Annotated in this window: 113 protein-coding genes and 3 pseudogenes (1 of these 116 cut by a window edge); 72 read left to right on the top strand and 44 right to left on the bottom strand. The window is 58.2% G+C overall.

What is annotated here, in order from left to right:
• Positions 1–267: 267 nt before the first annotated feature.
• From KZ772_RS12345 to arsH, 13 genes and pseudogenes are all read left to right on the top strand, one after another.
• Entirely contained in the window at positions 268–414 is a 147-nt protein-coding gene (locus tag KZ772_RS12345; protein ID WP_290536853.1) for a hypothetical protein, read from the top strand.
• Positions 415–501: 87 nt separating this feature from the next.
• Positions 502–654, top strand: coding sequence for a DUF3333 domain-containing protein (locus KZ772_RS12340; protein ID WP_290536852.1), 153 nt, complete (start codon positions 502–504; stop codon positions 652–654).
• Between the two features lie 560 nt (positions 655–1214).
• Entirely contained in the window at positions 1215–1607 is a 393-nt protein-coding gene (locus KZ772_RS12335) for a hypothetical protein (protein ID WP_290536851.1), read from the top strand.
• Positions 1608–2939: 1332 nt separating this feature from the next.
• Positions 2940–3113: a hypothetical protein gene (locus tag KZ772_RS12330; RefSeq protein ID WP_290536850.1), complete on the top strand. Its 174-nt coding sequence runs from the start codon at positions 2940–2942 to the stop codon at positions 3111–3113.
• Positions 3114–4083: 970 nt separating this feature from the next.
• The gene (locus KZ772_RS12325; protein ID WP_290536849.1) at positions 4084–5130 is read left to right on the top strand and encodes a substrate-binding domain-containing protein; all 1047 of its coding nucleotides are present in this window, start codon (positions 4084–4086) and stop codon (positions 5128–5130) included.
• Positions 5131–5268: 138 nt separating this feature from the next.
• Positions 5269–6662, top strand: a pseudogene (gene pstC / locus KZ772_RS12320) (phosphate ABC transporter permease subunit PstC).
• Between the two features lie 16 nt (positions 6663–6678).
• Positions 6679–7947 (top strand): phosphate ABC transporter permease PstA, encoded by a 1269-nt coding sequence (gene pstA, locus KZ772_RS12315; RefSeq protein ID WP_290536848.1) that lies wholly within the window; start codon positions 6679–6681, stop codon positions 7945–7947.
• Positions 7948–7972: 25 nt separating this feature from the next.
• A complete protein-coding gene (gene pstB, locus KZ772_RS12310) occupies positions 7973–8866 on the top strand; it encodes a phosphate ABC transporter ATP-binding protein PstB (RefSeq protein ID WP_290536847.1) in 894 nt (297 codons plus the stop codon).
• 15 nt (positions 8867–8881) lie between these two features.
• A complete protein-coding gene (phoU, locus tag KZ772_RS12305; RefSeq protein WP_290536846.1) occupies positions 8882–9595 on the top strand; it encodes a phosphate signaling complex protein PhoU in 714 nt (237 codons plus the stop codon).
• Positions 9596–9962: 367 nt separating this feature from the next.
• Positions 9963–10283: a metalloregulator ArsR/SmtB family transcription factor gene (locus tag KZ772_RS12300; RefSeq protein ID WP_290536845.1), complete on the top strand. Its 321-nt coding sequence runs from the start codon at positions 9963–9965 to the stop codon at positions 10281–10283.
• A gap of 1 nt (position 10284) precedes the next feature.
• Positions 10285–10782 carry an arsenate reductase ArsC gene (locus KZ772_RS12295; RefSeq protein WP_290536844.1) on the top strand — a complete coding sequence of 166 codons (498 nt, stop codon included), beginning with the start codon at positions 10285–10287 and terminating at the stop codon, positions 10780–10782.
• Positions 10782–11810: an ACR3 family arsenite efflux transporter gene (gene arsB / locus KZ772_RS12290; RefSeq protein ID WP_290536843.1), complete on the top strand. Its 1029-nt coding sequence runs from the start codon at positions 10782–10784 to the stop codon at positions 11808–11810. The genes KZ772_RS12295 and arsB overlap by 1 nt, the downstream gene beginning before the upstream one ends.
• A 113-nt stretch (positions 11811–11923) precedes the next feature.
• Positions 11924–12634, top strand: coding sequence for an arsenical resistance protein ArsH (arsH, locus tag KZ772_RS12285; protein WP_290536842.1), 711 nt, complete (start codon positions 11924–11926; stop codon positions 12632–12634).
• Positions 12635–12793: 159 nt separating this feature from the next.
• Here arsH and KZ772_RS12280 read toward each other — a convergent pair whose 3' ends face one another.
• From KZ772_RS12280 to KZ772_RS12260, 5 genes are all read right to left on the bottom strand, one after another.
• The gene (locus KZ772_RS12280; RefSeq protein ID WP_290536841.1) at positions 12794–13882 is read right to left on the bottom strand and encodes an alanine/ornithine racemase family PLP-dependent enzyme; all 1089 of its coding nucleotides are present in this window, start codon (positions 13880–13882) and stop codon (positions 12794–12796) included.
• Positions 13879–15117: a DUF1611 domain-containing protein gene (locus tag KZ772_RS12275; RefSeq protein WP_290536840.1), complete on the bottom strand. Its 1239-nt coding sequence runs from the start codon at positions 15115–15117 to the stop codon at positions 13879–13881. Before KZ772_RS12275 ends, KZ772_RS12280 begins: the two co-directional genes overlap by 4 nt.
• A gap of 201 nt (positions 15118–15318) precedes the next feature.
• Positions 15319–16239: a glutathione S-transferase family protein gene (locus KZ772_RS12270; RefSeq protein WP_290536839.1), complete on the bottom strand. Its 921-nt coding sequence runs from the start codon at positions 16237–16239 to the stop codon at positions 15319–15321.
• A gap of 69 nt (positions 16240–16308) precedes the next feature.
• The gene (locus tag KZ772_RS12265) at positions 16309–16863 is read right to left on the bottom strand and encodes a YaeQ family protein (protein ID WP_290539478.1); all 555 of its coding nucleotides are present in this window, start codon (positions 16861–16863) and stop codon (positions 16309–16311) included.
• Between the two features lie 104 nt (positions 16864–16967).
• Entirely contained in the window at positions 16968–17519 is a 552-nt protein-coding gene (locus KZ772_RS12260; protein WP_290536838.1) for a TMEM165/GDT1 family protein, read from the bottom strand.
• A 359-nt stretch (positions 17520–17878) separates the two neighbouring features.
• On the opposite strand from KZ772_RS12260, the gene KZ772_RS12255 reads away from it, so the two are divergent.
• A complete protein-coding gene (locus tag KZ772_RS12255; RefSeq protein ID WP_035249734.1) occupies positions 17879–18088 on the top strand; it encodes a SlyX family protein in 210 nt (69 codons plus the stop codon).
• A gap of 141 nt (positions 18089–18229) precedes the next feature.
• Here the strand turns inward: KZ772_RS12255 and KZ772_RS12250 are convergent, their stop codons facing one another.
• Positions 18230–18655, bottom strand: coding sequence for a TM2 domain-containing protein (locus tag KZ772_RS12250; protein WP_290536837.1), 426 nt, complete (start codon positions 18653–18655; stop codon positions 18230–18232).
• Positions 18656–18775: 120 nt separating this feature from the next.
• Positions 18776–19606: pseudogene (locus tag KZ772_RS12245) on the bottom strand (PilT/PilU family type 4a pilus ATPase); the annotation flags it as partial.
• A gap of 497 nt (positions 19607–20103) precedes the next feature.
• Between KZ772_RS12245 and KZ772_RS12240 the strand changes: the two are divergent.
• Together KZ772_RS12240 and KZ772_RS12235 are read left to right on the top strand one after the other, a co-directional pair.
• The gene (locus KZ772_RS12240) at positions 20104–20715 is read left to right on the top strand and encodes a TetR/AcrR family transcriptional regulator (protein ID WP_290536836.1); all 612 of its coding nucleotides are present in this window, start codon (positions 20104–20106) and stop codon (positions 20713–20715) included.
• A complete protein-coding gene (locus KZ772_RS12235) occupies positions 20708–20914 on the top strand; it encodes a SlyX family protein (RefSeq protein WP_290509152.1) in 207 nt (68 codons plus the stop codon). The genes KZ772_RS12240 and KZ772_RS12235 overlap by 8 nt, the downstream gene beginning before the upstream one ends.
• 140 nt (positions 20915–21054) lie before the next feature.
• Here KZ772_RS12235 and KZ772_RS12230 read toward each other — a convergent pair whose 3' ends face one another.
• The 3 genes from KZ772_RS12230 to KZ772_RS12220 form a co-directional block, all read right to left on the bottom strand.
• On the bottom strand, positions 21055–21480 hold the full coding sequence (locus KZ772_RS12230; RefSeq protein WP_290536835.1) for a TM2 domain-containing protein: 426 nt from the start codon (positions 21478–21480) through the stop codon (positions 21055–21057).
• 126 nt (positions 21481–21606) lie between these two features.
• Entirely contained in the window at positions 21607–22728 is a 1122-nt protein-coding gene (locus tag KZ772_RS12225) for a PilT/PilU family type 4a pilus ATPase (RefSeq protein ID WP_290509150.1), read from the bottom strand.
• 15 nt (positions 22729–22743) lie between these two features.
• Positions 22744–23778, bottom strand: a complete 1035-nt coding sequence (locus KZ772_RS12220) for a type IV pilus twitching motility protein PilT (RefSeq protein ID WP_290536834.1) — start codon at positions 23776–23778, stop codon at positions 22744–22746.
• Between the two features lie 136 nt (positions 23779–23914).
• Here KZ772_RS12220 and KZ772_RS12215 point away from each other — a divergent pair, with 136 nt between their 5' ends.
• The 8 genes from KZ772_RS12215 (at position 23915) to KZ772_RS12180 (ending at position 32626) form a co-directional block, all read left to right on the top strand.
• Positions 23915–24598: a YggS family pyridoxal phosphate-dependent enzyme gene (locus tag KZ772_RS12215; RefSeq protein WP_290536833.1), complete on the top strand. Its 684-nt coding sequence runs from the start codon at positions 23915–23917 to the stop codon at positions 24596–24598.
• 73 nt (positions 24599–24671) lie between these two features.
• Positions 24672–25481, top strand: a complete 810-nt coding sequence (proC, locus tag KZ772_RS12210) for a pyrroline-5-carboxylate reductase (RefSeq protein ID WP_290536832.1) — start codon at positions 24672–24674, stop codon at positions 25479–25481.
• Between the two features lie 215 nt (positions 25482–25696).
• Entirely contained in the window at positions 25697–26245 is a 549-nt protein-coding gene (locus tag KZ772_RS12205; protein WP_290536831.1) for a YggT family protein, read from the top strand.
• A 404-nt stretch (positions 26246–26649) separates the two neighbouring features.
• Positions 26650–28116, top strand: coding sequence for a diguanylate cyclase (locus KZ772_RS12200; RefSeq protein WP_290536830.1), 1467 nt, complete (start codon positions 26650–26652; stop codon positions 28114–28116).
• Positions 28117–28329: 213 nt separating this feature from the next.
• Positions 28330–28803: a PaaI family thioesterase gene (locus KZ772_RS12195; RefSeq protein ID WP_290536829.1), complete on the top strand. Its 474-nt coding sequence runs from the start codon at positions 28330–28332 to the stop codon at positions 28801–28803.
• Positions 28804–28894: 91 nt separating this feature from the next.
• Positions 28895–29221: an XRE family transcriptional regulator gene (locus KZ772_RS12190; RefSeq protein ID WP_063510073.1), complete on the top strand. Its 327-nt coding sequence runs from the start codon at positions 28895–28897 to the stop codon at positions 29219–29221.
• Positions 29222–29469: 248 nt separating this feature from the next.
• Positions 29470–31401, top strand: coding sequence for a hypothetical protein (locus tag KZ772_RS12185; protein ID WP_290536828.1), 1932 nt, complete (start codon positions 29470–29472; stop codon positions 31399–31401).
• A gap of 76 nt (positions 31402–31477) precedes the next feature.
• Positions 31478–32626 carry a hypothetical protein gene (locus KZ772_RS12180; protein WP_290536827.1) on the top strand — a complete coding sequence of 383 codons (1149 nt, stop codon included), beginning with the start codon at positions 31478–31480 and terminating at the stop codon, positions 32624–32626.
• Positions 32627–32680: 54 nt separating this feature from the next.
• On the opposite strand, the gene KZ772_RS12175 is transcribed toward KZ772_RS12180, so the two are convergent.
• Positions 32681–34777, bottom strand: a complete 2097-nt coding sequence (locus tag KZ772_RS12175) for a sensor histidine kinase (protein ID WP_290536826.1) — start codon at positions 34775–34777, stop codon at positions 32681–32683.
• A 174-nt stretch (positions 34778–34951) separates the two neighbouring features.
• Between KZ772_RS12175 and KZ772_RS12170 the strand changes: the two genes are divergently transcribed.
• Both KZ772_RS12170 and KZ772_RS12165 read left to right on the top strand, forming a co-directional pair.
• The gene (locus tag KZ772_RS12170; RefSeq protein ID WP_290536825.1) at positions 34952–35596 is read left to right on the top strand and encodes a response regulator transcription factor; all 645 of its coding nucleotides are present in this window, start codon (positions 34952–34954) and stop codon (positions 35594–35596) included.
• Positions 35597–35703: 107 nt separating this feature from the next.
• The gene (locus KZ772_RS12165; RefSeq protein ID WP_290536824.1) at positions 35704–38232 is read left to right on the top strand and encodes a hypothetical protein; all 2529 of its coding nucleotides are present in this window, start codon (positions 35704–35706) and stop codon (positions 38230–38232) included.
• Positions 38233–38315: 83 nt separating this feature from the next.
• Here the strand turns inward: KZ772_RS12165 and KZ772_RS12160 are convergent, their stop codons facing one another.
• Positions 38316–39239 (bottom strand): hydroxymethylglutaryl-CoA lyase, encoded by a 924-nt coding sequence (locus KZ772_RS12160; RefSeq protein ID WP_290536823.1) that lies wholly within the window; start codon positions 39237–39239, stop codon positions 38316–38318.
• Between the two features lie 163 nt (positions 39240–39402).
• Between KZ772_RS12160 and KZ772_RS12155 the strand changes: the two genes are divergently transcribed.
• From KZ772_RS12155 to KZ772_RS12135, 5 genes are all read left to right on the top strand, one after another.
• Positions 39403–40029 carry a VOC family protein gene (locus KZ772_RS12155; RefSeq protein WP_290536822.1) on the top strand — a complete coding sequence of 209 codons (627 nt, stop codon included), beginning with the start codon at positions 39403–39405 and terminating at the stop codon, positions 40027–40029.
• Positions 40026–41186 (top strand): alpha/beta hydrolase, encoded by a 1161-nt coding sequence (locus KZ772_RS12150; RefSeq protein ID WP_290536821.1) that lies wholly within the window; start codon positions 40026–40028, stop codon positions 41184–41186. Before KZ772_RS12155 ends, KZ772_RS12150 begins: the two co-directional genes overlap by 4 nt.
• Before the next feature lie 246 nt (positions 41187–41432).
• Positions 41433–42287: an alpha/beta fold hydrolase gene (locus tag KZ772_RS12145; RefSeq protein ID WP_290536820.1), complete on the top strand. Its 855-nt coding sequence runs from the start codon at positions 41433–41435 to the stop codon at positions 42285–42287.
• A gap of 88 nt (positions 42288–42375) precedes the next feature.
• A complete protein-coding gene (locus tag KZ772_RS12140) occupies positions 42376–42828 on the top strand; it encodes an OsmC family protein (protein ID WP_290509138.1) in 453 nt (150 codons plus the stop codon).
• A 214-nt stretch (positions 42829–43042) separates the two neighbouring features.
• Positions 43043–44182, top strand: a complete 1140-nt coding sequence (locus KZ772_RS12135) for an acyl-CoA dehydrogenase family protein (protein ID WP_290509137.1) — start codon at positions 43043–43045, stop codon at positions 44180–44182.
• A gap of 612 nt (positions 44183–44794) precedes the next feature.
• Here KZ772_RS12135 and KZ772_RS12130 read toward each other — a convergent pair.
• Entirely contained in the window at positions 44795–45736 is a 942-nt protein-coding gene (locus KZ772_RS12130; protein WP_064782570.1) for an IS5 family transposase, read from the bottom strand.
• On the opposite strand from KZ772_RS12130, the gene KZ772_RS12125 reads away from it, so the two are divergent.
• The 3 genes from KZ772_RS12125 to KZ772_RS12115 all read left to right on the top strand — a co-directional run bounded on the left by KZ772_RS12125 (position 45698) and on the right by KZ772_RS12115 (position 47181).
• The gene (locus KZ772_RS12125) at positions 45698–46156 is read left to right on the top strand and encodes an SMI1/KNR4 family protein (RefSeq protein WP_290536819.1); all 459 of its coding nucleotides are present in this window, start codon (positions 45698–45700) and stop codon (positions 46154–46156) included. The genes KZ772_RS12130 and KZ772_RS12125 overlap by 39 nt on opposite strands.
• A gap of 70 nt (positions 46157–46226) precedes the next feature.
• Positions 46227–46718, top strand: a complete 492-nt coding sequence (locus KZ772_RS12120; RefSeq protein WP_290536818.1) for a hypothetical protein — start codon at positions 46227–46229, stop codon at positions 46716–46718.
• 13 nt (positions 46719–46731) lie between these two features.
• Positions 46732–47181, top strand: coding sequence for a hypothetical protein (locus KZ772_RS12115; RefSeq protein WP_290536817.1), 450 nt, complete (start codon positions 46732–46734; stop codon positions 47179–47181).
• Between the two features lie 213 nt (positions 47182–47394).
• Here the strand turns inward: KZ772_RS12115 and KZ772_RS12110 are convergent, their stop codons facing one another.
• The 3 genes from KZ772_RS12110 to KZ772_RS12100 all read right to left on the bottom strand — a co-directional run bounded on the left by KZ772_RS12110 (position 47395) and on the right by KZ772_RS12100 (position 50811).
• Positions 47395–47949 (bottom strand): class GN sortase, encoded by a 555-nt coding sequence (locus KZ772_RS12110; RefSeq protein WP_290536816.1) that lies wholly within the window; start codon positions 47947–47949, stop codon positions 47395–47397.
• Positions 47936–49900 carry a marine proteobacterial sortase target protein gene (locus KZ772_RS12105; protein ID WP_290536815.1) on the bottom strand — a complete coding sequence of 655 codons (1965 nt, stop codon included), beginning with the start codon at positions 49898–49900 and terminating at the stop codon, positions 47936–47938. The genes KZ772_RS12110 and KZ772_RS12105 overlap by 14 nt, the downstream gene beginning before the upstream one ends.
• Positions 49901–50142: 242 nt before the next feature.
• The gene (locus tag KZ772_RS12100; protein ID WP_290536814.1) at positions 50143–50811 is read right to left on the bottom strand and encodes a GntR family transcriptional regulator; all 669 of its coding nucleotides are present in this window, start codon (positions 50809–50811) and stop codon (positions 50143–50145) included.
• A gap of 152 nt (positions 50812–50963) precedes the next feature.
• Between KZ772_RS12100 and KZ772_RS12095 the strand changes: the two genes are divergently transcribed.
• Positions 50964–52112, top strand: a complete 1149-nt coding sequence (locus KZ772_RS12095) for an alkane 1-monooxygenase (protein WP_290508989.1) — start codon at positions 50964–50966, stop codon at positions 52110–52112.
• 78 nt (positions 52113–52190) lie between these two features.
• Here KZ772_RS12095 and KZ772_RS12090 read toward each other — a convergent pair whose 3' ends face one another.
• The 6 genes from KZ772_RS12090 to def form a co-directional block, all read right to left on the bottom strand.
• A complete protein-coding gene (locus KZ772_RS12090; protein WP_290536813.1) occupies positions 52191–52703 on the bottom strand; it encodes a hypothetical protein in 513 nt (170 codons plus the stop codon).
• A 96-nt stretch (positions 52704–52799) separates the two neighbouring features.
• Entirely contained in the window at positions 52800–54251 is a 1452-nt protein-coding gene (locus tag KZ772_RS12085; protein ID WP_290536812.1) for a TrkH family potassium uptake protein, read from the bottom strand.
• Positions 54252–54408: 157 nt separating this feature from the next.
• Complete coding sequence (gene trkA / locus KZ772_RS12080) at positions 54409–55785, bottom strand: Trk system potassium transporter TrkA (protein WP_290536811.1); 1377 nt, start codon at positions 55783–55785, stop codon at positions 54409–54411.
• A gap of 3 nt (positions 55786–55788) precedes the next feature.
• Positions 55789–57090, bottom strand: a complete 1302-nt coding sequence (gene rsmB / locus KZ772_RS12075) for a 16S rRNA (cytosine(967)-C(5))-methyltransferase RsmB (RefSeq protein WP_290536810.1) — start codon at positions 57088–57090, stop codon at positions 55789–55791.
• Positions 57083–58051, bottom strand: a complete 969-nt coding sequence (fmt, locus tag KZ772_RS12070) for a methionyl-tRNA formyltransferase (RefSeq protein ID WP_290536809.1) — start codon at positions 58049–58051, stop codon at positions 57083–57085. The genes rsmB and fmt overlap by 8 nt, the downstream gene beginning before the upstream one ends.
• 181 nt (positions 58052–58232) lie before the next feature.
• On the bottom strand, positions 58233–58739 hold the full coding sequence (gene def, locus KZ772_RS12065; RefSeq protein WP_290536808.1) for a peptide deformylase: 507 nt from the start codon (positions 58737–58739) through the stop codon (positions 58233–58235).
• 145 nt (positions 58740–58884) lie between these two features.
• Here def and KZ772_RS12060 point away from each other — a divergent pair, with 145 nt between their 5' ends.
• The 8 genes from KZ772_RS12060 (at position 58885) to KZ772_RS12025 (ending at position 65308) form a co-directional block, all read left to right on the top strand.
• Positions 58885–59958: a LysM domain-containing protein gene (locus KZ772_RS12060; RefSeq protein ID WP_290536807.1), complete on the top strand. Its 1074-nt coding sequence runs from the start codon at positions 58885–58887 to the stop codon at positions 59956–59958.
• A gap of 78 nt (positions 59959–60036) precedes the next feature.
• Positions 60037–61098, top strand: a complete 1062-nt coding sequence (gene dprA / locus KZ772_RS12055) for a DNA-processing protein DprA (RefSeq protein WP_290536806.1) — start codon at positions 60037–60039, stop codon at positions 61096–61098.
• A 124-nt stretch (positions 61099–61222) separates the two neighbouring features.
• Complete coding sequence (locus tag KZ772_RS12050) at positions 61223–61441, top strand: hypothetical protein (protein ID WP_290536805.1); 219 nt, start codon at positions 61223–61225, stop codon at positions 61439–61441.
• A gap of 88 nt (positions 61442–61529) precedes the next feature.
• On the top strand, positions 61530–62078 hold the full coding sequence (locus KZ772_RS12045) for an L-threonylcarbamoyladenylate synthase (protein ID WP_290536804.1): 549 nt from the start codon (positions 61530–61532) through the stop codon (positions 62076–62078).
• Between the two features lie 38 nt (positions 62079–62116).
• Positions 62117–63025 carry an oxygen-dependent coproporphyrinogen oxidase gene (gene hemF, locus KZ772_RS12040; RefSeq protein WP_290536803.1) on the top strand — a complete coding sequence of 303 codons (909 nt, stop codon included), beginning with the start codon at positions 62117–62119 and terminating at the stop codon, positions 63023–63025.
• A complete protein-coding gene (gene aroE / locus KZ772_RS12035; RefSeq protein ID WP_290536802.1) occupies positions 63022–63834 on the top strand; it encodes a shikimate dehydrogenase in 813 nt (270 codons plus the stop codon). The genes hemF and aroE overlap by 4 nt, the downstream gene beginning before the upstream one ends.
• Positions 63835–63858: 24 nt before the next feature.
• Positions 63859–64287, top strand: coding sequence for an ion channel (locus tag KZ772_RS12030; protein ID WP_290536801.1), 429 nt, complete (start codon positions 63859–63861; stop codon positions 64285–64287).
• Positions 64288–64324: 37 nt separating this feature from the next.
• A complete protein-coding gene (locus KZ772_RS12025) occupies positions 64325–65308 on the top strand; it encodes a lipid A deacylase LpxR family protein (protein ID WP_290536800.1) in 984 nt (327 codons plus the stop codon).
• A gap of 337 nt (positions 65309–65645) precedes the next feature.
• On the opposite strand, the gene KZ772_RS12020 is transcribed toward KZ772_RS12025, so the two are convergent.
• A complete protein-coding gene (locus KZ772_RS12020) occupies positions 65646–66197 on the bottom strand; it encodes a gamma carbonic anhydrase family protein (RefSeq protein ID WP_290539477.1) in 552 nt (183 codons plus the stop codon).
• A 43-nt stretch (positions 66198–66240) separates the two neighbouring features.
• Here KZ772_RS12020 and KZ772_RS12015 point away from each other — a divergent pair, with 43 nt between their 5' ends.
• From KZ772_RS12015 to KZ772_RS12005, 3 genes are all read left to right on the top strand, one after another.
• Entirely contained in the window at positions 66241–66420 is a 180-nt protein-coding gene (locus tag KZ772_RS12015) for a hypothetical protein (protein WP_290536799.1), read from the top strand.
• Positions 66398–68431 (top strand): oligopeptidase A, encoded by a 2034-nt coding sequence (prlC, locus tag KZ772_RS12010; RefSeq protein ID WP_290536798.1) that lies wholly within the window; start codon positions 66398–66400, stop codon positions 68429–68431. Before KZ772_RS12015 ends, prlC begins: the two co-directional genes overlap by 23 nt.
• Before the next feature lie 109 nt (positions 68432–68540).
• Positions 68541–68735 (top strand): YheV family putative metal-binding protein, encoded by a 195-nt coding sequence (locus KZ772_RS12005; protein ID WP_290511469.1) that lies wholly within the window; start codon positions 68541–68543, stop codon positions 68733–68735.
• 144 nt (positions 68736–68879) lie between these two features.
• On the opposite strand, the gene KZ772_RS12000 is transcribed toward KZ772_RS12005, so the two are convergent.
• A complete protein-coding gene (locus tag KZ772_RS12000) occupies positions 68880–70079 on the bottom strand; it encodes an NAD(P)/FAD-dependent oxidoreductase (RefSeq protein ID WP_290536797.1) in 1200 nt (399 codons plus the stop codon).
• Between the two features lie 125 nt (positions 70080–70204).
• A complete protein-coding gene (locus KZ772_RS11995) occupies positions 70205–70981 on the bottom strand; it encodes a ferredoxin--NADP reductase (RefSeq protein WP_290536796.1) in 777 nt (258 codons plus the stop codon).
• Positions 70982–71108: 127 nt separating this feature from the next.
• Here KZ772_RS11995 and KZ772_RS11990 point away from each other — a divergent pair, with 127 nt between their 5' ends.
• The 3 genes from KZ772_RS11990 to cobS are packed head-to-tail and all read left to right on the top strand — an operon-like array spanning position 71109 to position 73252.
• Positions 71109–71993: a LysR family transcriptional regulator gene (locus KZ772_RS11990; RefSeq protein ID WP_290536795.1), complete on the top strand. Its 885-nt coding sequence runs from the start codon at positions 71109–71111 to the stop codon at positions 71991–71993.
• Positions 71972–72496, top strand: a complete 525-nt coding sequence (locus KZ772_RS11985) for a M23 family metallopeptidase (protein ID WP_290511472.1) — start codon at positions 71972–71974, stop codon at positions 72494–72496. Before KZ772_RS11990 ends, KZ772_RS11985 begins: the two co-directional genes overlap by 22 nt.
• 21 nt (positions 72497–72517) lie before the next feature.
• The gene (gene cobS, locus KZ772_RS11980) at positions 72518–73252 is read left to right on the top strand and encodes an adenosylcobinamide-GDP ribazoletransferase (RefSeq protein WP_290511473.1); all 735 of its coding nucleotides are present in this window, start codon (positions 72518–72520) and stop codon (positions 73250–73252) included.
• A gap of 107 nt (positions 73253–73359) precedes the next feature.
• On the opposite strand, the gene KZ772_RS11975 is transcribed toward cobS, so the two are convergent.
• Positions 73360–74169, bottom strand: coding sequence for a DUF3298 and DUF4163 domain-containing protein (locus KZ772_RS11975; protein WP_290536794.1), 810 nt, complete (start codon positions 74167–74169; stop codon positions 73360–73362).
• Positions 74170–74287: 118 nt separating this feature from the next.
• Between KZ772_RS11975 and KZ772_RS11970 the strand changes: the two genes are divergently transcribed.
• The 4 genes from KZ772_RS11970 (at position 74288) to KZ772_RS11955 (ending at position 76364) form a co-directional block, all read left to right on the top strand.
• Positions 74288–74734: a YtoQ family protein gene (locus KZ772_RS11970; protein ID WP_290511475.1), complete on the top strand. Its 447-nt coding sequence runs from the start codon at positions 74288–74290 to the stop codon at positions 74732–74734.
• A 141-nt stretch (positions 74735–74875) separates the two neighbouring features.
• Positions 74876–75358 (top strand): hypothetical protein, encoded by a 483-nt coding sequence (locus tag KZ772_RS11965; RefSeq protein ID WP_290511476.1) that lies wholly within the window; start codon positions 74876–74878, stop codon positions 75356–75358.
• Positions 75359–75388: 30 nt separating this feature from the next.
• Positions 75389–75751 (top strand): STAS/SEC14 domain-containing protein, encoded by a 363-nt coding sequence (locus KZ772_RS11960; protein ID WP_290536793.1) that lies wholly within the window; start codon positions 75389–75391, stop codon positions 75749–75751.
• 409 nt (positions 75752–76160) lie between these two features.
• Positions 76161–76364: a hypothetical protein gene (locus tag KZ772_RS11955; RefSeq protein WP_290536792.1), complete on the top strand. Its 204-nt coding sequence runs from the start codon at positions 76161–76163 to the stop codon at positions 76362–76364.
• 96 nt (positions 76365–76460) lie between these two features.
• Here the strand turns inward: KZ772_RS11955 and KZ772_RS11950 are convergent, their stop codons facing one another.
• Entirely contained in the window at positions 76461–77507 is a 1047-nt protein-coding gene (locus tag KZ772_RS11950; RefSeq protein WP_290536791.1) for an AraC family transcriptional regulator, read from the bottom strand.
• 103 nt (positions 77508–77610) lie between these two features.
• Here KZ772_RS11950 and KZ772_RS11945 point away from each other — a divergent pair, with 103 nt between their 5' ends.
• Positions 77611–79209, top strand: coding sequence for a cellulase family glycosylhydrolase (locus KZ772_RS11945; protein ID WP_290536790.1), 1599 nt, complete (start codon positions 77611–77613; stop codon positions 79207–79209).
• Positions 79210–79224: 15 nt separating this feature from the next.
• On the opposite strand, the gene recG is transcribed toward KZ772_RS11945, so the two are convergent.
• Both recG and KZ772_RS11935 read right to left on the bottom strand, forming a co-directional pair.
• Entirely contained in the window at positions 79225–81312 is a 2088-nt protein-coding gene (gene recG / locus KZ772_RS11940) for an ATP-dependent DNA helicase RecG (protein ID WP_290536789.1), read from the bottom strand.
• Between the two features lie 101 nt (positions 81313–81413).
• Positions 81414–82316, bottom strand: coding sequence for a hydrogen peroxide-inducible genes activator (locus KZ772_RS11935; RefSeq protein ID WP_290536788.1), 903 nt, complete (start codon positions 82314–82316; stop codon positions 81414–81416).
• A 214-nt stretch (positions 82317–82530) separates the two neighbouring features.
• On the opposite strand from KZ772_RS11935, the gene KZ772_RS11930 reads away from it, so the two are divergent.
• From KZ772_RS11930 to KZ772_RS11910, 5 genes are all read left to right on the top strand, one after another.
• The gene (locus KZ772_RS11930; protein WP_290536787.1) at positions 82531–83355 is read left to right on the top strand and encodes an NAD-dependent epimerase/dehydratase family protein; all 825 of its coding nucleotides are present in this window, start codon (positions 82531–82533) and stop codon (positions 83353–83355) included.
• A gap of 228 nt (positions 83356–83583) precedes the next feature.
• Positions 83584–84075 (top strand): 5-(carboxyamino)imidazole ribonucleotide mutase, encoded by a 492-nt coding sequence (gene purE, locus KZ772_RS11925; protein WP_290536786.1) that lies wholly within the window; start codon positions 83584–83586, stop codon positions 84073–84075.
• Positions 84075–85181 carry a 5-(carboxyamino)imidazole ribonucleotide synthase gene (locus KZ772_RS11920; RefSeq protein WP_290536785.1) on the top strand — a complete coding sequence of 369 codons (1107 nt, stop codon included), beginning with the start codon at positions 84075–84077 and terminating at the stop codon, positions 85179–85181. The genes purE and KZ772_RS11920 overlap by 1 nt, the downstream gene beginning before the upstream one ends.
• A 229-nt stretch (positions 85182–85410) precedes the next feature.
• Entirely contained in the window at positions 85411–85989 is a 579-nt protein-coding gene (locus tag KZ772_RS11915; protein WP_290536784.1) for a VTT domain-containing protein, read from the top strand.
• A 61-nt stretch (positions 85990–86050) separates the two neighbouring features.
• Positions 86051–86686: an MBL fold metallo-hydrolase gene (locus tag KZ772_RS11910; RefSeq protein ID WP_290536783.1), complete on the top strand. Its 636-nt coding sequence runs from the start codon at positions 86051–86053 to the stop codon at positions 86684–86686.
• 19 nt (positions 86687–86705) lie between these two features.
• Here KZ772_RS11910 and KZ772_RS11905 read toward each other — a convergent pair whose 3' ends face one another.
• The 5 genes from KZ772_RS11905 to gmk all read right to left on the bottom strand — a co-directional run bounded on the left by KZ772_RS11905 (position 86706) and on the right by gmk (position 91072).
• Positions 86706–86942, bottom strand: coding sequence for a DUF2789 domain-containing protein (locus KZ772_RS11905; RefSeq protein ID WP_290536782.1), 237 nt, complete (start codon positions 86940–86942; stop codon positions 86706–86708).
• A 150-nt stretch (positions 86943–87092) separates the two neighbouring features.
• Complete coding sequence (locus KZ772_RS11900) at positions 87093–87479, bottom strand: RidA family protein (protein ID WP_290536781.1); 387 nt, start codon at positions 87477–87479, stop codon at positions 87093–87095.
• Between the two features lie 251 nt (positions 87480–87730).
• Positions 87731–89842, bottom strand: coding sequence for a bifunctional GTP diphosphokinase/guanosine-3',5'-bis pyrophosphate 3'-pyrophosphohydrolase (gene spoT / locus KZ772_RS11895; RefSeq protein WP_290536780.1), 2112 nt, complete (start codon positions 89840–89842; stop codon positions 87731–87733).
• 195 nt (positions 89843–90037) lie between these two features.
• Positions 90038–90301 (bottom strand): DNA-directed RNA polymerase subunit omega, encoded by a 264-nt coding sequence (gene rpoZ / locus KZ772_RS11890; protein ID WP_062814950.1) that lies wholly within the window; start codon positions 90299–90301, stop codon positions 90038–90040.
• A gap of 147 nt (positions 90302–90448) precedes the next feature.
• The gene (gene gmk, locus KZ772_RS11885) at positions 90449–91072 is read right to left on the bottom strand and encodes a guanylate kinase (protein ID WP_290536779.1); all 624 of its coding nucleotides are present in this window, start codon (positions 91070–91072) and stop codon (positions 90449–90451) included.
• A gap of 188 nt (positions 91073–91260) precedes the next feature.
• Between gmk and ilvD the strand changes: the two genes are divergently transcribed.
• The 3 genes from ilvD (at position 91261) to KZ772_RS11870 (ending at position 95617) form a co-directional block, all read left to right on the top strand.
• On the top strand, positions 91261–92946 hold the full coding sequence (ilvD, locus tag KZ772_RS11880; RefSeq protein ID WP_290536778.1) for a dihydroxy-acid dehydratase: 1686 nt from the start codon (positions 91261–91263) through the stop codon (positions 92944–92946).
• Between the two features lie 142 nt (positions 92947–93088).
• Positions 93089–94078 (top strand): N(2)-acetyl-L-2,4-diaminobutanoate deacetylase DoeB, encoded by a 990-nt coding sequence (gene doeB, locus KZ772_RS11875; protein WP_290539476.1) that lies wholly within the window; start codon positions 93089–93091, stop codon positions 94076–94078.
• Between the two features lie 111 nt (positions 94079–94189).
• Complete coding sequence (locus tag KZ772_RS11870; RefSeq protein WP_290536777.1) at positions 94190–95617, top strand: Glu/Leu/Phe/Val dehydrogenase; 1428 nt, start codon at positions 94190–94192, stop codon at positions 95615–95617.
• Positions 95618–95923: 306 nt separating this feature from the next.
• Here the strand turns inward: KZ772_RS11870 and KZ772_RS11865 are convergent, their stop codons facing one another.
• Positions 95924–96619, bottom strand: a complete 696-nt coding sequence (locus tag KZ772_RS11865) for a hypothetical protein (RefSeq protein WP_290536776.1) — start codon at positions 96617–96619, stop codon at positions 95924–95926.
• 121 nt (positions 96620–96740) lie between these two features.
• On the opposite strand from KZ772_RS11865, the gene KZ772_RS11860 reads away from it, so the two are divergent.
• The 3 genes from KZ772_RS11860 to KZ772_RS11850 all read left to right on the top strand — a co-directional run bounded on the left by KZ772_RS11860 (position 96741) and on the right by KZ772_RS11850 (position 99437).
• On the top strand, positions 96741–98198 hold the full coding sequence (locus KZ772_RS11860) for a hypothetical protein (RefSeq protein WP_290536775.1): 1458 nt from the start codon (positions 96741–96743) through the stop codon (positions 98196–98198).
• 270 nt (positions 98199–98468) lie between these two features.
• Positions 98469–99188 (top strand): inovirus Gp2 family protein, encoded by a 720-nt coding sequence (locus KZ772_RS11855; RefSeq protein WP_290536774.1) that lies wholly within the window; start codon positions 98469–98471, stop codon positions 99186–99188.
• A 54-nt stretch (positions 99189–99242) separates the two neighbouring features.
• A complete protein-coding gene (locus KZ772_RS11850; protein WP_102790838.1) occupies positions 99243–99437 on the top strand; it encodes an AlpA family transcriptional regulator in 195 nt (64 codons plus the stop codon).
• Positions 99438–99482: 45 nt separating this feature from the next.
• Here KZ772_RS11850 and KZ772_RS11845 read toward each other — a convergent pair whose 3' ends face one another.
• Complete coding sequence (locus KZ772_RS11845) at positions 99483–99827, bottom strand: hypothetical protein (RefSeq protein WP_290536773.1); 345 nt, start codon at positions 99825–99827, stop codon at positions 99483–99485.
• A gap of 163 nt (positions 99828–99990) precedes the next feature.
• On the opposite strand from KZ772_RS11845, the gene KZ772_RS11840 reads away from it, so the two are divergent.
• On the top strand, positions 99991–100323 hold the full coding sequence (locus KZ772_RS11840) for a helix-turn-helix transcriptional regulator (protein ID WP_155134642.1): 333 nt from the start codon (positions 99991–99993) through the stop codon (positions 100321–100323).
• Here the strand turns inward: KZ772_RS11840 and KZ772_RS11835 are convergent.
• The 5 genes from KZ772_RS11835 to radC form a co-directional block, all read right to left on the bottom strand.
• Positions 100320–101192, bottom strand: coding sequence for a hydrolase or metal-binding protein (locus KZ772_RS11835; RefSeq protein WP_290536772.1), 873 nt, complete (start codon positions 101190–101192; stop codon positions 100320–100322). The genes KZ772_RS11840 and KZ772_RS11835 overlap by 4 nt on opposite strands.
• A 72-nt stretch (positions 101193–101264) precedes the next feature.
• Entirely contained in the window at positions 101265–102272 is a 1008-nt protein-coding gene (locus tag KZ772_RS11830) for a lambda-exonuclease family protein (RefSeq protein WP_290536771.1), read from the bottom strand.
• A 91-nt stretch (positions 102273–102363) separates the two neighbouring features.
• Complete coding sequence (locus tag KZ772_RS11825) at positions 102364–102789, bottom strand: hypothetical protein (protein WP_290536770.1); 426 nt, start codon at positions 102787–102789, stop codon at positions 102364–102366.
• A gap of 62 nt (positions 102790–102851) precedes the next feature.
• Entirely contained in the window at positions 102852–103820 is a 969-nt protein-coding gene (locus KZ772_RS11820) for a DUF932 domain-containing protein (RefSeq protein WP_290536769.1), read from the bottom strand.
• A gap of 42 nt (positions 103821–103862) precedes the next feature.
• Entirely contained in the window at positions 103863–104357 is a 495-nt protein-coding gene (gene radC, locus KZ772_RS11815) for a DNA repair protein RadC (protein WP_290536768.1), read from the bottom strand.
• 95 nt (positions 104358–104452) lie between these two features.
• Here radC and KZ772_RS11810 point away from each other — a divergent pair, with 95 nt between their 5' ends.
• The 4 genes from KZ772_RS11810 (at position 104453) to KZ772_RS11795 (ending at position 107842) form a co-directional block, all read left to right on the top strand.
• The gene (locus KZ772_RS11810) at positions 104453–104590 is read left to right on the top strand and encodes a hypothetical protein (protein WP_290536767.1); all 138 of its coding nucleotides are present in this window, start codon (positions 104453–104455) and stop codon (positions 104588–104590) included.
• Between the two features lie 425 nt (positions 104591–105015).
• Positions 105016–105402: a hypothetical protein gene (locus KZ772_RS11805; RefSeq protein ID WP_290536766.1), complete on the top strand. Its 387-nt coding sequence runs from the start codon at positions 105016–105018 to the stop codon at positions 105400–105402.
• Between the two features lie 33 nt (positions 105403–105435).
• Positions 105436–106161, top strand: coding sequence for a hypothetical protein (locus KZ772_RS11800; RefSeq protein ID WP_290536765.1), 726 nt, complete (start codon positions 105436–105438; stop codon positions 106159–106161).
• A gap of 382 nt (positions 106162–106543) precedes the next feature.
• A complete protein-coding gene (locus tag KZ772_RS11795; RefSeq protein ID WP_290536764.1) occupies positions 106544–107842 on the top strand; it encodes an MBL fold metallo-hydrolase in 1299 nt (432 codons plus the stop codon).
• 40 nt (positions 107843–107882) lie between these two features.
• On the opposite strand, the gene KZ772_RS11790 is transcribed toward KZ772_RS11795, so the two are convergent.
• The 3 genes and pseudogenes from KZ772_RS11790 to KZ772_RS11780 all read right to left on the bottom strand — a co-directional run bounded on the left by KZ772_RS11790 (position 107883) and on the right by KZ772_RS11780 (position 109043).
• On the bottom strand, positions 107883–108377 hold the full coding sequence (locus tag KZ772_RS11790) for an IS3 family transposase (RefSeq protein WP_290539475.1): 495 nt from the start codon (positions 108375–108377) through the stop codon (positions 107883–107885).
• A gap of 139 nt (positions 108378–108516) precedes the next feature.
• Positions 108517–108603 (bottom strand): annotated as a pseudogene (locus KZ772_RS11785) (hypothetical protein); the annotation flags it as partial.
• Positions 108604–108734: 131 nt separating this feature from the next.
• Positions 108735–109043: an IS3 family transposase gene (locus tag KZ772_RS11780; protein WP_008930594.1), complete on the bottom strand. Its 309-nt coding sequence runs from the start codon at positions 109041–109043 to the stop codon at positions 108735–108737.
• 118 nt (positions 109044–109161) lie between these two features.
• Here KZ772_RS11780 and KZ772_RS11775 point away from each other — a divergent pair, with 118 nt between their 5' ends.
• The gene (locus tag KZ772_RS11775) at positions 109162–109992 is read left to right on the top strand and encodes a hypothetical protein (RefSeq protein ID WP_290536763.1); all 831 of its coding nucleotides are present in this window, start codon (positions 109162–109164) and stop codon (positions 109990–109992) included.
• Positions 109993–110015: 23 nt separating this feature from the next.
• Positions 110016–110325: the 5' portion of a hypothetical protein gene (locus KZ772_RS11770; RefSeq protein ID WP_290536762.1), read on the top strand. Its footprint extends 179 nt past the window's final position; only the first 310 of its 489 coding nucleotides appear in the window; it begins with the start codon at positions 110016–110018; the stop codon falls past the right edge of the window.

The raw sequence follows: 110325 nt of genomic DNA, 5'->3' as shown, positions 1-110325 counted from the left end.
GGGCGCTGCCGCGTTTACTCCGCGCCCGGTGAATCCATCGGTTTGAATGTGGCCTCGCGCCCTGGCCGCTGGCCTGGTGACACGCTGATTGATCCCTGGTTCTCGTGCCTCTCCTCATGGATGATGTGATTACTGCGGCACCCCATATGCGTGATGGCTCCTGAGCTGGGCGCCACCCACACAGACCATCAAGGTAGATTTTCCCGGCGGTCCTGCTCGCATTATGGGTGGCATCCGCTGGGCTGCTTCCCGTAAATATCGGCGACCATGACGGTGATACGCTGGCCCGGCCGCCAATCTGACGCCAATCCGCTGGGTGCCGGTGACCACCATCACCGTACAGATCGTCACCGCCGACCGGCGATCAGGGAATTTGACAGCGCCAAGACCCTGGCGGCCTTGCCCTGGGCCTGATGTTCATCACTACCCTGGTCATGAATATCTCGCGCTGCATATAAAGAAATATCGCGAGCAGTACGACTAGGAGCCGGAGAGAAAACCATGAGCGAAACCACGGAAAAAGTCCGCAAGACGCTGGCCCGGCGCTACCGGGCCGAGAAGCGCTTCAAGGCGTTTGGCATCGGCTCCATCGGCATTGCCAGCCTGATGGCCCTGGTGCTGCTGTTCACCGACACATCGGCAGCGTTCTTCTAGCGCGAAAATCCAGCTGCCGTCACCTTCGACCGAGGTAAAGCTGAGTCGCGTGACTCCCGCGACGAGGATGAACTGAACTACGGCAACTATCAGTGATCCGCGACGCCCTGGCAGAACGCTCTCACCGGAAGGCCGCCACGTACACCGGGCACTGAATCAGCCGGTGAGCACCGGCGCGTGGTTGTTTGCAGCGATAAGCTGCGCGAAGATCCCTCCCTGTTGGAAGACCCGCACCCTGTGGTTGCTGGCCGATGATTGAGGACCTGTTTCTCAAGGCCAGTGAAAAGCAAAGTGGAAGACAGCCGCCTGAATGCCAAGCAGTGTTACAGGGTGGTTGAGCGCAGCTTCCGGGAAACCCGTGGCTAAGGCCCAACCGGTCCCTGTTCACATGGCGCGATTCCCCGCAGGCTGAAACAGGCGGGCATTCGCTTACGCCTCTTCCTGTTCACCATGATCGTCACCCCTATGCGATTCGTGGAGGCGGCAACATCTGACCGGAAGAGTTCCTTTGAAGAATGTTCACCTGACTCATTGAAGCGAATATCAACAACCCGGCGGCGGTGCCGTCGATCACCTCGCTGCTGGGCCCGGCGGTGATCATTGGCCTGTTCGGCCGCCCGCCTGCCTGCGCCGCTGGCAAGGTGGACAGTACTGACGCCGACGGACCATTCCTGCCGACTTTCCATCATCATTTCTCAGCCGCGCCGCCATCGGTAGCGGTACCGCCCAGCATTCGCCAGGCGGCCATGGCTGGGGGCATCGAAGACGGTGGGCTGCAACCACAGAGCAAAAGCCGCCGATTCGCCGGGCACAAACACCGGAAGTTATCGGCATGGTCGAAATCTCTTGGGGGTGAAACCGCACCGTTGATGATCGGCATGGTATTTTATCATCGATCTGCCTTTTTCGGCCCCTTCATGGATGCCGCCACTATGCCGCCGGCACAGATCTAACAAGCAGCCCTGGCAATCTTTGAAGCGTTGGCGTCCGCTGCGATCATCTGGTGCTGCTGGCGCCCTTGATCGTTCACACACACGCGATCAATTCCGGCGTGTACGCGCGCCTTGAGCGCGCCGTTGGTAACGGACCGGTAATTATGATTTGAGGATGGAAACCCATAGCAATCAGAGTCAAACCGTCATCCCTAACAGCAACAACGATGCGGCCAAAGACAAGGCCATTAATTTGCGACGCAATGATACAAGACACTTTTATCCCGATCAGGACTGTGGGAAGCCCTTGTGGACACCCGAAAATGCGCCCTCGGCGCGATGAGGAATGATGCGCCGATAACCAGGCCATCCGGTTATGTCAGCCCGGACATCGGTAAGCGAACCAAGTGTCGCCGATTACGGTCCCCAAGGTGCTGTAAGTCCAAATTTTCTGCGCCACCTGAACCGCAAGGGAACGACACGCCTGACTTAATATCTGTCGTGGCAAAGCGCTGATCTGCACCAAAGGGCAGGATCTCTCATAATCCGAAACTGGATGTGGTGGGAGCGTAAAAATTGGGTGGGCATACAGTTCCCAAAGCCTCCAACCCCTTCCCAAGCTTCCTGATTCACACGGTCGTGGCCTATGGCTGGCCCATGGTCTAATAACAAGGGGGCCATGACCGCTGACGAGATCGTGGAAAACAGCTTCGTAAGTGAAAGCCGCCCGAACGATGGAAGGACTGGCCGCACCGCTGCGGCCTGGCCTGGTCCGGCGGTCAGCAGCAGCGTCTGTATTGTCCTAACGATTGCGGAGCCTGGCGTGGCATGGAGGGGATGAGCTCCCGTTCATGCTGATCCCATCGCTAACGTGCCAAGATCGAGTGAGCTGATCTTCGAGCTGAGCGAGTCCTACAACAATGCCATCGTCACCCACTCCATGCAGCAGGTTTCGCGGCATCCACCGTACGTCACTTCCACCCTGGGTGTACGATTCGAACGAATGACACCGATTACCTGTGTTCAATGCCAAGCCGGAACACGATCTGACGAAGCCTATATCAACGGGCCGCTTCGCTGTAGCATAATACCACGGATCGTGATGCATTTTGAGGAGCACAGCCCCAACCAGTTCAATGAGGCTGGGAACCATCCGCAACAACTGATGAGATAAGGCTGGTGGCAGGTGGTGGATGCCTTGCAGGCATTGCTGTAAGGTGCATGCGGATTCTGGACTCTGGCCCGCCGTAAGGTGTTTAGGATACGGAAGACAAGCGGTTTGACAAGCTGGAAATGCTGATCGACGAAGAATGCACCGGGTGCTGGCCCTGCGTCAGCCCGCCGCGTCGACCTATGCGTCTGATCATTGCCGTCACCAAGGCGGTCTCCGATCTGGAACGGATCGGCATGAACCGCCAGCACGACCCAGTACGTACAGCAGCCGGCGGAAGAGGCAGTCTCCGCGTCAGCGTGGAAGTGCGCTACATCGGCAACCATGCGCAACATGCTGCGCGCGCGACACCCTGACGCTTGCCCGCCTGAAGTAAGAAAGCTCCAATGTGGCCATATTAACTGAGGACCCTGGAGTATCGCAGCGCCATGTGTTTGCTGGCTAAGGATGGGAAGACCTGCGCTCCATTACCCGGGGTGTCAATATCATCTGGTCCCCGGCGGCAACTTTAGCTTAATCGGTGACCATGCCCGCACACCAAGCAAAGCGGCGGCCATCTGGCAATCGGCGGAAGGCAAGGACGTACGCCACATCTCGGATGGATCGTTATAGCGCGTACGCAGCTGAGCTAAGAGCTTCCAGCCACGAGGAAAACCTGCACAGCCGCCAGTAGGAGCTATTTAGGCGCAGGAACTGGCGCGTAGGCGCGGAATCTGTGCCTGAAAGCGATCAGTATCTGAACGTGACAGGTTTCCCTCCAGAGGAGAGGGGCGAGTAAAAACTGTGGATTGCCTTTTTCCCCGCCAAGGCTCGACCGCCATGCAAGCATGCTCACAGCACTTCTCAGCAAGCTGTCAAATGAATTTCAGGCGCAGCCTTTCGTTTCGGATTGTCACAAAATCCTTCGCGTTGCAGCTTGAAGCGATATTAGCAGCTTAATACATCCGTGTATTTCCGAATATATGAATACAGGGCGAGCCAGCGCTCACCTCCACCGATAGCTAATGCTTGGTGATGACTCTTTGTTTGAGCTTCCTCATTCCTGCCTCAGGGGCCTTGGTGCCGGTTCCAGAATGGGGAATCCCGAGAAAACGGGCATTATACGGGGCCTGCCGGGCAGGGCCAGCCTGTAGCGATGGATGATGGGGCGCCCTGGATCACAGGGGGGCCATATTCCTGTAATGTTGCTGTCACAAACTCTCTCTAGCATGCGCGGTGCTGAAACATGAACTGGTTTGCAAAGATTGCAAGAACAAAACCGGGGTGGGGTCTTACCTGACAAGCGCCGGTGCCATGTAACTAGGAGGCTTAACTGTGAACTTCAAGATGAAAGCAACTCTGGCAGGTGCCGCTGCTGCACTGGCCATGGCCAGCGTACCGGGCACCGCCATGGCGCGTGACACTATCTCCATTGTGGGTTCTTCCACGGTGTATCCGTTCGCCACTGTGGTAGCCGAGCGTTTCGGTCGCACCGGTAACGCCACCCCGAAAATTGAATCCACCGGTTCCGGCGGCGGCATGAAGCTATTCTGCCAGGGCGTGGGCACCCAGCACCCGGACATCACCAATGCCTCCCGTCGCATGAAGAAGTCCGAGTTCGAGCTGTGCCAGAGCAACGGCGTGAAAGACATCACCGAAGTGAAGATCGGTTACGACGGCATCGTGATTGCCAACTCCGTAAAGGGCGAGCACATTGATCTGGCCCTGCGTGACATCTTCCTGGCCCTGGCCAAGGACGTACCGAACCCGGATGGCAGCGAAGAGCTGGTAGCCAACCCCTACAAGACCTGGAAAGAAGTGAACCCGGCTCTGCCCAACGTGAAAATCGAAGTGCTGGGTCCGCCGCCGACCTCCGGCACCCGTGATGCCTTCAACGAGCTGGCCATCGAGGGCGGCTGCAAGACCTTCCCCTGGTTGAAAGCCATCAAGGACGAAGACAAGTCCAAGTACAAGGCCATCTGCCGCAGCGTTCGTGAAGACGGTGCTTATGTGGAAGCCGGTGAGAACGACAACCTGATCGTGCAGAAGCTGGAAAAGAACCCGGCTGCCTACGGTGTGTTCGGTTACTCCTTCCTGGATCAGAACCGCGGTGTGGTACAGGCTGCCAACGTGGGCGGTGTTGAACCCACTTTCGAAGCCATCGGTTCCGGCGACTACCCGGTGTCCCGCTCCCTGTACTTCTACGTGAAGAAAGCCCACGTGGGTGTGATTCCGGGCATCGAAGGCTATGTGAAAGAGTTCACCAGCGAGAAAGCCTGGGGCGACCAGGGCTACCTGGGCGAGAAAGGCCTGATCCCGCTGGGTGACGATCTGCGCAAGAGCATGGCCAAGCAGGCCCGCAGCCTGAAGTCCATGACGGGTGAAGAGTTGTAAGGGAAACAACAAAAAAGCAGGGACGCTTTTAGCCCGGTGGCGTTTGCCACCGGGCTTTTTCGCCACTGAAAAACCGGTGTTTGTTCCACCAAGATCATTGCGGTGATCTTGTTTGAGCAAATCCGATCGGAGTACTACATGCAAACCGGAAACCTGCTGTTGCTGCTGGTGGTAATGGTGGCGGTCGCCTACTTCGTGGGGCTTCGTCGCTCCTACGCGCTGGCCCGCCCCCTCCCCTGGGGGGCATTCGTCACCTGCACTCGCTGCCGTTTTACTTCGCCATGCGTTCAGCCATGTGGTGTGCGATCCCCGCCCTGGTGGTGCTGGGCCTGTGGTTGGCCTTTGATGACAGCATCATCCGTCAGCAGGTGCTGGCCAGTTTGCCGGCAGAGCTGCAGCCGACGGATGCGTCCAGCTACAACCTGACACTCAGCAAGATTCAGAACGTGGCAAGCGGGGCTCTCCCGGTCGGCTTTGTGGAGCCCCCCATTGCGGCGGCGGCCGAAAATCTGAAGTCCCTGCGCCAGACCAGCGCCATGGCCCTGACCGTGGTGATTATCGTGCTGTGCATGTTCGGCGGCGCCTGGGCCTGGCTGAAAGTATCACCGCAGTTGCGCGCCCGCCAGCAGGTGGAGCGGGTGCTGCAGACCCTCTTTATGCTGTGTGCCACGGTGGCGATCCTGACCACCGTGGGCATCGTGCTGTCGGTCCTGTTCGAATCCATCCGCTTCTTTGGCAAGGTGCCGGTTACTGACTTCCTGTTCGGGTTGCAGTGGAGCCCGCAGACTGCGCTTCGGGCTGATCAGGTGGCCTCCGGTGGCGCCTTTGGTGCCGTGCCATTGTTCGTGGGTACCATGCTGATTTCCGCCATCGCCTTGCTGGTGGCGGTGCCGGTGGGGCTGATGTCGGCCATCTACCTGGCGGAATACGCCAGCAACCGGGTCCGCACTGTGGCCAAGCCGGCACTGGAAGTGCTGGCCGGGGTGCCCACCGTGGTGTACGGCTTCTTTGCCGCCCTGACGGTGGCGCCGTTTATTCGCGGCCTGGGTGAATCCATCGGTTTGAATGTGGCCTCGGAATCCGCCCTGGCCGCCGGCCTGGTGATGGGCATCATGATTATCCCGTTCGTGTCTTCCCTGGCGGATGATGTGATTACTGCGGTACCCCAGGCCATGCGTGATGGCTCCCTGGGGCTGGGCGCCACCAAGAGCGAGACCATCAAGAAGGTGATTTTCCCGGCGGCCCTGCCGGGCATTATGGGTGGCATCCTGCTGGCCGCTTCCCGGGCCATCGGCGAGACCATGATCGTGGTGATGGCCGCTGGCCTGGCCGCCAATCTGACCGCCAATCCGCTGGAAGCGGTGACCACCATCACCGTACAGATCGTCACCCTGCTGACCGGCGATCAGGAATTCGACAGCGCCAAGACCCTGGCGGCCTTTGCCCTGGGCCTGATGTTGTTCATCACTACCCTGGTCATGAATATCTTCGCGCTGCATATCGTGAAGAAATACCGCGAGCAGTACGACTAGGAGCCGGAGAGAAACCATGAGCGAAACCACGGAAAAAGTCCGCAAGACGCTAGCCCGGCGCTACCGGGCCGAGAAGCGCTTCAAGGCGTTTGGCATCGGCTCCATCGGCATTGGCCTGATGGCCCTGGTGCTGCTGTTCACCGACATTATCGGCAAGGGTTACAGCGCGTTCTTCGAGTATGAAATCCAGCTGCCGATCACCTTCGACGCCGAGGTGCTGGATGTCAGCGACCCCCGCGACGAGGATGAACTGAACTACGGCAACTATCAGGGGGTGATCCGCGACGCCCTGGCAGAACGCTTCCCCACTGTGGAAGGCCGTCAGGACACCCGGGCACTGAATCAGCTGGTGAGCACCGGCGCCGGTTATGCCCTGCGCGATATGCTGCGCGAAGATCCCTCCCTGCTGGGCAAGACCCGCACCCTGTGGTTGCTGGCCGATGACGATGTGGACCTGTTTCTCAAGGCCAGTGAAAAGCAGCGTGAAGACAGCCGCCTGAATGCCAAGCAGCAGCAGTGGGTGGCCGAGCTGGAAGCCTCCGGGGAAACCCGCATGGTGTTCAACCAGTCCCTGTTCAGTTACGGCGATTCCCGTGAGCCGGAACAGGCGGGCATTCTCGGTGCCATTCTCGGCTCCCTGTTCACCATGATCGTCACCCTGGTGTTGAGCTTCCCGGTGGGCGTGGCGGCGGCCATCTATCTGGAAGAGTTCGCCCCCAAGAACAAGTTCACCGACTTCATTGAAGTGAATATCAACAACCTGGCGGCGGTGCCGTCGATCATCTTCGGCTTGCTGGGCCTGGCGGTGATCATTGGCCTGTTCGGCCTGCCCCGTTCGGTGCCGCTGGTGGGCGGTATCGTACTGACGCTGATGACCCTGCCGACCATCATCATTTCCAGCCGCGCCGCCATCAAGGCGGTACCGCCCAGCATTCGCCAGGCGGCCATGGGGCTGGGGGCATCGAAGATGCAGGTGGTATTGCACCATGTGCTGCCGCTGGCCCTGCCGGGCATGCTCACCGGTGCCATCATCGGCATGGCCCAGGCCCTGGGTGAAACCGCACCGCTGCTGATGATCGGCATGGTGGCCTTTATCGTCGATCTGCCCGCCGGCCCCATGGATGCTGCCACGGTGTTGCCGGTACAGATCTACCTGTGGGCGGACAGCCCGGAGCAATCTTTTGAAGCGTTGGCGTCCGCTGCGATCATGGTGCTGCTGGCGTTCCTGATCACCATGAACACCCTGGCGGTGGTACTGCGCAAGCGCCTTGAGCGGCGCTGGTAACGGACCGGTAACGAGGATTTGAGTGATGGAAACCGCACAGCAACTGGACAAACCGTCCCTGGGCAACAATGATGCGGCCAAAGACAAGGCCATTAACGAGCGTGACGCAATGACACAAGACACTCCCTATCCCGATCAGACCGTGGGTAAGCCCTTTGTGGACAACCCGAAAATGCGCCTGCGTGATGTGGAGGTGTTCTACGCCGATAACCAGGCCATCCATGGTGTCAGCCTGGACATCGGCAAGAACGAAGTGGTGTCGCTGATTGGTCCGTCCGGTTGCGGCAAGTCCACCTTTCTGCGCTGCCTGAACCGCATGAACGACACCATCGATATCTGTCGGGTAAAGGGCGATCTGCATCTGGAAGGGCAGGATCTCTATGACCCGAAACTGGATGTGGTGGAGCTGCGTGCCCGGGTGGGCATGGTGTTCCAGAAGCCCAACCCCTTCCCCAAGTCGATCTACGACAACGTGGCCTATGGGCCGCGTATCCATGGTCTGGCCAACAAGAAATACGACCTGGACGAGATCGTGGAAAACAGCCTGCAGAAAGCCGGCCTGTGGAACGAAGTGAAGGACCGGCTGCACTCGCCGGGTACCGGCCTGTCCGGCGGTCAGCAGCAGCGTCTGTGTATTGCCCGCACCATCGCGGTGAGCCCGGAAGTGGTGCTGATGGATGAGCCCTGCTCCGCGCTGGATCCCATCGCCACCGCCAAGATCGAGGAGCTGATCTCCGAGCTGAGCGAGTCCTACACCATTGCCATCGTCACCCACTCCATGCAGCAGGCCGCGCGGGTATCCCACCGTACCGCCTACTTCCACCTGGGGCGGTTGATCGAAATGAATGACACCGACACCGTGTTCACCAAGCCGGAACACGATCTGACGGAAGCCTATATCACCGGCCGCTTCGGTTAAGGGGAGCAAGACACAATGGATCGCATGCATTTTGGTGAGCACAGCTCAACCCAGTTCAATGAGGCGCTGGAATCCATCCGCAACAATCTGATGGAGATGGGCGGCTTGGTGGAAAAGCAGGTGGTGGATGCCTTGCAGGCATTGCTGCATGCGGATTCCGACCTGGCCCAGAAGGTGCTGGATACGGAAGACAAGGTCGACAAGCTGGAAATGCTGATCGACGAGGAATGCACCCGGGTGCTGGCCCTGCGTCAGCCCGCCGCGTCGGACCTGCGTCTGATCATTGCCGTCACCAAGGCGGTCTCCGATCTGGAACGGATCGGTGATGAATCCGCCAAGATTGCCCGCATGGGCCAGCAGTTGGCGGAAGAGGGCGAGTCTCCGCGTGGTTACGTGGAAGTGCGCCACATCGGCAACCATGTGCGCAACATGCTGCGCGACACCCTGGATGCCTTTGCCCGCTTCGATGCCAAGAAAGCCCTGGCCGTGGCCGCCGAGGATAACGAGGTGGACCTGGAATACCGCAGCGCCATGCGCTCGCTGGTCACCTTCATGATGGAAGACCCGCGCTCCATTACCCGGGTGCTCAACATCATCTGGTCCCTGCGTGCACTCGAGCGAATCGGTGACCATGCCCGCAACATCGGCGAGCAGGTTATCTACCTGGTGGAAGGCAAGGATGTACGCCACATCAGCGTGGATGAGATCGAAGCCAAGCTGAAAAAATAAAAGACAGCTACAAGCTACGAGCTTCCAGCTACGAGCAAAACCTGCTACGAAGCCGCTGTAGGAGCTATGCTTGCATGGCGAACCGCGCGTAGCGCGGAATCGCCTGAAAGGCGATCAGGCATTTCCGAACGTGACAGGTTTCTCCAGAGGAGAGGGCGAGTAAACTGCACCGCTTTTTCCTCGCCAAGGCTCGGATTCGCCATGCAAGCATAGCTCCTACAGCATCCTTCAAAGGCCGTGCCTGACTTTCAGGCGCGGCCTTTTTCGTTTCGGGGATCGTCACAAAACTTTCCCGCGTTGCAGCTTGAAGCTTGTCGCTTGCAGCTTTAACATCCGTATTTCCGAATATACGAATACAGGGCGAGCCATGCTCACTCCCACCCAGCTGTGCAAATGCCTCGGCGATGACCTTCGCCTGAGCCTGGTCTGCCTGTTGCACGGTCAAGGCGAGGTCTGTGTCTGTGATCTGGTGGAGGCCATCAGTGCGCCGCAGTCCACCGTGTCGCGACACCTGGCCCAGCTGCGCCAGTGCGAGCTGGTGGTGGCGCGGCGGCAGGGTACCTGGATGCATTACCGCATCAACCCGGAGCTGCCTGCCTGGGCCCAACAGACGTTGGCAAGTCTGGTATCACCGGCCTGCGACGCCCTGTCTCTGAACCTTCCTGAGCCTGCCTGCTGCGAGAAATGACATGCAACTGCAACCCATGACGATTCTGGTGCTGTGCACCGGCAATTCCTGCCGTTCCATTATTGGCGAAGCGTTGATCAACGCCCTGGGCGAAGGCCGTTTTCGGGGGCTCAGTGCCGGCAGTCATCCCACCGGTCAGGTGAACCCGGGGGCGCTGGCGGTACTGGCCCGCCATGGCATTACTCCGCAAAACCCGGCCTCCAAGTCCATGGACGATCTGGCCGATGAGACTATTGATCTGATCATTACCGTCTGCGACAGCGCTGCCGGTGAAGCCTGCCCGGTGTGGCTGGGGAATGTGCCCAAGCTGCATTGGGGGCTACCGGACCCGGCCCATGCGCAAGGCTCGGACGAGGAGATTGCGGCGGCCTTTGAGGCCACCTACCAGCAACTGGAAAAACGGTTTCAGGCACTGTTCGCCGTTTCGCTGGATGACCTCAATGAGAAAGGCCTGGTGGCCTGCGGCGAGCAAATCCACCGGGACATGGGGGATCTCTGATGCCGTTCTTTGAACGTTACCTGAGTGTCTGGGTGGGCCTGGCGATTATTGCCGGGGTTGGCCTGGGGCTGGCAGTGCCGCCTCTGTTTCAGGCGGTGGCAGCGTTTGAGTATGCCCATGTGAACCTGGCGGTGGCGGTGTTTATCTGGGTGATGGTCTACCCGATGATGATCCAGATTGATTTCACGGCGATCAAGAAAGTGGGCCAGAACCCGCGAGGGTTGCTGCTCACTCTGGTGGTCAACTGGCTGATCAAGCCGTTCACCATGGCGGCGCTGGGCTGGTTGTTCTTCAAGGTGCTGTTCGCCGGCTGGGTGGATCCGCAGACCGCCACTGAGTACATCGCTGGCATGATCCTGCTGGGCGTGGCGCCCTGCACCGCCATGGTGTTCGTGTGGAGTCACCTGACCAAGGGCGACGCCAACTACACCCTGGTGCAGGTGTCGGTGAACGACATCATCATGGTGTTTGCCTTTGCGCCCATTGCGGCCCTGTTGCTGGGCGTCAGTGACATCACCGTGCCCTGGGATACCTTGCTGTTATCCGTGGTGCTGTATGTGGTGCTACCGCTGATTGCCGGTTTCCTGACCCGTCAGCTACTGGTGGCAAAAGGGGGTGAGGCGAAAGTGGAGAGCTTCGTGCACACCCTCAAGCCGATCAGCGTGATGGGGCTGTTGGCCACGGTGGTGCTGCTGTTCGGCTTCCAGGCGGAAACCATCATCGCCAAGCCCCTGGCCATTGTGTTGATTGCCATTCCGTTGCTGATCCAGACCTACGGCATTTTTGTGATCGCCTACTGGGCCGCCCGCCGTCTGCGTCTGAAACACAACGTGGCCGGCCCCGCCTGTTTGATCGGCACCAGCAATTTCTTCGAACTGGCGGTGGCCGTGGCCATCAGCCTGTTCGGTCTGCACTCCGGCGCGGCCCTGGCCACCGTGGTGGGGGTGCTGGTGGAAGTGCCGGTGATGCTGTCGCTGGTGGCGATTGTGAATCGTACTCCCCACTGGTTCGAAGAAAATCCTGCGTAACCCTGTAGGAGCCCATGCTTGCATGGCGAAAGTCTGTCAGATTCTCACCTGCTTTCAGGAAACAGAACCCTTCGCCATGCAAGCATAGGCTCCTACAAACAATGAGAGCGTCGATGAAAGATATGCCCAATCTCGATAACGAGTGTTTCCAGGTCCCCACTGCCGACAGCGTATTCCGGGATCAGCCGTCCACCCACAAGCCACGCATCCTGTTGCTCTACGGTTCCCTGCGTCAGCGATCCTTCAGTCGTCTGGTGGTGGAGGAAGCTGCGCGTCTGCTGGAAGCCATGGGCGCGGAGCCACGGATTTTTCATGCCGATGGTCTGCCGTTGCCGGACAGCGAAGAGGCGACGCATCCCAAGGTAAAGGAGCTGCGTGATCTGGTGACCTGGAGTGAAGGCATGGTGTGGTGCTCGCCGGAACGCCATGGCGCCATGACCGGCATCATGAAAGCGCAGATCGACTGGATTCCCCTGTCATTGGGCGCAGTGCGTCCCACCCAGGGCAAGACTCTGGCGGTGATGCAGGTGTGTGGCGGTTCTCAATCGTTCAATGCGGTGAACCAGCTGCGGGTGCTGGGCCGCTGGATGCGCATGCTCACTATTCCCAACCAGTCCTCGGTGCCAAAAGCCTTTCTGGAATTCGATGAAAACGATCGCATGAAGTCGTCCGGTTTCTATGACCGTATCGTCGATGTGATGGAAGAGCTGATGAAGTTTACCCTGCTTACCCGTGACCGCAGTGACTACCTCACCGATCGCTATTCCGAGCGCAAGGAAAGTGCCGAAGAGCTGATGAAACGGGTGAATCAGCGCAGCATGTAGGTCGTAAAGATTTTTTACCACAGGGGGCACAGAGGACACGGAGATAAACATTTTCTCGGTGGATTGGGTGTCCTCTGTGGTGAAAGGGTTTTTCCCACTGCAGAAATGGTGCGTGGTAAAAACCGCTTTTCCGCCTTTTATCTTTTCGACGCCCTCACACTATCTCCGATGCTGGGTTACCGGTTTGCCGCGGATCATTTTCTTTTCCACGAACGGTGAGGTCATGGCTCGCACCAGGGCGCTGTAGTTCACCCCGAAACGCACTTCATCCCCCACCCGCAAGCGCTGTTTGCCGCAGTCCAGCAGCAGATGATCGCCGCTGGCGCCGAGGATAGTCAGCCCCTCTGGTGGCTGCAGGCCGTCCGGGTCCAGATCCTGTTCGCCCACCGCCAGAATCGCCCGTGCCATGTCGCCGCTATCGGTGGAAACCACGTCGCCGCCGAAGGCAGTTTCCGCCAGTGTGCCCCAGGGCAGGGACGGTTTGGTTTTCGATTCGATCACTTCCGCCACCAGGGTGATGGCGTCGGTGTGCAGGCCGTCAACGGGCTGGCGGTGCAGGGGCTCGCAGCCGAGCAGAATGGCTTCACCGAGGCGCAGATGGTTGATGCGACCGGTGGCACTGTTGCCCAGTGCCCAGTCCAGATTGGCGGAATTGCCACCGGAGACCAGTCGCAGCTGGATTCCCAGCGCGGTTTCTATTTCCTCGGCCAGGGTCGACAGGGCGCCCATGTTATCCGCATCCGGTGTCATGCCGCTGTGACAGGCCAGGTTGGTGCCGATGCCGGTAAGTTCCAGGTTGGGCAGCCGTACCACTTCGCGGGCGGCGCTGATCAGATCCTCGGGCAGAATGCCCTCTCGCAGGTCGCCCAGTTCCACCATCAATATGATGCCGTGGCTGCGTTCAGCTTCCTCCGCAGCGGCGGACAGCCGACGTACTACTGACAGCTCGGTGTTGAAGCTGATGTCCGCGTTGCGTACCACTCGGTCCACCTGACTGAGCATGGGCGAGCGGATCAGCATGATGGGGGCAGAAATGCGCTGCTGGCGCATGGCCTCGATGTTCTCGATGCGCGAATCCCCCAGCCCGCTCATGCCGGCGCGCAGCATGGCCTTGGCAATGTCCAGGGAGCCCAGCGCGGCCTTGGTGACGCCAGTGACGGCGATGCCCCGGTCGCCCAGATCTTCCACCAGCATGCGGGCATTGTGGCTGATCTTGTCCAGATTGATGTCCAGTCGCGGCGCGCTCATTGCGGTGCTCCTGTCAGCCCCTGGCGCAGGGCAGGGAAGGCGGCGAACACCATGTCCAGCAGATGCCGGACCGGTCGGTTCAGGGCGTCGGTGACCGGAATGCCCAGTTCATGGCTGAAGCGGGCCATGGCCTGGCTGATCTGGTCGTCATTCATGTGCTCATGATTCAGGGTCAGGCCGATCACGCGGGTGTCGGCAAAGGTTTCGATCAGGGTGATTTCGTCCGCTGGCTCGGGCATGGCCATGGTGTCGAAGTCACAGCGGAACGCCCGCGCAGGTGCATGCTGCAACACCACCGCGTGGGGGCAGGCGCCACGCAGAATAAAGGAGGTGGTGGAAAATGCCGGGTGGCTCAGGGCGCCCTGGCCTTCGATGACGATCACGTCCGGCTGCTCGTTCTGGAATGCCTCGACGATGGTGGCTTCCAGTTCCCCGGCGCAAAACTGCGAGGGCACCGAATCCAGCGCTACACCGTAACGGGCGCCCTGGATCAGCCCGGTCTGCCCGGTGCCTACCAGTACCGCCTTGAGGCCGATGGCATTGAGGGCAGCGGTGAGCACGGTGGCGGTAGTGCGTTTGCCGATGGCGCAGTCGGTGCCCAGCACGGCGATGCGTGGGCAGGTTGCCTGATGGATGTCGCCACTGAACATGCGCAGAAATTTCTTCGGGCGGGGCCGGCGCACATCGATGATGTCAACCTTGTGGGCAATGCGGGCGGCGGCGAATTCCGGGTCGTCGTTAAGAAATTCATGCAGGCCGTTAACGATGCTCATGCCCTTGCCCATGGCGGCCAGCACCACATCGCGCTGGCTGTCTGAGAGCAGGCCGCTGGCCGGCGCCATGCCGAAAATCAGAAAGTCCGGCAGGGTGGCGGTCTGGCTCAGGGCGTCGTCCATGTCCCGGCAGACCGGGATGCCGTTGGCGGTGCCGTCCAGAATCATGCCGCTGTCGAGCCCGGCCCGGGTGCTGTCGATCACCGACAACACGGCATATTTTTCCGAGTGGCGAATCAGTCCATTGGCGGTTTTGCCGTCGATGTCACCGAACTGGCCTTCGCAGTAGATGATCGCGGTGGCGGTGCGGTTGATGGCGGGGTGGGGCAGGGTGTGAGCGTTATGCAGGGCAGAGTCGGGCAAGGCAGCAGGAAGCACCGCAGGCAAGGACGAAGCGCCGGCGGGCGGTGCCTGGGCCGAATAGGGGCGTGGGCGCAACGAAATCGGGGAAACGGTACTCATGGTGGCTCCTCTGGCGACACAAGGCTTAGAGGGGCAATGGCGATGAGGTCGGCCTGAGGCACCGGAGAACAGCGAGAAGACCCCACTAAGCGGTGGGGTGAAACGGCAGACAGGGTAGCACGGATGCCACCCGGACATTGGAATAAAACGGGTGGCAGCCGAAACGCCTGCTGAAATGTCAGACCAGAGTGGCCAATACCGTCAGACGGTGCGGATCACAAAACCTTGGCGGGGCAGGTGCACATGCACCCGGCCCACGGCGTCTTCGTCCCGTGCCACGATCCAGCGCTCATCGGTGCTGGCCACCAGAGTGCCTTCCACCGGAATGCGACCGTAGTCGTTCGGGACCACGCTTACGGTCTTGCCGAGTAATGCCTGGTCCTGGGTGGAATCGGGAAGGGAGCGGGGGGTGGCAGCACGGGCCTGTTCCAGGGCCTGGTCGGCGTTGATCTGGGTGCTGTTGCCCTGGCCATAGGCCTGCAGACGATCCATCCAGGCGTTTACCTTGGGAAACCGTTTGAAGCGAGGTTGTTCGGCCAGGTCACGCTGGAACCACAGGCTGTGGTAGGCGGAGAAATCCCCGGCGTTTGGGGTGTCGCCAAACAGGAACGGCTGTGATTCCAGCTTTCCTTCCAGATCGGTCAGATGGGCTTCCACCATGCGCTTCATCTGCTTGGGGCTGTTGGTTTTCACCTTGGCCTTGCTGCCCATGGCGATGCGATCCCACAACAGGCGGCCCAGATCCAGCAGCGACGATTCCTTGAGCACCTTGCGCAGCAGGGTCAGATTCCCGGCGGAAATGATGCAGGCGAGAAAGATGTCCAGGTCCACCCGGGCGACAAATTCCTGCACCTGAGCGTCACCGTTGGCGGCTACCAGTTCCGGCTTGTCGGCTAACCGGGCAATTTCCTGGCTGATGATGCGGGTATCACAGAACACATCCGCGCCGATTTGCGCCACCGGGATTTTCCGGTAGCCGCCGGCCAGGGGAGCCAGTTGGGGCCGTGGTGGCATTTCCCGCACGGTGACCGATTGCCAATCCAGACCGGCATAGCCGAGCATGGCCCGCACCTTCTCGGAAAAGGGGGACAGGGCGTAGTGGTGCAGAATCAGGTCTGACATGGGGTCTCCGTTGTCAAAGAAATCGCGACGACACTAGTAACATGAAGCGTTTGTGTGCTGCGTGAAGATTTAGTGATTGGGGCTGGCACCAAACCAGGTGGTCAGGCCCATCTCCATGGATTGTTCGGTGCTGCCAAACCAGATTTGTCCATCCTGAATCATGCATTGCAGCTGCATGGTGCGCTGCATTAGCGGCGCCAGGGTGGCTTCGCTGTCCGGGTCCACATGGACGATATGAAGGTTGTCGAAGCGGGTTACCTTGTTCTTCATGCTCTCCCACCATACTTGTGGTGCCCGGGCGCCATAGGTGTAAATCGTCACCTGTCGTGCCAGGCCGCAGGCCTTGCGCAGGCGTTTTTCGTCGGGCATGCCCAGTTCGATCCAGTGCTCCAGGGTGTCGTCCGGATTGCGCTGCCACAGGTCCGGCTCGTCGGTACTGGACAGGCCCCGGGTAAAGGTCAGGTCTTCGTGGGCATTCAGGGCAAAGGCCAGCAGCCGCAACATCATCCGCGATTCGGTTTCCGACGGGTGCAACGGCACGGTCAGGTTATGGGTGGCGTAGTAGTCCCGGTCCATGTCGGACACGGTTAATTCGGCTTTATAGATGGTGGCGGTGAGGGCCATGGGGTGGGACTCGCAATCAGGAAGCACGCAACACGCATGCACGCAAAAAGGTGCCTGATTGTATCAGGCTTTGTGCGTGCCGCGTGGCCCCTGTTCAGTCAGGCTTACACCAGCGCCCACACCCCGAAGCCTATAAACAGCACCGCACTGATGCGATGGGCCCAGGTTTCAAAGCGTTCACCGCCGAACTGGTGAGCCAGCCAGATCACTGGCAGGTTGGCGGCGATCATGCCCAGGGTGGAGCCACCCAATATTGGCCAGAACTGATCCTTGAACTGGACCGCCAGGGCAATGGTGGCGAACTGGGTCTTGTCGCCGATTTCGGCGATGAAGAACAGGACCAGGGCGGTCAGGAAGGGACCAAAGCGGGGATCATCATCCACTTTCTCGTCATCGTCCGGGATCAGCATCCACAGGCCCAGGCCGATAAAGCTGATGCCGAGAATCCAGCGCAGCCAGTCTCCGGGAATCGCCCCGGCCAGCCAGTCACCGAACCACACGGACGCGCCGTGGTTGAGCAGGGTCGCCACCACCACGCCGGCCAGAATCGGCCAGGGTTTACGGAACTTGAGAATCAGGGCCAGCGACAACAGTTGGGTCTTGTCCCCGATCTCGCCGAGGGCAACCAGCAGGAAAGAGCTGAACAGGGCTTCCATGAACGTTTCCAGAGGGGCGGGATTGCGACACAGAGACACCACCGGTCAATCCCGCCCCTGCGGAATACCAGCGATGTCTCAGGTCTCGTCAATCCGCAATCCGCGAGGATGCGGGTGTGGACGCCATGCGCATGAGGCGCAACTATGTTGACGGCCACCAGGAGGCTCAAGCGCTCTAGCGACTACTCCCCCAAGACGGGGCAAACCTTAGCGGCAATATTGTTTTCGGGCAAGTACAATGGGACCAATGTTAATGACGCGGATTGTAGGAGCTATGCTTGCATGGCGAACCTGCTTGCGGCAGATCGTTTTCTGCGATTCGCCATGCAAGCATAGCTCCTACAGCAAGAGGGTTTTCCATGAGCGACGCAGAACGGCTAGTTGATATCGAAACCAAACTGGCCTACCAGGAAGACCTGGTCCAGCACCTGAACAAGGTGGTCAGTGATCAGCAGGGAAAAATCGACGAGCTGGAAAAGGTGTGCCGCAAACTGGTGGACAGGGTGTTGGATTTGTCCGAGGAAATGGCCGCGTCACGCATCGAGGACGCGCCGCCGCCGCATTACTGAGTTGCAAGTTTCAAGTGACAAGTTGCAACGCGATAAAGGGTTTTTCCAAGGTAAACGCAAAGAGGCCGCGCCCAATTTTTGGGCGCGGCCTCATCAGTTCTGGTCCGCAATGGACTTGCTCGTGTTGCGGCTTGCTTCTCTTCAGGCAGGAACCGGCTCACCCTGAGCGGTTTCGCCGTTGCGTTCGGACACCTGGCCATTGAGGGTGAACAGATCGTAGATCACGCCGAAGCCCAGCAGGCCCAGCGTCAGCAGGTAAAGGATACCGGTGCCGATCTTGCCCATGTAGAAGCGATGGGCGCCGAAGATGCCCAGGAACAGCATCAACACCCAGGCCACACTGTAATCAGTCTCGCCGCTCTTGAACTGGTTGTTGGCGTCCCGGTTCATGCCTGGAATCAGGAAGGCATCCACGATCCAGCCGATCAGTAACAGCCCGGCGGTCAACATCCACAGCAGGCCGGTGAGCTGGCGGCCATAGTAAAACCGGTGGTAACCGAAGATACCGCCGAAAAACCACAGCAGATAGCCGATGGGTGTCAGGTGCGTTTCTTTTTGTTGTTGCATGGGTTTCCCCCTCCATTGGTAAAGTAAAAAGCGTCCCTGCTATCGCGGGCAGGGCCCATCAGTCCGTAACGGGCTTCCCCGCGCAACTATTAACTATTCACTGTTAATTATTAACTGTCTTTACTCCGTGTCCTCAATGCTCAATCCCCGCGTGGCCACATCCAGGCTGGAGGCATCGGTCTCGTTGCCCAGTTTGATCATCAGGCGCAGATCGTTGGGCGAATCCGCGTGGAGCATGGCGTCTTCGTAGGTGATTTCCCCGGCGGAGTAGAGATCATAGAGTGCCTGGTCGAAGGTCTGCATGCCCTGTTCCCGGGACTTGCTCATCAGCTGCTTGAGCATGTGCACTTCGCCCTTGCGGATATGATCCTGAACCAGCGGCGTACCCAGCAGCACCTCGATGGCGGCACGTCGACCCTTGCCGTCCGGGGTGGGAATCAGTTGCTGGGCAACGATGCCCTTCAGGTTCAGGGAGAGATCCATCCACAGCTGGCCGTGACGGTCTGCCGGGAAGAAGTGGATGATCCGGTCCAGCGCCTGGTTGGCGTTATTGGCGTGCAGGGTGGCCAGACAGAGGTGGCCGGTTTCCGCGAAGGCGATGGCCTTGTCCATGGTTTCCGGGGTCCGGATCTCGCCAATCAGAATCACGTCCGGTGCCTGACGCAGGGTGTTCTTCAGCGCCACATCGAAGGACTCGGTATCAATGCCCACCTCGCGCTGGGTGACGATACAGCCCTGATGCTGATGGATGAATTCGATGGGGTCCTCAATGGTAATGATGTGACCCTTCGAGTTCTTGTTGCGGTGCCCGATCATGGAGGCCAGCGAGGTGGACTTACCGGTACCGGTGGCGCCCACAAAGATCACCAGGCCCCGCTTGGTCATGGCCAGTTCCTTGATCACTGGCGGCAGTCGCAGATCATCCACATTGGGAATCTTGGTCTCGATGCGTAGCGATTCTTCGGATAGTCGGTTGCTTGCGAGGTCGCTGAAGCTATCTTCAAGAAGCACACGATAACCCGGCTTCTGTTTCGATTGATGTTCGGCGGCATTCAGTCAAGAGGTCGTGAAGAGCATGAAGAGGAGCTTCGTTGATACATTGAAGATGGCGGCTTGGTGTGCATGGCGGTGGCGCATGTTCAAGGCAAACAGGTAGTGGAGATGATTCATCAGGTGGAGCGGCCCTGCGGGCTTGGGGTTGGTGCATGGCCTCGCTTGGAATCCAGAATGAGGATATGGCGGCTACCGCCATTGAGAGGATCCAAATTTTTCCAAGAGAGCGGTGATTTAGAGTGCCCTTGGGTGTGCTTAATTGCCATCCGCCGATCGCAAGTGCGCAAATTGCAGCGATAAGGTGTATGCCGACGCTCATGGCAGTCTCCAAAGGTTTTTTTTGCAGAGCATGTATGTATATGCTGTGAACATCAGATTAATAACGGATGTTCACAGTGTCAACATATCACCATGGTAATTTGCGACAGGCGCTTCTTGAGGAAGGGTTGATATTGCTGGCCGAGCATGGCGGGGAGTTCAGTCTGCGCGAGTTGGCGCGTCGAGTAGAAGTAACAGCGAATGCTTGTTATCGGCATTTTGCTAATAAAGATGCGCTGCTAATGGCATTGGCTGCGGAAGGATTTCGCCGTTTGCGGGCTAATCAGGCAAAAGCCGAGGAGAAGGCTGCCAAGGATAGTCGGTTGCTTGCGGGAGGCTACAGCTATCTTCATTTTGCACACGATAACCCGGCTCTGTTTCGCTTGATGTTCGGCGGCATTCAGTCAAGAGGTCGCAGTGAAGAGCTTGAAGAAGCATCACGAGCTTCGTTCGATACATTGAAGATGGCGGTGGCGCATGTTCAAGGCAAACAGGTAGATGATTCATCGGTGAGTCGAGCGGCCCTGCGGGCTTGGGGGTTGGTGCATGGCCTCAGTCATTTGCTGCTGGACGGGTTGTTGGAGGGGCAGGGGGAGGATCCGCTGATTTTGGCTGAATCTGCACTACAGGAGGCGGTCGATCAGGTAGGCCTGTATAATTACCCATCAACCGGAGGGCACCATGAGTGACGAGCGTTTTCTCGATATCGAAACCAAACTGGCCTACCAGGAAGACCTGGTCCAGCATCTGAACAAGGTGGTCAGTGATCAGCAGGGAAAAATCGACGAGCTGGAAAAGGTGTGCCGCAAACTGGTGGACAGGGTGTTGGATTTGTCCGAGGAAATGGCCGCGTCACGCATCGAGGACGCGCCGCCGCCGCATTACTGAGTTGCAAGTTTCAAGTGACAAGTTGCAACGCGATAAAGGGTTTTCCAAGGTAAAAGCAAAGAGGCCGCGCCCAATTTTTGGGCGCGGCCTCATCAGTTCTGGTCCGCAATGGACTTGCTCGTGTTGCGGCTTGCTTCTCTTCAGGCAGGAACCGGCTCACCCTGAGCGGTTTCGCCGTTGCGTTCGGACACCTGGCCATTGAGGGTGAACAGATCGTAGATCACGCCGAAGCCCAGCAGGCCCAGTGTCAGCAGGTAAAGGATACCGGTACCGATCTTGCCCATGTAGAAGCGATGGGCGCCGAAGATGCCCAGGAACAGCATCAACACCCAGGCCACACTGTAATCAGTCTCGCCGCTCTTGAACTGGTTGTTGGCGTCCCGGTTCATGCCTGGAATCAGGAAGGCATCCACGATCCAGCCGATGAAGAAGACCCCGGCGGTCAGCATCCACAGCAGACCGGTGAGCTGGCGACCATAGTAGAAACGGTGGTAACCGAAGATACCGCCGAAAAACCACAGCAGATAGCCGATGGGTGTCAGGTGCGTTTCTTTTTGTTGTTGCATGGGTTTTTCCCTCCATTGGTAAAGTAAAAAAGCGTCCCTGCTATCGCGGGGTTGAGCGCGGGTAGGGCCCGTCAGTCCGTAACGGCCTTCCTCGCGCAACTATTCACTGTTAATTATTACCTGTCTTTACTCTGTATCCTCGATACTCAAGCCCCGCGTGGCGATATCCAGGCTGGAAGCATCGGTCTCGTTGCCCAGCTTGATCATCAGGCGCAGGTCATTGGGCGAATCCGCGTGCAGCATGGCGTCTTCGTAGGTGATTTCGCCGGCGGAGTAGAGGTCGTAGAGCGCCTGGTCGAAGGTCTGCATACCTTGTTCCCGGGACTTGCTCATCAGCTGCTTGAGCATGTGCACTTCGCCTTTACGGATATGATCCTGCACCAGCGGTGTGCCCAGCAGCACCTCGATGGCGGCACGTCGACCCTTGCCGTCCGGGGTGGGAATCAGTTGCTGGGCAACGATGCCCTTCAGGTTCAGGGAGAGATCCATCCACAGCTGGCCGTGACGGTCTGCCGGGAAGAAGTGGATGATCCGGTCCAGCGCCTGGTTGGCGTTATTGGCGTGCAGGGTGGCCAGACAGAGGTGGCCGGTTTCCGCGAAGGCGATGGCCTTGTCCATGGTTTCCGGGGTCCGGATCTCGCCAATCAGAATCACGTCCGGTGCCTGACGCAGGGTGTTCTTCAGCGCCACATCGAAGGACTCGGTATCAATGCCCACCTCGCGCTGGGTGACGATACAGCCCTGATGCTGATGGATGAATTCGATGGGGTCCTCAATGGTAATGATGTGACCCTTCGAGTTCTTGTTGCGGTGCCCGATCATGGAGGCCAGCGAGGTGGACTTACCGGTACCGGTGGCGCCCACAAAGATCACCAGGCCCCGCTTGGTCATGGCCAGTTCCTTGATCACTGGCGGCAGTCGCAGATCATCCACATTGGGAATCTTGGTCTCGATGCGACGCAGGACCATGGCTACCAGGTTGCGCTGGTAGAAAGCAGACACCCGGAAACGGCCGATACCCCGGGCGGAGATGGCGAAGTTGCACTCGTGGTGCGCCACGAATTCCTTGCGTTGCTGTTCGGTCATCACGCCGAACACGATGTCCCGGGTCATGTCCGGGGTCAGCGCGCTCTTGGTCACCGGCAGGATCTTGCCGTTGACCTTCATGCTGGGTGGTACACCGGCGGTAATGAACAGGTCGGAACCGCCTTTCTGTACCATCAGTTTGAGGAGCTCTTCGAATTCCATCTGTTCTTCTCCTCGTTAGATTGAGTCCGGGCTCTTGGCTTTTTCCCGGGCCACTTCCCGGGACACCAGCCCTTTCTTTACCAGCCCTTGCAGGCACTGATCCAGAGTCTGCATGCCCAGCGCGCCGCCGGTCTGAATCGCCGAATACATCTGTGCCACCTTGTCTTCGCGAATCAGGTTACGAATCGCCGGTGTACCGATCATGATTTCGTGGGCCGCTACCCGGCCGCCACCGTTCTTCTTCATCAGGGTCTGTGAGATAACCGCCTGCAGGGATTCCGACAGCATGGAGCGGACCATGGATTTTTCCTCGGCGGGGAACACGTCCACCACCCGGTCAATGGTCTTGGCCGCAGAGGTGGTGTGCAGGGTGCCGAACACCAGGTGGCCGGTTTCCGCCGCCGTCAGCGCCAGGCGGATGGTTTCCAGATCCCGCATCTCACCCACCAGGATGATGTCCGGGTCTTCCCGCAGGGCCGAGCGCAGCGCTTCGGCGAAGCCCAGGGTGTCACGGTGCACTTCCCGCTGGTTCACCAGGCACTTCTTGGATTCATGCACGAATTCGATGGGATCCTCGATGGTGAGGATGTGTTCGTAGCGGGAATCGTTGATGTAATCGATCATCGCCGCCAGGGTGGTGGATTTACCGGAACCGGTAGGGCCGGTAACCAGCACGATGCCCCGTGGCATTTCGGAAATTTTCTGGAACACCTTGCCCATGCCCAGGTCTTCCATGGTCAGCACTTTCGAGGGAATGGTCCGGAATACCGCACCGGCGCCCCGGTTGTGGTTGAAGGCGTTGACCCGGAAACGGGCCACGCCGGGGACCTCGAAGGAGAAATCGGTTTCGAAGAATTCCTCGAAATCCTTGCGCTGCTTGTCGTTCATGATGTCGTAGATCAGCGCGTGGACTTCCTTGTGCTCCATGGCCGGCAGGTTGATACGGCGCACGTCGCCGTCCACACGGATCATCGGTGGCAAACCGGCGGACAGGTGAAGGTCGGAAGCGCCGTTTTTGGCGCTGAAGGCGAGCAGCTCGGTAATATCCATGGGTGTCTACTTGGGTTGTCAGGTATTGAAAGGGAGCCTGAAGCGCCCTTTTGTTATTATGTCGGCAGCCGGAAACCGGCTTCCTCAGAAATTCGTCGCATGTCTAAAGTAACCCGACCTCTTGAGCCGTTCAATAATGACAGACTCCAAAAGCCCACTGATACAGGTCAATGCGCAAATTCGTGCATTTTGTGAGCAATCCGGCCGTGATTCTGACAGTGTGCAGCTTCTGGCGGTCAGCAAGACCCGCACACCGGATGAACTGGCCCGCCTGGCTGACCAGGGGCAGCGGCATTTCGGCGAGAATTATCTGCAGGAGGCTCTGGACAAGATAGCGGCGCTGCGGGGGCGGGGCCTGGTGTGGCATTTCATCGGCCCGATCCAGTCCAACAAGACCCGCGATATCGCTGCTCACTTCGATTGGGTGCACTCGGTGGACCGCCTGAAGGTGGCTCGCCGCCTCAGTGAGCAGCGCCCGGCAGACCTGCCGCCGTTGAATGTCTGTATTCAGGTAAATGTGGACGACGAAGACAGCAAGAGCGGCATACTGCTGGAAGACGTGCCTGCGCTGGCCGCTGACATGGTCACCCTGCCCAACCTGCGCCTGCGTGGCCTGATGGCCATCCCCCGGGCGGACAGTGAGGACAGCAACCGGGGGGCTTTCCGACAGCTCGCCATGACACTGTCACAATTGCGCAATACAATGCCGTCCCTCGATACGCTCTCCATGGGCATGAGCGCGGATTTCGGCGTGGCCATCGAAGAAGGCGCCACCATTGTCCGTGTGGGCACCGCCCTGTTTGGTCCGCGCACCGCCTGACGACAACCAACTGGTATCGTCAGCGCATCGAGACACCGTACGCGTTACAACACACGACAAGGATTGCGCAGTTATGGCACAGCAAAGCATCGGATTTATCGGCGCCGGCAACATGGCCACCAGCCTGGCTGGCGGCATGGTGGCGAAAGGAATTCGCCCCGCCCGTATCTGGATGAGCGACCCTTCAAGGGACCGCCTGGAAGAGGTATCCCAGCTCCACCGTGTGCATGTGAGCACCGAGAACCGTGATGTGGCAGGACGGGTGGATGTGCTGGTGCTGGCGGTGAAACCGCAAATGATGCAGGCCGTGTGTGAAGATCTGCGTGACCTGATTGCCGATCGCCAGCCACTGGTGATCTCCATTGCCGCTGGCGTCACCGTGGCCAACCTGCGGAGCTGGCTGGGGGACACCCCGATTGTGCGTTGCATGCCCAATACCCCGTCGCTGGTCCAGGCCGGCGCTACCGGCCTGTATGCCGCCGACGGGGTGAGCGACGACCAGAAAGCCATGGCCAAGGAGATTCTCGGTTCCGTGGGGCTGACCTTCTGGTTTGCCGAAGAAAAGGAACTGGATGCGGTCACCGCGGTGTCTGGCTCTGGCCCAGCCTACTTCTTCCTGCTGATGGAATCCCTGATCGAAGCCGCCAAGGCCCAGGGGCTGGAACCTGCCACCGCCCGCCAGATGGTGCTGCAGACCGCCTGGGGCGCAGCGCAACTGGCCATCGCCAGCGAAGCGGGCCCGGACGTGCTGCGTCAGCAGGTCACAAGCCCCGGCGGTACCACCGCTGCGGCCCTGAACGTGTTCGAGGAAGCGGGTTTCCGCGAACAGGTCCAGGCCGCCGTCGCCGCCGCGCGGGAGCGGTCGGAAGAGCTGGCGGGGTAAAAGCAGCTGCGAGCTTCTAGCTGCTAGCTACAAGGCGCGAGACGCGTGGTTGGATTTTCGACCTCCGTGCCCGCGCCAATACGTTTGGGTGTGGCCTGGACTTTAAAGATGGGGTTGTCGCGTCTTTGCTCGCAGCTAGTAGCTAGAAGCTCGCAGCTTGATTTTCCCCTCTTTTGCCCCAAACTCTTTCCCTGTTGCGAACTACGGAGTAATCCATGAACCCCCAGGGCGCCCTGTTTTTCCTGCTGGACTTTGCTTTCAGCGCCTACATCTTCATCGTACTGACCCGCTTTGTGCTGCAGCTGGCCCGGGCGGATTTCTATAATCCCATCTCCCAGTTCGTACTCAAGGCCACCAACCCGCTGCTCAAGCCCATGCGCCGCGTGATTCCCGGTTACGGTGGGCTGGATATCGCCTCGCTGGTGCTGGTGGTGGTGCTGATCATCCTCAAGACGGTGATCCTGCTGAGTATTCAGGTGGGCGGTTTGCCCAGTGGTATCGGTGGTGCACTGGTGATCCATGCCCTGCGTGAACTGGCCAGTCTGATCCTCAATTATGTGTTCTGGACAGTATTGATCCGCGTGCTTCTCAGCTGGGTGGCGCCGGATCCCTACAGTCCGGTGGTGCGGGTGATTGTGCAGATCACCGAGCCGATCATGGCGCCGGTACGTAAACTGTTGCCGCCCATGGGGGGCTTCGATCTGAGCCCGCTGTTTGTATTGCTGGGGATCCAGCTGTTGCAGATCCTGTTCCAACTGCACTGAGCAGCGGGTTTCATGGAGGCGCCTGAGGGCGCCTTTTTCATGTCTGAATAAGAAATTTCATGCAAGGTTTTTACTTGCACCCCAGAAGCGTATAAAGAAGAACCTGTTTGGAGTCTATACGCAGCCGCGTTGTCGCAGAAAATGGCAAGAATTCATGGGCACACGCCTTGTGTGGTGGTCAAGTTCAAGGGTTTGAGTACTGGCTGGCGCCATTTTCAGCGCAACCCTGAAGGGCCGGGACACTTTTTCCGCCAGCCCGCGATTACACTTGTTTATGTAGAATGACTACACCGCACAATCGTAATCACGACCTGGCGAAAAAATTGCCTCCGGCGCGGCTGCGTATAGACTGCAAACAGGCTCTAACGCTTGCGAAAATGTTGCCTGAGTAAGGAAAGATGATCATGGAAGAGGGGGCGGACCTGCGTCTGGTGGGCCTGAAGGAACTGCATCGGTTGTCGTTGCTGGATGGTGCGGACAGCCGCGAGTTGTATCGGCAGTATCTGGAAGTGGGCTGCCGCCTGCTGGGCTTGTCTGTCGGCATCATCAGCCGTGTGCAGGGACAGGACTACCAGGTGCTGGCGGTGCAGTCGGACAACGACACCATCCGTGCCGGAGATCATTACGCCCTGGGCGATACCTACTGCGCGGAAGTGCTCGCCAAGCAGGGCTCGGTGGCCCTGCACGATGTGGGCGCGCTGGAATCCATGCGTTCCCACCCGGCCTACACCGGGCTGCAGCTGCAGGCCTATATCGCCACGCCCATCCGGGTGCAGGGCGATATCGTCGGCACCCTGAATTTCAGCGACACCCGGCCCCGTCCGGAGCCTTTCAGTATGGAGGAAATGGAATTTCTGGAGCTGATGGCCCTGTCTCTGGGCCATGGCCTGGAACGTTCCTGGCTGGAAACCCAGCGGGTGCGCGCGGTGACCGATATGGAAACCAATGTGGCCCTGTTCGAAGGTGCATTCCGTCACGCGGCCATCGGCATGGCCATCGTCGCTCCCAATGGACGCTGGCTGCGAGTGAACGAGGCGGTGAGCCAGATTGTCGGCTATAGCGACAGCGAGTTGCGGGAGATCGACTTCCAGACCATTACTCACCCGGATGATCTGGACAAGGATCTGGAGCAGGTGGACAGCTTGCTGCGCGGCGACGCCACCACCTACCGGATGAAAAAACGCTATACCCACAAGGAAGGTCGTGAAGTGTGGGTATTGCTGGCGGTGTCACTGGTGCGAAACAGTGATGGCACCCCGCGCTATTTCCTCTCCCAACTCGAAGACATCACCGCCCAGGTAAACGGCGAAATTGCCCTGCGCGAGCAGCGCGACGAGCTGGAACAGCTCAACCGCGAACTGGCCGGTCTGGCCCGCCAGGATGCGCTCACGGGCCTGAGTAACCGGCCGGTGATCCTGGAGCAGCTGCGCCAGAACCTGAAGCTGGGATTACGCACCCGCGAGCCCCTCTCGCTAGTGCTGGTGGAAGTGGGCAACCTGGACCAGCTCAACCAGCAGCATGGCCATGCCGTAGGCGATGATGCCCTGGTGGCGGTGGCCGAAGCGCTGGGCAAGCTGGGTAGTGGCAAGAACTGTCTGGGACGCTTCACCGGCCAACAGTTCCTGATGCTGCTGCCTGAAGCGGGCCTCAACCAGGCCGAGGATGTGGCGGAGGATTGTCGCCAGGCGGTGTTGTCTCTCGCGGACGTACCCTTGCCACTAACCGTGAGTCTTGGTGTTGCTACCCTGATGCCCTGTGATGCAGAGCAGGTAGACTACGGCTCCACGGACGCGGCCCTGCAGGCGGCGGAAACCGCCCTGTCCGCCGCCCGGGACGCGGGGAAAAACTGTTGTCGGACGGTGACGCTGTAGGGTGAAAATCAGCTAGTAGCTGCGAGTTGCGAAGAGCAAACCGGTTTTGCCTTTCGCTTCTCGTAACTCGCGAAACCACCTCCGCGAAGGCTCAGCCCCTAATGCCAGGGCCGTCTCTTTCCGGCATCCCATTCTGTTTTTTGCCTGCTCCGTCCCTGCCGTTCGCCGGGATACGTCCTGTATCGTATTGTAAGTTCCAAAAAGGAACCTACAATGGCGATCATTCCCTATGGCAAACAGGACATACCCATGAACATTGCGACACTGACCGGCCTGGAAATCATGCAGGCATTCGCCGCCGGCAAACTGCCGCGCCCGCCCATCTCCGAGACCATGCCCATGGACCCGGATCTGGTTGAAGAGGGTCGGGTGGTTTTCCTGGCCACTGCAGATGAACGCCACACCAATCCCCTGGGTGGTGTGCATGGCGGTTTCGCTGCCACGGTACTGGATTCAGTCACCGGCTGTGCCACCCACACCGTGCTGGAAGCCGGCGAGAGTTACGGCACCACCGACCTGAACATCAAGATGTGCCGGCCGCTGCCATTCAACAAGACCCTGCGTGCGGAAGGCCGGGTGATTAATGCCGGTCGCAATCTGGTGATCACCGAAGGCCGCATCGAAGACGAGGACGGCAAACTCTATGCCCATGCCACCGCCACTTGCATGGTGATACGCCAAGGCTGAGGCCCGCCGCCGGGTTGTCTCTGCCGCTCTGCGGTGTAGCCTGAGGGCAGGGTCCGGCGATCCTGCCGGGCCGGTACCGGAAGGAGGCGCTATGGAGACACAGTGGTTTGACCGGGGCTGGGGGCACCTGGAAGACGATGGCCGGCAGGCCCGGGAAATGGAGTTGCGCAGTCGCCTGCTGATGAATTTGCAACAGGGCATCACCGATAAGGGCTGGAACCGGGATCATGCCTGTCGGTGGCTGGATTTGTCCGCGGCTCGGGTGGATGCGCTGCTGGCTGGGAAGATTGGTGCCTTCAGCCTGGATGATCTGGTTGCTCTGATGGAGCAGGCCGATATCCACTGGCGAGTGTCACAGCAGGACAAAGCCCTGCTGGACCACCTGATTCGCGAGCAGCGGGCCGGCACCGGCGCCTGAGGCTCTCGCTCCGGGAGCCGGTCTGCGGGGGATGCGTCTGTCTCTCAGTCCGCGAGCAAAGCGCCAACGGATCAAACGGGGAAATGGACTTCCGGGTGTGACGAATTACCACAGGCAGGGCGTCTTGCCCTGTTTTTCCTGGGAGGCCATCCAGTCGAGAATGCGCCCCCCCCTGTTTATGGGGGGTACAGCAGACAAGCGGCGGCCTAGGATTGTGACCAATTACTCAAAACACTAGGGGATTGGTCATGAGGGGTATCGCTCAAGATCGAGGTGGCAAATGGCTGCCGGTTATCGGGTGTATCGGTCTGGGGCTGCTACTTACCGCTTGTGGTGGTGATAGCAGCAACCGCAAAGAAGGAACACCTCCGTCGGTTGGAGGCGGTATGCCGCCCGTTCAAGCAACGCTGCAAGGTACTGCAGCCATCGGTCAGGCGATAGCCAATGCGACTATCACGGCCTCCTGTCAGGATGGCTCCGGTTTCACCCTTTCCCCTGTTACCACTGACAGCAATGGCAAATGGAGTGGCAAGGTCGAAAACGACCAGTTGCCTTGCCTGCTGGAATTGAGTGGTGGCACGCCTGCGATTGAACTGACAAGTATGGCTTTTACGGCGGGGACGACCAATATCAGTCCGCTCACTCAACTTGCTCTGGTTATGGCGAAAACAGATGCAGAACTGGATTGGAAGCCTACTGTTGCGAACTGGCCCAGCGAAGCCGAGGTCAATTCTGCCGCTACCGAACTTGTCAACGCACTAAAAGAAAAGGGATATGCCCCTGACAGTCTGCAGGGCAATCCTTTCGATACAGAGTTTGATGCCGATGGTACGGGTTGGGATGCGTTACTCGATGCGATTCGGGAACTGGTGGAAGATCCTGCGGGCGCCATTGATGGTTATGACGCGCTGGCCCAGCTTTTGGCCGAAGGTAATCTCAATACCCTGCCGGATCACGAAGAACAGAATAACCCGGAATTGCCGGCCAACCTGGATGTGCTTACCGGATATGCAGGGACCTATACCGTGATTGGTTCGGGTACGGGTGATCCTGGTTACTGTGGCAGTTGCGGTATCGCCAATCGCAATCACAGTCGTGGCACGGTCACCATCACGGCTCAGGGTGATATCGACTTTGACGATGGAATTAACCTTGCTGCTACGGATATTGTTGCCATATATGACCGAAAAAATATCGACTTTGACCGACGGATAGCGGTGAACTTTGGCGAGTCTGATAGTGACGAGCGGGTTCGTCTTTACCTGAATAGTGATCTGGACGTCGTGGAAATCATTCATGATGACGGCCAAGGCACAACGACCCGTGCATTGATTCAGGAAGAGACTGTTTCCCCCGAGGTGCAAGCCAGTATCGATAGTGCCGATTTCGGTGCCAATGCCAACCCTACACAAGCCGAATTTCTGGCATTGATGACGGCGACCTGGCCGGTTGCCATTTATGAAACACCGGAATCCAATCCGCAATGGTATGGCGAAGGCTCGCTAACCATCAGCGGATCGACGGCTGACTGGATGATGGAATTAAAGGGCGCGGACGGCAGCATTATTTCCAGTTTGCAGTCGAGCGGCGCCTTGACGGGTGCGCTTACCCCTTTCTCTGAAGAGGATTATGGCTTTGGTCCTATCTACATGCCTGGCCAGCTTTTCATCAATCAAGGAACAGGAATTACAGAGTTTCTGAATACCTTTGCGGAGTGGGATAGTGGCTTGATTGAGGGCAGTGCAGGGGGCAATGGTGAAGTTAAGTTTCGCAACAGCATGGAGGCTTACGGATCAGGCGTACCAGATATTTTTGTAGATCTGGCAGGTACCTGGAGCGGCTCGGCACAGGTCTCATGCAATGGACCCTTTGGCCCTTTCAGTACAGTGACAAACACCATGGTCATTACCGCAGGAGGGCACTTTACCCTGGATGGGGAGACCCAGCTGTGCGGTGGCACCTTCCCCCAGGAACTGGAGTGGGGCGGGAATAATGATTTTCTGATTCCGGGAGTGGAGGAAAGCGATGGTGCCTTCCTGATGCATATCGATGCCCAAGATTTTGTCAATGTCAGCGCCGGCAAAATTCAGGTTCGTTTCAACGAAGATATGACAGTGAAAAGCCTGAGTGCATGGGTGAGTGGTGAACTGTTTGAGTTGAGAGATGCAGTAAAACAATAGTGTTTGATGATTCAAAAAAGCCGGATTTTTCCGGCGTTTATTTGCAATAAATATTAAAATATCACGGAATTAAAAAATGAAAAATCTATCATCAAAGAAGATAAATAAAGCATCATCATTATTTTTTTGCGCATTCATGGCAGGGTGTGCATCCACAGATATGGCGTCAACCTATGACGCTAATGGAAGCGCAGTCAGCCAGGCGGATACCTTCATCGGTGCCGATAGCGAAAAGCACATGAAGGATGTTAAAAAAGTAGGTGTATTGTCCTGCAATGTGATGTTCGGCATGACTACTTCAGCATCTGCTTCCACCAGTGGTGGCTTTAGGGCGGGCAATACTCGCGCCATTGGTACTGTTAGTCGTTCGGACGTAAAAGTCTCTGTGACCTATACGGCCCAGGGTATCGAAGAGCGGGATCTTCAGCGTATTGCTGATCGCGCTTGTGACGATGCGGAGAAGCAGCTGAGCAATGCCGGTTTCCAGTTGGTTTCCCATGACATCATAAAAGCCAACTCGCATTACAAGAACATTCAGGCGGGTGGGCGAGCCAGTCCATTTGAGTATAAGGGCGATGGCGGTACACGCTATCTGGTATTGGCGCGTAGTGGTGAGGCGGTAACTGACTCACGATATATTGGAGCGAGTAAAGGATTGGCGCAATCATTCAAGTCTGTATCGGGAGAGTCAACCGCACAGCTCGAAGCGCAGATGATGAAAGAGCTTAATATAAGTGGTGTAAATATTAACCTTCTGGTGGATTTCGCGGAATTGCAGGGCGATGGTCATAAGAGCTGGGCGGGTCTTAGCAATAAGGACAATGCTAAAGTAAGCAGCAAGGTAGAGTTGGCGGTTACCGGCGATTTGCGTTTCCAGCCTGTCGGAAACATAAAGTGCGCGCGCGCATCGCTGATGAATCCGGCAGATGTATGTTCGATTTTGCCCCACCATCAGCCGGTTTTCGCTGCCAAGCAGGCAATTGCTAGCCCTGCAAAGTTTTACAGCAGCATTGATAACGTGACCACTACGAGCGACAAGGTGACTTCTGGCGTGACCAAAACGCTTGGCATGCTCAGTGCCCTTGGCGGCGTATCCAGCAGTGTGGCCCGGGATATCACCCGTTATCAGGTAAACGTACTTCCGGATGTCTACCAGGCGGAGGCTTTCACCCTTTCTAGCGGTTTCATGGGCATGGCTGCTGCCAAGGCAGCGGCAGTTCGCTAAACCTCCAGTGCATACAAACGGGCCCCTGAAAAAGGCCCGTTTGTATTTATCGGGTCAGTTAGAAGAACTGGCCAGCGGGACTTCCAGCACTACCTTCCACTGGCCATCAACATTGTGATGCTCAAAGCGACCACTTAACTTGCGTGCTCGACCGGCCATGATATCAAGGCCGCGAATAGCTGTTGATTGGCTTGATGTAAGCGCGCCGTCATTTTCGATTACCAGCGTCAGTATGTTTTCTCGGCTGTCTATCGAGACGGTAAGAACAGACGTTGATGAATGTTTCAATGCGTTGGTAACAGCTTCCCGTAAAATTCGGGTTAGCTCGCTGAACTGGCTTGCGGCCAGTACCATCGAGTTAGGTTTGCCATGCCATTCCAGCGTAGTGCCATGATCTTTGCAGCGCTGAGCGGTTTCCTCATGCCACTGGATTATGGCTGCCTCAAGTGACAAGGACTCGCCTTCCATATCTTTAAGAAGATCGCGCAAATCATGGATGGCTTCACGAACCAGCGGCTTGGTGGTGTCTGTTGAACGATGTAAAAGCTGTAAGAGTTTTGCTCCCAGATCGTCGTGCATGTCTCGTCGAATGCGAAGCCGTTCCTCTCTGGCACCTTTAGCGTGCGCAAGCTTAGCCTGGCTGACCAGTTGATGTAGAGATAGCACAAGGCTTGCTATTCGTGTGTCTTGGCGGTTGAAAAGGCGTTCGCCATGCTTTGGGTGATGCAGTAACCAGGATCGCTGTTCAAGGGGTTCGGGAACACTGAGGCTTTGGCCTTTATTGATAATGGTTATCTGGGAACTTGCCAGAGGAGCGGGTTCCATGAAAAGGGGATCAAATACCGCCTGAAGCGCTTCTTCTACACCGGACCGTGAATCAGATACGTTTTGAGCATCCAGCATCGCGGGTAGTGCCTGTGCGAGCCATTCGTCCAGTTCCTGATGATTACGCAGAAATAGCTTTTTCCAGAGTAGCTGACGTAACGGAAAATATAGCCAGCCGATAAGGGCGACGGACAATGTCAGTGTGATCGGGCCAGACAAGCTGAGGAGCATCGCCAGAACCAAGTCGGTCAACATGATGAAGAGACCGCCCAGTAACCAGGACCATAAAGAAAACCACCATTGCTCCAGATCGAAGAGCCGATGTCGAACAACACCAAGAGCCATACCCAGATACATCAGTAGGAAAGTGGTAAACAGCAGGCCCTGTGAAGCGGGTTGGGCGACCTGAAAGATAGCAGGAAGGATCATGCCACCTGCAAAAAAAGCCGTGCCGGTCACAATTGAAATCACTACCCATCCCAATGCAGAACGATGATGGGGTTTTTCTTTTGTTTTTGTCCATTGCCAAACTGATCCGGACAGTCCGATCAGGAAAATACCCATGACCCAGGAGTGGAAGCCTTCAACGGGGCTGTTCACCAACTGCAACTGGTCAATGAGAATGGCAACGGTAAAGGCGAGATAAAAGCCCGTGGTGAGCCAATGGCCGGGGGCCTTTCGGGGGTAATTCCACAAAAAGGCGCCCAGGGAAGCAGAAAACAGCAGAGCGCCAAAATGATTGATACCGGATAACCAGGCAAACATCGTTCCTGGAATGAAAAAATCACGGGTGCTATAGATAGCGGCCGCGGATGAAAAAAGCACATAACTCAACCCGGTTAGGGCAAAGGAGTGTATGGCGATTTCTCGCTTTGCTGGAATCCAGACAAGCAGGCAGATAATCATGCCGGCCAGTCCGCATAAGAGTTGTAACCAGAACAGGCCGGATAACTGGGTAAGTGATCGTGACCGGCGTTCCATGGAATATTCTTTCCCGGTGTCGCTGACGATTTTCAGGGTGCCTGCAGATAGCCATTTGTAAAGAGTCTGATGGCTGTCAAAAAAAGTGTTCAAATCGGCATAGTGAGGAAGGACATCCGGTTCTTCGATGAGCAGTGATACATCCGCAGTCTGTATTGACTCACCGTTAGTGAAAGCTGTAACAATCACAGATTTTCCATCCGGCAGCTGTGCCTGAATGCGATCACCATTTATCTGAAACGTCGTGTCGCTACCGGGCAGCGCCAGCGCCAGAGTGATGATCATAAAGCCATAAAAGGAAACCAGGGCTAGTCCGGCAATAATGCGCGTTTTGAGCGAAAGCATGCATGTTACCTATATGTAAAGTGGCGCCGGCCCCTTTTTTGAGGGGTTGATTCATGGGGCCTCTAGCGACTACTACTACGTTTCTTCGAGTAAATTGTTTTTACAATGCTGAAGAATATATGATTTCTGTGTGTTGAATCACAGTTTTATTTCCCTGGTTTTTGGAGCTCAAGAATGAATGCAATCAGGCAGGTTTTGATTGTGGAAGATCTGCCTGATGTGGCGGATTGGCTGCATACACAGGTATCGAATTTATTGACTCCGGAAACGGTTGATCAGGTGGCTACTCTGGCAGATGCCAGGCTAAAAATAGCAGCAGGACCCTACGACCTTGCACTGGTTGACTTGGGATTGCCGGATGGTGATGGCGTAGCCCTGGTGCGCCCTTTTAAGGAAGTGAATCGTCATTCACTATGCGTGGTAACGACCATTTTTGATGATTCCGAGCATTTGTTCGGCTCTTTGCGCGCTGGCGCTGACGGTTACCTGTTGAAAGATGATGCCGAGCCGGAATTTGGCGAGCAGCTAGCAGGCATTCTGGCGGGGCGGCCGCCTCTTTCTGCCTCTATAGCACGCCGATTACTTGAGCAGTTTCATCCGGATTTCAGTGAAAGAGAGGCGACGCTCACCCGAAGAGAGAGGGATATTCTGACCCTGATAGCCAAGGGATTAAGTGTCAAATATGCTGCAGAAAAATTGGGCATTTCCCATTACACGGCTGCAGGTTACATGAAGAATGTGTATGCCAAGTTGCAGGTGAATACCCGGGCAGAAGCCACTCTCAAGGCGATTCATATGGGTTTGGTGAATCCTTCCTGATCCGTTGTTGTTATTGGTTCTATACCCCCGTGTTTAAGGGGTGCTGAAAATTTCCTGTCAGCCCTATGATGTTGAAATCGTTTCATCAATCAGCGTGGGTATCGGGTATGAAGACAGGAATAGGGACGTTCATTTTTCATGCGGTGCTGCTGGGTATTGTCCTGGCGGTCACTGGCTGTGGTGGTGACAGCAGCAGTAATCGCAGTGGCTCGGGGGGCGAAAATCCCCCCATACCCTCCTCTTCCAGCCTCACCGGTACCGCGGCAATAGGTGCCGCTATTCAGGCCGGAACCGTAAACGCTGAATGTGTCGACGGTAGTGGATTTGCCTCCACCGTCATCACCAATGCTGATGGATCATGGACGGGCAACATTGCCAGCACAGCGCTGCCTTGTGTATTAACTGTTACTGGCGGGACGCCATCGGTGACCTTGCGCAGCTATGCCAGTCAACCGGGCACTATTAATATCACCCCGATCACCGATATGGTGCTGGCACTTACTACCGGCCTGGCGGACGGTAGCTGGATCGCCACACCGGCCAACTGGCCAGATGCCAGCACCATTGCCAGCAAGAAAACCGAGCTGCTCACCGCCATGACCAATGCCGGTTTTGTGCTGCCTGGTGGGGATCCGTTCAGCACAGAACTGGTGATTGGCGATGCCTGGGACCAGGTTCTGGATGCAATCCAGGAGGCCATTGATGATGACCCCTCCATTGCCGATTACAGCGCCCTGTTGAACCTGGTGAAAGACGGTAACCTGAACCAGTTCCCGGACGCCCCGAAAAAGGAAGAACCGGTAGACCCTGAACTGCCAGTGAACCTGGATGTGCTGACGGATTATGCCGGTACCTATACGGTAATCGGCACCGGCGAGGGCAACCCCGGCTACTGCGCAAGCTGTGGCACCGCCACCCGTGATCATGAGCGTGGCACCGTCACGATTTCAGCCCAGGGCGATATTGATTTTGATACCGGAACCAGCTTTGTCGTTGCCGACATTGTTGCCATTTACGATCGCAAGAGCGTCGAGGCGGATCGTCGGGTGGCTGTGAACTATGGTCAGTCAGATAGCGATGAGCGGGTTCGGCTATATCTCAATGCGGATCTTGAAGTCATCGAAATCATCCATGATGACGGTGCCGGCGCCACCACGCGTGCCTTGATTCAGGAAGAGAACACCGATCCGGTGCCAGAGCCAGGCGCAGAGTTGCTCGATATGCGTAACGGGGTTGCCGTTATGCATGACGGAAAGATCTGGGCCATGGAGCAACCCTTTATTGAATCGTTCATGGCAACCACCGCCAAGCGTCAGATCCGCGCTCACAACTATGACAGTGATTTCAACACCATTGATAGCAAACCGTTTAATGGTGATGATCTGATCTGGGTCCAGGTGAACGTGGCCCATGGCGCCTTGGGGACCCAGTTGTGCAGCGCCAGCACGGGAGTGTCCTTGCTGACGGTTGACTATGCCGCCACGCCGCCGCTTCAGAAAATCTGGACTGCGACCGAATGCGAACTGGATGTGGATTACCACTTTAGCAACGGCGCCACGGAAGGACACATCATCAGTGCCACCCTGGGCAACGACAAGGATGATGAGCAGATCACTCTGGGCGGTGGCCAGTTCCGAATCTTTATTCACACCGGTACCGAAGGCGAAGCGCCGGCCCTGGCGGACGAGATTCGTTGGGACATGACGATTGATAGTGGTACCCGTGAGATGCGCTCCGGGCATTTCCTGGGTGGCCGACCCCTGCTGGATGGCTCCCATCCGGACCATGCGCTGAAATTCCAACTGCAGGCCGGCAGCAACAACAACCCGGCGGCGGGCCAATACAGCTGCGACGATGGTGACACCGAAGTGACCCTGAAGATGGGCTGGATCACCGTCAGCGATCCCCTGTTCAAGTTCCAGAGTGCCAACGGGGGTAATTGCACCGTTACCATCGAACAAAATGCCGGGCGCAAGTATATCGGTTCGTACACCGCTACCCTGATGGGGCCCAGCAACGGAAGTGGTGCTGCCTTTGGCTCCGGCCTGGGAACAGGCGATATCGAACTGCCGGAAGCGGAGCGGACCCTGGTTGTACACGGCAAGTTCCGCAACTTCACTACCCAGACCTTCCATGCCGCCAATAACGGTGACGATGGTGCGCTGGGCAGTGAGGCGCAGGGCATCAGCATGACCATCGATGAGGGCAGCACCCATTTTGTGGCCGGTGAGCGGTTCCTATTGGCATCGGAGGTCTCTTCCAACGGCACCAATGGCTTCTTCTTCCGCCTGTTTGATGATCTGGAATCCCCAAACAACCAGATGCGGATGGTGTGGTCCAATATTCCCATGCAGGTCGGCAGCTTTACCTGCAACACGGATGTGGGCGGTCTGAAACCGACCATGACGATCTCTACCCCCGCGGATATTCCGTACGGTGCCACCTATACTCAATCAGGCACACAGAATCTGTCTGAAGGGGCGTCTTGCACTATCAATGTCACCAGCGTCAGTGACGGAATGGTAGAGGGGAGCTATATCGCCACGCTGGTAGCCAGGAATATGGCACCCGTTTTGCCGGGTAACGATAATTCAATCTCGTTGTCAGGCGAGTTTCGCTATCCCTACACCCCCTGAAAAGCAAGGTAAGGACTCAAAAAATGCCGGGCATTCATACTGCCCGGCGTTTTTTACAAAGGGTTCGGTGCGAATTTTTTTGATTACCACAGGCAGGGCGTCTTGCCCTGTTTTTCCTGGGAGGCCATCCAGTCGAGAATGCGCCCACCCAGGGGACGCTGGGTGGCTTCGGCGGCCAGGGCCACCGCCTCGCGCAGGCCGTCGATTTGGATGCCGGTGTTCAGTCCGCAGCTTTCCAGCAGGTACACCAGGTCCTCCGTGGCCATGTTACCGGTGGCGCCCGGCGCGAAGGGGCAGCCACCCAGGCCGCCCACCGAGGCATCGAATTTTCGCACCCCCAGATCCGCGGCTTCCCAGGCCATGGCCGCGGCCAGCCCGCGGGTGTCGTGCAGGTGCACATAGAACCGTTCGGCCCCGAAGTCGCGGATCAGCGGCGCCATGATGGCTTTCATCTGCTGCGGGTTGCCGGCGCCGATGGTGTCGGCAATGGCTACCTCGTCACTGCCGGCGGCGAACATGCGCTCGGCCAGCTGTTGGGGCAGGCTCACCGGCACCGGGCCATCGTAGGGGCAGGCGAAGGCGCCGGAGATATAGGTACGCGTGGCAATGCCGTCTTCCCTGGCCGCCGCAATAATCGCCTCGCAGCTCTGTGCCGCCTGCTCCAGGCTCATGCGCAGGTTGCGTTCGTTGAAGGAATCCGTGGTGGACAGCACCAGAGCTACCGTGGGGTAGCCTGCTTCTTTGGCCAGCTGATAGCCCTTCAGGTTGGGGATCAGAGCCGTGTAGTGCAGGTCGTCACCCTGTGGCAGCAGAGGGGTCAGCGCGGCGGCGTCGGCCATCTGCGGGATTGCCTTGGGACTGACAAAGCTCACCGGCTCCAGGTAGCGCATACCGGCATCCACCAGTAGCTGGGCCAGCCGGGCCTTGGTGTCCGTGTCCACGGTAACCGGTTGATTCTGAAGGCCGTCGCGGAGGCCCACTTCGTTGATGATTGCCTGGTCTGCCATTTGCGTTGCCGTGCTGCCAATAAAGAGGCGGACAGTTTGCCACCGTCGCCGGTCTGGCGCGAGTGGCCAGAACTGACAGGTTCTTGGTGGTTTCGGTTTTCAGTTCCCGGCTCGCCTGTGGCAACAATGGCACCCGAATATCGACAACAATCGGGAGCCAACCATGAGCAGCCTGCCGGATTGCGCCATGCTCAAGCATGTACACCACAGCGCCTACCGTTGCCGCGATGCGGAGCAGACCCGCTGGTTTTACGAGGATGTGCTGGGCCTGCCGCTGACCCTGGCCATGGTCTTCGACGAAGAGCCGGGCACCGGGCGCAAGATCGACTACATGCACCTGTTCTTCAAGATGGGCGATGACAACTTCATCGCCTTCTTCGATGCCCCGGATGGTGCCGACGAAAAACTGTTCCGCCCGCGCAGCGCCTTTGACTTACACCTGGCCTTTGAAGTGGATACCCGGGAAGAACTGAAAGCCTGGCGCCGCCGCATCAACCAGGCCGGCCGCCCCTGCTTTGGGCCCATCGACCATGACTTTATCCACTCCATCTATTTCTTCGACCCCAACGGCATCCCGCTGGAAATCACCATCAAGGATGCCAGCTATGAGGCGGTAGTGGCGGAAGACGCGGCCAACGCCCACAGCCTGCTCAAGGCATGGACCGAAAAGACCCGTGCCCTGAAAGAGCAGACCTTCGGTGCCGACGCCCTGGACCTGCGTGGCATCGACATGAGCAAGGCGGACTTCTCCAGGATCAAGAACGCCAGCAACAAGGACGCGCCGCAATGAGCAAACACTATGACCGCACCCCCTATCTGGTGACTTTCACTGAGCCATCGCGTTTCAAGGATACCTACGCCGGTCCCATGGATCTGGTGGCGCTGGAGTCCCATTTGCTTACCCCGAAAAGCGGCCCGGGCAAGACCGTGGTGATCTTCATGCATCCGGTGGGCGGCGGTGCCTACCTGCCCATGGTCTCGGCGCTGGCCAAAGCGGGGCTGTCGGTGATCTATTGCAACAGTCGCTACCGGGGCGCCGACAGCGCCCTGCTGATGGAAAAGGTGGTGGCGGATCTGGGGGCCTGCGTGCGCGATGCCAAAGAGCGCCTCGGGTTTGAAAAAGTGGTGCTGGCGGGATGGTCCGGCGGCGGCTCCCTGAGTCTGCTTTACCAGGCGGAAGCGGAAGATCCGCAGATCACCGACACCCCGGCGGGAGACCCCTACGACCTGACGGCCCGGAAACTGATCCCCGCCGACGGGATCATGCTGCTGGCCGCCCATGTGTCCCGGGCTATTACCATGACCGAATGGTTGGACCCGTCCGTGCTGGATGAAAGCGATCCGGAGCATCGGGACCGGGAGCTGGATATTTATCATCCGGACTGCCCCAACCAGCCGCCCTACAGCGAGGCATTCGTGGCTCGTTTCCGCCAGGCGCAGATCGACCGCAACCGGCGCATCACCGGTTGGGTGAAAGAGAAACTGGCGGATTTTCGAAACCGCGGTCTGCCCAACGAGGAATACGGCTTTATCGTCCATCGCACCATGTGCGACGTCCGTTGGCTGGACCCGCAGCAAGACCCCAATGAACGCCCGCCGGGGACCTGTTATCTGGGCGACCCGCGAACCGTCAACAACGGCCCGGTGGCCCTGGCCCGTTTCAACACCCTGCGCGGCTGGCTGAGTCAGTGGAGCTATGACGATTCCCGCGCCAATGGCCCGGCCTGCGCCGGGCGCATCCGCGTGCCCGCCCTGGTGATTGGTAATACCGCAGACAATGCCTGCACCCCCAGCCATACCCGCCGGCTCTTCGGCGGGTTCCAATCAGGGCAGGCCACCCTGCGCGAAGTGACCGGAGCCAACCACTATTACTTCGGGCAGAACGACAAACTGGCCGAGGCGGTGGCGCACTGCACTGCCTGGCTGCAAGAGCAGGGGCTGCACTAGGTTGGCGTGGTTTCTTTCTGTGGGAAGCGATGTTCACATCGCGAAGAAGCCGGCACGGCCTGAATCAGGCCCCTTTCGCGATGTGAACATCGCTTCCCACAGTGCCGCTGAGAATTGCCTTTGCGCGGTGATTGCCGACCAATTGTGAATTCTCTTCACGCCTTGTCCGACAGTCATACCAGCGCCGCGTCATCCGTCCTGGCACTGGCCTAGCGTCGGTAAAAACAACAATGGAGTAATCACGGGATGGGTCTGATCATTTTTCTTCTGGCACTGGCGGTACTCACCACAGTGTCCATCACCCTGCTGTTCTATGTGTGCTGGTTCTACGACCGTCGCAGCTTTCCCGAGCAGGCACAGCTTCCCGATGAGCAACCGCTGCGTCTGTTGCCGACCGCGGTGGGGATCATCAAGGAAGCCGCCAGCCTCACCGTGCTGGTATTCAGCTACCCGCTGCGGCTGATCCACGACGCCTCGCCGGTGCGCAGCCGCCACCACGGGGAGACCCCGGTGATTCTGGTGCATGGCTACGGCGGCAACAGCGCCAACTTCCTGTTCATGCAATGGCGGTTGAAATGGCGCGGCTGGGGCAATGTGTACTCGGTGAGCTACACCCCGCCGCACATCAACGCTCGCAAACTGGCCCAGCAGGTCAACGACCATGTGGAGCGCATCCTCGCCTCCACCGGCGCGCAAAAAGCCCATATCGTCTGCCACTCCATGGGTGGGCCGCTTACCCGCTACGCCCTGAAAAACCTGGGCCTGGCCGGCAAGATCGACCGGGTGATCACCCTGGGCAGCCCTCACTACGGCTCGCGCATCGCCGGCCTGTTTCCGGCCCAGGGCTCTGCCGCGCAGATGCGCTACCAGAGCCCCTTTGTGCAGGAGCTGGCGGAAGGCGGCGGTTGCCCCGGCGATGCACGCTTCTTCTCCATTTACTCCAACCTGGACAACTTCGTGCTGCCGGTATCCACCGCGGTGCTGGATGGTGCTGAAGCCAATATCAACGTCCCGTATCTGGGTCACTGCGCCCTGCTGTACAGCAATCGGGTGCTGGATCAGGTGGAGCGTTGCCTGTTATCGCCGAAGCCGGAGATTTGATCCGCGACAATGTTGCATTAGCGATTGGCTGGGATCATGGTTAAAGCAGGAGAACAGAAAACCGTGATGCAACAGAGGGAGCGAAATCATGAGTGAATACGGTGCAACGGTTGCCTGGCATCTCAAGCCGGGCGCGTCGTTCGATTACGAACACTTCAACCGGGAACACGAATGGACCTTCGCCGGTGGCGAAGTGGTGCAGGCCTCGGCCTCACCGGAATATTTTGGCTGCGGTAACCGGGTGAACCCGGACGAGGCGGTCATTGCCGCCACCTCCAGCTGTCATATGCTCACCTTCCTGTCGATCGCGGCCAAGCAGGGTCTCAAGGTGCTCAGTTACATCGACCAGCCTGCCGGCACTGTGGAAAAGGCCGGCGATGGGCACATGGCCATCACCCGTATCGTGCTGCGCCCGCGGGTGGTGTTCGATGATGGCCAGGAACCGGATGCCGCTGCGATGGACAAGCTCCACGCCAGTGCACACCGCAACTGTTTCGTGGCCAATTCCCTCAAGGCCGAGATCAGCATCGAGCCGATCTGACCTAACCCATCGCTCCTGCAGCGGGGAAGTCCGTTGCAGGAGCGTCCTCGGCAGGGCGCGACGCAATGTTAACGCCCGGGGAAGCGGTATACAGCGGACCGGACAGTCACTCGCGGATGATGTTGCCTTCACACCGTGCCGCTAGAATGTTGGCCATAGATTCGCTGGCCCCCTGTCCGGGGGGCGGTGCCGTTGACCAACAGGACTGTCTGAAATGCTTGATCAAAACGAAATCGAACTGTTCCGCGACAACGTCAAAAAATTCCTCGAAAACGAAGTGGCCCCGCACTACGACCAGTGGGAAAAAGCCGAAATGTTCCCCCGTGAGCTGTGGAACAAGCTGGGCGAGAATGGCCTGCTGTGCGTGGACGTGCCGGAAGAGTACGGCGGCTTCGGCGCCAACTTCCGCTTGTCAGCGGTGATCGTGGAAGAAGCCTCCCGCGCCGGTTACGGTGCCCTGGCCTCCAACATTTCCGTGCACTCCGATATCGTTGCCCCCTACATCCTGCACCTGGGCACGGAAGAGCAGAAACAGACCTGGCTGCCGAAAATGGTCAGCGGTGAAGCCGTAGGCGCCATCGGCATGACCGAGCCCGGCGCCGGTTCCGACCTGCAGGGCATGAAAACCCGTGCCGACAAGGACGGCGATGGCTACAGCATCAGCGGCCAGAAAACCTTCATCACTAATGGCCAGCACTGCGACGTCATCGTACTCGCCACCAAGACTGACCCCAATGCCGGCTCCAAAGGCATGACCCTGTTCACCGTGGACTGCTCCCTGCCGGGCTTCGCTCGTGGTCGTAATCTGGAAAAAATGGGCCACCACGCTGCGGACACCTCCGAGCTGTTCTTCGAAAACGTGAAAGTGGGCGCCGACCAGATCCTCGGTGGTGAAGGTAAAGGCTTCGCCAACCTGATGAACGAACTGCCCCGCGAACGCCTGATCCTGGCCCTGGGCGCCATCGCTGCCTGCGAAGGCATGATCGAGCGCACCATCGAATACACCAAAGAGCGCCAGGCTTTCGGCAAGCCGATCTCCAGCTTGCAGAACACTCGCTTCGTGCTGGCAGACCTGCACGCCCAGGTGGTGGTTAACCGCGCCTATGGCGAGCAGTGCATCGACCAGTATGACCGTGGCGAACTCACCGCCACCAACGCCTCCATTGCCAAGCTCACCACCACTGAGCTGCAAGGTGTGGTCGCCGACAAATGTCTGCAGCTGTTTGGTGGTTACGGCTACATGCAGGAATACCCCATCTCCCGCGACTACGTGGATGCCCGCATCCAGCGCATCTATGGCGGCACCAGCGAAATCATGAAGGAAATCATCTCCCGGGAAATTATCGGGCGATAAATCCTCAAGATTTCAGCACCAAAAAAAACGCGGCTACGGCCGCGTTTTTTTATGCCCGCGGTCTTATCCCTTGTAGGAGCTATGCGCGCATGGCGAACCTCAATCCACAGGGCTTACTCCCCAACTCCCCCATGCTCAACAGATGGGCCTTCCTGGCTTGTAGGATATGGCTTACAGAAAATGCTAACTGGTTGATATAAAGTGGATTTGTAATTTTCCAAAAAGCACGCTCGTACTGGCATTATGTCGAACGTTCGCGATTTGTCAGTTGGGATATATTCTCAACCTGGTGGTAAGTCACTAGCCAATATCAAATTATTCGTGGCCAATGTGATAAGCCAAAAATAATTATGTCGAATTGAGTTAAGTCGATTCGTTCGTTCTAATACGCTGTTAATTTTTATGGTGCGGAGTTTGATATTGAAGGAAATTTTGATTCCTGGCGATGCGGAAGTTGTTGGGCCTTCGCTTGGGAAGGTCTGAATAACTCGCTTTTTTCGCCTTTACGATGATCAACAGGCTTCTGCCATCAAATTCAGGCCACAATTCACTCTTGAGTGTTCATTTTTTCGCCTGATTGCCGCACTTTAGCGGCAATCAGGCGCACTGCCCCTAGGGCAGCAGCACCCGTTTCACCCTCAACAGGTTGTGCAGCCCCGCCAGGAGATAGAGCCGGTTGGTATTTTTCGCCAGACCCCGGTAGCGAACCTTGCTGTAACCGAACATGCCTTTGATCACTCGGAAGGGATGTTCCACTTTGGCACGTACGCTGGCTTTGATGGTTTCGCATTCCAGCGCAACCTTCGACATCGTGGAGCGCTTACCAGGACGCTCAGCGATAAACCAATCCACTTTACGGTTCTTGTGCTCTTCGCGTTTCTCGATACCGCAATAACCCGCGTCTCCCCAGACACGTTTCTCTTTGCCATGCAAAAGCTGGTCTGATGCCGTCAGGTCATGCTCATTCGCGGCGGTAGTGGCAAGGCTATGAATCAGACCCACCGTGTCATCGACGCCAATATGGCACTTCATGCCAAAGTGCCATTGATTGCCTTTCTTGGTCTGGTGCATCTCCGGATCACGAGCCTTACCTTTGTTCTTCGTCGAGCTGGGCGCTTCGATAATCGTCGCATCAACGATGCTGCCTTCCCGAACCATCAGGCCATGTCGTGCCAACTGACGGTTGATCTTCTTGAACAGCTTCTTGCCAAGAGTGTGCTGCTCCAGCAGGTGCCGGAAGTTCAGGATCGTTGTCTCATCAGGAACCCGAGAGAGCCGAATCCCTGCGAAACGGCGCATAGACTCGATCTCATACAAGGCATCTTCCATCGCCGGATCACTCAGGTTGTAGATGATCTGCATGACATGAATGCGCAGCATGCTGGAGAGCGGATACGGCGGCCGGCCAGTGCTACCGGAGGCGTAATAGACCGCAATCGTGGACTCCAGCGCCTTCCAGGGTAGCAACTGATCCAACTTCTCAAGGAACACTTCCCGCCGGGTCTTGCGCTTCTTGTGTTCATATTCGGCTTCGGCAAAAGTCAGCTGGCTCATGGCATTCCCGGAAAGTGGCTGATAGAAAGCCCTGATTATGGCAAAGTCGGGGAGTTTTTCAGAGGTTCCCTTGCTGAAGGTGAGATAGAGAGATTCGAAAGAGATAACTTTGTTCTTCCAGAGGATTATAAGTCTTTTCTTAAGATCAAGAATGGATTTTATTCTAATAGTTCGGGAATTTATTTGTATAGTCTCGAGGATGTTGTTCCGCAAAGCGTTAATCATGAGATTATGCCGCTGTGTAAAAATATGGTGGCTATTGGTTATGATTCAGGAGAATATTTCTATCTCATAGATTATACGAAAGAATCCTGTGTCGTATTCGCTGTGGAAGGAGGGGAAATAGGTTTTGATGAATACAGGGAGGTTGGGGGCTTTCTTTCATGGGCGGATCAAGGTTTTAGTCCTTTTGTTGATTAAGAGAAAATTAACAAAATGAGGCAGTGGACCTGCGGCCGCTGCTCGCAGCGTTAACTTGGAAATGGTTTCAATGGGATTTCGTCAGGCGAAATGGATAGGCGTGATTGTATTTTTGGCTATTTATGCAGTTGCTCTCTATTTTCAATCTGCCACTGCGTCACTGCACGATAGGTATCAGCCTGGCATCGAGTTTCTTCAGATGTTGGTGAGTCCTGCGCTGATGCTAATTGTAAGTGCCTTTCTTGCGTTGATGATTACCTCAAGGCGTTATCGTTCATTCTTGAAATCTGCTTATCTTGGCTGCGCTGTTATTGGTGTTCTTCTGGGTGCTTTTGTCTTTTTTCATGAGTCCAGAGCTTCAAATTGGGCTTCCCCGGAGGGCCGGACAATGTTGAATACTTTGCATGCATCTCTATTTAGTCCAAGTTTTTCCAATCGGTCGGTAGTGGTGGTGTTAGGAAATGCACTTTTTTCTTTCGCTCTGCTCGGTTGGTTCCTGTTCTTGGGGCGGCGGGATAAACCTTCTAGTATCAATTTTGAACCGCGAAAGAAAGCATATTAACTAAGGCTGCAACGTGAAAAAGAGAAAATTGCCCGAAATGATGAAGTCTGCGTTACTTACAATTTTTCTGGTTGTGGTCACCGGCTGCACAAATGTGACAGGTGATGCACCCAGGACAATTTCTTCTCTGTCAGATGAGCGACTCAGAACAGATCATTTGTTTGCTACTGCGGATACATTTTTCTCCGAAGCGGGCTATGCTTGTAACACTGATGCGGAGGCTGGGCAGTTTCGCTGCTCCAGAGAGCTTCGGGATCTTTATATTCACCAGACAACCGCCGAGGTGAATATTTACCCCGTCGATGAGGAAGACAAGACCCACAGAATGATCGCGACCCGCTGGGATGAGGGGCTGATTCCCGGTGAGCTGATTTCCAATACCTATGCCAACGATGACGTTGAGGCGTTCTGTGTCTTTCTCGCCAGCGAGAAGCTTGGTCGTTGTAGTGACTATAAGGGCTGAAAGCCTGCCGGCCTGATCTGCAAGTGTCAGGATAATCCTGACTGTATCAACGGTAGTGCGATGTTGGCGCTTTGCCAGCAAAGCGCCAACGGGGGGGATGCCCTCAGTTTGGTGTTTCTTCCTGGGTTCAATCATCCCCATCTTCCCGAGCCTTGCATCCCTTCACTTTCGTCGCCTTGAGCGACATTCGTGATCGAATGATTGCTCCCACGGTCATGTCTGAGCGATGACGATGTAGCGCTGGTGGCCGCCGGGGGTGAGAGCGTTGAAGGGGTAGCAAGTAATCAGGATCAGCTGCCGGTCGTTGCGAGGGATCTGTAATGGGTGCGCCTGACTGTCGACGACTTCCTGGCTGCTGACCTGGAAGCGTTGCCTGGCGCCGTCGGCCCGTTGCACGGTGAGCGAATCGCCGTTTTCCAGGGTCTCCAGAAAGGCAAAGTGAGTATCCCGGTGGCCGGCCAGCGTCAGGGCCTGGTCGCTGCCGATGCCGCCGGCCAGTCGGCCGGGGCCGAAGGCCAGGGCTTCGCCGCTGGTGCTTTCCAGTACATAGAGGGTTTTGCCGGCGGGGGTGGTGAGCCGGGCTACCGGCCAGGTGTCCGCCCAGGGCCAAGGGCGCTGGGGGGCGCCCTGGTCCAGGGTAGTTTGCCAGGCGTGGGCGATCAGGTGCTGGGCCAGCCAGGCCTTGCCGTCCAGCCAGCTGGCCCAACCTGCCAGCCCTATCAGGGCGGTCAGGCTCAGTACCAGCAGGCCGCGCTCATATCGTGCCATGGTTCTCTCTCCGTTGGCGCAGCCAGAGCAGCAGGGTGACGATCAGCAGCACGCCAGCCAGCCGCCACAACAGGGGCGCCGGGGTGGCGGTGCCGGGCCAGGCGGTATTGTGTTGAGTGCCATGAGGCGCCTGGTTGCGGATGGTGTCGTGCAGCAGGGGTTCATGAGCAGGCCGCGACACGGTTTCTTCCACGGCGATAAAGCTGGTGTAGCGGCTGACCAGTTGATGGCGCAGGGCTACGTCGGTGATCAGCGGGGCGATGTCCGCTTCCGGGGCGCCCAGAGTAATGCGGTCCACCAGGTCGGCGATCTTGCGCCGGGCCCACAGGCTGGCGGTGCCCGGGTGGTTGCTGTTGGCGGGCAGGATGACCGGTTGTTGCCAATGCCGGTCACGGTAGCCGCTGACGGTAATCTGGTCCGTAGGGGCGGATAGCTTCATGGCCACCAGCAGGGGCTCGCCGCCGTAAAGGTCCGGCAGCTTTTGCGGCCACCGTTCGGCAACGATGCCGTCCGGCAGCTGCACCTGCAGGTTGCGCATCAGCGGTGATTCCAGGCGGCGGAACAGGGTGTCCATGCCCTGCTGTACCTGGTTCTGGTCGTTGATATAGGTAAAGCTGCCGCGCCCGAATTGGGCGGCGCGGGTCATGAAGTGGCTGTTGGGTGCGGAGCCGATGCCCACGGTGAACAGGCGGGCTTCGCCGAGCTGTTGGTGCAGGGCCCGGAAGATACCGTGCTCGTTGCCCACGGCACCGTCGGTGATAAAGATCACTTGGCGCAGGTAGCCGTCGCTGGCCTGCTGGCTCAGGGTGGCGCTGAGGGCGGGTAGCATGTGGGTACCACCGCTGGCCTGCAGGCTGTCCACGAAATCTTGCGCCTGTTGGCGGCTGGCGTCGTTGACGGTGGCGGGTTGTTCAAACAGCAGGGTGTGCTGGCTGTCGAAGTCGGTGATGTTGAAGCGGTCGCCGGGCTTCAGGCGTTGCAGGGCCAGTTGCAGGCTGGCCTTGGCCTGGCGCATGGGGGCGCCGCCCATGGAGCCGGAGCTGTCGATGATAAACAGGGTTTCCCGTGGCAGGGTGGCCGCCTGGCCGGTTTCCGGGGGGACCACCATCAGCAGGGCATAGTGTTCGCCGTCGATTTCTTCATAAAAGCTGGTTGCCAGCGGTTCGCCGGTGTCTTCCAGTTCCCAGTTGAGCAACAAGTCCCGGTCCATGGGTACGGGGCCGGCTTTCGGGGTGATGGTGTAGCGCCGCCCGTGGCGTTGCGAGTGGATGGCGTGGCTGGGGCTGCCCAGGGTCGCCAGGTTTGCGCCAGCGTCCAGGTCGATATGGATGGAAGCGGTGCCCGCCTCGGCGGTGCCGCCGGGGTTCGCCACCGTATTGCGCAGCAGGGAATCCAGGGGATGGGGCGCTTCCGTGGGCGGGGTGAAGCGGGGTGTGAGGGTGAGTGGCAGGCGTAGTTGGAAGCGACGCCCGTCCACGTCCAGGGTCTGCTGGTAATGCAGCTCCACCTGCACGGTTTCGCCGGGGGCGATATTGGCCACGGCGGTGGTGAACAGGTTGGGACGCTGCTGGCTGACCAGGCTGGCTTTCTTGCCACTGGCCCGGGCCTGGCGGTAGGTCTTTTCCGCTTCGTCTTTCCTGTCGATGCGACCGACGATGCGCCTGTCGCCAATAGTCAGCACCATACCGTCCACGGCGGCGTTTTCCGGCAGCGGAAACAGGTAGCGCCCTTCGCGAAACTGCTGGCTGGGGTTGTGAAAACGTTGCGTCAGGGTGACCCGTGCCAGCGGGCCGCTGACGGTGATCTGGGCGTCGGTATCCAGCAGAGTGGCGGCGGTGATGTCTCCCTGGTCATCGGCCAGCAGCAAGGCGCCGGTGGCGGCCTCGTCCTGCCAGTCTGCCCGGGCGCTGAGAGTCAGTAGCAGTAGCGAGAAGAAAAGCGTCAGTTTCATGGTGGCCTCCTTGTGATGGGGGCCAGCATGGCAAGGGGAGAAGGGGGATTTGTGGGGATTGTGTGGGGGGAATCAGTGAACAGTTAATAGTGAACAGTTAACAGCGCGCGACCGGTGTTGTGTCTGGTTTTAAACGTGGAAAGCCGCGCTCATGGGCTTGGGCGCGGCTTTCTATGCAGGCAGTTGGCGTCTATGTGAGTTCGCGAACTATTAACTGTTCACTGTTAACTATTCACTGCCTTCTACGCTGCGTTGCGGCGTTTGGCGATGGCGCGCAGGACGATCTGGCACTGGTTTTCGCCGTATTCGCGGATGTCGGCTTCGGCTTCGGCGGTTTTGCGTCCGACTACGTTGACCAGCAGGCGCTTGAACAGCTGCAGGGACACATCGAACTCCGACGTTTCTTCCTGCAGGGCAATAAAAGTGTAGCGCTTGAGCAGGGGGATCAGATCGATGATGTCATCGGCCAGATAGCGGTTGTTGGCGAAGCGTTCCGTGGCCAGCTCCACAAAGCGGAACGCCAACTGATGGGCGGCGGGCAGGTCGTTGCCCTGATAGTGCTGCTCCAGTTGCGGCAGCATTTCCACCATGTCTTCGATCTGGCCGGGCATCCAGTTGCTGGCGGCTTGGCCGGCCAGCCGCGACAGCAGCATGAACAGGAAGTCGTAAAGATCGTGAACCTGCTGGTCGGTGATGTCGCACACCCGCGCGCCCTTGCGCGGCTGCAGCTCGATCAGATGCTGCTTTTCCAGCACACGAAAGGCCTCTCGAAGTGAGTTGGTACTCACATCCAGTTGCTTGGCCAGTTCACTTTCCGGCAGGCGAGCCCCGGGGGCCAGGGTGCCGGTGATGATCTGCTCGGCCAGGTGCTGGGCAATCTGTTCGCTCAGGCTGACGGCTTTCAACGACATGACAACGGTCCTTTTCGGCTTCGGCGCGAATTATCCTCCGAGGCCGATACTATGTCACTAATTGAGTTGTTTGACAATTCAAGAAATCAGGGATAGTCTGACCGTCACATTGAAGACTGTTACTTTTGGCTTGAACTAGCGAGGTATGAGCCATGTTCGAGAATATGAATCCGGACACCATGCTAAAAATGAAAAAATACGGCTATCTGAGCTTCTGGGCCCTGATGGTGCCGCTCGTGCCGTTTTCTGCCTATGTAGGTGTGGAGAGTGGTACCCAGGATTTCTGGGCCTGGTTCCTCTACATCTTTATCTTCGGCATTATCCCTGTGCTGGATTACCTGGTCGGCAAGGACCCGAGCAACCCGAACGAGGAAGTTCAGGTGCCGACCATGAGCGAGGAAATCTTCTATCGGGTGTCCGCCATCGCCATGGGCTTTGTGTGGATCGCGGTACTTTTCTACGCCGGCCATGTCTTCATGACCAATGATTACGGTCTGCTCGGCAAGCTTGGCTGGATCGTGTCCATCGGTACCGTGGGTGGCATCATCGCCATCAACCTGGGCCACGAGCTGATCCACAAGGATCCCAAGGTGGAAAACTGGATGGGCGGGCTGTTGCTGGCTACCGTGACCTATGCCGGTTTCAAGGTAGAGCACGTACGTGGCCACCACGTGCATGTGTCCACCCCGGACGATGCCTCTTCCAGCCGTTATAACCAGAGCCTGTATGACTTCCTGCCCAAGGCGTTCGTGCGCAACTTCAAGAATGCCTGGGTACTGGAAAAGAAGTACCTGGAGCGCAAGGGCAAGAAGAACATCAGCGTTCATAACGAACTGATCTGGTGGTACAGCATTTCTGCCTTGTTCGCGGTGACCTTCGGGCTGCTGTGGGGCTGGCAGGGTGTGGTGTTCTTCCTGGGCCAGAGCTTCTTCGCCGCGCTGGCACTGGAAATCATCAACTACATCGAGCACTACGGTCTGCATCGTCGTGTGAACGAGAAAGGTCGCTTCGAGCGGGTGACGCCGGCCCACAGCTGGAACTCCAACTACCTGCTGACCAACCTGGCCCTGTTCCAGCTGCAGCGTCACAGTGATCACCACGCGTATGCCAAGCGTCGTTACCAGGTGCTGCGTCACTATGACGAGAGCCCGCAGCTGCCGGCCGGTTACGCCACCATGTTTGTGCTGGCGATGATTCCGCCGCTGTGGAAGAAAGTGATGAACCCGCGGGTAGAAGCCTACTATGAAGGCGAGCTGGACCAGCTGTTCCGCGAGTCCAAGCGGGTTAACAACATCGCGTAAGAGCAGTTAGCAGTTAATAGTTAACAGCTAGAACAAGAAAGCCCCGGCAATGCCGGGGCTTTTTTGGTTGGATGTCATTTAAAGGTTTCTTTGCACGAATTGTTCTATGTTCAGACTCTGACCTCCGGCCTGGTAGTGGCCGTCTAGGGAATAAGCCATTATTTCCAGTGGAGCCCCGTTGTATTGGAATTGCTGAATTTCCTGGATGTAGCGGGTGATGAAGCCGGGAACACCAAGCTCTCTCCACTGGGCTACATGTACTAGTTCGTGAAAATGAAGGCGTAAAGATTGCGCGGACCCTCTCCTCACATAATAGGTGTTGTTGTAGGTAATTCCGTCCACGTCCATATCAATAAAGTCCCCCAAGCCAGCTGCGCGCAATTCTGGAAAGTCCGGTTTGGGAATGTTGTCGGTGACAACGAAGAAAGCAGTGTCGAGAAAAGCTAAAGAATAGAAGCCTTCAAACTCACGCTGAAAGGCAGAGCATGACTGACGAACTGACTCGTGGGAGGCGTTAACCTGATGAATCCATTCTTCGATTTTCCCGAGCACATGCTCTCCATTTATTGATGCCTTGCATGCATGGTCCATGCGGTTTCCTTCTTGTTGGCGCGGGCACGGCCTATCCGTTGGCAGGGCATCCCCCGCGCAACTATTAACTATTCACTGTTAACTCTTAACTGCTTTTTACTGTCGCCAGAACATGGGCGTAAACAGCACCAGCAAGGTAAAGACTTCCAGCCGCCCAGCCACCATCAGCACGGTCATCATCCATTTGGCGCTGTCGGTGATGTTGGCGAAGCCACCGCCAACCTGGCCGATCCCTACGCCCAGGTTATTGAGGCTGGCGGCCACAGCACTGACGGCCGTGGTCAGGTCCATGCCGGTCATAGTGAACAGCAGGGTGAAGATAACCGATAGGGTGATATAAACCCCCACGAACCCCCAGACTGCCTGTAATACCCGATCCGGAACCGAGTGGCGGCCAAAGCGCAGGGCAAACATACCGTTGGGGTAAATCAGTCGCCGCAGCTCGCGCACGCTGTGGTGGAACACCAGCGCGGCTCGCACTGCCTTCATGCCGCCACCGGTGGAACCGGCGCAGCCGCCGATGAAACTGGTGAAGATCAGCAGGTAGGGAATAAAGCCCGGCCAGGCGGCGGCGTTGGTGCTGGTGAGTCCGGTGCCAGTACTGAACGACGCCACCTGGAAAGCGGAGTGGCGCAGCGCATCATCGGCGGTCACATCCACCTCGAAGGCCAGCAGGCCCACGGTAATCAGTCCGGTGTAGAGCAGAAAAAGGCTCATGAAAAAACGAAATTCCGGATCCTGAATATAGGCTATCAATGAGCGGCCCCGCCAGACGGCAAAGTGTAGGGCAAAGTTGACACCACCGATAAGAATGAAAAGGGTGGCGGTCCAGTCTATCCAGGGGTTGTCCCAATAGGCCATGGAGGCGTCGTGGGTGGAGAAACCGCCGGTGGCTACGGTGCTGAAGCTGTGACAGATGGCATCGAAAATGGTCATCCCCGCGGCCCAGTAAAGCACGGCACAGGCGACGGTGATAAACAGATAGAGCAGCCACAGGGCCTTGGCGGTTTCGGCGATGCGTGGAGTGAGTTTGGCATCTTTCATGGGGCCGGGAATTTCCGCCTTGTAGAGCTGCATGCCACCGATGCCGAGCATGGGCAGAATCGCTACCGCCAGTACCACCACGCCCATGCCACCCAGCCATTGCAGCTGCTGGCGGTAGAAGAGAATGGATTTGGGCAGAAAATCAATGCCGGAGAGGATGGTGGCGCCGGTGGTGGTCAACCCGGAAACGGATTCGAACACCGCATCGGTAAAGCCCACCGGCACGTCGTTGCTGATATACAGCGGCAAGGCCCCGATAACGCCCAGCACGGACCAGAACAGGGTCACCACCAGGAAGCCGTCGCGGGTCTGCAGTTCTTCCTTGTGCTTGAAGAAGGGAAGCCAGAGCGCAAGGCCTAGCAGCAGGGTGATCACGAATGACACCAGGAAGGGGCCTTCGCTGCCTTCCTGGTACCAGTAGGATACGGCCACCGGCGGCATCATGGTGAAGCTGAACACCACCAGTAGCAGGCCGAGAATTTTCGAGATCAGTGCAAAATGCATGATTAAAGGGCCGGGTCGGAGGTCGGACGTCTGAAGTCGGACGCTAAAACATCTATGCGCGGGCAGGGTTTAAAGGCGTCCGTCGTCCGACGTCTGACGTCCGACCCCTTTAACGAAACTGCCATGAATCCCGCTGCTCCAGCCGTCATAGAATGCCCTAAAAAAAGGTAAACCCGACCTGGAACAGTTTTTCCACGTCCCGGGTGCGGCGTTTGTCGATCAGGAACAGGATCACGTGGTCGTCCGGTTCGATGACCACATCATCGTGGGCAATCAGCACCTTTTCGCCGCGCACAATTGCGCCGATGGTGGTGCCTTCCGGCAGGTCGATGTCCTCGATGGCGCGGCCCACCACTTTCGAGGATTTGCTGTCCCCGTGGGCGATCGCCTCGATGGCTTCCGCCGCCCCCCGACGCAGGGAGTAGACGTTGACCACATCGCCACGCCGCACATGGCTGAGCAGGCTGCCGATGGTGGATTGCTGGGGCGAGATGGCGATGTCGATATCGTGGCCCTGCACCAGATCCACATAGGCCGGGTTGGAAATCAGTGTCATCACCTTACGCGCGCCCAGCCGTTTGGCCAGCAGGGAGGCCATGATGTTGGCCTCGTCGTCGTTGGTGAGAGCGCAGAACACGTCGGTGTTTTCGATGTTGGCCTTGAGCAGTTCGTCCCGGTCCGTGGCCAGACCCTGCAGTACCACCGTCTGGTGCAGTTTCTCGCCCAGCCATTCCGCGCGGCCGGGGCTGCGCTCGAGGACCTTCACGTTATAACGGTGCTGGATGCTCTTGGCGAGCCGATAGCCGATGTTGCCGCCGCCGGCAATGAGGACGCGCTTGTAGTTATGTTCCAGACGGCGCAGCTCGCTCATCACCGCACGGATATCGTTCTTGGCGGCGATGAAGAAAACCTCGTCGTCCGCTTCGATCACCGTGTTGCCTTCCGGAATGATGGGGCGGCCCCGGCGGAAGATGGCGGCAACCCGGGTGTCCACATTGGGCATGTGCTTGCGCAGTTCGCGCAGCTCGTTGCCCACCAGCGGCCCGCCGTAATAGGCGCGCACGGCGACCAGCTGCACCCGGCCACCGGCAAAATTCACCACCTGCAGGGCGCCGGGGTGCTCAATAAGCCGCTTGATATAGTCGGTGACCACCTGCTCCGGGCTGATGATCACATCGATGGGCAGGGCGTTTTCGTTGAACAGCTTGTCCGCCCGGCTGGTGTAGTGGGCGGTACGGATACGGGCGATTTTCGAGGGAGTGCGGAACAGGGAGTAGGCCACCTGACAGGCGATCATGTTCACCTCGTCAGAGTTGGTGACCGCGATCAGCATGTCAGCGTCTTCGGCGCCGGCATCCTTGAGCACCGCCGGGTAACAGCCCATGCCGCGCACGGTGCCGATATCCAGGCGGTCGCCCAGTTCGCGCAGCCGTTCCGCATCGGTATCGATGACGGTGATGTCGTTGCGCTCGTTGGCCAGGTTCTCGGCCAGGGTGCCGCCCACCTGGCCGGCACCGAGAATAATGATCTTCATGGACTACGCTAGCGCCCCCGATTCCTTGCGCAAACACGCCAGATAGAAACCGTCTGGCCCATGATGTTGCGGGAACAGCTGCCATCCCGCGCTCACCATTGTGGCCCCTTCCGGCCGTGGCGTCACATCCCGGGCCTGTGGCTGGCGTTGCAGGAAGGCGCTGACCTGATGGTCGTTCTCGTCCCGCAATACCGAACAGGTGGCATACACCAGCATGCCGCCGGGTTTGAGCAGCGGCCATAGTGCATCCAGCATGCGCGCTTGTAAATCAACCAGTGCGGGAATGTCGGACGCCTTGCGGTGCCATTTTACATCCGGCTGACGGCGCAGGATGCCGGTGGCGGAGCAGGGCGCGTCCAGCAGGATGGCATCGAAGGGGGTGCCGTCCCACCACTCTTCGGGGTTGCTGGCATCGCCCTGCAGCAGGGTGATGTCGGCCCCGAGGCGGGCCAGGTTTTCCTGGATGCGCGCCAGCCGCTTGCCTTCCAGCTCCAGGGCGACCACGTCGGCATCGGGGAATTTCTCGCAGAGCTGGCCGGTCTTGCCGCCGGGGGCGGCACAAGCATCCAGGATGCGGCCGGTGGGCGGGCACTGCAGCACTTCAGCGGGTAACTGGGCGGCTTCGTCCTGCACCGACAGGGCACCCTGTTCAAAGCCGGGCAGCTGGAATACCGGCCGCGCCGGGCTCAGGTAGATGCTCCAGGGGGACAGTTCGCCGGGACGGGCGCCGTCACCCAGGGCGGCAATGGCGCCGGCCCGTTGCTGTTGGCGACGATTGACCCGCAGGGTGAAGGGCGGTGTTTGCAGGTTGGCCTGGGCCATTGTCTCTGCGTCGGTGGGCCAGTCCTGTTGCCAGCGCTTGAACAGCCAGTCCGGCAGGCTGAGGCGGATATTGGGGCTGGCGTCGGCAACGGCCTGGTCCAGTGTGAGCTGGCTGGCCTTGCGCAGAATGGCGTTGCTGAGCCCGGCGGCCCAGGGGGCTTTCAGTTTGCGGCACAGTTGCGGGTAGGCGTTGACGATGGCGTGGGCCGGGCGTTCGCTGAACCACAGTTCGTAGAGCCCGGCGAGTAACGCCAGTCGCACCGGCTGGGCGCTGGCCTTGAGGGGCTTGCCCAGCTGCTGGTTGAGCCAGTGGTTGAGGGGGCGCAGGTGGCGGCAGACGCCGAAGCAGATATCGCGCATCAGGCCGCCGTCGGCGCCCTGCAGGGGAAAGTCGCGCAGCACTTCGCGCAGGCTTTCCCCGTCGCCTTTGCCGGGCAGCACCCTGTTGAGGACGCGTACCGCGGTCAGGCGAGGGTCAGACATTGTCAATGGAGTCACCCAGCGGTTCGCCTACCTGGAACAAGGCAGGGTTGCCACGAAGCAGGTCGGCCACGGCCATGCGACGCTTGCCGGGCAATTGCAGTTCTTCAAGAATCAGGATGCCATCGCCGGTGGCCACATGGATGCCGCTGTCGTCCACGTCGAGAATATGGCCGGGCTCATCGCTATCCTGGCCGGGCTTCAGGCTTTCGCGGGCTTTCCAGATACGCATGGGCTGGCCGTTCAGCGGTACCCAGCTCACCGGAAAGGGATTGAAGGCGCGAATGCGGTTGTAGAGGGCGCGGGTGGGCAGGCGGAAGTCCAGCCGCGCTTCCGCCTTGCTCAGTTTGTGAGCGTAGGTGACGCCGTCGTCCGGTTGCGGCGTGGCGTTGGCAAGATACTGCTCCAGATCGTTCAGTACCGTTACCAGCAAGCGGGCGCCCTGGGCGGCCAGTCGGTCGTGCAGCTCGCCACCGGTTTCGCTATCGCCAATGGGCAGGCTTTCGCTGAGCAACATGGGGCCGGTGTCCAGGCCCGCTTCCATCTGCATGATGGTGTTCCCGGTTTCGGTATCGCCCATGGTGATGGCGCGCTGGATGGGGGCCGCACCGCGCCAACGGGGCAACAGGGAGCCGTGCACGTTGAGGCAGCCCAGGCGGGGAATATCCAGCACTGCCTGGGGAATGATCAGGCCATAGGCCACCACCACCAGGACATCCAGGTTCAGGTCGCGCAGCTGTTGGCGGATCTCGTCGCCCTTCAGGTTTTCCGGTTGCAGTACCGGAATGCCGCGGCTTTCGGCCAGTACCTTCACCGGGCTCTGCTGCACTTTCTTGCCGCGCCCGGCGGCCCGGTCCGGCTGGGTAAGTACGGCAACCACGTCATGGTCGCTGTCCAGAACCGCTTGCAGGCTGGCGGCGGCGAAATCCGGGGTGCCGGCGAAGGCAAGGCGTAAGGGTTTCAAGGTTAACCTCTGATGATTGATAGTGGCGAGCTACGAGCTTCTAGTCGCGACGCGGTAATGGTGTGTGCCATCCCGTTACCGGTCAGCCCGCGCTTCATGGTTGGGCGCGAGCACCGTCTCAAGAAGAAATGAAAGAGTGCGATCGCGCCTTGTAGCTGGAAGCTCGAGGCTAGTCGCTGTTTCAAGCCTGTTGGCGGTGAATCTTTTCCAGCTTCTTCTTGATGCGGTCGCGCTTGAGCCGGGACACGTAGTCCACAAACAGCTTGCCGTCCAGGTGGTCGATCTCGTGCTGGATGCAGGTGGCTAGCAGTTCGTCGGCCTCTTCCTCGAATTCGTTGCCGTCCCGGTCCAGGGCCTTGATGCGAACCCGGGCCGGACGCTGCACCTTCTCGTAGAAGCCGGGTACCGACAGGCAGCCCTCTTCGTAAGGGGCCACATCGTCGGTGAGTGGGGTGATCTCCGGGTTGATGAATACCCGGGGCTGGGACTGGTCCTCGGACAGGTCCATCACGATCAGCCGCTGATGCACGTTCACCTGGGTGGCCGCCAGGCCGATTCCGGGGGCGGCGTACATGGTTTCGAACATGTCGTCGATCAGTTTGCGAAGCTCGTCATCCACCTTTTCCACCGGCTTTGCTACCGTGCGTAGTCGGGGGTCAGGGAATTCCAGTATTTCCAGTTTGGCCATGTACCTTCTCGGAAGTTGCGATAGCACTCGAATTTCGGTTGCTAAATATATGATCGCATTGCTAATATCCAAAAGAAACCGTGTCCGTAAAAACCGGTCCACGGCAGCTCTTGGGGATGAGTCCAATAATGATAAAAGGAATCCGATGATGATGAAATCGGTCCAGCGCGCCCTGGCCTTCGGGCTGTTAGTGTCTTTATCCGGTCTGGCGGCTGCCCAGGTCATGCTCAAAGAGGGGCATCCCGGCAAGTATTTCGTCAAGAACGGCGACACCCTCTGGGATATCAGCGCCCGTTTTCTGGAAGAACCCTGGCAATGGCCGGAGATCTGGCAGATCAATGAAGAGATCAGCAATCCCCATCTGATTTATCCCGGTGATGAGATTCGCCTGACCTATGTGAATGGCGAGCCGCGCCTGTCGGTAAAGCGTGGCGTAGAAGAAAAAGTGCTTCCCAACGGGACCGTCAAGCTCACGCCGAAAGTGCGTGAGATAGCCAACGACGAGGCGATCCCCGCGATTCCGGCTGGCGCCATTTCCGCCTATCTGAAGGAAGGTCTGGTGGTCAGCCGCCAGGAGATTGCCGAGGCTCCCTACGTCGTTGGGGGCCGTGATCGCCGGGTGATCTTCGGCGAAGGTGACACCGTTTATGCCCGGGACCCCCTGACCCAGTGGGAAGATCTGGATCAGAGCTACGGTATCTACCGCACCGGTGAGCAATACGTTGACCCGGATACTAATGAAATACTGGGCTATGAAGCCCGCCAGATTGGTCTGGGCCGTGTGGCTGGCCATGAAGAAGACATGGTGACCCTGCGGGTGACCAAGTCCAATGAAGATCTGCGTATTGATGATCGGCTGTTCTCCACCGAAGATCGCCGGGTACGCTCCGTGCTTTACCCATCAGCGCCGGATACCAAGATCGAAGCCAAGGTGATCCGTTTCTTTGACCGCATCAACAGTGTGGCCCGTAACGATGTTGTGGTGATCAACAAGGGCGAGCGTGATGGTCTGGAAGTCGGTAACGTACTGGATGTGTTCGGCCAGGGTGAGGTGGTTCGTGATCGCCAGCGTGGTGACAAGGTACAGTTGCCCCGGGAAAGAACCGGCTCCATGGTGATTTTCCGTGTCTTCGACAAGGTCAGCTATGGCTTGATCATGGAGTCCCTGCGGCCTATTTATATGCATGATGTCGCCGAAAGTCCGGCGGGTAGCTACTGATTGAGTAAATTGCGGTAGCGCTCACCGCCGGGGCTGCGACTCCCTACAACCCGTCAAACGCACACAAGGAGGTGGGCGATGGACGGACAATACAAACGCCTGCTATTGCAGGCGTTGTTTTCCCCGTCATCTGCGGCCCTGGGCCGCGCCCTGAAACAGCAATCCATCGACCGCACTGCGCTGGCCGATTTTCTGCCCCTGTTGCCGGCTGGCCTGAAAGAGCGTCGCAAGCTGCTGGACAATACCGGGTCGCTGACAGTCCATTACGAGCACCTGCGCGAGCAGGGATGGCGCTGGCTGGCGCTCGGTGATGCGGGCTACCCCTCCCTGCTGGCCCAGATCGCGGATGCCCCCGGGGTGTTGGCGGTGCGTGGCAGCCTGGAAGCGCTCAATGCGCCCGGTCTGGCCATCGTCGGCGCGCGCAACGCCTCGGCGGACGGACTGGATAACAGCCGCCGCTTTGCCCGGGATCTGGCCGGCAGTGGGTTTGTTATCGTCAGTGGTCTGGCCCTGGGGGTGGATGCGGCCGCGCACCGGGGCGCGATCAGTGCTGGGCGTACCGTCGCTGTCCTGGGCAGCGGACCGGATCGTATCTACCCGCCTCGCAATGCGGTTCTGGCCGGGCAGATCGTGGAGGCCGGCGGCGCCCTGGTCACGGAATTCGCCCCTGGCGCGCCGCCGTTACCTGCCCAGTTTCCCCAGCGTAACCGGGTGATCAGCGGCTTGAGCCTGGGCACCATCGTGGTGGAGGCGGCCATCAAGAGCGGGTCGCTGATCACCGCGCGCACAGCCTTGGCGCAAGGGCGTGAGGTGTTCGCCATTCCAGGCAGTATCCACAACCCCCTGAGCAAAGGCTGTCACCAGCTGTTGCGTGACGGCGCCAGCTGGCTGGAATCCCGCGAGGACATTTTCCATGCTTTCGGTGACTTCCGGCGCAGTGTGGAAGCCGCTGGCGTCAATGAGCCGGACCTGCCCGGGTTGCTCAGGCATCTGACCAGTGGTCTCAATTCCCTGGACGCGCTACAGGAACGCACCGGCCTGCCGATCACTGAGCTGGCCGGGCAGCTCTCCGAGCTGGAACTGGAAGGCTGGGTGGAGCGGGTGGCCGGGGGCTACCTGAGGCGCAGCGGCGCGGCCTAGTCGCGATCACTGTTCAGGAACCGCCCGAGAGGGTGTCTCCTGAAGAGTGTTTCCCGGATTTGACCTTTTCTCGCCAGGGGCGGAATGTTGAAGACACCAGGGCGTCTGTTGTGCGAGGTGTGCCATGTTCGAGATCTATGTGCCCCTGCTGCGAGGACAAGGAGAATGGCGGGTGGTGGAAGCGGTCCATGTGAGCGGCAGTCGCTACCGGATTATCGGCACCATGCCGGAAGGGGAGGAATGGGCGTTCGTACCGGGTGAAGAAGTGGAGTGTGAAACCACCGAAGTGAAAAAAGGAAAAAAAGCGCTCACGGCAAAACGTCTTACACCGGTGCCACTGTAGATTGTCCACGGCGTAATTCCCGGCTCTCTCTTGAGCCGGCTAGCCATGCAGGGTATTTTCCCGTCTTTCCTTCCTGGGCGAGTTCTTCATGTACCAGCATCTGCACAGTGCGGCACAAATCATTCAGGCCGGAGGTGTGGTGGCCTATCCTACCGAGTCGGTCTACGGCCTGGGCTGCGACCCCTTCAATGAAGAGGCGGTATTGCGTCTGCTGGCCATCAAGGAACGGCCGGTGAGCAAGGGCCTGATTCTGATCGGCGCTGACCTGGCGCAACTGGAACCCTATATCCACCTCACCGACAGCCAGCGTGAGCAACTGGCTGGGCAATGGCCGGCACCGCTGACCTATCTGGTAGACGCCGACGATAGTGTCCCTGCCTGGGTGCGTGGCGCCTTTACCAAGGTGGCGGTGCGGGTGCCGGATCATCCCCTAGCCCGGGACCTGTGCCGGGCGGTGGGCCAGCCGATCATTTCTACCAGTGCCAATATCAGTGGCCGCCCGGCGGCTCGCAATCAGTTCCAGGTGGCCCGCCAGCTTGGCGAGCGGCTGGACTTTATTGTCAGCGGTGCCTGTGACCGGGCCGCCAAACCCTCTACCATTATTGATCTGGACAGTGGCCGCATCTTGCGCGCCTGAAACGGGCTGCACGCCAAGCATTCAAACCGGGAGACGGCATGTCAGAGGTATCACTGCAGGCGGTGAAGGACTACCTGCTGGGTCTTCAGGACCGCATTTGCGAGGAACTGGCCGAGGAAGATGGCGGCGCCACCTTCCGTGAAGACAGTTGGGATCGGGAGCAGGGCGGCGGAGGCCGCAGCCGGGTGTTGGAAAACGGGGCGGTGATTGAAAAAGGCGGGGTGAATTTCTCCCATGTGTTCGGCAGCCAGTTGCCGCCGTCTGCCACCGCCGCCCGCCCGGAATTGGCAGGTCGCAGTTTTCAGGCCATGGGCGTGTCGCTGGTGATCCACCCGAAAAACCCCTATGTGCCCACCAGTCATGCCAACGTCCGTTTCTTTGTTGCCGAAAAAGAGGGTGAAGAGCCGGTGTGGTGGTTCGGTGGCGGTTTTGACCTGACCCCCTTCTATGGTTTTGAAGAGGACGTGGTGCACTGGCACCAGACCGCCAGGGATGCCTGCGACCCTTTCGGTGACGATATCTATCCGGAATTCAAAAGCTGGTGCGATGACTACTTTTATATCAAGCATCGCGACGAACCTCGTGGTGTGGGCGGGCTGTTTTTTGACGACCTGAATCGGTTTGATTTCGATACCAGTTTTGCGCTGATGCGCAGTGTGGGTGACGCCTATATTCAGGCCTATCGGCCCATCGTGGCGCGACGAAAAGACCATGATTATGGTGACCGGGAGCGCCAGTTCCAGCTCTATCGCCGTGGCCGTTATGTGGAATTCAACCTGGTCTATGATCGCGGCACCATCTTCGGGTTGCAGTCCGGCGGGCGCACCGAATCCATCCTCATGTCCCTGCCGCCAATGGTGCGCTGGGATTATGACTGGCATCCAAAGCCTGGCAGTGCGGAAATTGAGCTCTACCAGAAATTTCTGATTCACCGGGAGTGGTTATGACGGCCCTGTATTGTGTGTTCGGCAATCCGGTGGCCCATTCCCGGTCGCCGGATATCCATCATGCCTTTGCCGCCCAGCGTGACGAGGATCTGCGTTATGAAAAACGCGAAGCGCCACTGGAAGATTTTGCCGGTGCGGTAAACACCTTCCATGAAGAAGGTGGCCTGGGGGCTAATGTGACCGTGCCCTTCAAGGAGCAGGCATTCGATCTCTGCGATGCGGTGACCGAGCGTGCCGGTCTGGCGGCAGCAGTGAACACCCTGTGGTGGGATGGCGATCAGCTCCATGGTGACAACACCGATGGCGCTGGTCTGGTGAAAGATATCCGCGACAATCTTGGCTGGGCTATTCAGGGCAAGCGGGTGCTGGTGCTGGGTGCCGGCGGTGCGGTGCGCGGTGTCATGGGCCCGTTGCTGGCGGAAGAGCCGACGCTGGTACGAATTGCCAACCGTACGGAAGACAAGGCCGCTATCCTGGCCCGCGGTTTTATGGATGGCACGAACCCGCCGGTGCTGGGTAGCGGACTGGATAACCTGAGCGGGCAGTTCGATCTGGTCATCAATGCCATCTCTGCCGGACTTCATGGCGAGATGCCGGCTCTGCCAGAGGGCCTGCTGGCGGAAGGCGCCGTGGCCTACGACATGGTGTACGGCAGCGAGCCCACCTCCTTCATGGTCTGGGCGCAACAACAGGGTGCGGTGGCCACCGCCGATGGGTTGGGCATGCTGGTAGAGCAGGCCGCAGAAGCCTTTGAAATCTGGCGTGGCTGGCGTCCTGACAGCGCGCCGGTCATTGCCGGGCTGCGCTAGCACGCCATGACGGAAAGTGCGGTAATGAGTGAAGTGCTGTTTGCCTCCATGGTCAGTCTGGGCATGGTGTTGACCACAGTGACACTGCACTACTGGACGCTGGCGGGATTGTCTGCACTACTCAAACGCTGGTCAGGTTTCCGCGGCGAGATCCTGCTGGTGGTAATGGTCATGTTTGTCGCCCATATGCTGGAGGTGACGCTTTATGCGTGGGCCTACCTGATTCTGGACCGTGGCGATACCGCCATGAACCTGGCCGGTACGGTAGATGGCAGTTTCCTGGATCACCTGTATTTTTCCACCGCCTGCTATACCTCACTGGGCCTTGGTGACCTGTATCCTCTTGGGACGTTGCGACTGATTGCCGGCGTTGAGGCCCTGAACGGACTGATACTGATCACCTGGTCTGCATCGTTTGCCTTTCTGGTCATGCAGCGGCGGTGGCGTTTCTGAAGAATATAGCGGGGCAGTTCTGCTTCCCGGGAGAAGTATGGTTATTTCCCTGCGCGTTCTGTTGATTTTTTCTTGCCTGCTGCCGCTGACAGTCCGGGCATCCACCTTCGGGTTTTCCTGGGATAACGATCTGTTTGTCGGTTCCGATGGCCAGTACACCAATGGTGTGCGAATCAGTTGGGTGGGTGATGCGCACGAGCGCTGCGATCGAAATGGCACTTTCACCTGTGGCCTGGCCGCCGCCCTGGACCCGCTGCCCGGTATCAGTCTGGAGGATGAAAAGCATGCCCTGACCCTGAGCCTGGAACAGATCATGATCACCCCGTCGGACATCAGTCGTGAGATGCCGGATTTCAATGATCTGCCCTACGTGGGGTACAGCAATCTGGAGCTGGGACTGTTCAGCTGGAATGGAAATAATCTGTTTGGCTACGGGGTGCGTGTTGGCGTTGTGGGGCCGGATTCCGGTGCTGAGCAGTCGCAGAAAGTGGTGCATAAAGTGACGGGTTCCACGGAGCCGCAAGGCTGGGATAATCAGCTTGGTTCCGATCTGATTGGTGGGGCGTACTTTCTCCATGCCCACCGTCTAGTGCGCTACAGTGGTCGCTCGCTGGAAAGTGAAGTGGGTTATGCCTGGGGGGTGGATGCCAATAACTTCAATGGCACCGCCAAGGTCGGTGGCTTTTGGCGTATTGGCGAGAATCTACCTCGCAACTTTATCCCTGATTATGCGGGTATTGGTACGGCTGGTTCCCTGGTGGGCTTGTTCGATGGTGAGGGGTTTGGCTGGGAAATCTTTGTTGCCAGCTTTGGCGAATACATCGGCTATTCCTATCTGGAAGAACACAGTGGTCCCTATGACGTGGAATCTCGCAACGGCATTCTCGGGCTGGTACTGGGCGGCGGCATCAGCCTGGACGATTTTTCCTTCACCCTGACCTTGCAGGGGTCATCGTCACCGATCCGCAAAAGCGACGATATTCTGAGTTTCGGGAATATGTCGTTTATGTGGAGGATTTAGCGACAAGCTACGCTCGCTGGATAGGGAAAGACTGGAAAGTTCCCCCGGACCCCGGCATTTCTACGAAGCCGCTGTAGGAACGGAGCGTAGCGGAGTAACGCACGTAGTGCAGTGCGGCCCGAAGGGTGAGCGTAGCGAATACTATCGCTTGAGCCGCGAACCTTGCGTAGCAAGCAAGGAAATCGCCCGCAGGGCGATCAGGAATGTCAGGGTTCGACAGGTTTCAGAAAAGAATGGCAGTTAGATTGATCTTTGTCGCCTCGCTGCGCTCGGTTCGCACCTCAAGCGGTGCTCCTACAATAAATTCAAGGTCCGAATCGCGCCGCCAGCGACGCTCCTACAGCACGGTGCTGTCGCTTGACGCCCCCAGATACCGATCCTTCAGCCGCACATAATTCCCGGCCACGTAGGGAAGGAATTCTTTTTCTTCCCCGGTGAGCGCACGGACCTGACGGGCCGGTTGGCCGCGGTAGAGGTAACCGCTTTCCAGCCGTTTTCCGGGGCCCACCAGGGAACCGGCGGCGATGATGACATCGTCTTCCACCACGGCGCCATCCATGATGATCGCCTGCATGCCCACCATCACCCGGTTACCCAGGGTGCAGCCGTGCAACATGGCCTGGTGGGCGAGGGTCACATCGTCGCCGATCTGCAGGGCGAAGCCGCCCGGGTTGAAACGGGAATCGTGGGTGATGTGCAGTACCGCGTTATCCTGAATGCTGACCCGGGCACCGATGCGGATGGCATGCATGTCGCCGCGGATCACCGCCCGCGGCCAGACGGAACAGTCGTCCCCGAGGGTTACGTCACCGATCACGGTGGCATCCGGGTCGACAAATACCCGTTCGCCCAACTGCGGGGCCTTGTCTTCAAAGCGGCGAATCCCCATCACTGATAAACTCGATAGCTGAATGTCATCGTCAGGGAGGCTCATGAACAAGCCACCCACCCGTATACTGATTGCCATACTGATCTTGCTTGGCGTTTTCCTGCTGAGCAAGTGGCTGATTTTCCAGACGCTGCTGCAGCCGGACGAGAGCACTCGCCAGCGCCTGCCAGCGGCGCCAACCGAAGCAGGACAAGACACCGATGAGCAACAACCCGCTGATTGACTACCCGGAACTGCCCCCGTTCTCCAAAATCCAGCCGGAGCACGTGCTGCCCGCCGTGGAGCAACTGGTGGCCGATGGCCGTGCCCGCATCCAGCAAGTGCTGGCAGACGGCAAGTTCGATTACGCCCATCTGGTGCAGGCCCTGGATGAGGAAGACGATCGTCTGAGCAAGGCTTTCGGACCTGCCGGGCATCTCAATGCGGTGGCCCAGAATGAAGCCCTGCGCAATGCCTACAACAGCTGCCTACCCCTGCTCAGCGAATTTGGCACCGAAGTGGGTCAGAATGCGGAATTGTGCGCTGCCTACCAGGCCCTGCGCGACAGTGACGAGTGGGACTCCCTGAACGAAGCCCAGCAGAAAGACATTGAAAACACCCTGCGTGACTTCCGTCTTTCCGGCGTGGATCTACCGGAAGACAAGAAAGCCCAGTACATGGCCAACTCCAAGCGGCTGTCGGAACTGACCAGCAAATTTTCCGATAATACCCTGGATGCCACTCAAGCCTGGACCAGACACATTACCGACGAATCAGAACTGGATGGCCTGCCGGAAAGCGCCAGGGCCGGCGCCGCAGACCGGGCCAAAGCGGATAGCAAGGACGGCTGGGTACTGACCCTGGATGCACCGGTGTTTATTGCGGTCATGAGCCACTGCAAAAATGCCGAACTGCGCAAGGAAATGTATGTGGCCTGGACCACCCGGGCTTCCGATGAAGGTCCCCAGGCCGGCCAGTTCGACAATGCCGCCATCATGGATGAAATCCTCAAGCTTCGTCACGAGCAGGCGCAGCTACTGGGCTTTGCCAACTATGGCGAAGAATCCCTGGCCACCAAGATGGCCCGCGACGTGAACGAGGTCATCCAGTTTCTGGAAGATCTGGCCAAACGGGCCAAGCCCCAGGCAGAGCAGGAACTGGCGGAACTGAAAGCCTTTGCGGCCGGGCAGGGTGCCGACGACCTGGACCCTTGGGATATCGGTTTCTGGAGCGAGCGTTTGCGCGAAGAACGCTACAGTATTTCCGAGGAAGAGCTGCGTCCCTGGTTCCCGGCGGATACCGTGATTAACGGCATGTTTGCCGTGGTCGGCAAACTGTTCGGGATTCAATTCCGTCAGCGTGATGATGTGGATCTGTGGCACGAAGATGCACGTTTCTACGAACTGGTGGATGACGATGGCAGCGTGCGCGCGGCCTTCTATCTGGATATGTATGCGCGCACCGGCAAGCGGGGTGGCGCCTGGATGGATGACGCCCGCATTCGTCGTCGTCGTCCGGATGGTAGCCTGCAAACCCCGGTGGCCTACCTGACCTGCAACTTTGCTCCGCCCGCCGGTGGCAAACCGGGACTGTTGACTCACGATGAAGTGGTCACCCTGTTCCACGAGTTCGGCCATGGCCTGCACCACATGCTTACCGAGCAGGATGTGTCCGGTATTTCCGGCATCAACGGGGTGGCCTGGGATGCGGTGGAGCTTCCCAGCCAGTTTCTGGAAAACTGGTGCTGGACTGAAGAAGGCATCGCCCTGATTTCCGGCCACTATGAAACCGGTGAACCCCTGCCCAAGGAAAAGCTGGACAAAATGCTGGCCGCAAAGAATTTCCAGGGCGCCATGCAGATGGTGCGGCAGCTGGAGTTCTCCCTGTTCGACATGCGTATTCACGCGGAATACCAGGAAGGGCTGGATATCTATCAGGTCCTGAAAGAGGTGCGTGAGCAGGTGGCAGTAATTCAGCCGCCCGCGTTCAACCGCTTTCCCAACAGCTTCGGGCACATTTTTGCCGGCGGCTATGCGGCGGGTTATTACAGCTACAAATGGGCAGAAGTGCTCTCCGCGGATGCCTATTCCCGCTTCGAGGAAGAAGGCGAGTTCAACGAAGACACCGGCCGTGCCTTCCGCAGTGAAATTCTCGCCAAGGGTGGCAGCCGCGAACCCATGGAGCTGTTCAAGGCCTTCCGCGGCCGCGAGCCCAGTGTGGAACCGCTACTGCGTCATTGCGGCATCAGCGGTTAGAATATTTCACCGTAGGAGCGTTGCTCGAGCCGCGAATGTGCTTGCGAAAGCTTTCCCAAGTAATGTTCGCGGCTCGAGCGCCGCTCCTACGGAGGGATAGGGAGCAATCATGAAACGCCAATTCATTGCCGGGGCTACCTGTCCGGAATGCGGACAGATGGACAAGATCCAGCGCGTCATCGACGGTGACAAGCAGTGGATGGAATGCGTTGCTTGCGGCGCCACCAAGGATCTGGATGCCAAGCCACCGGAAACCACAGATGCCCTGGCCAGGCCGGTCACTTTGCAGCCGGCAAAGAAATAAGTGTTTCCTTTTGGCGCGTCGCTCGCGGCGCGAACAAAGCCGTTTCGAGTTACGAGACGCGAGTTGCGAGAGTCACTAGAGCCGTTGTCGCTCGCAACTCGTCACTGCCCATCGCGTACAGGCGCAGAAAAAGCAAAGCTGCGTTCAACTCAGTAAACCACTTTTCAGCCCCGCCACCGTCTTCGCCATCTGCATGCGCAGCCATGGCACCCTCTCCATGATCGGAAAGAACAGATCCCGCCCGCTGGATACCGTGCGGCTGTGGGACTGGAAGGCCGGGGTCAGCCAGCGGCTCATGCGCTGGTAGAAGCGGATCTGCGGTTCCCGCTGGCGATGGTAGTAGTCCCAGACCTGGGGCCAGGTGTCCGACGCTGCCACGGCCAGGCCGATGGCCCGGGCATCCAGCAGGGCCATGTTGGCGCCCTGGCCCAGTTGCGGACTCATGGCATGGGCCGCATCGCCAATAATGCCCAACCGGTTTTCACCCCAGTGATGCATGATCACATCCCGGTAGGTGGCGGGCAGCAGTTGATTCGGGTGAGTCAGTGGTGCCAGCAGGGTTTCCAGCTGTGGCCATAGCTGTAGGGCCTGATTACGCCAGCCGGGAAAATCAAAATCCGCCCGCTGCCAGTGGCGCATCTGCGCCACTGGCAGGCTCCAAAAGAAACTGGCCAGGGGCTGAGCCGGCTGGTCCGGGCGGCAGCCGGTGGGCAGAATGCCAACCATCTGGCTCGCTCGGTGATAGCGCTGTTGCAGCAGCGGCGCCGCAAACGAGTCCACCATGGGTTGGATGGCCCACATGGCGCCCCAGGGGTAGAGCCTGTCGTAACGGGTCCAGGCCGCGGGGCGCAGGCGGCTGTGGCTGCCGTTGGCGATCATTACCGCGTCGAAGGACAGCCGGCAGGGCTCGCCCGCTTTTTCGGCGATCACCGTGGCCTGGTTGTCGGCGGTATCCACCGCACTGACCGTACAACTCATTAACCGTGTGTGGGGTAGTGTCTGCAGGTGTTGGTCCAGCACATGGCAGAGGCTGGCACGGTGGATGCCGAGACCATGGCTGTGGTCGTCCAGGCTGCGGTAAGCGGTGTTCATGATGCGCCGGCCATCGCGGGTGTGGCCGACCAGGGCATCAACGCGGGCGCCGTACTCGAGCATCGGTTGATGCAGGCCCATTTCCTTGAGCACCGCGAGCCCGGTGGGCTGCAACAGCAAGCCGGCACCCACCGGCGCCAGCGTCTCGGCCCGTTCAATCAGGGTGACGTGGTGCCCCTGCTCGGCAAGCAGGGCAGCAGTGGTCAGGCCGGCGGTGCCGGCGCCGATAATAGCAATGGATTGTGGTTGCACCGATGAGTATCCCTTCCCCGAACAAGCTGGCCCATGCTAGCAGGCCAGGTCGTCAGGGTCGGGGCAGGGGTCAAAAAAACGGGCCGCAAAGGCGGCCCGTAGCGTGCTGACTTAAGGGTGTCTTGTTACTTCTCCACAAAGGCCCGCTCGATCACATACTCCCCCAGCTCGCCGCCACGGGTTTCCCTGAAGCCCCACCCATCGAGAATGGCCTGGGTATCCTTGAGCATGGCCGGGCTGCCGCACAGCATGAAGCGATCGTTTTCCAGGCTTGGTGTGGGTAGCCCCAGATCCTCGAACAGTTTGCCGCTGGTCATCAGGTCGGTGAGTCGACCCTGGTTGCGGAAGGGTTCGCGGGTCACCGTCGGGTAGTAGAGCAGTTTGCCTTTGACAAATTCACCGAAGAATTCGTTGTTGGGCAGCTCGCTCTGAATGGTGTCCTGATAGGCCAGCTCGGACACGTGGCGCACCCCGTGGGTGAGGATCACACGGTCGTACTGGTCGTAGACTTCCGGGTCCTTGATGATGCTCATGAACGGCGCCAGACCCGTGCCGGTGGAGAGCAGCCACAGGTTCTTGCCGGGCAGCAGGTGGTCGGCCACCAGGGTGCCGGTGGGCTTGCGGCTCACATAGATCTTGTCGCCCGGCTGGATGTTCTGCAGCTGGGAGGTGAGTGGGCCATCCGGCACCTTGATGCTGAAGAACTCCAGTTCTTCTTCATAGTTGGCGCTGGCAATGGAGTAGGCGCGCAACAGCGGGCGGCCGTTGTCCTGTTCCAGGCCGATCATGGTGAAGTGGCCATTCTTGAAACGGAAACCCGGGTCGCGGCTGGTGGTGAAGCTGAACAGGGTGTCGTTCCAGTGGCGCACGCTGGTGACGGTTTCAGTATTCAAATTAGACATAATTAATTCAGCGCTTATTCCAAAACTCCAGATGATGGAAATTTAATCGAAACGGGTTTATCGGTAAAATGGGTAATTCCGATGTATTATATCGGTATTAACGATATGCTGGCCGGAGGGAGCACCCATGAAATTTACCCTGCGCCAGCTTCAGGTCTTCCTGGCCACGGCGCACCACGAGAACATCAGCAAGGCGGCGGAGAGTCTGAGCATGAGCCAGTCCGCCGCTTCCGGGGCGCTCAAGGAGCTGGAAGCCCTGTACGACCTGAAGTTCTTCGAGCGCGCCGGCAAGCGGCTCAAGCTCAATGAGCTGGGGCGCCAGTTCTGGCCCCGGGCGGAGGCGCTGCTGGCCCAGGCCCGGGAGCTGGAAGCCGACCTGCTCAGTCATCGGGATCTGGGGCGCCTGAATGTGGGGGCCACGCTGACCATCGGCAACTATCTGGCGGTGGGTATCATGGCCGATTACATGGCGGAACAGCCCGGCGCCCGGGTGCATCTGGAGGTGGCTAACACCCGGACCATCGTGGAGCGTGTGCTGGCCTTCGAGCTGGATCTGGGTCTGATCGAGGGCGAACTGAATCACCCGGATCTGGAGCTGCTGCCCTGGCGAGAGGACGAGCTGGTGGTGTTCTGCAGTCCGGACCATCCTCTTGCCGGTAAGGAAGCACTTACCGACGAAGACTTGCGGGCGGCCCACTGGATTGTTCGCGAATCCGGATCCGGCACCCGGCAGACCTTCGAACGCGGCCTGCATGGGCTGGTGCCGGAGCTGGATCTGGCCCTGGAACTGGAGCATACCGAGGCCATCAAGCGGGCGGTGGAAGCCGGACTGGGCATCAGCTGCCTGTCCCGAGTGTGTCTGCGCGAGGCCTTCAAGCGCGGTTCGCTGGTGGAATTGCCGGTGCCCCACCGTGATTTCAGCCGTGATTTCTACTTTGTGCTGCATCGCCAGAAGTACCGCAGCCCGGGCATTGAGAGGTGGCTGGAACTATGTCGCGCGTCCGCAGGATAACCCGTTACAGCCTGATCGGGCTGGCACTGCTGCTGACGCTCGGGCTGTTGCTGCCGGAGGGGCGGCAGGTTCCCGTACAGGGCGCCGATACCAGTGACTGGCATCCACAGACGTTCTGGTATCACCCCTGGGGCAAGTCCGGGGTGCACAAGGGCGTGGATATTTTTGCGGCCACCGGCACACCGGTGCTGGCCAGCAGCGGCGGCCTGGTGTTATTTCGCGGCGAACTGGCCCGGGGTGGCAGGGTCGTTCTGGTGCTGGGTCCCCGCTGGCGGCTTCACTATTATGCGCATCTGGCAGACATAGCCGAGACCGGGCCCTGGTTATGGGCGGGGGAGCCGGTAGGCTCTGTGGGCAGCAGTGGCAATGCGGCGGGCAAGCCGCCCCATCTGCATTATTCCCTGGTCAGTCTGTTGCCGCTGGCGTGGAAGGCTGATGGGGCGCCCCAGGGCTGGAAAAAGATGTTCTACCTCAATCCACTGAGGCATTTCGATGTGCGCTAACCCGTTTAACAGGGAGTTGTCGTGAAACAGGAATGGCAGTCGTTCTGGCTGGCCGTGGGCTTTCTGACCCGGATTCCCATGCCGGTGAAGATCGATTATTCCCAGAGCCTGATGAATCGTTCCAGCCTCTACTTTCCGCTGGTGGGTTTGCTGCTGGGAGGGCTCTATGGGGCGCTCTTTGCTGGCCTGGCCGTGTTCTGGAGCCTGCCGGTATGTATCGGTCTGGTGCTGGCCTTCCATCTCTGGATTACCGGGGCCTTCCACGAGGATGGCCTGGCGGACAGCATGGATGCTCTGGGCGGCGGCTACACGGTGGCGCGGCGGCTGGAGATCATGAAGGACAGCCGTATCGGCACCTATGGCGCGGTGGCGCTGATAGTGGCGCTGGGTCTGAAGGCGTTGTTGCTGATGGATGCCGACCCGGTCTGGCTGGCCCTGCTGATGACGCCGGCCATCAGCCGCCTGACGCCCTTGCTGCTGATGCGTTTCCTGCCCTATGTGACCGATCCGGATACCAGTAAAAGCAAACCGGTGGCGGAAGCCTTCAGTGGGCAACGGCTGCTGTTGGCTGCGCTGTTCACCGTTGTAGTGGCGTTGCTGTTTTCCGTGTGGCTGCCTGCCTTATTGGCGGTGGTGCTGGTGGCGTTGCTGTGGGGCGCCAGCCTGAAGCGGCAGCTCGGTGGCTATACCGGGGATGCGCTGGGGGCCAGCGTGGTGTTTACCGAATTGGTGTTTTTGTTGGCCCTGACTCTCTAGGGAACAGTTGGCCGCAGCCGCTAGCCACCATACCAACCCCGCGTCCAGCCGGAATATTCGATGGAAGGATGGATGACGCCTGCGGCTCATCCACCCCCGGGCTTCCATCAGGGGTTCAGGTATTTATCGCGCACAATGCCGTCGAGTTTTTCATAGGGAATCGTTAGCTCAGGCTGCCCCATGGCGTAGGGAGCAATGTGGTAAACATTGTAGTGCAGCACCAGGCCGTCCTTGCCGAAGTAGACATTGTCGGTGCGATCGAAGGGCCAGCTGTCGCGAAAGGTCTGGTCAAGTTTTTCCTTGTCCAGCCATTGCTGGTGCTGGTGGCGGGCCAGTTCCCAGAACGCCTGTTGCTGGCCCGGTTCCAGCAAATCATCCAGGGTCAGCTTCTGCTGGCGGACCAGATCCCAGTGAAAGTAGTGCACGCCGGGCTGGCCATGGGCGCCACCGGTGTATTCGTAACTATCCATGCGCAGGGTGAGCAGGTCGCCCCGGCGGGTCTGGCGCTTGATGGAAGCATTCAGCTCCCAGCCTTGTTTGGAGGCCATGGCCATGTCTGACGCATCGGCGAGGAAGGCATCCACCAGGCTTTCGATAGTGCCGTCATGGGGGGTGCTGCCCTGGTTCTGAACCAGCATGCCGGCCAGTTGGGTGGTGATCGCCTCATTCAGGGTCGGCTGGTTTTCAAAGGTGACCCAGGCCAGGTCCACTTTCGGGCAGCCGTCGCCCTGGCATTGTTCATCCGTTTTTTCCAGGGTATGAAGAACGCGCACCAGCTCGCCGGTATACCCCTTGGCCTCCCCGGTTTGGGAGGCAGTGGTGCCCTGTTGTGCGCCAGACGGGTCGGTATCCTGATTGTTGTTATCACAACCTGCCAGCAGAGCTACTGCGAGCAGGAACACAAATGTCATGCGCATGGGATCGCCTTTTAGGAAAACTCGGGATGCGGGCATTTAACGGCAGGCGCCTTGCCTTTTGCAACCACGGACCTATGCTGGCCGGGTTTACTGACACTGCATTGATGGGAGAAACGCAATGAGCTTCTGGACGGTTTACCTTTCCGGGGAGATTCACACCGATTGGCGCGAGCGGATCATTCAGGGTTGTGCCGAGAAAGAGCTGGATATCGAATTTACCGGCCCGGTGACCGATCACGAAGCCAGCGACAAGGTGGGGGTAAACATTCTCGGTGCGGAAGAAAAACGCTTCTGGGAAGACCGCCTGGGAGCGGGTATCAACGGTATCCGCACTCGCAAGCTGATCGACGAGGCGGATCTGGTGATTGTCCGGTTCGGGCCCAAATACAAGCAGTGGAATGCGGCCTTCGATGCGGGCTACACCGCTGCTCTGGGCACGCCCATGATTATCCTCCACGATGAGGAGCACGACCATCCTCTCAAGGAAGTGGATGCGGCCGCCGATGCTGTGGCACGCACCCCCGAACAGGTGGTGGAGATGCTGGTTTATATCCTCAACGCCTGACAGGCAATGGGGCCAGGGCTCGCCAATAATGGCCGGCCCTGGCCTGTTTTACCGCTTTTTTCATCTCTTCAGGAGCATTCTCCGCATTCTGCTTGTCCTACCGGGTGAAAGGTACTAACAGGCAATTCAAGGAGTGTTCCAATGACACACCGTTTACTCGCAGCTGCCGCGCTCATGCTGGTGACAACGTCCATTTCCTGGGCAAATACCGAAGGGGTGCCGAATGTGAAGACGCCGGATCCCGAGAAAGTCGCCACCCAGATGGAAGACACACTGGAAGAGATTCAGGCATTCACGGTGGAGCAGAAAAACGAAGCCATGCGTGCCGCCCGCCATGCGCTGGATGACCTGGATAGACAGATCACGTTGCTGCAAAGCGAGATCGACAGCCGCTGGCAGGATCTTTCCCAGCAGGCACGGCTGGACAAACAGTCCGCTATGGCTACCCTGAAAAAACAGCGTGCAGAGCTGGAAGCCAGCTACCAGGCATTGCAGCAGGCCAGTGCGGACAACTGGGAGGCTGCCAAGGTGAAATTCTCCCAGGGCTGGGAAGCCGTCAAACAGAGTTGGCAGGCGCTGAATGCACCTGCAGCACAAAGCCCGGATAGCTCTGAGGAAAACTGAGCGCCGTTAAGGATACAGGGAGGAGCTGGCATGCTGACATTGATTCCGTTCGAAGATGACAGGGTGGTAGGGGCAAAAATTTCCGGCAAGATCACCCGCCCGGAATTCGATACCGTGGCAGCCGCGTTGGAGGCGGCTCTGGCCAGGCACGACAAGGTGCGTTTCTATGCAGAAATGGAAACCTTTGGCGGTGTGGCCATGGATGTCCTGTTCCAGGATCTGAAGTTTGGTCTGCGCCACTGGCAACAATTTGAGCGCGAAGCCGTAGTCACCGATCAGGCCTGGATGCGGCGTCTGGCACTGCTGGCGGACAAGCTATTGCCTTCTATCGATGTGAAGGTCTTTGCCCGTGATGACACGGCCAGCGCCAAGGCCTGGATTTGTGCAGACTGATACTGGCGTCGTTGCGTCTTTTCTCCGGGCAAAAAAGAAGGGCCGTCCGGCCCTTCTTTGACTTTTCCGCTTTGTGTTTTCGGCAGGCTATCCTGCCAGTCCTCGAAATCATCCAGCGCCTGGCGCCAGTCCATGCGAGGCCGGGTTTGTTGCCTGGCAGGTTGGTGAGCACCCCCCTTGCGCATCAGCGGATCCATCGCCGCCCAGTTGCGCAGTGGTTGAGGGCCTTTTGCCATTGTTTTTCTCCCTGTTAAATCAGACGGTTGCTATCGAATCTTCTCGCTTACGCTTGGCGTGGCATGCGGGAAGCGGCGGCGATACTACGCCGTGGCTATTGGATTCACTAGTGGTGCGAAAAAACTTTTTGGTCTGGCTGTCAGTGCTGACCCGCCATGTCATTAGAAAAGGGATGAGTGGGTGGTGGTGTCGGGACTTTATTGCCATCGCGCTGGATGAAGGCGATATCCGTGACGGTGACAAGGTGGTGCTGGATTTCCGCAACCGTAAGCTGGTGGAGCGGTTGCTGCCGGGTCCTGCCAGAAAAATCCACATCACCTACGGAGCGGCACATCTTCCTGGTGTGGTTGCCCTGCCTCCAGAACGGGACCCGTAATGGAAAATACTCTCGGTAAAATGGGCGCGTGGCCTGGCGACACCGGAAAACAGGGAGGGGACACTGGATATTCTGTTTATGCCAGTGGAGTTAGCATCACCCTGAGCCGGAGCGATGGCGGTAGAGGTTATGAATTTTTTCTCTTTTTGGAGTCTGCTCATTATCGTCTTCAAGATTTTGGCGACGATACCTGCCTGGTGATACTCCTTCCCATCTGACAAACGCGCGCGAGAAAGAGCTTTGTTCGGTGTAGCCAACCATGCCGGCAATATCTGACAGGCCAAGTCGTGATTCCCGCAGATAATTGGTTGCCAGCGTGTGGCGGGTTTGATCAAGGAGGGTCTGAAAAGACATACGATGTGCCCGGAGACGTCTTTGCATTGAGCGGGCTGAAATCCCGTTTTCCGCAGCGAGCTTTTCCAGCGAAGGCTGGTCACGGGTAATGATCTGTAATAGTTGTTTTCGGTAATTCCCTATTTCCTCATCCTCCAGTGCCAGCTTTCTGAGTTGTTGTTTCGCTTGATTGTCAAGAATGTCATGGAGGTAGGGGTCTGTTTTGGGGATAGGGGAAAACAGGTTCTTAACAGGAAAAACCAGTTTCGGCATCGCCTGGTTAAATGAAACCTCACAACCGAAAAACTGTTCATAGATGCTCCGGTTTGAGGGAGGGGGACCAACAAATTCCACGGAGGATGGAAATACAGGCTTCTGGTTGATCGCCTGAATCAATTTGAGGGTGGTGCCAAGCCCCAGCTCATCCCATAGCTGACCACTCCAGCCATGTTCGAGAGGCCAGCATAAGACAAGATGGTTCTCTTCAATATTTGCTTTTACCGGGTTCATTTCTGAGATCAGGACGTGATAGCGCTGGCCTTTGGCCAGGGCGTCCATGACATTGTTGCTGCTCAGAAGCAGGTAGCCAACAGCCCCTAGATACCGTAACGAGAACTGGCTGGCGACAGAGAGGCCAAAGGCGGAGTCTTGGGCTGCATGTGCTGCTTTTTCCAACATGCCCTTCCAGCGATCTTCTGCTATTCGGCTTCCTGCCTTTGGTATCTTGCCCAGCAGTTTCTCGGCCGCAATCCCCCGGCTTGCCAGATGATCGAAAAGCAGATGTGAGAAGGTGGCATCGATGCAGCGCATATGTGTCGTTATTTGCTAAAAGTTGTCCGATTCTGGCAAGACGGTAACCCTGCATCAAAGTCATATTTGTATGCATCATGTAGTGGATTTGTCGGAGTGTGCTATGCAAATAACAAGACATTGCCAGTTGGTGCTCAAGCGTATGCTTCTGGTTCCGTTCGCCTTTCTGGTCGGGTGTGGCGGTGGCAGTGGCGGGAGTGCTACGCCTCCTGCAAGCCAGGACAATGTTGCCCAGGAGCAGGGGCAGCCCGACAGTCCGCCTCCCGTGGAGGCCCGGTCTCGCTGTGATGAAGAGGTTTCCGCAGGAAGGCTGGGGCAGGCAGGACGCTGGGTGATTGATGCGGATTGCCGGGTGGTGATTCTGCAGGGGGTGAACCAGATCAGTAAGCTGCCGTCCTACACGCCCGAAGCGATCGGGTTTGGGGAGGATGACCTGAACTATATTGCCAGCCAGGGCTTCAATACCATTCGGTTGGGGTTCATCTGGAAGGCGTTTGAGCCTGAGCCGGGCCAGTACGATACCGATTACCTGGAGTCGCTATACCGTACCGCCCAGGCGGCATCCGATGCCGGTCTGTGGGTATTGTTTGATTTTCACCAGGATATGTATAACGAAAAGTTCAGCGGGGAGGGCTTTCCCGACTGGACGGTGTTTGATGACGGTTTGCCCAACCAGCCTGATTTCGGCTTTCCAGGTAACTATTTCCTGATGCCCGCCTTGTGGCGTGCCTATGATCATTTCCTGGATAACGACCAGGATCTGGCAGGCCGGCCCATGCATGATGCCTTTGCCGAAGCCTGGCGCCGGGTGGCTTCCCGTATCAAGGACGTGGACAGGTTGCTGGGTTATGACTTGTGGAACGAGCCTTTTCCTGGTTCTGCATTGGCGCTCTGTGCAAACCCGCTGGGTTGCTTGCTGACAGATCAGGACAAAAAGCTCACCGCTGTCAGCCGTCGGGCTGCCGATGCGGTGCGGGAAGAGGATGATACGGCAATTATTTTTTATGAACCTTTCGTCACCTTTAACAATGGTGCAGATACTGCGCATGGTGGTGTGGGTGAAGGCGTTAAGGCCGGCATGTCTTTCCACAATTACTGTTTGGCGAAAACGCCGGGGTTACCGGGGCTGCCGCTCAGTGATACCGGGTGCGAACTGGAAGAGCAGATGGTGTTTACCAATGCGGAAAAGCAGTCCAGGGAATTGAGTGATACGTTGATGCTTAGTGAGTTTGGTGCCTCGAATGATCTGGTCACTATCGAACGTCTGATTGATCTGGCGGCAAAGAATCGTGTTTCCTGGCAGTACTGGGCATGGTGGAACCGTGACGTTTGTTGTGAGCGCCCGGAAGAGGGCATTATTTCTCACCCCTCTGATCCACCGCTGGCCGAAAACCTGAATCAGGAAAAACTGGATGTGCTGGTGCGGGCTTATCCGCGGCGTGTAGCCGGGGTGCCGGAGAGTTACGGCTTCGATCGCAAGAACAAAACTTTTCAACTGACGTATTCCACACAGCGAGCGGATGGAAACGGCACCTTCCCGCCCGGCTCCATCACCGAAATCTTTGTGCCGGAACGGCATTATCCCGATGGCTATCAGGTGTCTGTAGAGGGTGGTCAGGTTCTTCCCGGATCAGATGATCAGATTTTGCAGGTAGTCAGCTATGCAGGGGTGGAAACCGTGACGGTGAAAGTCACCCAGTGAGTTGGCGGGAGGGAATTAAATGTCCGCATAGCTTTCCCCTCCCTTCAGCCATCGCCGCAATAGTGATTCGACATTGTCGGGGTGGCCATGAAGCAGCTTGTCGGCCACCTCACGGGCGGGCTCCATCAGGGATTCGTCGCGCACCAGGTCGGCAATGCGGAACGCCATGTCACCGGTCTGGCGAGTGCCCAGCCACTCGCCGGGCCCGCGCAGTTTCAGATCCTCCTCGGCAATCACAAAGCCGTCGGTGGTGTCGCGCATCACTGCCAGGCGCCGTTTGGCGGTGAGTGAAAGCGGTGTCTGGTACAGCAACAGGCAGTAGCTTTGCTCGCCGCCCCGGCCGACACGGCCGCGCAGCTGGTGGAGCTGGGCCAGGCCCAGCCGTTCCGCGTTTTCCATTACCATCAGGGTGGCGTTGGGCACATCCACGCCCACCTCGATGACAGTGGTGGCCACCAGTAGTTGGGCCTCGCCGCTGGCAAAACGGGCCATGCGTTCGGCTTTTTCCTTGGCCTTCATGCGGCCGTGCACCAGTTCCACGGTGAGGTCGGGCAGGGCGGCCTGCAGGTCCGTAAATGAGGCCTCCGCCGCCCTGGCCTGAATCTCCTCGGACTCCTCAATCAGTGGGCATACCCAATAGGCCTGGGTGCCTTGCCGACAGGCATCGTTAATGCGTTCGATCACCTGGGGGCGGCGCCCTTCCGGCAGCACCAGGGTGTCGATGGGTTTGCGCCCCGGGGGCATTTCATCGATCACCGAGGTATCCAGATCACCGTAGACGCTCATGGCCAGGGTGCGGGGGATCGGGGTGGCGGTGAGCACCAGTTGGTGGGGGACCTGGATGCCATGTCGAGTATCGAAACGGCCTTTTTCGCGCAAGGCCAGGCGCTGCTGAACGCCGAAGCGATGCTGCTCGTCGATGATGGTCAGGCCCAGGCGATGGAACTGCACCGCTTCCTGAAACAGGGCATGGGTGCCCACCACGATATGGGCGCTGCCGTCCGCCAGCGCCGCCTGGGTCTCCCGGCGGGCCTTGGCGCCCAGGCTGCCGGCCAGCCAGTGCACCTGGATGTCCAGCGGTGCCAGCCAGTGGAGGAAGTTGTCCCGATGCTGCTCGGCGAGCAGTTCCGTGGGGGCCATCAACGCCACCTGGTAGCCGGATTCGATGGCAGCCAGGGCCGCAGCGGCGGCGACCAGGGTCTTGCCGGAGCCCACGTCCCCCTGAATCAGCCGCAGCATGGGATGCGGTTTGCCCATGTCGTTGAGTAGTTCACCGATTACCCGCTGCTGGGCGCCGGTGAGGGTGAACGGCAGGCTGGCCTGCAGTTGTTCGAACAGGACGTCCGCATGCAGGCGCGGGGCGTGAAAGGCTTTCTGGCCGGCCCGTTTCTGCAGCATGCCGAGCTGGTGGGCTACCATCTCTTCCATCACCAGTCGCTTTACCGCCGGGTGCTTGCCGTCCAGCAGCAGGTTGACCGGGTCATCCGGGCGCGGGTTGTGCAGCTTGCTGAGCGCGTCGGTGAGCGACGGCAGACCGCGCTGGTCGAGAAGGTCAGCGGGGATCAGTTCCGCCGGTGGGTGGCCATGCAGATAATGCAGTGCCTGGCCGGCCAGGTTGCGCAGCAGTTTCTGGCTGACGCCTTCGGTGGTGGGGTAGACCGGCGTCAGCGCCTTTTCCAGTGGGGGCAGGGTCTCGCCGACCTGGTATTCGGGGTGATAAAACTCCAGCCCGGCAGCCCCGGGGCGAGGTTCGCCATACACGCGAATGGTGCGGCCGCGTTCCAGATTGTTCTTCTGCGCGGCGCTGAAATGATAGAAGCGCAGGGTCACCATGCCGGTGCCATCGGCCACCTTGCACAGCAACGAACGACGGCGCCCGAACACCACATCCGCGGCCATGACTTGGCCTTCGATTACCACCCCGGTTTCCGGGCGCAGGCTGCCAATGGGGGTAATGCGGGTACGGTCTTCATAGCGAAACGGCAGATGGAAGAGCACATCTTCCAGATTGTGCAGGCCCAGTTTGGCCAGCCGTTCGGCAGCTGCCGGGCCCACGCCTTTCAGGCGGGTGATGGGCAGGGATGCGAGATTGTCACCGGACATCAGTCAGCCGTTGAATTCCTGTGCGAGTAACGAGGTTCGAGTGGCGAAAAGCAAAAAGCGGTTCGGGTTTTCGTAACTCGAACCCCGCTTCTCGTTCCTCATCAACCGGCCAGCCCTTCCTTTGGCACCGCCTGGCGCAGCACCTCGATGGCTTTCGGCCTCGGGAAGCTGTCTCGCCAGATCAGGGCGATGGTGCGCGCCGGGACCGGGGCCTTGAAGGGGCGTACCGCGAAGGTGGCCTTGTCGTAGCCGTGCTGGTGCAGGGCGGAGTTGGGCAGCACGGTGATGCCCAGGCCGCTGGCCACCATGTGGCGCAGCGTTTCCAGGGAGCCGCCCTCAATCTGCACCAGATTGCGCTGGCGCTGGGAATCGATGGCCGGGCACAGCTCCAGCACCTGGTCCCGGAAACAGTGGCCTTCACCCAGCAGTAGCAGGGTTTCGTCCAGCAACTGGTCCGGGGCGATTTCCTTCTGGGCGGTCCAGGGGTGATCGCCGGGCAGCAGCACGGAAAAGGATTCCTCGTACATGCGTGCCCGCACCAGGCCGCCGCCGGAGAAGGGCAGCGCCACGATAATGGCATCCAGGTCGCCCTGTTCCAGCTTGCGACGCAGTACGTGGGTGTAGTTCTCTTCGATAAACAGGGGCATTTCCGGTGCCGCAGCACGCACTTTCGGCACCATGGTGGGGAACAGGTAAGGTGCCACAGTAAAAATGGCGCCGACTCGCAGTGGCGAACCCAGTTGATCCTGTTGGCTCATGGCCATCTGGGTCAGCAGGTCCGCCTGTTCCAGCACCCGCTGGGCCTGGGCCACGATGGGCTCGGCCTGCGGGGTCACGACGACCTCCCGGGGGCGTCGTTCAAACAGGGGCATGCCGAGCTGCTCTTCCAGCTTCTTGATTGCCGCGCTGAGAGTGGGCTGGCTCACGTTGCAGGCCTGGGCCGCGTGGCCAAAATGGCGTTCCCGGGCCAGGGCGACTAAATAGCGAAGTTCTGTTAGTGTCATGGCGTCGATACGTTTAGTCGATGATAGTTCATTGTGCACACCCGCAAGAGGGGATGCCAGAGCGCTGATTAATTAATAATGAATAATTAATAGTTAATAACTCGCGAGCAAGGGCGCAGGCATCGGTAATCGTGTCAGGTGCGTTCAGGCCTCGGGATGAGGAAGCTTTTCGTTATTAATTATTCATTATTAACTATTCATTGGTTTTGCATTTATGTCCCATATTCTGATTGCCGGTCTGGGAGATCTGGGAACCGGTCTGGCGGAGCAGTTGCTGGCGGAGGGCCATCGGGTCAGTGCCATTCGCCGGGGCAGTCACTGCCCCGCCGGGGTGGAGCTGTACAGCCAGGATCTGCTGGAAGGGGCCGCCATGCTGCCGCCGGATCCGGTCGATCTGGTCGTCATCATCATGACGCCATCCGAGTACAGCGAAGAAGGCTACCTGAAGGCCTATGTGCGGGCGCCGCAAACCCTGCTGGATGCTCTGGCCGGGCAGCAGCCGCTGCCGCCGGTGGTGTTTGTCTCCAGCACGGCGGTGTTCGGTGATGTGGAGGGCGAGGTGGATGAGCTGACACCGCCCAAACCGACTCGCTATAACGGCAAGGTGCTGCTGGCGGCGGAAGAGGAACTGAGCATCCGCAGTCACTGTACCGTGGTGCGGTTTTCCGGCATCTATGGGCCGGGGCGCTATCGCCAGATCGACAAGGCGGCGCGGCTGGCCCGGGGCGAGGAAGAGCTGCCATCAGCTCAGTGGACCAACCGCATCCACCGGGACGATTGTGTGGGCCTGCTCAAGAGTGTGGCCGATGGCTGGCTGGCCGGGCAGGAGATGCCGCCGCTGGTGATCGGTACCGACAACGTGGGGGGACGCAATCTGGACGTGCTGCAATGGCTGGCCGAGCAGCAGGGGCTGACCCTGGCGGTGCCCGATGACGCGCCCGCCGGCAAGCGCATTCGCAGCCAGTACATTCGCCAGGGGCATTACACCCTGCGCTATCCGGGCTACCAGGATGGCTACGCCGCCCTGATCAGCCGATAAACGGCGCCAGCCACCAAAACCGGGGGAAAGTGCGAGACGTTCCAGTAACAATTTGAATTTAAAGCTTATTTTTCTCTTTTAACGATTAACTGTTCACTGTTAACTATTCACTGTCCCTACAGCAGACTTGCCTCCCGCGCACGCGCTAGTAAAGTGTGCGCCTCAATTTTTTCTGTGGCGGGCCCAAGGCTCGCAAAAGCCCGTGGTGGGCGCGATGGAGTGAAGCGAATGAGCACACCGGTTGCCGTGGTAATGGGGTCCCAGTCCGACTGGGAGACCATGAAAGAAGCCTGTGACGCCCTGACCCAGTTCGGTGTGGGCTGGAAGGCGGAAGTGGTGTCTGCCCACCGGACCCCCCAGCGCATGTACGACTTTGCCAAAAGCGCCCACGAAAACGGTTACCAAGTGATTATCGCCGGTGCCGGTGGCGCCGCGCACCTGCCGGGCATGATCGCCTCCCTGACCCCGCTGCCGGTGCTGGGCGTGCCGGTAAAAAGCCGCACCCTGTCCGGCTGGGACAGCCTGTTGTCCATCGTGCAGATGCCCAAGGGCGTGGCCGTGGGCACCCTGGCCATCGGCGCCGCCGGCGCCTGGAATGCGGGCCTGCTGGCAGCGCAGATGCTGGCCGCCGGCAACCCGGAGCAGTTGCAGAAGATTGCTGACTGGAAAGCCTCCCGTGCCGCCGACGTGCTGGCCAATGCTGAGCTGGGTGAAGGCTGATGAATCGCGTGCTCGTTCTCGGTGGTGGCCAGCTTGGCCTGATGATGGCGGAAGCGGCGGCCCGGTTGGGCCTTGTAGTGGATCGTTACGACCCGGAGCGGGCGTTGCTGTTGCCCGGCACCTCGGATCTGGCGGTGCCGATCAGCTGGGAGGAATGCCTGGAGCGTTACCCGGTGATCACTGTGGAGCGCGAAGCGTTCCCGGAAACCGGCCTGTCCGCCGAACTGGCGAAGAGTGACCGCTGTGTGGCCCGGGGTGCCCTGCAAGTGATCCCCGACCGCTTCACCCAGAAATCCATGCTCGACAAGCTGGGTATCCCCACCGCTCCCTGGGTGACCCTGGACCAGCCGGGCGATCTGGATGCGGCGGTGGAGAAGTTCGGTGGCGTGGTGGTAAAGGCGCGCACCGGTGGTTATGACGGTCGCGGTACCTGGATCGTTGGCGAAGGCGGCGATCTCAGCGCGGTGCCCGCCAGCGAGCTGGCCGGCAAGGCCATCATCGAACAAAAGATCCCTTTCCGTCGTGAACTGTCCATTGTCGGTGCCCGCAGCACCAGCGGCGAGACCCTGTTCTACCCGCTCACCCGCAACTGGCATGTGGATGGCATCCTGCGCCTGAGCCTGGCGCCGGCCAATGCCTGCGCCGACCTGCAGAAACCGGCAGAGCAGATGCTCAAGGGCATCATGGAAGAGCTGGACTACGCCGGTGTGATGGCGGTGGAGTTCTTCGAAACCGATGGCCAGCTGATGGTCAACGAGATTGCCCCGCGGGTGCATAACTCCGGCCACTGGACCCACGAAGGTGCCGACTGGTCCCAGTTCGATCTGCACGTTCATGCCCTGGCCGGCGTACCCCTGCACGCGCTGAACGTGCACGGCCCCACTGCCATGGTGAACCTGATCGGTACCCCCTTCGAAAGCGCCTGGCTGCAGCACCCGGGTGTAGTCCACTGGTACGGCAAGGGCGTGCGCCCGGGCCGCAAGCTGGGCCACGCCAATCTGGTGGCAGACAGCCTGGAAGGCCTGCGCGTCGGCCTGGATGCCTGGGCGGATGTGTTGCCGGAAGGGTATCAGGCAGTGCTCGATTCGGAACTGGCGCTGGGGTGAGTGGCAAGTTACAAGTTTCAAGTTGCAACGCGAGACGACATGGCAGTAGCGGCCAAGACGTGCCCGCGCACATAAGCTGGAAACGCGGTGGCGGTGGCTCAAGGATGGCTCGGCGATTTTCCGCGTTGCAACTTGAAACTTGAGACTTGCTACTCCTCCGACCCCTTCACGTTCCAGCCTTCCCCCAATCGGTTACACTGAATCCTGACTCTGAAACAGGAATCCGGATTTGGCCTTGCCCATTGCCATGACACGCTATCGACGACTGATCCTGCTGGCCGTGGTGCTGGTGACAGTGCTGCTCCTTGTGGAGCTCACCGGCCTGCGTGAGCAGTTTTCCCTGCCGGCCCTGCGGGCGCTGCTGGAAGCCAATCTGGTGGTGGGTGTCCTGCTGTTTGTGCTGGCGTTTGCCATCGGTAACCTGATCCAGTTGCCGGGCTGGCCGTTTCTGGCGGCGGCGATACTGGCGTTGGGCACGGTGGCCGGCGGGCTGGTGACCTATGTGGCGGCCTGCGTATCCTGCCTGGTGACCTTCCAGGTGGTGCAGGGTGTCGGTGGCAGTGCTCTGCGGGATATCGACAAGCCGCTGGCAAGGAAGATTCTTGCCCGGCTCGACCGTCACCCGGTGCGCAGCGTGGTGCTGCTGCGCCTATTGTTCCAGACCATGCCTGCCCTGAATTACACCCTGGCGCTCAGCGGGGTAAAACGCCGGGATTATCTGCTTGGCTCCCTGCTGGGCTTGCCCCTTCCGCTGTTGGTGTACTGCTTTTTCTTCGACCGTATTGCCCGGGTGTTGCAACTGGCTTGACCTAAACAAAGGTTCAGGTTTCAGGCTGGCGTCTCGTCATTGATTGATGAGGAGCCATGTCATGCAACAGTTGTATCCGGATCTCTGGCAGACCCGTGCCGAACACCCGGCGCCGGGATTGATTACCCACGCCTATCTGCTCACCCGGGAAACCGGCAATGTGCTGTTCTATAACAGCAGCCACGAGGACGAATGGCAGCATATGGCCGAACTGGGCGGGGTACGTTACCAGTGGTTGAGCCATCAGGATGAAGTGGGTGGCAGCCTGGCTGACCTGCGTCGGCGATTTGCTTGTGAGCTGTCTATCCATGGAGAAGAGCAGGCCGAGGCGGAGCGTTTTACGCCGGTGGCCAAACCTTTTGGCGACAGCCCGGAAGTGCGCGCCGACATTCGTATCCTGCCCACGCCTGGCCATACCCGGGGCAGCGTCTGCTTTTTCTATGCCTCACCCCACGGCAAGCGTTACCTGTTTACCGGTGACACCATTCTGATGGACAACAGTGGTCGCTGGCGCAGCGGCTATCTGCCCGGCATGAGTGACAAGGCCACGCTGGCAGCCAGCCTGCGGGAGGAACTGGCGGTGTTGAAGCCGGATGTGGTGATTTCCAGTGCCACCTACGGTGAACATCCCTGGGTAGAGATGTCCCCCGGGGACTGGCCGGCGGCGGTGGAAGAAGCGCTGGCAGAGTTGCTCTGACTTTACTCCGGCACAGAGCTTAGTGGCGAAGCAGGGCGCTCAAGCTGTCCACCGCTTCGGCCCAGTCCGCGTCTTCGCGGATGGCATCCGCCAGAAAGCGCGCCTGCGCGTCGTTCCAGAACGGCGCCTGGTGCAGGTGCATGCTGTCTTTCAGGGTGCCGGCGTACTGATGGATGAAGTCTTCGATGGCTGACTCGCTGTTTTCCAGGCCGAGCTGGGCAAACAGGGTGGGCAGGTCGTGGGTCGCGGTATCCATATCGCAGTCCCTCCATATCGGATGACGTTGTATCCAAATGGTGCGCTTTTTGGTCGCGGTTGTCTTCCCTTCCACGGAATGGGTTTGGTAACAAAAAACGCCCGCTTGTAAGCGGGCGTGTTGCATGATGCGTGTGGCTTGTTGCGGGGATTATGCAATATCCATGATGCCGTCCATTTCCACCCCGGCGCCCTTGGGCAGGGCGGCCACGCCGATGGCGGCCCGGGCCGGGTAGGGCTGCTTGAAGTGGCGCGCCATCACCTCGTTGACCAGGGCAAAGTGGCTCAGATCGGTGAGGAAGATGTTCAGCTTGACGATGTCCTGCAGGCTGCCGCCAGCGGCCTCGCACACGGCGGTAAGGTTGCTGAATACCTGCTCGATCTGCGCTTCCATATCGCCGTCCACCAGTTCCATGGTGTCGGGCACCAGGGGGATCTGGCCGGACAGGTAAACGGTAGAGCCTGCCTTGATGGCCTGGGAATAGGTGCCAATGGCCTGAGGTGCCTTGTCGGTGCTGATCACGGAATGATTGGACATGATAGGTGCTTCGTTGGTTGTGCCCCCGGCCTGGGCCGGCAGACGGAAAATTGGGAAGCGGCTATGCTGGCACGGTGGGGAATGAGTGACAAGTTGCAAGTTTCAAGTCGCAACGCGGGATATGGTGTCACTGTCGGCAATGCTTTACCCGCGATTGGACGCTGCTAAATTGGGCTACGCGCGGGGAAGGAGATAAATGGTTATCTCGGTCCTTGGGCGCGCCTTGTCACTTTCAACTCGAAACTTGCAACTCAAAGCCGGTGAATGCGCACAATGCTGTCCAGGGTGCGCAGCTTCTTGATGATGCGCGCCAGGTGGATGCGGTCTTTTACCGTCATGGTCACGTTGAGGCTGGTGAGGGTGGGATCCTTTTCGGCCATGTCGATGGTGTCGATGTTGGAGCCCAGCTCGGAGACACTGTTGGCCAGGGTGGCGAGCACGCCGCGCTTGTTGATCAGCTCGATGCGCAGGGCGGCGGTGAATTCCTGCTCTACCTGTTTGTCCCAGCTCAGGGCGATGCATTTTTCCGGGGCGTTGCGCATTTCCGCCAGCAGGTTCTTGCAGGTGTCCCGGTGGACCACGATGCCGCGACCGGCGCTCAGGTGGCCGATGATGGTATCGCCGGGCAGCGGCAGGCAGCACTTGGCATAGCTGACCATCAGGCCTTCGCTGCCGCGAATGGCCAGTGGGCGACGGTCGTCTTCGTGCTGGCGCTCGTCGTCATCGCGGGCGCCGGCCAGTTTACGGGCCACCAGAGGCGCCAGGCGATTGCCCATGCCGATGTCTTCCAGCAGGTCGTCCAGCTCCACGTAGCCGTTGCCGGCCAGCTCGCTCACCACCCGCTCGATGGGCAGCTCGTCCATGCCGATGTCATAGGAATGCAGGGCCTTTTCCAGCAGCCGTTCGCCCAGTTCCACCGCATCCTCGCGACGCTGGTGTTTGAGGAAGTGACGAATGTTGGTGCGTGCCTTGCCGGTGACCACGAAGTTGAGCCAGGCCGGGTTGGGGGTGGCGTTGGGGGCGGTGATGATCTTCACTGTCTGGCCGGATTCCAGCGGCGTGGAGAGCGCCGCCAGCTTGCCATCGATACGGGCGGCCACGCACTTGTTGCCCACCTTGGTGTGCACCGCATAGGCAAAATCCACCGCCGTGGCGCCGCCGGGCAGTTCCTTGATGTCGCCCTTGGGGGTGAACACATAGGCTTCGTCCGGGAACAGGTCCACCTTCACGTTCTCGATGAACTCCATGGAGTTGCCGGCTTTCTGCTGCAATTCCAGCAGCCGCTGCATCCAGCTCTGGGTGCGGCTGTGGGTGGGCGAGCCGGGCTCATCCTCGGCCTTGTAGAGCCAGTGGGCGGCGATGCCGTTGTTGGCCATGGCCTCCATTTCCTCGGTGCGGATCTGCATTTCCAGGGGAATGCCGGAGCGCGCCTTGAGGGTGGTGTGCAGGGACTGGTAGCCGTTGGCTTTGGGAATGGCGATGTAGTCCTTGAAGCGGCCGGGGATCGGGGTGAAGTAGTTGTGCACCGCACCGAGCACCCGGTAACAGGTATCCACCCGATCCACGATGATGCGGAAACCGAACACATCCATGATGTCGGCGAAGGGTTTGTGCTGTTCTTTCATCTTGGAGTAGATGCTGAACAGGTGCTTTTCGCGGCCCAGCACTCGTGCCTCGATGCCTTCTTCTTCCAGGCAGTGTTCCAGGCTGGCCTTGATTGTGGTGAGGATTTCCTTGCGGTTGCCGCGGGCCTTTTTTACCGCCTGGCCGATCAGCCGGGCGCGCATGGGATAAATGGCGTGGAAGGCCAGATCCTCGTACTCCACCCGCATGTTGTACATGCCCAGCCGGAAGGCGATGGGGGCATACAGCTCCAGGGTTTCGGTGGCGATGCGGCGGCGCTTTTCCGCGCGCATCACATGCAGGGTGCGCATGTTGTGCAGGCGGTCGGCCAGCTTGATCAGGATGACGCGGATGTCCCGGGTCATGGCCAGCATCATCTTGCGCAGGTTTTCTGCCTGCTGCTCCGCCTTGGACTCGAACTTGATCTGGGCGATCTTGGAGACGCCATCCACCAGCTCGGCCACTTCCTCGCTGAATTCCCCGGCCAGCTGCTCCTTGGAGATGCCGGTATCCTCGATCACGTCGTGCAGCATGGCGGCCATCAGCGAAGAATGGTCCATGTGCATGTCGGTGAGGATGTTGGCCACGGCCAGCGGGTGGGTGATGTACGGATCCCCGGTGCGGCGGTACTGCCCCTCGTGGGCCTGCTCGGCAAAATGGTAAGCGCGTACGACCTGGGCGATCTGATCGTCGTCCAGGTAACTGCGTAACCGTTTTTCCAGGTTATGAATGGTGGGCAAAAGTCCTCGTCACGCCCGGGGCGGAGTAATGATTAGGGATTAGCCTTAGCTTAGATTTGGGGGCGGGGTTTGTCCATGACAAGCGCGATAGTCACAGGCAATGAATGTTCCGGGCAGAGAGCGCGGAAGGGGAAAGTCGCAGAGAGGAGGGGAAATACAGGCAAGTGCCCAGGCGGGCACTTGCCGGAAACGGTGTTACTCGCCGAAGGACTGGGTCAGCAGGGCCAACTCATCCACGTCGGCGCTGCGATCAGCGATCGGGTTGTCCACGGATTCGGAGGTCACGTGACCTTCGGCGATTTCACGCAGGGCCACCACGGTGGGTTTGTCGTTTTCCCAGGCCACGCGGGGTTCCTTGCCACCGGTCTGCAGTTGACGGGCGCGCTTGCCGGCTACCAGTACCAGCTCGAAGCGGTTATCCAGTTTTTCCAGGCAATCTTCAACGGTTACACGGGCCATGCTGTTCTCCTACAGGGTGGCGGTGCCGATGTCGGCAACGCCTGAAATTCGCGAGGGGAAGCGATTTTACTGGTGAATTGCTGACCAGTCCAGCAGAAGGGCTTGCCGTAGGGCGGAAAGGCTGGCAGTGCCCTCTGTTTTCGCGGATCAGCGCTTCGCCAGCAGGTTGCTGAGGGTGTCAGCCAGACGCGCGGACTGACGGGCAGTGATCAGCCGGCGGGCCTCCACGATGGCTTCCAGTTCGTACAAGGCACGCTGGAAATCATCATTGACCACCAGATAGTCGAATTCGCCGTAATGGCTCATCTCGTCCTGGGCGCCGTCCAGGCGTTGCTGGATGACCGATTCGTCGTCGGTGTCCCGCCCGCGCAGGCGCTCGGCCAGGGTTTCCAGGGACGGCGGCAGGATAAAGATGCTCACTGAATCCGGCAGTTGCTTGCGGATCTGGGTGGCGCCCTGCCAGTCGATCTCCAGAATCACGTCATCGCCGCCGCGCAGGGTCTGGGCCACCCAGTCGGCGCTGGTGCCGTACAGGTTGCCGAACACCTCGGCATGCTCCAGAAACCGGCCCTGCTCCACCTGGCGAACAAAGGTGTCGCGGTCGGTGAAGTGGTAGTTCACCCCGTCTTCTTCCCCGGGGCGTATGGCGCGGGTGGTATGGGAGACGGAGATGCGCACCTGCTCCAGCTTGTCGACCAGCGCCGCCACCAGGCTGGTCTTGCCGGCGCCGGACGGGGCGGAAATGATATACAGCGTGCCTTTGTCGGCCATAGTGAGGACGATCCTGTTCGCGATCCCGATAAAGCGCGCATTATAGGCGTAAAGGGGGCGGCACGTCATATGCGCCTTGTGATGGCAGTGCGAGCCGTCACAGGTTACCGTTTCCCCCTGTAACCCATTCCATGGGGAAGATGTCTGCAATGATTCAGACGCTTCCCGGCACCGGACAAGGAGAGAACATGAGCGATCCCCAGGACGATCCGCGCCGCCGCCATTCCGCCAAGGTGGTGGATGGCCCGGGCAAGTCGGCCGGCCGTGCCATGTTGCGGGCGGTGGGCTTTACCGATGAGGATTTCCGCAAGCCCCAGGTGGGTATTGCCTCCACCTGGAGCCAGGTGACCCCCTGCAACAGCCATATCGGTGAACTGGCGGAGCGGGCCTGCGCAGGGGCCGACGGGGCCGGTGGCAAAGGGGTGATCTTCAATACCATCACCATTTCCGATGGTATCGCCAATGGCACCGAGGGGATGAAGTATTCGCTGGTGTCCCGCGAGGTGATTGCCGATTCCATCGAGACGGTGGCCGGCTGCGAGGGCTTTGATGGGCTGGTGGCCATTGGTGGTTGCGACAAGAACATGCCCGGTTGTCTGATCGGTCTGGCCCGGCTCAATCGCCCCAGTGTGTTTGTCTACGGTGGCACCATCCTGCCCGGCAAGGGCCACACCGATATCGTCTCCGTGTTCGAAGCCATGGGCGCCCATTCCCGCGGTGACATGGACCTGATCGAACTCAAGCAGATTGAGGAAACCGCCATCCCCGGCCCCGGCTCCTGCGGTGGCATGTACACCGCCAATACCATGGCCTCGGCCATCGAGGCGCTGGGGATGAGTCTGCCCGGCAGCTCGGCGCAGAACGCGGTGTCCGAGGATAAACGGGAAGACTGCGAGCGGGCCGGTGCGGCGGTATTGCACCTGCTGGAGCAGGACATCAAGCCGTCCGACATCATGACCCGCCAGGCTTTTGAAAATGCCATCACCATCGTGATTGCCCTGGGCGGTTCCACCAATGCGGTACTGCATCTCTTGGGCATGGCACGGACGGTGGGGGTGCCGTTGTCCTTGGACGACTTCACGGAAATCGGCAAGCGGGTGCCGGTGCTGGCGGACCTGCGCCCCAGCGGGCAGTACATGATGAGCGAACTGGTGGCCATCGGTGGTATTCAGCCGTTGATGAAAATTTTGCTGGATGCCGGCCTGTTGCATGGTGACTGCCTGACCGTCACCGGTCGCACCCTGGCGGAGAACCTGGCCGGGGTGGCGCCGTATCCGTCGGAGCAGGACATCATTGCGCCGTTGTCCGCACCGCTGAAAGCGGAAAGCCACCTGCGCATTCTTTACGGCAATCTGGCACCAGAGGGCGCGGTGGCCAAGATCACCGGCAAGGAAGGCACCCACTTTTCCGGCTCGGCGCGGGTGTTCGGCTCGGAAGAGGAGGCCCAGGCACGCATCAATGACGGCACCGTGGTTGCCGGCGATGTGGTGGTGATCCGTTATGAAGGGCCTCGCGGTGGTCCGGGCATGCGCGAAATGCTCACCCCCACGTCGGCGATCATGGGGCGGGGTCTGGGCAATGACGTGGCCCTGATCACCGATGGGCGTTTTTCCGGCGGCAGCCATGGTTTCGTGGTGGGGCATGTGACCCCGGAGGCGTTTGATGGCGGCCCGCTGGCGCTGCTGGAAGACGGCGACCGCATCACCATCGATGCCGAGGCCAATACCCTCACGGTGGATCTGTCCGATGAAGAACTGGCTCGCCGGCGTGCCAACTGGCAGCAACCGCCGCCGCGTTATACCCGTGGTGTGCTGGCAAAATATGCGCGCCTGGTGGGCTCCGCCAGCGAGGGGGCGGTGACCGACGACTTCTGAGCCGGAAGGTGGCGGGGGCCGGTATCGCTGACGGCGCGAAATTGCACTGTTCGCGATCCCGGCAAAGCGCGCATCATAGAGAGTAACCGGGGGCATGACAGACGCCCCCGCCAACATTCTCAGCCTCGGACCCGATGCCGTTATGCAAGACAGCCCCATCACTGCCACCGTGGACTTCCACCGGGACGGCGTTCAGCACGGTTTTCTCAAACTGCCCCATTCCCACGACGGCTCCGCCTGGGGCAATGTGATGATACCCATCACTGTGGTTCGCAACGGTGAGGGCCCTACCGCGTTGCTCTCCGGCGGCAATCACGGTGACGAGTACGAAGGCATCACCGCCTTGCTCAAGCTGGCCAACCGTCTTCAACCTGAAGACATTCACGGGCGGGTGATTATCGTGCCCATGCTCAACCACCCGGCAGTGCTCAATGGCACCCGCACCTCGCCGCTGGATGGCGGCAATCTGAACCGGGCTTTCCCCGGCAATCCGGCAGGCACTCTCACGGAAAAGATCGCCGACTACCTCACCCGCTATCTGGTGCCGCTGTGTGATCTGGCACTGGATATCCACTCCGGGGGCCGCACCCTGGATCTGCTGCCCTTTGCCGCCACCCACCGCATGGCCGATCGGGAGTTCGAAGCCCGTTGCCTGGCCGCCGCTACGGCCTTCGGGGCGCCCTACACCCTGTTCATGGCAGAGCTGGAAGGCGACGTGCTCTACGACAGCGTGGTGGAGGCCCGCGGCACGGTGTTCGTCAGCACCGAGCTGCGCGGCGGCGGCACCACCACACCGCAGACCGTGGCGCTGGCCGAGCGCGGCGTGGACAACCTGCTGCGTTTTGCCGGCATCCTGCCGGGTGATCCGGCGGTGGTGGCGTCACAGGCCCTGGAGATTCCCGGCAGCGAGTATTACCGGATCAGCGAACATCGTGGCCTGCTGGAATTTGCGGTGGCCCTGGGTGACAGCGTCCGCGCTGGCGATGTGCTGGCACGGGTGCATTCCCTGGAACGTACCGGCGAGCCCCCGGTGGAGTATTGCGCGCCCTGTGATGGCCTGCTGATCGGCCGCCGCCATCCGGCTCTGGTGAATGTGGGTGACACCTTTGCGGTGTTGGCGGTGCCGCGCTGACTGGCACTTCCGTGCACGTTAACAGGGCATAACAAAGCACAAACACCCTTGCCTCGAAAGCGCTGCTAATGTTCTGGTTCTACCAAGAACAACAGGACTGACGGAGCAGCCATGAGCGATACCAAGTTTGCCCAGCAGGGCATGTCATTTCGGGAAAGCGTTGAACACATGGTCGATCATGCCATCGACATCATGGGGTTGGATGCCGGCATGGGCAAAGCCATGAAGGTATGCCAGAGCGTGGTGCAGGTATCCTTTCCGGTGGAGATCGACGGCAAGGCCGAGATCTTCACCGGTTGGCGTGCCACTCACAGTGATCACCGGCTGCCTTCCAAGGGCGGTATCCGTTACGCGCCCATTGTGGATCAGGATGAAGTGGAAGCGCTGGCGGCGCTGATGACCTACAAGTGCGCCATCGTCGATGTGCCCTTCGGCGGCTCCAAGGGCGGGCTGGTGATCGACCCGAAAAAATACCAGCGTCACCAGCTGGAAGCCATCACCCGCCGCTTTGCCCGTGAGCTGATCAACAAGGGCTACCTGAGCCCGTCGGTGAATGTGCCGGCCCCGGATATGGGCACCGGCCCCCAGGAAATGGGCTGGATGGTGGACACCTACAAGCAGATGTTCCCCAACGACATCAATTACATGGGCGCGCTGACCGGCAAGCCGGTGGAGCATGGCGGGGTCCGTGGCCGCAATGAAGCCACCGGCCGGGGCGTGCAATACGCGCTGCGTGAATTGTTCCGTCACCCGGAAGAAATCAAGCGTGCCGGGCTGTCCGGTTCACTGGCAGGCAAACGCGTGATTGTTCAGGGGCTGGGTAACGTGGGCTATCACGCGGCGCATTTCCTGGAAACCGAAGACGATTGTCGCATCACTGCCATCATCGAACGGGACGGCGCCATCATCAATGAAGATGGCCTCAATGTGGGGGCGGTGCGCCAGCACATCGTGGAAACCGGTGGGGTGAAAGGCTTTGCCCATGGCGACTATCTGGAAGAGGGGATTCAGGCACTGGAGCGTGACTGTGACATCCTGATTCCGGCGGCGCTGGAAGGGGTCATTACCACGGAAAATGCGCCGCGCATTCAGGCCAAACTGATCGCGGAAGCGGCCAACGGTCCGGTAACCTTTGAAGCGGACCGGATTCTTCGCGAAAAAGGCGTGGAAATTATCCCCGATGCCTACTGCAATGCGGGCGGTGTGATCGTTTCCTACTTCGAATGGATTCGTAACCTCAACCACGTGCGCTTCGGGCGCCTGGACAAACGCTTTCACGAAGCCCGTGGCCAGCACGTGATTGATGCCATCGAGCAGGCCACCGATACCAAGGTGCCTGAACATATCGTCAAGCAGCTGGCCCGTGGCGCCGACGAGTTCGACCTGGTGCGTTCGGGGCTGGATGACTCCATGCGCCTGGCCCTGCAGGAAATTATTCGCACCCGTAACGAGAATCCAAAAATCGACGATTACCGAATGGCGGCCTATGTGATCGCCATTGAAAAAATATCCCGGCATTACCGGGATATCGGTTTCTGAAAAAGAAAAGCGGCGCGGGGCTTATTCGATATTCTGGATCTTCTCATCGATCAAAAAATAAAAATATAAATAAATCAATGTATTGAGCTTGTTTTGATGTTGGATTTTCTTTTTTTGCCCACCATTTTGCCCACCGGTTGATTTGGCAGCAAGTCTCAACTGGGTTTCTTGGCTTGGTCTGAGATGTCCAGGCGTTGCATAGGGTTCAACAGGATTTAAGAAGCTCTGGCAGCTTCGACTAATTGGCCCTCAGCTATGCAGCTCTACCCTTAATGGGGGGGCAGATTGTTGGTCTGTGACGGATTTTTATTCTTGGTGTGGAGGGAGTGAGGCTGTCGCCTTTATGCGCGCTGTGTAGTAATCGAGCAATTTCGCTTGTCGATGGAGTGCCTCTTGTTTGTCGCTTGATGACAGTCCCAGGTCATCTCCGGCTTGTGCACCTATGGCAATCTCCAGCTCGGAAACGATAAGCAATATGTTGCCTATTTCGCTTTGGGCTGCACAGAGTTCGGCCTCAAGTTTTTTATTTTGTGATTTAAGGAAAGAGGACTCCTTCTGGGCTTTGTCTAGTTGAGATAGAGCGGATTGTTCATGGCGTCTAATCTCCCCTTCTATAGCGTCTTTGATCTCCTGGTGCTTGTTTTTTTGAAAGCGACTCTCCTCCTTGATTAGCCTCTCTACAGTTTCGGAAACGCTTGTTCCTTTAGACAGTGTGAAAAGCTGCTGCCTGGTGCGCGGAGGGAGTCTCACCTGGATAACGTGGCTCCCCCGTTTCTTGTCAGAATTGTACCTCCTCCAGGCAGATTTTAACTTGCTGAATTCATGTCGCCCGTTTGGTCCATTGGTTAAAAAATGTACGGCCCGGATGAGTTCGGCGCGAGGATCTGCTGGACAAGGGGATTGGGGATGGATTCCCTTTCGGCTTAGATGCTTTGTCAGCCAATCGATCATTTCACCCTCTGTCGTTAGCCACTCCTCGGGTGTTAATTCGGGTCTTCCCATGCCTGGTTTCTCTTCACATTTTAAATATACGAATAGCGTTTATTTAACGTGATATCGTACCAAAAAAAATATACCCGGTGGTATTTTTACGATAGGGTTGCCTGATTTGGGGGGCGATTAGATGCTTTGTTTGTTTAAAACGTCGCAGGAATTTGACCGAGAGACTGGCCTTGCATCGATTTCTGGCCCGACGCGCTACTTCCTTTACAGGTTGGTGAGCGATCCAGATTCTTGGGGCACTCCTGTTACAGTGACGAATTTTGTAAAGCGTTACAAGGTAAATGACCGTGTAGTGTCTAAGGGGATCAATGAGCTTGTGGGCTGTGGATTAATAAAGAAAGAGGTGGTCCAGCCGGTAAGTGAAAATGGGCGTTACCAGTATTTCCTGGATGAGGGGTTTGTTGAAAGGCTGGATAGTGTGAAGGGGGAGGCGCTTTGCAGAAACTTGGAGGCAGTTGTTGAACATGTGTTAACTGCAGGGGGCGACGAAGTAGGTCGACTTGGCTCGAAATGGCTGACGCCATACAACAGGGTGGTTCTAGCGGCATTGCTCGTGAAGTCAGATGCGGCTGGGGCTGTTTCTGATGTTGGGGCCAGTGATCTCAAGCGCATAGCGGGATTGAGTGCGGACGGTCTGAGGTCTCAGTTAAGTAAGCTGATGGAGCTGGGTTATATTCGGAGTCGTGTCCCTGGGGTGACCGGGCGATATTTGTTTGGACTCTCAAAGGGGGCTTATTTTCTCAATCTTGCCCACCCTGACTTTCTTGGGCTAGGTGGGCAGGTTTGTTTACTGCTGAGGGTTTCAAAGTATGTTGACGAACTGGGGGGATTTAGAAGTGCGCACGGGATGTACTCCCAATCAGCAGTCATCAGACAATTCCTGACAAACGAGGCTCAGTCTATTGTCCGCCTGAATTGGGCGAGACAGGATAGATTGGAGCCGTTGAGTGCGCAAAATGCAAAGTGGTTTGAAGCTGCATTCGAGATAGAAAGAGGGCTAGGTACCCTGATGAGGCTGCATGAGTGGTTCAGGGATGAGCCTCGAGCCCCGTTCATCGCCTACTTGCAGATGTTGATTAACAGGTATGCCAGTCAGATAGTTAACAGCTGTTTGCATGATGGTGGATGGGACTTTCGAGATAGTAAAAACGGGCTGATTGGGCAGATTAGAAAGGATTTGTCAGCGGCTGATTCGCTGCTAGGGGAAAACTCAACGGTTGTTGATGCAGTAGCCTATTCTGCTATCAAAGAGGCTTTAAAAGTTTGGGAGATTCTGATCTCAGACACTGAAATACAGAAATTGGCACTTTCAGGGGTAAGATGCCAGATCATGCCGCTGTCCGATCCAAAAATGACAGTTTTATATACCTCGATTCTCGTTTACGGAGAGGGGCTTCCTGAGCAGTTCCAGAATTGCTGTTGGCGTGTAGAAATGAAGCCGGACAATCGAAGACGGCGCTGGGTGCAGCATTCTAAGTGTGCCTTAGGTCCGGAAGGGGCACTAGAGGAGTATCAGGCCTTTTCTTTTGGTCTTCGGAGTGTTGGTAAGCGGTACCCTCGGGCTGCTTCAACTGATTGATTTAAATGGATGGTGGTTCGCTGAGGGATTTGCAGGGCTGCCAGTTGTTGGAACCTGCGTTCTGTGTCCGGCAGCTCCATTTCTGATTGTCGGTAAATAGATATATAGGGTTTGTCATCCAGCCCACTTGTTGAAGGCTGGGATACCCAATCAGGATTATTAGCTGCCCGGCTCCCAAAAGCCGGGCAGCGCTATTTATCCACTTTGGTGCCGGTCGAAAGTTACACACAGGCACCTCCTATGAGCAAACAATTCTCATAGGAGAAATTAATGATTAACCGGCACCCTCTTAACACCAACCTTTCCCTACACCACACAGGCTCTTGGCATGGCTATGAGGTCCAGCTTCAGCATGGACCGCTAGTGCATGAATATCTGTACCGCTTCAAAGAGACCTTGGATTGGTCATTGTCTGAACACCCTCGAACGTTGGCTGTGAGACTCGATCTGCGTCTACCTGAGCGTCATCACTTTCAGCTGGAGTTTGTGATGGGGCGATTTATCAGCTCGTTGCGAGAACAAGTAAAAGCTGACGTTAATCGTAGACGTAGCGAAGGTAAGCGGGTCCATGACACCGCCGTCCGATATATCTGGGTACGAGAGCAGGACAGCAGTGATCAGCCTCATTTCCATGTTTGCCTGTTCTTTAACAAGGATACTTACCGGCAGCTAGGGAGCCTGCCTTCTGCGAAGGGGGAAGGGGCTGCAATGCCTGATCCGGACGTGCCGCGAGACTCGCTGGCGGACAGGCCAGCGAAGAACCTTGCCGAGCGCATTGTGAAGGCGTGGTCACGAGCCGTCGGGTTGAGGCCAGATGAGGGCAGTGGATTGGTTCACTTCCCCTACAGCTGCGTATACCGAGTCAATGTGGGTTCAGCTGGTGGGGAAGCTGAGGTGGCGGGTTTATTTAGCCGCATCAGCTACTTGGCGAAAGCCAAGACCAAGCAATACGGGATGGGGATCAGACACTTCGGTACCAGCCGGAGATAGGAGTGAGTAAAAAAATACAGGCGAGCGCTATCTCATGAGTTGAAGGAGAGTCTCATGAAGATCATGCGTTTGAAGGAAGTCATGGACACCACCGGGCTGGGCCGTTCGTACATTTACAAGTTGGCCAGCGAGGGTGCCTTCCCCAAGCCGGTGCAGTTGGGCGGCCGAGCCTCTGGGTGGGTGTCTGACGAGGTGGAATCCTGGATTTTGGAGAGAATTGAAGAGAGGGATCGTTTGGCGGGAGAGTAAAAGGTAGGCAGCGGCTCTCTGTCGAGCCGCTGTATTGGGGGGTGGTTAACCGCCGAAGCTGTAGGTGCCAGCCCCTTGATCGGTTTCGATTTCAGCCTCAAGAACGTCGCAGTCATTGTTGACTTGGATCTTGGCTGTTTTTCCAAATTTGATTGTCTTGGGCAGTTGGCTTCTTCCGTTGTATTTGATGACGCGGCATTCCCCCCGGTTAACTGTGACCTCCTGGATTTCCACTTCCTCTACGAGGCTTCTGATGGTCACGAACTGGGGGTTCATTGCGGCATATGCGGTGTGTCTTGTTGCGGTGCCGACTTCGATGACCTCCGAGAGATCGGAGCAGCCGGAAAGAGTGATGGCCATTAGTGCGGCAGCGAAAGTTGTTTTTCTCATGGTTAACTCCTTGTTGTTGAGTCCTTTTGGGGTTGTCTAATAGTCAGGCAATGCCAAACCACGAAGTATGGTTAATCTGAATATCTATAGTCAAGAAATGCCATACGACAGGTGTTAGGCTTAGCCGTAGTTTGGTGACTTCACTTTTGTTGTGAGGTCCTGCATGTCAGGGTTTCCTGAGCGGTTAAGGTCTGCGCGAAAGCAGCTGGGGTTAACACAGGAACAGCTTGCCGAGATGCTTCACGTCACCAAGGCATCGGTTTCTGCGTGGGAAAGTGGTCGAGAGAAGCCTCGGTTCGCGCTTTTGCCTGCGTTGAGAGAGGTGCTTGGAGTGTCGCTGGATCGGCTGGTTTGTGGTCTGGAGCCAGATAGCATTGCTGACCCTGTTGAGCGCTATGGTGCACAGGTGAACTCCGAAGAAGAGGCCACCTTGGTCAAGCGCTACCGGGGGTTGTCGAAAGAGCGCCGAGCAGGTCTGCTCGCCATGCTGGGCTAGCCTTGTTTCTCGCTTAATTTTTGTCTCAGCGCCTGAGAGGGTTGTTGGGTTGCCGGGTTCTTCTGTTCCCCATGAGCGAACTCGTCTATTACCTGCAGCCCCTCGTCCTCCGCATACTCGAACTGCGCATTCATCAGTCCGGCCTGAGCGACCTTATCAAGCTCCGCCTGGCTGATTCCCAGAGCCTCACGCCCCTTTGCTTCTTCGCGTGCATGGGTGACAGCCTCCTTCATGTCCTGATCCGCTCTGAGGGTGAGATCCACGTAGTAGATTGGTGCCCGGTGGCTTTGGGTGGTGCTCTTGCCGCGTAGCTTGAGTTCCAGCGGTAGCGTGGCAAGGTTCCCGCCACTGATGGCATGGAAGTATCGCAGCCGTGCGGCCAGGGTGCGGATGCTGTTGTAGCCAGTAGTCCGGAACACAAAGCAACCCAGTTCATCATCGTCACCGATCTGGACGTACAGCCGACCATAGGGCTTACACAGCCCATGGCTGCCGTAGTCACACAGGTCTGGTGACGGACAGGGCAGGGATTCCAAGCCTTTGTCAGTATGACGTCGGCAGTTCTCCCCATCTCCCGCACACAGCGGCCTACCGCTCTTGCGCTCGAAGAAGGTGTATTCGGCCCGTAGATTCAAGTCCGGGTCATTGAAGGGCAGGGTAATAGGAATGCTTCGCAGCTTGCTGCCTTGGGTTTCCTTACGCAGGGCCTCATCGAGCGGGTGAGGCAGCCAGCCCTCCTTAGACTGGATCTGGGTAGTGATGGTGAATTGATCGTCTTTCTCCGGCAGACGCTTGCCGTTCTTCTCCACTACACGACCGATACTGATACGGCCGATCACGGGTGGGGTAATGGTGAGTCCTTTGATCATGGGATTCTCCTTAAAGCAGACACAGACATGCAGCCGGGCCTGGCCCGGCTGTTATGCCGCTTGAGGTTTAGGTTAGGGGTTTGGGCGTACAAGGAACCGGCGACTGCCCGCCTTGTGCTTGGGGTAGTGCTTGAGCAAATCAGGCTGATCCTGAAGCAGGGCTTTGCTGTCCAGGCTGGTGGAGTCTTTGCTGCGCTTCCAGGTCACGGAGCCCTCGCTGAAGGTGGCCTTACTGGCCAGCCCCATGGTCTGCTGGATGCGTTGCTTGAGGGTGGATTCTCGGTCGTTCAACCGGCCCAGGGTGTCCCGCAGATCCAGCAGCTCATTGAAGTCGCCTTCCATGGCAGGGTTATCCGTGAGATCCACGGTTTCCCCTTTGTCCTGGGGGTAGAGGGCTTGCAGGGTGTTCCCGGCAGAGTCGGAGCCATCCGGGTCCGGTGGAGTGTCCGTTTTTACCAGTTGCCAGAATTCCCGCTCCAGCTCGTACAGGTGAGCAATCAGTGCCTCATCCCGCTCGATCCGGTGAATCTGCAACTCCTGCCCACAGATCAGTACGGCCACATCGGCAGCCTGTTTGCCGGTAACAGCCAGCTGATGCTGCACCTGGCACTGGATGTACTCGGGAACCCCGTCCGCCCACAGCTTGGCCCCGTACTGGCCCGTGGTTTTGCACTCCAGTATCTGAACGTCGTCATTGCCGACCACAGCGTAATCCAGATTGGCGAGCATCCAAGGCTTGTCGTCATCCGGGTGCTGTAGCACGGCATTCACGCGCCGTACCTTGTTGCCGGTGATCTTGGCGTAAGCCTCGGCTACCTTCGGCTCCAGCAGCGTGCCCCAGTACAGGGGGGACTGAATGTCATCGGGATCAGGGGCGGGTAACAGACCATCCCGACCGGTCTTGATCATCCACAGTTCCAGTGGGGACTGGTACGGGCTGATACCTACCGCTGCAGCGGCATCACTGGCACCGATGCCTTGCTTGCGGATCTTCAGCCAGTCTTCGCGGTTCATGCGTTTGGTCGACACCAGGCGCAGGGCAGGGCGCTGGCCGGGTGCGGTGCTTTTCGGTTGTGCCATGAGAATGCTCCAGACAAAGAAAAGCCCCGGCACAGAGGACGGGGCTAGGGGTAAGGTGAGAGTGGTGAATGAGGGCAATATCTAAATGACATCATGCGGCGCGACCTGAAGAGGAAGAGGCTTCCTCGCCAATCTCGAAGAAGTCATTCACCAACGCTTCGATGTAACGCTCGGCCTCTTTGTTGCTGGGCAGGTGGCCGTGAGTCAGTAATTGCTCACCGAGCCATTCGCCCAGCTCGCTGACCACTTCGTACTCGAAGACGCCAGGGCGACCACGGGGTTCGAACCAGATGTGAGAGACCGTCTGCCACAGCGGATCCAGGTACTCACAGGTGGCGATGATCAGTTCGATGCAGCCACTGTCCCAGGTCTCCAGGATGCGGCGAGTCCGACCCGGATCGCCGGGATGGCACATCAGGCCTTCATGCAGGAACGCGCCCCACACCGCTGACAATTCAGCAGGCATAGGGCGACAGTCCCATACCGCCAACAGGCGGTAGAGCCATTTCAGATTCATGGTGTTCTCCAGTTGTCTTTTAACAGGAAGTAGAGAGGGGAGTGGTAAGCGGTAAGCCTGAGTCAGGCGACCAGCAGGGAGGTTTGCTCCAGAGCACGCTGCTTGATCTGCGCACCCTTGCCGAACCAGGCCGAGTCCAGCCGGTTGTCAGTGCTGCGAGCGCGGCGTTCATGGTCCACGAACTCGGTCACTGCATTGAGCAGGCCGTAGGCCGTGTTCTTGGCGGATGCCAGATCCGACCCGCGACCGGCACCGTCATACAGGGCCATGGCTTTCTTCATGGCCTGTTCGTTGGCCTTCACCGGCATACCCGGTGGCTGATAGCCGGTATCCGTGAAGATGGTCTGCATGACCTTCTCGGCGGTCTTGCGGGTGATGCGCCGCTCGCTCAGGGCCTTCAGGCGATACATGAAGTCATCCCAGGCAGAGACCGAAATTCCCAGCTGCTGCTTCACCGCTTGCGGATCGAAGGTGGTGCTGTGGCGTACCTTCACCGCATGGGTGTTGCCATTTAGCGCGACGGCGAGGGTGTTGTTGCACACGACGCGGATACTGGTGAACTGCGCCGTGGTGGCCAGAGTGCCGTCACAGGCCGTGGCCAGCAGCACGTAGCCATTGGTCTGGTCATTGCCCGCCAAGGAGCCGGTTTGCCCGGTGCGTGCCAGTGCCCACAGTTTGCGGCCCCCTTTCAGTACACCAGCGGTCTCCAGTTCAAAGCCTGACTGCTCGGTGAGATCCCGGTAGAACTCCAGTACCTCACGGGGCTGAACCACCTTGAAGCGGTTACTCACTACCGACAGGGGGGCCTGATTGTCAGACCGGAACAGCACCTTCTGATCCGGGAACGACGAAATCTGACCGAGAGCGCCAGCCTCGCTACTGATAAAGCGGACCGGGGTTTCACGGATCTCCCAATCCATGCCAGCTTCGCGCATCCAGACTTCCAGCGGTTGTTGGGTAGCTAGCTGGTTGCCCAGTCCGTGCCAGGGTGTGCGGCCCACATAGGCCATGTTTTCGACAAGATGTGCCATGGTGAATCTCCTGTTAATGAGCGTATGCCCAATAGGGCAGGGTTAGAGCCAGCCGCGCTCGGCCAGGCTGACGTAGCCGGAACGGGACACCACAAAGTGGTCCAGCACTCGTACATCGATCAGAGCGAGGGCATCAGTGAGGCGTTTGGTGATCTGCCGGTCCGCATTAGAGGGCTCGCTACAACCCGAGGGATGGTTGTGGGCGAAGATGACGGCAGCGGCATTGCACTCCAGAGCACGCTGCACCACCACACGGGGGTAAACAGCAGAGCTATCGATGGTGCCGTTGAACAAGGTCTCGAAACTGAGCACCTTGTGTTTGTTGTTGAGGAAGATGGCCGAGAAGACCTCGTTCTTTTCCTGAGCCAGAGCCAGCTGCAGGAACTGAGCGACATCGGTGGGTGCCGTCAGCGCTTCCCGGTTGGTAAGTTCATCCAGCAGGATAGTGGCAGCGGTGCTGACAATCTCCTCGGGCTTCACGCAGCCCTGTACGTGGTACAGGCCCTGCTCGTTCTTTACGAAAGTGGGAATATCCATTCAGGCCTCCAAAGCGGCATAAAGAAGCCCGCACAAGGCGGGCTTCAAAAATGAGCAGATAAGAGAAGGGGTTACTCGGAGTCCAGGCGAAAGCTGTGTCCACAGTCCAGGCATTCCAGGTTGTCGAGATAGGTATCGTCGAGCCGGGAGCCCAAAGCAGCACCCGCTTCACCGCCGGCGACTCCTCCGGCCAGGCCTCCAAGCACGGCACCGGCGATGCCGCCAATAGCTGATCCAGCAGGCCCAAACGCCATACCGACGGTCGCACCGACGCGAGCTCCGCTAGTTGCCATGGCAACGCCGCTGGCGGCTCCGGCAACCGTACCGACAGAACCGCCAACTTTGCGGCCATTTTGCAACGCGACGACCCGGATAGAGCGGCAGGACGGACATTGAATGATCATGAAACCTCCATGAGATAGGGCCAGGAAGGCGATTCCTTCCTGGCTTCATTGGGGTGATATGTATTTGAAAAATTCTTGAATAATCATTGCTCAATCTGAAACGATAAGGTGTGGCTGATAGGTGGGCGTTTAAATCAATGAAAGGCTGTGGGAAATATTAATGTTGATAATTAACACATGAGATAAGAGTAATCAGATATGCTCATATCGGATTGGCTTTAGATATTAATTATTGATAAATGAAAGGGGGATAAATGGCAGATATTGAAAACTTGTGGGGTGATTTGTCCGAGCTTCCAGATATGGATTTGCCTAAGCACATATTGAACGCTCAGAAAGAATACCTTGAATCAAGCTTGAAAGGCTTGGTGCTAGCCGATGTCAAGCAAATCAATGATTCTGGACGTATTAAGATATCGTTTACTGTCTTTCCTGAAAACAATGAGGATATGGCGCAAGAGCTACTGTCGGTAACACACGGAGGAGGTATATATCCTGCGATCGTGAAGTGCAGTGTCGAGCCAGTAGGCGAAGATAGAGCGGAGGATGACGAGTCATTCAAGAGGGTCGTGCACAGGATTTTGTCAAGTAAAGAGGCAAAACACACGGTCAATAAGTTTCGCCTTATCGCGATATCGTAAGTGCAGGAATAGTAAGAAAAGAAGGGTGGGGTTATGTCGGTTGTTGATAGATTCGAAGAGTGGGGGGCTGGATACTCTGGATGCGACGGGGGTGATATCGGCAATCCCGATAAGCCCTCGGTTTGGGTCTGTGGTATTGAATGGGGTGGAGGGCATTCTCCTGTCGAACTGGAAGGAAGTCTTTTAGATGATGTTTCTACCCCTCCTCCAGGATATTCCAGCTGGCAAGAGAATCTCGCTTATATCTTCAACTGGCAAGTCATGAAGATTCTGTCTGCAATTAGTGGTGGATCTGTGGAGGAATATAAATCTTTTGCAGAGAATAATAAGCCGTTTGTTGGGTGTGACAGTGGTTATTTCAAGATGAATCTGTACCCCATAGGGTTTAAGGATACCAGCCAGAAGAGATGGATTGAGGATTTTGAGGTTGTTACCGGGTTTGGGAGTAAGTTTGATTATCTGGAGTGGTGCAGTGAATGTCGCTTTCCTCAAATAAGAGGGTGGGCCAAGAAATACAAGCCAAAATTAATATTGTGCTTGGGTAAGTCATATGCTGATGACTTTTTAAAGGCTTTTCATGAAGAGGGGGCGGAATTTAACACGGAGATTATAGATGATAGAGAGTTGCGATGGGTTTGTAATAGTGATGGAGCACTTGTAGTGGTTGTTCCATTTATGGTTAATGCTAATGGCCTTGTGAGAAACGCGTCAATTCAACGGTTTGGTGATAGGGTTTATGAGATTTTAGTATCTATTTAATTTCGATTGGACGGTTGCTTACATTATTTACGGTAACATGGGAGATGCCATGTATATGGGCCCCTACTTGGTCAATGTCGGGCCAAAATTACCGAGAACCAACCATCGATCGAATGGTTCATTTGAGCAGCTAGCGAAGTGCAGCCAAAGCGGCTGAGGATGCCATATATTGAGTATAAAGATTTAATCCAGTGCCTCTTGACCTGTTTCAGATTTAGAGTGTGATTTCCCTGAGCCAGTTGACTCGATAGAGGTTTCTTTGGGATATGCGTGAAGATGCGACATATTCCAAAATACGACATGAACATGTAGCCAGTATGGCCATGTCTATATCGTATTCGTAATATGGGATCTTGCCGATATTGCCAGAGGGGGAAGCTGGATGAGCGAGATCAGGACTAGCGTTACGTTGCACAGGGGAGCGGATACGATTGGCGGCAGCTGTATCCGCATATCTCATGGCAAGGATTCCATCATCCTCGATTATGGCATGCCCTTGATGGCCGCCGGCGGGCGCGAGCTTGATGCTGCAGCCACAAAGGCCCCCAGTCTGGAAAACCAAATTCTCCTTGATGTGGTCAGCAACGATAATCGGCCTCTGGCTTTTATCATCAGCCATGCTCACCCGGACCACTATGGTCTGATCGACTACGTGCCTGGGGACATTCCGGTTTTTATCAGTGAGGCAGCCAAAGTGCTGATGGAAGTCGGTAATGCCTTCTACGATGGCTCCATGAGGGTTGCCCGGTTGGATGGATGCAGGACGTATCGCCCGGGGAAGGTCTTCGAGGTTGGTCCTTTCAAAGTCACTGCTTTCCTGATGGATCACTCGGCATTCGGTGCCTGCAGCCTGCTTGTGGAGGTGGATGGAAAAGCCGTCTTCTATACCGGGGATTTCCGCGGGCACGGACGCAAATCCGCAACTCTCGATTACGTGATCAATGCTGTCAGAGAGCCGGATGTCATGTTGATGGAGGGCACGACGCTGGATGATGGGCATCCCTCCACCTTTCCTGACGAAGGATCCATCGAGCAGGCGCTGGTTGACCTGATGACCAGTCAGGAGGCTCCGGTGTTCGTGGCAGGCTCGGGCAGCAATATCGACAGAACAGTGAGCCTTTATCGTGCGGCCAGGCGTTCGGGAAGGGAGCTGGTGATCGATCTCTATCAGATGATCCTTCTGGATAAACTGAAGGCCCTATCTCCGGGGCTTCCTCCCCACGCCAATGATCACCTGAAGGTGTATTACCCCAAAAATCAGCGTGATACTGTGGTTCGTCAGTGGGGAGAAGGCTATCTGCTGCGGTATGCACCAAGGCATATCAATCGATCGAAGGTTGATTTCAGCTCGGGAAAGTACCTTTTCAGAGTCTCAAATGGGGTCACAAAAAGTCTGTGCCGGGGTTTCATGGAGGCAGGAGTGAAGCCCGAGCTGGTGTATTCAATGTGGAACGGTTACAGGGAAAAGCAGGATGCATTCTCAAGAATTGAGGAGCTTGCGGGTGCGAAGTGGCAATACCTACACACCAGTGGCCATGCGTATCTCCATACATTGAAGAGGCTGGCGGATGGGGTTGCGCCGAAGCGACTGGTTCCGGTGCACACCTTGAATGCCGCTGATTTTGATCGTCATTTTGAGAATACTCATCAAATGAGCAACGGTGATGAGCTGGTGCTATAGGGGGTCGAAGGGATGAAACGGAAAGGAACGGTTGTAGTGGTCAACTAATCCCGGACAGTGATTTAGGTTTTTCTTCTGCCACCGCAGGGGCGATTCCGCCGTTGTAGCTGTGTGGCCTGTGGTGATTGTAGTAACCCATCAGATAGTCACCGATATCTTTCTTTGCTTCAGGCAAGTTGCGGTAGCCCATTGTCGGCACCCATTCTGACTTCAGGCTACGGAACAGCCTTTCCATTGGCGCATTATCCCAGCAGTTGCCCCGCCGGCTCATGCTTTGCTGCATCCGATAGCGCCACAACCGCTGCCGGAACATGCGACTGGCATATTGGCTGCCCTGATCCGAGTGGAACATGACTTTCTCAGGCTGACCTCGTTGCTCCCAGGCATGATCCAGGGCCTTCACCACCAGATCTGCATCCGGGTGGCTGGAGATGGCCCAGCCCACAACTCGCCGGGCGTAGAGATCCAGCACGACAGCCAGGTAACTCCAGCCTTTCCCCGTCCAGATATAGGTGATATCTCCACACCACCTGATTCGGGGCTGCCACCGTAAACTCTCGATCCAGATGGTTCGGTATATCGGGCCGCTCTACTGTCGCCTGCTTGTAAGCATGAGGCCCGGGCTGCTTGCAGACCAGCCCGAGTTCACGCATAAGACTGCGTACCTTGAAACGGCCAATTTCCTCCCCCTGCTCATTGAGGAGCCCTTGTATCGTACGGCTTCCCGCCGAGCTGCGACTCTGATTGAATAAGCAGTTCACTTTGGCTTTCAAGGCTACCCTCTCCGCATCAATACGACGGCACCGCTTACGGTGTTCGTAGTAACAGGAACGATGCACATTAAACGCTGAACAGACCAATTCCACAGGCTCTTGCTCACTTAATTGGTCAATCAGCGCGTACGATTCCAGTCGTCCGACATCAAGAGAGCAGTAGCCTTTTTTAGAATGTTCTTCTCCCGTTCCAGGCGCTCACACCGAGCCTCAAGCTCCTGTATCCGGCGCTGTTCCGGGGTAAGAGCCTTGCCTTTGGGGGTAACACCTTGGCGTTCAGCCTCAAGCTGCTTGACCCAGCGCCGCAGCGCGCTCTCAACTACACCAAGCGATGTGCTGGCTTGGGGAACAGTGTAGCCTTGATCCAACACCAAGCTGGCGGCTTCCTGCTTGAACTCAGGAGTAAAGGAACGTCGTTTTCTGGTCATCTGACACCTCGATTAAGGTGGTAACTTTACCACCTACGTTGGTGTCCGGATTCATTAGACCACTACAGGTCTTCGTATCCTGGATATCGACACAAGAATAATTAAGGAAGATGTTGTTATGGGGAATGAGAAAATGGATGTGCCTGCGGTCGTTCTGAGAAGGTTGTCCTCAGACATGAAGAAAAGGGCAGAAGAGCTTCACGATATTGAGGACCAGCTGTACGAATGGGCAAGGGAAGACAAGTATGTCCGGATCTGTGGCGAGTCATTCCGCCCCGTCTCCCTTGCGCCTGAGTCGCCCCTGGTTGGCTATGGCAAAAGTTCTCTCAAGACATTGAAAAGCGTGCGGTCCAGATTTTCGCAGGATGCGAAAGTCGACGTAAAAGAAGTAGAAGGCAACAAGGAAGAGCGAAGGCTGCAAACCTATATCATCCGAATGGCGATGAGAAGCCAGAGAGATCTGATCCAGGTGTTGGGGCTGCAGGATCACTTTGATGAACTCAGGTTTTGTCTTGATGAGATCTCACTGGGAGACTCAAAAAATCATGTTTATCTCAGTGCAGACAAGAAAGACGGGATAGTTCGCTGTGATCTGCTGGCGGTGGGGAAGAGGAAGGGTGAGGCTGATTGGCGCCCGGCGCTGATCGAGCTCAAATATGCCAGAGAGCTCACACGCCTGGATTGCCAGCTGCAAAACTTCACTGACCTTTTCAAGGGGAATGCTGAGATGACGGAGGCGCTGGAGAAGCTCATTCGGGCTATTATTCCCGAGGTCGACCGCTACTCTCCTGATTTTGTCAAAGCCATTGTCTGGCCAGCTGCGAATGGCTCCAGAAACCTGAAGTCATTGCCGGACGGAGTTCTTGAAGTCGTCTATGAAAGAGAGCTTGGTCAGGATGTGTCGCTGGACAAGTGGTCATTGAAGCCGTGCCGTGGATTTGAAGGCTAGCAGACGAACAAGAAGGGAGAGCTATGGAAAGGTTCAAGTTCAAACACACCCGTCATGAATTTATCAAGGTGGGAAAGTTTTTACTCTCAGAGAAACCCGTCAAGTTTCAGTTCGATGATGACCTGGTCTGGGATTTGAATCTTGAGCTGTCACTCTTCCGTAACGAATTCAGTTCGGTTGGTGAAAGTGTCTATGTCATTACGGTAGATGATAATCCCGTTTATGCTGGATCCTATCCTGTCTCTCTGGGAATGGGCTTGCTGACATATGGAGATCACCTTCACCATGATCAGGAGTTGCGGATTACCTGGGCGCTAGAGGAAGGGAAAAGGG

This window comes from Alcanivorax sp., from assembly GCF_019431375.1.
Classification (GTDB): domain Bacteria; phylum Pseudomonadota; class Gammaproteobacteria; order Pseudomonadales; family Alcanivoracaceae; genus Alcanivorax; species Alcanivorax jadensis_A.
This window is presented reverse-complemented; position numbering and strand designations above follow the sequence as displayed.

What these genes read in the sequence shown, in the direction of transcription:
- KZ772_RS12345 (WP_290536853.1), top strand. Translation starts at nt 268, where the DNA reads ATGACGGTGATACGCTGGCCCGGCCGCCAATCTGACGCCAATCCGCTG.
- KZ772_RS12340 (WP_290536852.1), top strand. Translation starts at nt 502, where the DNA reads ATGAGCGAAACCACGGAAAAAGTCCGCAAGACGCTGGCCCGGCGCTAC.
- KZ772_RS12330 (WP_290536850.1), top strand. Translation starts at nt 2,940, where the DNA reads ATGCGTCTGATCATTGCCGTCACCAAGGCGGTCTCCGATCTGGAACGG.
- KZ772_RS12325 (WP_290536849.1), top strand. Translation starts at nt 4,084, where the DNA reads ATGAAAGCAACTCTGGCAGGTGCCGCTGCTGCACTGGCCATGGCCAGC.
- pstA (WP_290536848.1), top strand. Translation starts at nt 6,679, where the DNA reads ATGAGCGAAACCACGGAAAAAGTCCGCAAGACGCTAGCCCGGCGCTAC.
- pstB (WP_290536847.1), top strand. Translation starts at nt 7,973, where the DNA reads ATGGAAACCGCACAGCAACTGGACAAACCGTCCCTGGGCAACAATGAT.
- phoU (WP_290536846.1), top strand. Translation starts at nt 8,882, where the DNA reads ATGGATCGCATGCATTTTGGTGAGCACAGCTCAACCCAGTTCAATGAG.
- KZ772_RS12300 (WP_290536845.1), top strand. Translation starts at nt 9,963, where the DNA reads ATGCTCACTCCCACCCAGCTGTGCAAATGCCTCGGCGATGACCTTCGC.
- KZ772_RS12295 (WP_290536844.1), top strand. Translation starts at nt 10,285, where the DNA reads ATGCAACTGCAACCCATGACGATTCTGGTGCTGTGCACCGGCAATTCC.
- arsB (WP_290536843.1), top strand. Translation starts at nt 10,782, where the DNA reads ATGCCGTTCTTTGAACGTTACCTGAGTGTCTGGGTGGGCCTGGCGATT.
- arsH (WP_290536842.1), top strand. Translation starts at nt 11,924, where the DNA reads ATGAAAGATATGCCCAATCTCGATAACGAGTGTTTCCAGGTCCCCACT.
- KZ772_RS12280 (WP_290536841.1), bottom strand. Translation starts at nt 13,882, where the DNA reads ATGAGCGCGCCGCGACTGGACATCAATCTGGACAAGATCAGCCACAAT.
- KZ772_RS12275 (WP_290536840.1), bottom strand. Translation starts at nt 15,117, where the DNA reads ATGAGTACCGTTTCCCCGATTTCGTTGCGCCCACGCCCCTATTCGGCC.
- KZ772_RS12270 (WP_290536839.1), bottom strand. Translation starts at nt 16,239, where the DNA reads ATGTCAGACCTGATTCTGCACCACTACGCCCTGTCCCCCTTTTCCGAG.
- KZ772_RS12265 (WP_290539478.1), bottom strand. Translation starts at nt 16,863, where the DNA reads ATGGCCCTCACCGCCACCATCTATAAAGCCGAATTAACCGTGTCCGAC.
- KZ772_RS12260 (WP_290536838.1), bottom strand. Translation starts at nt 17,519, where the DNA reads ATGGAAGCCCTGTTCAGCTCTTTCCTGCTGGTTGCCCTCGGCGAGATC.
- KZ772_RS12255 (WP_035249734.1), top strand. Translation starts at nt 17,879, where the DNA reads ATGAGCGACGCAGAACGGCTAGTTGATATCGAAACCAAACTGGCCTAC.
- KZ772_RS12250 (WP_290536837.1), bottom strand. Translation starts at nt 18,655, where the DNA reads ATGCAACAACAAAAAGAAACGCACCTGACACCCATCGGCTATCTGCTG.
- KZ772_RS12235 (WP_290509152.1), top strand. Translation starts at nt 20,708, where the DNA reads ATGAGTGACGAGCGTTTTCTCGATATCGAAACCAAACTGGCCTACCAG.
- KZ772_RS12230 (WP_290536835.1), bottom strand. Translation starts at nt 21,480, where the DNA reads ATGCAACAACAAAAAGAAACGCACCTGACACCCATCGGCTATCTGCTG.
- KZ772_RS12225 (WP_290509150.1), bottom strand. Translation starts at nt 22,728, where the DNA reads ATGGAATTCGAAGAGCTCCTCAAACTGATGGTACAGAAAGGCGGTTCC.
- KZ772_RS12220 (WP_290536834.1), bottom strand. Translation starts at nt 23,778, where the DNA reads ATGGATATTACCGAGCTGCTCGCCTTCAGCGCCAAAAACGGCGCTTCC.
- KZ772_RS12215 (WP_290536833.1), top strand. Translation starts at nt 23,915, where the DNA reads ATGACAGACTCCAAAAGCCCACTGATACAGGTCAATGCGCAAATTCGT.
- proC (WP_290536832.1), top strand. Translation starts at nt 24,672, where the DNA reads ATGGCACAGCAAAGCATCGGATTTATCGGCGCCGGCAACATGGCCACC.
- KZ772_RS12205 (WP_290536831.1), top strand. Translation starts at nt 25,697, where the DNA reads ATGAACCCCCAGGGCGCCCTGTTTTTCCTGCTGGACTTTGCTTTCAGC.
- KZ772_RS12200 (WP_290536830.1), top strand. Translation starts at nt 26,650, where the DNA reads ATGGAAGAGGGGGCGGACCTGCGTCTGGTGGGCCTGAAGGAACTGCAT.
- KZ772_RS12195 (WP_290536829.1), top strand. Translation starts at nt 28,330, where the DNA reads ATGGCGATCATTCCCTATGGCAAACAGGACATACCCATGAACATTGCG.
- KZ772_RS12190 (WP_063510073.1), top strand. Translation starts at nt 28,895, where the DNA reads ATGGAGACACAGTGGTTTGACCGGGGCTGGGGGCACCTGGAAGACGAT.
- KZ772_RS12185 (WP_290536828.1), top strand. Translation starts at nt 29,470, where the DNA reads ATGAGGGGTATCGCTCAAGATCGAGGTGGCAAATGGCTGCCGGTTATC.
- KZ772_RS12180 (WP_290536827.1), top strand. Translation starts at nt 31,478, where the DNA reads ATGAAAAATCTATCATCAAAGAAGATAAATAAAGCATCATCATTATTT.
- KZ772_RS12175 (WP_290536826.1), bottom strand. Translation starts at nt 34,777, where the DNA reads ATGCTTTCGCTCAAAACGCGCATTATTGCCGGACTAGCCCTGGTTTCC.
- KZ772_RS12170 (WP_290536825.1), top strand. Translation starts at nt 34,952, where the DNA reads ATGAATGCAATCAGGCAGGTTTTGATTGTGGAAGATCTGCCTGATGTG.
- KZ772_RS12165 (WP_290536824.1), top strand. Translation starts at nt 35,704, where the DNA reads ATGAAGACAGGAATAGGGACGTTCATTTTTCATGCGGTGCTGCTGGGT.
- KZ772_RS12160 (WP_290536823.1), bottom strand. Translation starts at nt 39,239, where the DNA reads ATGGCAGACCAGGCAATCATCAACGAAGTGGGCCTCCGCGACGGCCTT.
- KZ772_RS12155 (WP_290536822.1), top strand. Translation starts at nt 39,403, where the DNA reads ATGAGCAGCCTGCCGGATTGCGCCATGCTCAAGCATGTACACCACAGC.
- KZ772_RS12150 (WP_290536821.1), top strand. Translation starts at nt 40,026, where the DNA reads ATGAGCAAACACTATGACCGCACCCCCTATCTGGTGACTTTCACTGAG.
- KZ772_RS12145 (WP_290536820.1), top strand. Translation starts at nt 41,433, where the DNA reads ATGGGTCTGATCATTTTTCTTCTGGCACTGGCGGTACTCACCACAGTG.
- KZ772_RS12140 (WP_290509138.1), top strand. Translation starts at nt 42,376, where the DNA reads ATGAGTGAATACGGTGCAACGGTTGCCTGGCATCTCAAGCCGGGCGCG.
- KZ772_RS12135 (WP_290509137.1), top strand. Translation starts at nt 43,043, where the DNA reads ATGCTTGATCAAAACGAAATCGAACTGTTCCGCGACAACGTCAAAAAA.
- KZ772_RS12130 (WP_064782570.1), bottom strand. Translation starts at nt 45,736, where the DNA reads ATGAGCCAGCTGACTTTTGCCGAAGCCGAATATGAACACAAGAAGCGC.
- KZ772_RS12120 (WP_290536818.1), top strand. Translation starts at nt 46,227, where the DNA reads ATGGGATTTCGTCAGGCGAAATGGATAGGCGTGATTGTATTTTTGGCT.
- KZ772_RS12110 (WP_290536816.1), bottom strand. Translation starts at nt 47,949, where the DNA reads ATGGCACGATATGAGCGCGGCCTGCTGGTACTGAGCCTGACCGCCCTG.
- KZ772_RS12105 (WP_290536815.1), bottom strand. Translation starts at nt 49,900, where the DNA reads ATGAAACTGACGCTTTTCTTCTCGCTACTGCTACTGACTCTCAGCGCC.
- KZ772_RS12100 (WP_290536814.1), bottom strand. Translation starts at nt 50,811, where the DNA reads ATGTCGTTGAAAGCCGTCAGCCTGAGCGAACAGATTGCCCAGCACCTG.
- KZ772_RS12095 (WP_290508989.1), top strand. Translation starts at nt 50,964, where the DNA reads ATGTTCGAGAATATGAATCCGGACACCATGCTAAAAATGAAAAAATAC.
- KZ772_RS12090 (WP_290536813.1), bottom strand. Translation starts at nt 52,703, where the DNA reads ATGGACCATGCATGCAAGGCATCAATAAATGGAGAGCATGTGCTCGGG.
- KZ772_RS12085 (WP_290536812.1), bottom strand. Translation starts at nt 54,251, where the DNA reads ATGCATTTTGCACTGATCTCGAAAATTCTCGGCCTGCTACTGGTGGTG.
- trkA (WP_290536811.1), bottom strand. Translation starts at nt 55,785, where the DNA reads ATGAAGATCATTATTCTCGGTGCCGGCCAGGTGGGCGGCACCCTGGCC.
- rsmB (WP_290536810.1), bottom strand. Translation starts at nt 57,090, where the DNA reads ATGTCTGACCCTCGCCTGACCGCGGTACGCGTCCTCAACAGGGTGCTG.
- def (WP_290536808.1), bottom strand. Translation starts at nt 58,739, where the DNA reads ATGGCCAAACTGGAAATACTGGAATTCCCTGACCCCCGACTACGCACG.
- KZ772_RS12060 (WP_290536807.1), top strand. Translation starts at nt 58,885, where the DNA reads ATGATGATGAAATCGGTCCAGCGCGCCCTGGCCTTCGGGCTGTTAGTG.
- dprA (WP_290536806.1), top strand. Translation starts at nt 60,037, where the DNA reads ATGGACGGACAATACAAACGCCTGCTATTGCAGGCGTTGTTTTCCCCG.
- KZ772_RS12050 (WP_290536805.1), top strand. Translation starts at nt 61,223, where the DNA reads ATGTTCGAGATCTATGTGCCCCTGCTGCGAGGACAAGGAGAATGGCGG.
- KZ772_RS12045 (WP_290536804.1), top strand. Translation starts at nt 61,530, where the DNA reads ATGTACCAGCATCTGCACAGTGCGGCACAAATCATTCAGGCCGGAGGT.
- hemF (WP_290536803.1), top strand. Translation starts at nt 62,117, where the DNA reads ATGTCAGAGGTATCACTGCAGGCGGTGAAGGACTACCTGCTGGGTCTT.
- aroE (WP_290536802.1), top strand. Translation starts at nt 63,022, where the DNA reads ATGACGGCCCTGTATTGTGTGTTCGGCAATCCGGTGGCCCATTCCCGG.
- KZ772_RS12030 (WP_290536801.1), top strand. Translation starts at nt 63,859, where the DNA reads ATGAGTGAAGTGCTGTTTGCCTCCATGGTCAGTCTGGGCATGGTGTTG.
- KZ772_RS12025 (WP_290536800.1), top strand. Translation starts at nt 64,325, where the DNA reads ATGGTTATTTCCCTGCGCGTTCTGTTGATTTTTTCTTGCCTGCTGCCG.
- KZ772_RS12020 (WP_290539477.1), bottom strand. Translation starts at nt 66,197, where the DNA reads ATGGGGATTCGCCGCTTTGAAGACAAGGCCCCGCAGTTGGGCGAACGG.
- KZ772_RS12015 (WP_290536799.1), top strand. Translation starts at nt 66,241, where the DNA reads ATGAACAAGCCACCCACCCGTATACTGATTGCCATACTGATCTTGCTT.
- prlC (WP_290536798.1), top strand. Translation starts at nt 66,398, where the DNA reads ATGAGCAACAACCCGCTGATTGACTACCCGGAACTGCCCCCGTTCTCC.
- KZ772_RS12005 (WP_290511469.1), top strand. Translation starts at nt 68,541, where the DNA reads ATGAAACGCCAATTCATTGCCGGGGCTACCTGTCCGGAATGCGGACAG.
- KZ772_RS11995 (WP_290536796.1), bottom strand. Translation starts at nt 70,981, where the DNA reads ATGTCTAATTTGAATACTGAAACCGTCACCAGCGTGCGCCACTGGAAC.
- KZ772_RS11990 (WP_290536795.1), top strand. Translation starts at nt 71,109, where the DNA reads ATGAAATTTACCCTGCGCCAGCTTCAGGTCTTCCTGGCCACGGCGCAC.
- KZ772_RS11985 (WP_290511472.1), top strand. Translation starts at nt 71,972, where the DNA reads ATGTCGCGCGTCCGCAGGATAACCCGTTACAGCCTGATCGGGCTGGCA.
- KZ772_RS11975 (WP_290536794.1), bottom strand. Translation starts at nt 74,169, where the DNA reads ATGCGCATGACATTTGTGTTCCTGCTCGCAGTAGCTCTGCTGGCAGGT.
- KZ772_RS11970 (WP_290511475.1), top strand. Translation starts at nt 74,288, where the DNA reads ATGAGCTTCTGGACGGTTTACCTTTCCGGGGAGATTCACACCGATTGG.
- KZ772_RS11965 (WP_290511476.1), top strand. Translation starts at nt 74,876, where the DNA reads ATGACACACCGTTTACTCGCAGCTGCCGCGCTCATGCTGGTGACAACG.
- KZ772_RS11960 (WP_290536793.1), top strand. Translation starts at nt 75,389, where the DNA reads ATGCTGACATTGATTCCGTTCGAAGATGACAGGGTGGTAGGGGCAAAA.
- KZ772_RS11955 (WP_290536792.1), top strand. Translation starts at nt 76,161, where the DNA reads ATGAGTGGGTGGTGGTGTCGGGACTTTATTGCCATCGCGCTGGATGAA.
- KZ772_RS11950 (WP_290536791.1), bottom strand. Translation starts at nt 77,507, where the DNA reads ATGCGCTGCATCGATGCCACCTTCTCACATCTGCTTTTCGATCATCTG.
- KZ772_RS11945 (WP_290536790.1), top strand. Translation starts at nt 77,611, where the DNA reads ATGCAAATAACAAGACATTGCCAGTTGGTGCTCAAGCGTATGCTTCTG.
- recG (WP_290536789.1), bottom strand. Translation starts at nt 81,312, where the DNA reads ATGTCCGGTGACAATCTCGCATCCCTGCCCATCACCCGCCTGAAAGGC.
- KZ772_RS11935 (WP_290536788.1), bottom strand. Translation starts at nt 82,316, where the DNA reads ATGACACTAACAGAACTTCGCTATTTAGTCGCCCTGGCCCGGGAACGC.
- KZ772_RS11930 (WP_290536787.1), top strand. Translation starts at nt 82,531, where the DNA reads ATGTCCCATATTCTGATTGCCGGTCTGGGAGATCTGGGAACCGGTCTG.
- purE (WP_290536786.1), top strand. Translation starts at nt 83,584, where the DNA reads ATGAGCACACCGGTTGCCGTGGTAATGGGGTCCCAGTCCGACTGGGAG.
- KZ772_RS11920 (WP_290536785.1), top strand. Translation starts at nt 84,075, where the DNA reads ATGAATCGCGTGCTCGTTCTCGGTGGTGGCCAGCTTGGCCTGATGATG.
- KZ772_RS11910 (WP_290536783.1), top strand. Translation starts at nt 86,051, where the DNA reads ATGCAACAGTTGTATCCGGATCTCTGGCAGACCCGTGCCGAACACCCG.
- KZ772_RS11905 (WP_290536782.1), bottom strand. Translation starts at nt 86,942, where the DNA reads ATGGATACCGCGACCCACGACCTGCCCACCCTGTTTGCCCAGCTCGGC.
- KZ772_RS11900 (WP_290536781.1), bottom strand. Translation starts at nt 87,479, where the DNA reads ATGTCCAATCATTCCGTGATCAGCACCGACAAGGCACCTCAGGCCATT.
- rpoZ (WP_062814950.1), bottom strand. Translation starts at nt 90,301, where the DNA reads ATGGCCCGTGTAACCGTTGAAGATTGCCTGGAAAAACTGGATAACCGC.
- gmk (WP_290536779.1), bottom strand. Translation starts at nt 91,072, where the DNA reads ATGGCCGACAAAGGCACGCTGTATATCATTTCCGCCCCGTCCGGCGCC.
- ilvD (WP_290536778.1), top strand. Translation starts at nt 91,261, where the DNA reads ATGAGCGATCCCCAGGACGATCCGCGCCGCCGCCATTCCGCCAAGGTG.
- doeB (WP_290539476.1), top strand. Translation starts at nt 93,089, where the DNA reads ATGCAAGACAGCCCCATCACTGCCACCGTGGACTTCCACCGGGACGGC.
- KZ772_RS11870 (WP_290536777.1), top strand. Translation starts at nt 94,190, where the DNA reads ATGAGCGATACCAAGTTTGCCCAGCAGGGCATGTCATTTCGGGAAAGC.
- KZ772_RS11865 (WP_290536776.1), bottom strand. Translation starts at nt 96,619, where the DNA reads ATGGGAAGACCCGAATTAACACCCGAGGAGTGGCTAACGACAGAGGGT.
- KZ772_RS11860 (WP_290536775.1), top strand. Translation starts at nt 96,741, where the DNA reads ATGCTTTGTTTGTTTAAAACGTCGCAGGAATTTGACCGAGAGACTGGC.
- KZ772_RS11855 (WP_290536774.1), top strand. Translation starts at nt 98,469, where the DNA reads ATGATTAACCGGCACCCTCTTAACACCAACCTTTCCCTACACCACACA.
- KZ772_RS11850 (WP_102790838.1), top strand. Translation starts at nt 99,243, where the DNA reads ATGAAGATCATGCGTTTGAAGGAAGTCATGGACACCACCGGGCTGGGC.
- KZ772_RS11845 (WP_290536773.1), bottom strand. Translation starts at nt 99,827, where the DNA reads ATGAGAAAAACAACTTTCGCTGCCGCACTAATGGCCATCACTCTTTCC.
- KZ772_RS11840 (WP_155134642.1), top strand. Translation starts at nt 99,991, where the DNA reads ATGTCAGGGTTTCCTGAGCGGTTAAGGTCTGCGCGAAAGCAGCTGGGG.
- KZ772_RS11835 (WP_290536772.1), bottom strand. Translation starts at nt 101,192, where the DNA reads ATGATCAAAGGACTCACCATTACCCCACCCGTGATCGGCCGTATCAGT.
- KZ772_RS11830 (WP_290536771.1), bottom strand. Translation starts at nt 102,272, where the DNA reads ATGGCACAACCGAAAAGCACCGCACCCGGCCAGCGCCCTGCCCTGCGC.
- KZ772_RS11825 (WP_290536770.1), bottom strand. Translation starts at nt 102,789, where the DNA reads ATGAATCTGAAATGGCTCTACCGCCTGTTGGCGGTATGGGACTGTCGC.
- KZ772_RS11820 (WP_290536769.1), bottom strand. Translation starts at nt 103,820, where the DNA reads ATGGCACATCTTGTCGAAAACATGGCCTATGTGGGCCGCACACCCTGG.
- radC (WP_290536768.1), bottom strand. Translation starts at nt 104,357, where the DNA reads ATGGATATTCCCACTTTCGTAAAGAACGAGCAGGGCCTGTACCACGTA.
- KZ772_RS11805 (WP_290536766.1), top strand. Translation starts at nt 105,016, where the DNA reads ATGGCAGATATTGAAAACTTGTGGGGTGATTTGTCCGAGCTTCCAGAT.
- KZ772_RS11800 (WP_290536765.1), top strand. Translation starts at nt 105,436, where the DNA reads ATGTCGGTTGTTGATAGATTCGAAGAGTGGGGGGCTGGATACTCTGGA.
- KZ772_RS11795 (WP_290536764.1), top strand. Translation starts at nt 106,544, where the DNA reads ATGAGCGAGATCAGGACTAGCGTTACGTTGCACAGGGGAGCGGATACG.
- KZ772_RS11780 (WP_008930594.1), bottom strand. Translation starts at nt 109,043, where the DNA reads ATGACCAGAAAACGACGTTCCTTTACTCCTGAGTTCAAGCAGGAAGCC.
- KZ772_RS11775 (WP_290536763.1), top strand. Translation starts at nt 109,162, where the DNA reads ATGGGGAATGAGAAAATGGATGTGCCTGCGGTCGTTCTGAGAAGGTTG.